Below are 115,343 nucleotides of genomic sequence, written 5' to 3'. Positions count from 1 at the left end.
GGTGAATGGTCAATTGATCGCCACCGACGTGGATGTTGAGAAACTCACCTTCGCCGCTAAAAACCCATTGCCAGCTGGCTTGACGCTCAACGCCGACGGCAGCTACACCTTTAACCCAGCGGATCCAGCGTACAACAGCCTTAAAGCCGGTGAAGAACTTAAAATCACCGTACCGTATACCGTTACCGATGGCACAGTGACGGTCGATAGCACCTTGTCGTTGACCATTACCGGCACCAACGACAAGCCAGTGGTCACCCCACCGACTGAACCAGTACCACCGACGGTTAACTTCGACCCGAACACTGGGACCTACACCCACAATGTGCCGGAAGACACGATTGTGACCGGTAAAGTCAACGGCGCCGATGTGGATGGCGACACCTTGTCGTTCACACAAGCGAGCAACCCAGCACACGGTAAAGTGGTGCTGAATCCGGATGGCAGCTACACCTACACGCCAAACCTCGACTACATCGGTAGCGACAGCTTCACGGTCACCGTCTCCGACGGCAAAGGCGGTACCGCCTTGGCCACGGTGAACATCAACCTCACGCCCGCCTCTGATCCAGCGATCATCGGTGGGGTGAAACAAGGTGAAGTCACTGAAGACGTCGCAGTTGTGGGTAATGAAATCAAAACCCAAGGTCAGTTGACCATTACCGATCCGGATGCCGGCGAAGCCATCTTCCAAACCCAAAATACCACGGGCAAGTATGGCCAGTTTGCGGTTAATGCTGCAGGCTTGTGGACGTATACCGTCGACAATAGCCAAGGCATTGTGCAAGGCTTGGACGACAAAGAAACCCTCACTGAAAGCTTCACCGTCTTGTCCAAAGACGGTACGCCAGTGACGATTACGGTCGTGGTGAATGGCACGAACGATGCGCCAGTCGCAACCGCCGCTACGCTCAATGTGAAAGAAGACGACGCGCAGGTGAATGGTCAATTGATCGCCACCGACGTGGATGTTGAGAAACTCACCTTCGCCGCTAAAAACCCATTGCCAGCTGGCTTGACGCTCAACGCCGACGGCAGCTACACCTTTAACCCAGCGGATCCAGCGTACAACAGCCTTAAAGCCGGTGAAGAACTTAAAATCACCGTACCGTATACCGTTACCGATGGCACAGTGACGGTCGATAGCACCTTGTCGTTGACCATTACCGGCACCAACGACAAGCCAGTGGTCACCCCACCGACTGAACCAGTACCACCGACGGTTAACTTCGACCCGAACACTGGGACCTACACCCACAATGTGCCGGAAGACACGATTGTGACCGGTAAAGTCAACGGCGCCGATGTGGATGGCGACACCTTGTCGTTCACACAAGCGAGCAACCCAGCACACGGTAAAGTGGTGCTGAATCCGGATGGCAGCTACACCTACACGCCAAACCTCGACTACATCGGTAGCGACAGCTTCACGGTCACCGTCTCCGACGGCAAAGGCGGTACCGCCTTGGCCACGGTGAACATCAACCTCACGCCCGCCTCTGATCCAGCGATCATCGGTGGGGTGAAACAAGGTGAAGTCACTGAAGACGTCGCAGTTGTGGGTAATGAAATCAAAACCCAAGGTCAGTTGACCATTACCGATCCGGATGCCGGCGAAGCCATCTTCCAAACCCAAAATACCACGGGCAAGTATGGCCAGTTTGCGGTTAATGCTGCAGGCTTGTGGACGTATACCGTCGACAATAGCCAAGGCATTGTGCAAGGCTTGGACGACAAAGAAACCCTCACTGAAAGCTTCACCGTCTTGTCCAAAGACGGTACGCCAGTGACGATTACGGTCGTGGTGAATGGCACGAACGATGCGCCAGTCGCAACCGCCGCTACGCTCAATGTGAAAGAAGACGACGCGCAGGTGAATGGTCAATTGATCGCCACCGACGTGGATGTTGAGAAACTCACCTTCGCCGCTAAAAACCCATTGCCAGCTGGCTTGAAGCTCAACGCCGACGGCAGCTACAGCTTTGACCCAACTGATCCGGCCTACAACAGCCTTAAAGCCGGTGAAGAACTTAAAATTACTGTGCCGTATACCGTTACCGATGGCACGGTGACCGTCGATAGCACCTTGTCGTTGACCATTACCGGCACCAACGACAAGCCAGTGGTCACCCCACCGACTGAACCAGTACCACCGACGGTTAACTTCGACCCGAACACCGGGACCTACACCCACAATGTGCCGGAAGACACGATTGTGACCGGTAAAGTCAACGGCGCTGATGTGGATGGCGACACCTTGTCGTTCACACAAGCGAGCAACCCAGCACACGGTAAAGTGGTGCTGAATCCGGATGGCAGCTACACCTACACGCCAAATCTCGACTACATCGGTAGCGACAGCTTTACGGTCACCGTCTCCGACGGCAAAGGCGGTACCGCCTTGGCCACGGTGAACATCAACCTCACGCCCGCCTCTGATCCAGCGATCATCGGTGGGGTGAAACAAGGTGAAGTCACTGAAGACGTCGCAGTTGTCGGTAATGAAATCAAAACCCAAGGTCAGTTGACCATTACCGATCCGGATGCCGGCGAAGCCGTATTCCAAACCCAAAATACCACGGGCAAGTATGGCCAGTTTGCGGTTAATGCTGCAGGCTTGTGGACGTATACCGTCGACAATAGCCAAGGCATTGTGCAAGGCTTGGACGACAAAGAAACCCTCACTGAAAGCTTCACGGTCTTGTCCAAAGACGGTACGCCAGTGACGATTACGGTCGTGGTGAATGGCACGAACGATGCGCCAGTCGCAACCGCCGCTACGCTCAATGTGAAAGAAGACGACGCGCAGGTGAATGGTCAATTGATCGCCACCGACGTGGATGTTGAGAAACTCACCTTCGCCGCTAAAAACCCATTGCCAGCTGGCTTGACGCTCAACGCCGACGGCAGCTACACCTTTAACCCAGCGGATCCAGCGTACAACAGCCTTAAAGCCGGTGAAGAACTTAAAATCACCGTACCGTATACCGTTACCGATGGCACAGTGACGGTCGATAGCACCTTGTCGTTGACCATTACCGGCACCAACGACAAGCCAGTGGTCACCCCACCGACTGAACCAGTACCACCGACGGTTAACTTCGACCCGAACACTGGGACCTACACCCACAATGTGCCGGAAGACACGATTGTGACCGGTAAAGTCAACGGCGCCGATGTGGATGGCGACACCTTGTCGTTCACACAAGCGAGCAACCCAGCACACGGTAAAGTGGTGCTGAATCCGGATGGCAGCTACACCTACACGCCAAATCTCGACTACATCGGTAGCGACAGCTTTACGGTCACCGTCTCCGACGGCAAAGGCGGTACCGCCTTGGCCACGGTGAACATCAACCTCACGCCCGCCTCTGATCCAGCGATCATCGGTGGGGTGAAACAAGGTGAAGTCACTGAAGACGTCGCAGTTGTCGGTAATGAAATCAAAACCCAAGGTCAGTTGACCATTACCGATCCGGATGCCGGCGAAGCCGTATTCCAAACCCAAAATACCACGGGCAAGTATGGCCAGTTTGCGGTTAATGCTGCAGGCTTGTGGACGTATACCGTCGACAATAGCCAAGGCATTGTGCAAGGCTTGGACGACAAAGAAACCCTCACTGAAAGCTTCACGGTCTTGTCCAAAGACGGTACGCCAGTGACGATTACGGTCGTGGTGAATGGCACGAACGATGCGCCAGTCGCAACCGCCGCTACGCTCAATGTGAAAGAAGACGACGCGCAGGTGAATGGTCAATTGATCGCCACCGACGTGGATGTTGAGAAACTCACCTTCGCCGCTAAAAACCCATTGCCAGCTGGCTTGACGCTCAACGCCGACGGCAGCTACACCTTTAACCCAGCGGATCCAGCGTACAACAGCCTTAAAGCCGGTGAAGAACTTAAAATCACCGTACCGTATACCGTTACCGATGGCACAGTGACGGTCGATAGCACCTTGTCGTTGACCATTACCGGCACCAACGACAAGCCAGTGGTCACCCCACCGACTGAACCAGTACCACCGACGGTTAACTTCGACCCGAACACTGGGACCTACACCCACAATGTGCCGGAAGACACGATTGTGACCGGTAAAGTCAACGGCGCCGATGTGGATGGCGACACCTTGTCGTTCACACAAGCGAGCAACCCAGCACACGGTAAAGTGGTGCTGAATCCGGATGGCAGCTACACCTACACGCCAAACCTCGACTACATCGGTAGCGACAGCTTCACGGTCACCGTCTCCGACGGCAAAGGCGGTACCGCCTTGGCCACGGTGAACATCAACCTCACGCCCGCCTCTGATCCAGCGATCATCGGTGGGGTGAAACAAGGTGAAGTCACTGAAGACGTCGCAGTTGTGGGTAATGAAATCAAAACCCAAGGTCAGTTGACCATTACCGATCCGGATGCCGGCGAAGCCATCTTCCAAACCCAAAATACCACGGGCAAGTATGGCCAGTTTGCGGTTAATGCTGCAGGCTTGTGGACGTATACCGTCGACAATAGCCAAGGCATTGTGCAAGGCTTGGACGACAAAGAAACCCTCACTGAAAGCTTCACCGTCTTGTCCAAAGACGGTACGCCAGTGACGATTACGGTCGTGGTGAATGGCACGAACGATGCGCCAGTCGCAACCGCCGCTACGCTCAATGTGAAAGAAGACGACGCGCAGGTGAATGGTCAATTGATCGCCACCGACGTGGATGTTGAGAAACTCACCTTCGCCGCTAAAAACCCATTGCCAGCTGGCTTGACGCTCAACCCCGACGGCAGCTACACCTTTAACCCAGCGGATCCAGCGTACAACAGCCTTAAAGCCGGTGAAGAACTTAAAATCACCGTACCGTATACCGTTACCGATGGCACGGTGACCGTCGATAGCACCTTGTCGTTGACCATTACCGGCACCAACGACAAGCCAGTGGTCACCCCACCGACTGAACCAGTACCACCGACGGTTAACTTCGACCCGAACACCGGGACCTACACCCACAATGTGCCGGAAGACACGATTGTGACCGGTAAAGTCAACGGCGCCGATGTGGATGGCGACACCTTGTCGTTCACACAAGCGAGCAACCCAGCACACGGTAAAGTGGTGCTGAATCCGGATGGCAGCTACACCTACACGCCAAACCTCGACTACATCGGTAGCGACAGCTTTACCGTCACCGTCTCCGACGGCAAAGGCGGTACCGCCTTGGCCACGGTGAACATCAACCTCACGCCCGTTGACGATGCCAGTATCTTGCGCGCCGATAGCCAAACTGTTCTTGAAGACACGCCAGCTACAGGTAATGTGCTGACTAATGATAGCGATGTTGATAGCGCTTTAACCGTCGCAACCTTCTCGGTGGATGGCCGCAACTTCACCGCTGGGCAAACAGCAACGATTGCTAACGTAGGTACATTGACCATTAGCAGCAACGGTGAATACACCTTTACCCCAGCGCCAAACTGGAATGGCGCGATGCCGCAAGCGACTTATGTTACCAACACCGGTAGCAGCAGTACGCTCAATGTGACAGTGACCCCAGTTAACGATGCAAGTGTTTTGCGCGCTGATAGCCAAACTGTTCTTGAAGACACGCCAGCTACAGGTAATGTGCTGACCAATGATAGCGATGTTGATAGCGCTTTAACCGTCGCAACCTTCTCGGTGGATGGTCGCAACTTCACCGCGGGCCAAACAGCAACGATTGCTAACGTGGGGACATTGACCATTAGCAGCAACGGTGAATACACCTTTACCCCAGCGCCAAACTGGAATGGTGCGATGCCGCAAGCGACTTATGTCACCAACACCGGTAGCAGCAGTACGCTCAATGTGACCGTTAACCCGGTGAACGATGCACCAACGCTCGATCTTGATGCCAGCATGGAAGATACGAGTTTTAAAACGACATATGTCGAAAATGGCAGCGGAACGCCAATTGCAGACATCGACAGCCTGATCGGTGATGTGGATAGCGCCAACCTACAAAGTGCGACCATTGTATTGACCAATGCTCAGTTGGGCGATGTATTAAGCACTGTCGGTTTGCCAAATGGGATTGTCGCGTCACAAAGCGTCGTTAACGGTCAAATTGTATTAACCCTGACCGGCAGCGCATCCAAAGCTGCTTATGAGACGGCCATCGAATCGATTCGCTTTAGCAGCACCAGCGAAAATCCGAGTGCGGCAGATCGCATTTTGAACGTGACAGTGAACGATGGCGTATCCAATAGCAATACTGCCATTAGTACGATTACTGTCGTGCCAGTCAATGATGCGCCAACCTTTGTATCTAGCTCATCTGCGACGGTATCAGAAGAAGGTTTGAAAGGCGGTATTGCAGATACCGCAGGCACATCAGACACCAGCAATTCCACTACCGCCACAGGAAACGTAATTTTCAGTGACGTGGATAGCTCTTCGCTCACCTACACATTAACTGCGCCAACAGGTTTAACCTCGGGTGGCCAAGCGATTGTTTGGAGCGGTAATGGCAGTGGTACGCTGGTCGGCACGGTTGGCAATCAAACCATTGCTACGATTTCCATTGATGGCACTGGCAAATACAACGTGACGTTATCGGGCCCAATCGATCACGCCGACAAAACGACTGAAGATGTGAAGTCGTTTGATGTGAAGGTTAGCGCATCGGATGGCACTTCATCGAGCTCGGGTCAATTTACCATCAAGGTTGAAGATGATGCGCCGGTAGGACAAAGCACAACTGCAACGGTGCAAATGCCATATATCAGCACCAATTTAGTCCTGACTTTAGACACCTCGGGCAGCATGGCTGATCCAAGCGGGATTGCGGGTAAAACGCGCTTACAAGTGGCCAAAGAGGCGTTAACGCAGCTGATTAACGATTACGATAACGTGGGTGACGTTAAAATCATGTTGGTTGGCTTTAGCTCATCGGCTACCACCCAACTCTTTAATGGCAATACTTGGCTCACCGCCGCAGAAGCAAAAGCCATATTGGCTAACTTTACTGCCAATGGTGGAACCAATTACGACGCTGCAGCCGGGCAGGTCATGCAAAACTTTGACAAACCTGGCAAACTCGTCGGCGGCCAAAACGTAGGGTATTTCTTCTCTGACGGCGCACCAAATACGGGCTTAGGTTTAGATAGTACCGAAACCAAAACATGGACTGACTTCTTAAATGCCAAAGATATTAATTCGCTGTCAATTGGCTTAGGTACTGGGGTGGCTGGCACCAACCTCGATCCTCTCGCTTACAACGGTACAGGATCGGGCACCGAAGCGAACTCAATTATCGTCACTAATTTGGCGCAATTGCCGCCGATCTTACGCGATACCATCCTCACGCCAACAGCAGGCAATATTACTGGTGGGCTAGTTGGATCAGCGGTCGCTGGGTTTGGTGCCGATGGCGGCCATATCAACGACATCACCGTTGACGGGGTGAAATACACCTTTAATACTGTGGGCAATAGCATCACCACCACAGCCAATGGCAGCACTTATACCTTTGACCCTGTGACGCATACTTTAAAAGTCACTACGGCATTGGGTGGGCAATTCATCATTGATATGGATGATGGTAAATACACCTACACGCCGCCAGTAAACTTACAAAGTAATGCCAGCGAGAATATTGGCTTTACCTTGGTCGACAATGATGGCGACCTAGATAAATCCAATAGTAAATTGACGATCAATGTCATTCCACCGCGCTATAACACTGCCCCGGTACTGGTTGATGACTTTAGCTTTACCAAAGCCAATCAAGCGATTTCACTTGATCTGCTAGCCAATGATAAAGACTTGCAAGGCGATAAATTAACGCTGACTGGCACGCCAACACTCCTTTCTGGACAAGGTGTGGTCACCATTGATCCTAAAACGGGCTTACCAGTCTTTACACCAAGCGCCAACTTTATTGGTGAAGCCACCATCCGCTACACCGTGAGTGATGGTTTCGGCGGCACATCCAGTGCGATTTGGACGGTCAAAGTCGTGCCTGAAAGCAATATCCTAGATGGTTCAAATGAAGGTGGCGTCGGCTCATACTTTGTAACAGGCCCAGAATCTGATGCTGGCAATGTCATTCAAGTCTCCACTGCAGGCTATCACTCAGCGACTGGCGGCGGTGCGGGAAAAAGTTACGCCAGTACCGCGACTGGTAACGATCAAGTCATCCTCACTGGGGGCAGCAATGATCACGTTGAGGCGGGAGCCGGCAATGACTTAATCTACATGGGGGAAACGCAAGATTACAACAATTCCGTTGCCACCAAAGATGCTAACTTCTTCCTCGCTAGTCAATTTATGACCAGTGCCGACGGTACTTTATCCACTACAACCAATAACGATAAGTTAGTACTTGGTATTGTGAATGAAATGCAGCCAGTCACCGACCTCGTCAACGCGGGCAGCGGCAATGACACCGTATTTGGTGAGAATGGCTCAGACGCTCTGTATGGCAATGCTGGTAACGACAAGCTGTTTGGTGGAGCTGGGATTGATGCCTTGCGCGGTGGCGCAGGTAATGACTTACTCGTTGGCGGTTCGGGTAACGATATTCTGCGCGGCGATGCGGGATCTGACACCTTTAAGTGGACGCTGGGAGACCAAGGCACTGCTGGTGCACCAGCCCGTGATGTGGTGATGGACTTCAACAACGCCAAATCAGGCAATGCTGTGGGCGATGTGGATAAACTCGATCTGCGCGACTTACTCCAAGGCGAAAATACTGGCAGCCTCACCCAGTATCTGCACTTTGAGAAATCGGGTTCAGACACCATCATTCACGTGAGTAGCAAAGGTGAATTTAGCAATGGCAATTGGACAACGAAAGAAGACCAAGTCATTACCTTGCAAGGCGTTGATCTCACTACATCAGGTAGTGATCAAGCCATCATCAATGACCTACTCAGCAAAGGAAGGCTGATTACTGATTAAGCAGGATGACAAAAAGGCCAGATTTAATATCTGGCCTTTTTTTATTTGCATCACCACGCTGTCAACTGACCCTAAGGCTTCTTGACTCATCTAAAGGTAAATTCCAGCGGCAACGCGCAAATTTCCACTCAATGTATCAATGAATAACAGCCGATAAAACTTGCTCTATTTGATTTTATCTTTGGTAATCAAGCCCGTTACACCACCTAGCCCCAGCTCTTGTAATTTCTGCCATTCAGCTTCGGTGCGAACTTGCTCGGCAATCGTTAATATGCCAAGGCTATCGGCCATACGGACAATTTCTTTCAATAAGCGTTGATTGCCAGTATGTTGATCAATATCGAGGATATAACTGCCATCAATTTTTAAATACGCCAACGGTAAATCATATAAGCGCAGCATACTGCTTACCGCGCGACCAAAATGTTCAATCCCCACTTTGACATTAAATTGATTCATTTCCGCCGCAAAGGTGGCCAACGTTTCAAACTCTTGCGTAAAACTATTGCCATTAATATCAAACCACAGGCGAGCGCGAATCTCAGAACTTAAGCCTTGCAAGATTTTTACTAGCTCAGCGCGAAATGGCAAATGACTCAATGATTCAATATCTAAATTCACTGCATAATTGGCCGAGTGCTGCTGCAATTCTTTCACTGCTAAGCGAATTGCCGCTAAATCCAGCTCAGCCGTTAAACCAAAACGCTTGGCAAAAGGCATAAAGACCCCGGCGCTCAATAAGCGATCGCTGCCGGCCTCAGGTAGGCGCAGCATTAACTCTTGATGAATCACCCGCCCTTGCCAATCGAGTACTGGATATTGCGCAGCCACAAACTGTTGCAATTGAACTGCTTGCTGCAAGCAAGTACGCCAATAGGTATTTGGATGATTCACCAGCGCCACATTCACCTCGGCGGCCACAGCACTGATGACGCCTTGATTCTCGGCTTGCGCCAATGCCGCATCGGTTCTGGCCAGCAAAGCACCAATTGATTCACCTTGATTGAACTCGCTATAACCGATATGGATGAAGTCCTCCATACTGCTTAATGCTGCCAAGGACGCGAGCAATTGAGCAACAAATTCTGTTGGATGCTCTAGTGCGGGCATCGTTAAAGCAAAATCGCAACCATTTAGCCGAGCCGCGACCCACTCCTCACCTTGATCATCCCAGTGAGCCAAGCACGTTGCAATCTGGCTCAGCAATTGGTCCGTTGCTTGCCGCCCTAGATTTTGATTAATCTCGGCTAAATCTTTTAACCGCAGCATGAGTAAAAAACCATGGCCACTGCGATCTTCATCGTTGAGTAAACCCGACAAGCGCCCCATAAAAAAAGCCCGATTGACTAAGCCAGTCACTTGGTCGCGATTCACATCTTGGTGCAGCTGATCAATACGCTCAGATTGCTCATCAAACATTTGCTTGATTCGCACCACCATACTATTCATTGCGGCAACGACGCGGCGTAATTCAATATATGGCGGCTCGGCAATGGTAATAAAGCGGCGTTCGCTAATCGCCTCTGCCTGTGCAATCATCTGTTGAATCGGCTGGCGCACGCGATTAAATAGCGCCCAAACCAATACGGCCACTAAGACCCCACCACCCATAATCCAAAAGAATAATTTAACGACGCCACTCCATAGCGACTCGTAGGCAAATTTGCTATGCGCACGGACCTCTACAGCACCTGCCTGCTGCCAACCCTTATTCACCAAAGCTTGCCCCGATGCCACATCAATCGGAAATAATTGCATAAACCAAGCTGGCACATTGCTAGGCAGCTCTTTATTTTTGAGCTCAATGATTATTTTTTTATGTGGATCACGAAATCGAATCAGCTCAAAATGCCCAGAATCAAACAAAGCCGATGTCATTAACTCAATCATTGCCGGATCTTCGGCCTGCTGAGACAAAGACAAGGCCAAAGACGATGCATTATCACTACTTTGTGTAAATAATTGTTGCTGCAAATAATCTCGTGCGCTCAATGTGCTCACAATTAAGCTCACCATAAAAGCAAGCAACGTGGAGATTATTATTAGTAATAATACTTGGCGAATTAAAGACACGTGGTCATTCCTTATTGTCAATACCATCGGCTTGCATACGCAATAAAACATCTTTCCAACGTGATAAACGATCAATCGACGCCGACGGTTGCTTGCCACTACCAGCAAACACACCTTCATGATTAAAACTAAATACGGGAGTTAAATCTGGGCGGCGACTTGCTGGGCGAATTTCACTAATTAAATTATCTAAAACCAATGGCTCAGCATCTGGTTCGCTATAATAAGTCAAGACCATATGCGCCTGACTAATTGTACTATTAGTGCCTCCTATTTTGGCTTTTACATAGCTTAACCTTAACTTATCAGTAGAAACCCCAGTATCTTTTAATGCCATATATTTAATAATTGCAAAGTCTTCACAATCCCCAGCTGATTTACCGATCATTTCGAGTGGCGTCGCCCAGTAATCGGCTTGATTCCACAATATTTGGTCTTCAACAAACTGAAATCTACGATTGATATACTCATTAATTCGTTTAAGTTTATCGGCCTCGGGTAATGTTTTGCTACTGAGCAAAAGTTGCTGCATTTCTGCCACAGTTTTAACCGTGTTGGCGGCATAACGTTGTTGCGCTAACTTAAGCAAACGATCAAAATCCCAAGCTGAAAAAACGGGAAATGCCCAAAGCATGGTGAGCAACAGTAAGCTGCAAATCCATCCGTAATCAGGACGCTGCAAATTGAACATTTCGATCTTTTCTCGACGATTTGGCTATAGTAGTAATTGTTAATACTAGAGCATTAATGAAGTCATTTAGGTAAACTAGTCAACAAATCAGCTCGCTTATAACATTAATACATCATACTAAATTGGACATTGAGAAATATGAAGCTAAAAACAATTGCAATTTTATTCCTCACTCTAAGTAGCACCACCAGCTTTGCAGCTTCAACTTTACGCGATGCCGTCGAACAAACTGTATTACGTAATCCAGAAATTCGTGCTAAATGGCTAGAATTTCGCGCCTCAGGAAAAGAACAAGATGTTGCGCGTGGCGGATACTACCCACATATAAATATTCAAGGTATTGCAAGCACAGAGAATCTGCAAGATCCAAAAAATAAAACCGGTAACTTCAATCACCCTAGCTACAATATTGAATTTCGCCAAATGCTGTTTGATGGTTTTGCGACTTCTGAAGAAGTTCGCCGTCTCGGTTATGGCAGCCTCACTCGCTATTATGATTTATTAGCCGCCAGTGATGCCGCTGCGCTTGAAACTACCAATGCTTATTTAGATGTATTACGCTATCGCAAATTAGTTGAACTAGCGAGCGACAATTATGCAATTCATAAAGAAACCTACAATCAAATTGTAGAACGTGTCGAAGCTGGCGTTGGTCGCCGTGTTGATTTAGAAATGGCAACTGGTCGTTTAGCATTAGCCGAATCCAATTGGCTCACTGAATCATCGAATTTACTCGATGTTTCTGCCCGCTATGAACGCCTGACTGGCGTAGCGCCTGATGCAAAAATGAGTGATGCCCCAGATTTAGGCTCATTTAGCCCAAAAGATTTAAATAATCTAAAAGATGCATTACGTAATAATCCCAGCTTTTTAGCTGCTATTTATAATATTCGCAGCGCGCGGGCTGCTGCGACGGCGAAAAAGAGTGGTTTTTATCCACAACTTTATTTCCGCGCCGCGCATGGTTACGATAAAAATCGCGACAATGTTGATGGCAATTATCGCGATAGCAAAGCGCAGCTGATTGTTGATTACAATATTTTCCGTGGTGGCAGCGATGTCGCTTTGGCCAGCCAATACGCCGAACAGCTCAATATCACCTATGAATTGCGCGATAAAGCCTGTCGCGATTTACGCCAAACCACCCAAATTGCGTGGAATGATACTTATCGCCTCACCGAACAACGTAAATACCTCGATCAGCACGTACTCTCAACCGAAAAAGCGCGTGATGCATTCCGTCGTCAATTTGATATTGGCCAACGTTCATTACTCGACTTATTAGATACTGAAAACGAGTTATTTGAAGCCAAACGCGCCCTCGTTCGCGCTGAATATGATCATCAGCTGGCGTATGCCCGCGTATTGACCCAAGCGCATGAATTACTCTCTGCACTGCAAATCTCGCCACTAGAAAACATTGCACCCGATTCTGATCTTGGCGGCGGCGAAGCAGAAGATGATAAAGCCAACTGCTTGGGCGCTTTGATTCCAGCCGTAGCACTTGATCGTGAGGCGGCTCTGGCTGGCCGACCACCACGTATTGCCACACCGGTGGTTCCTACTACACCAGAAACGCCAGCTAACAATAATAGCTGCGATAAATCGATTACCGAGATGGTAGAAAGCTGGCGCAGCCAATGGGCAGAGAAAAAGGTTGATGCCTATTTGGCGCAATATGCCAGCCAGTTTGAAGCCTCAGGCAAGCGCACTCGCGCTGATTGGGAAAATAAACGCCGTAGCCGCTTAAATAAAGAAGGCGCGATTACTTTGAAATTTGATAACTTAAGCTGCAGCAATGTCAGCAAAGATCAAGCCAAAGTGACCTTTAAACAAAGCTACAGCTCAAGCAACTATCAAGACATTGTTGAAAAAACCCTTGATCTGGTTTCCGAAGGCGGCAAATGGAAAATCAAACGCGAACAAGTCACCAGCGGACGTAGCGAATAAAGCCAAGTTCACCAGCCAACAGCCCGTTATTCGACGGGCTGTTTTTATTTTAACCTAGGGTCTGTTGACGTTTGCTTTCCCGCCGCTGCTTACGCGATTTTCGCGGCGAATCAAGGCGTAGTCAGCGATGCATAGTCATGCAATGTGCGCTTGCTACAACGCGGAGTCACCGCGAAAACTAGCGCATCTGTTACCATCGGGCGTGTCACTACCGTAAAAAATCAATATGAAACTGCAACTGATTGCTGTCGGCCACAAAATGCCGAATTGGATTACTGAAGGCTTTACCGAATACGCCAAACGCATGCCACGTGATTTTGCGCTAACGCTGACTGAGCTTAAGCCCGATAAACGCATCAGCGCGCGCACGCCGCAGCAAGTGATGAGCGAAGAAGCCGATCGCATTTTGGCGGCGATTCCCGATGGCGCACGCGTATTGGCACTCGATGAGCGCGGTGCCAATTGGACGACGATGAAACTCGCCGAAAACATGAAAAACTGGCAAATCGACGGCCGCGAAACGGTGTTTATTATCGGCGGCACCGATGGCCTTGATCCACGTATTAAGCAACGCGCCGACCAATTATTGCAGCTATCAGCCATGACGATGCCCCACGGCATGGTGCGCGTCTTGCTCGCCGAGCAACTGTATCGCGCGGTGTCGATTATTAATAACCATCCTTATCATCGAGAATAAGGCGGGCATCATGGGCTACTTGCTTCCCATCATGCTGTTTTGCGTGCTAGCCCTATTTGCCGATATTGGCGAGCGTGGCATGGGGGCTTTGCTACTCTATGGCTTGATAGTGATTGCGTACTTAATCGGATTTGGCCTGCGACACGCTTGGCGCAAGCAAGCACCGCCGTTTAACGCCGTCACGCTCGGCTGCTGGTTGATTTCTACCTTCTTTTTTGCTCAGGCTTTATCTTCATTATGACCCAACTCTACCTCGCCTCTGGCAGCCCACGCCGCAAAGAATTACTCGCGCAAACCGGCGTGATGTTTGAACGCATCGCCGCGCCTATCGATGAAACGCCCCACTCCGCCGAACAGCCACGTGATTACGTGATTCGTATGGCGGTAGAAAAAGCCGAATCCGGCTGGCAACATTTAATATCGATGGGTTTGGCGCTCAAACCCGTGCTTGCATCCGACACTTCGGTGGTGTTCGCCGATGAGATTTTAGGCAAGCCGCTGGATGCCGCCGACGCTGCGGCGATGCTACGTAAACTCTCTGGTAATACGCACGAAGTACTGACTAGCTTGGCACTGCGCGACGAACATGGCGTGCAAACCCGATTAAGCGTCAGCCGCGTCACCTTTGCCCAACTGAGCGACGCACAAATCGCCACTTATGTAGCCAGCGGCGAGCCAATGGACAAAGCCGGCGCGTATGGTATTCAAGGCTTGGGCGGCGTATTTGTCGCGCATCTGGACGGCAGTTTTACCGGTGTCATGGGTTTACCCTTGCACGATACTGCGGCATTATTGGCGGAACATGGCTTAGGCATTTTGGCGCAATAGCGTTACTGATAACACGCATTAATACTGCGCCGCAGGCCGTTTAAATGATCGCCCGCAGCGACAAGCACTTATTTTTTAGATGTATTGAGCTGCAGACTTTACTTAAAAAGACCTGCAAGCAAATACCCATAAGGACAGACACAATGGCAATCCACACTTTTGAACTACGTAACGAATACATCGCGCTATGCGATTTAATTAAAAACCTTGGTATTTCACATTCCGGTGGCGCGGCCAAACTGATGGTCGCAGAAGGCTTAGTCGAAGTCGATGGCGTACTCGAAAGCCGTAAAACCGCCAAAATCCGCCCAGGCATGGTGGTTAAAGTTTTAGGCGAAGAAATCCACGTTGTCGCCAGCGACGCTTAACCGCGCCAAACATTACGAATCACCAGCAACGCTGCAGCGGCATACGCGAACAAGATCAACAGCAAAATCGGCAACATCGCGCCACTGAGCGTTAAGTTGTTGCCGAGTGCTTGCGGCAAAACAAATAGCAGATACTGCAACAAAAAAAACCCCGCCAAGCTCAGCAATAATTGACGCAAGCGGTACAGTACCCGCTGCACGAAAGAACGACGTTGCAACATAAACCACATCCGCAGCAAAAAGAGGAAGGCGATTTATACCGTAAGCAAATGACGGTAGCATGACGCTGCTTACAAAATCCCCCTCAAGCCACTGCGGCGATCAAACCGCCAGTCAAATCCAGTGCATTGCCTTGACTTTGAGGACTGAGCTGTAAATTTTCCCCACAAAAACACAATCGCCCGTCCCCTTCGATCAGCACTTTACCGGCCGCCAATTCTCGATGCTCGCCGCGATACAACTCAACATCTTCCGTTGACTGATCGTGCGTCAACCAGACGCCCCCCTCTTCGCACCACAACTGGGCAGGGTGGCTCAGCTCAACCACCAATAATTCATTTTTTACTACATTCAATCGTAGATAGGTGACCATAACTATCATCCCTTTGGCATAATGGATTCACTATATCCAATAAACTAACGCTGATCGCTGATGATTTTTTGGCCTTGATGTGAATAAAATTCACACAACACCAATTTCATACTTTTGCAGCAGGAACAAAGAATGAGCCAACTACCACCACAGGCGGCACTGCGGGCATTTGAAGCGGTAGCGCGCTTAGGGAATGTCGTTAAAGCCGCCGAATCGCTCAATGTGACGCACAGCGCCATTAGCCATCAACTGCGAACGATTGAAGATTTTCTCGGCGTGTCTTTGTTTTTACGCGAAGGAAAGCGCCTGCAACTCACCGAGGAAGGCCGCATTTATGCCCTACGAATTCGTGGCGCAATGGCCGATTTACAAGACGCCACACAGCGCGTACTGACGCGCCCGAAACCCAATGACATAACCATCGGCATCGTGCCCTCGTTTGCACTCAATTGGCTGGTGCCGCGCCTACCCGACTTTAAAGCCCAATACCCGCAATATACGATCTGGCTACGGGCCGGTTTGGGCTTTGAAGAAATGAATAATGGCCAACTTGATATGGCGATCCGCATGGGTGCAGGCGGCTGGGATGGGATGAAACAAATCCACTTAATGGACGAACAACTATTAGTCGTCGCATCGCCCAGCTATCAACCTCGGCCAACATCAGCTAATGCGCTTAAAACTGCGACCATCATCCACAATCCGGCAATCCCTTGGGCAACATGGTGCCAAGCGGCAGGGCTGGCCGATTGGCGGCCCACGCCAACCTATTCGTACAATGACAGCAACTTAGAACTTGAAGCCGCACGCCTAGGCCATGGTGTCATGCTGGCGCGCAGCTCGCTGGTTGAAGCGCATTTTGCCAATGGCACGCTGATCCCCATCACCGATATTCGCGTTCCCTACCAATACCCATACTGGCTGGTTTGGCCGGATCGGAGCAGCACCAGCCAAAAAATCGCAGACTTCACTCGCTGGATTACCAGCCAAGCAAATGACTACCTAAAAAAATCAAATGTATAGGCATGCATACTTTATTTAATAAAGACTACAAGCTTATACCCACTAGAGATCGCCGTTCAAAACAAACGTCAACCAAGCCCGGCTGAAACCCGTAAAATAGCGTTTTCGCTTTTGAATTTCTGCCGCCATGACCATCATCTTGTCCACGCTCAACGCCCGTTACACGCACGCCTCGCTAGGATTGCGCTATTTGCAGGCCAATATGGGCGATTTGCAGTCGCAAACTGAAATCATGGAGTTTGTGATTGGCGGTAAAACCACGGAGTTTGCCGAGCGTCTGTTGGCCAAAAATCCGCAGATCATCGGCTTTGGCGTTTACATTTGGAACGTTGAAGAAACCGCCCGCTTGGTGGCGCTGATTAAGCGCGTTGCGCCGCACATCAAAATCATCCTCGGCGGTCCGGAAGTCTCTTTTGAGACCACGGAGCAAACGATTGTCAAAGACGCTGATTTTGTCATCACCGGCTGGGGCGAGGTGACGCTGCCTGATTTGTGTCGCCAGATTCTCAATGGCCCACAGCCCTTAATGAAAATCCATGTCGGCGTGCAAGCCAAGCTGGATGACTTACAACTACCGTATTCGCTGTATACCGATGACGACATCAAAAACCGCACGCTGTATGTTGAAGCTTCACGGGGGTGTCCATTTAAGTGCGAATTTTGCCTTTCAGCGCTAGATAAAACCGCGTGGCCATTTGAGCTAGAGCGCTTTTTGGCCGAGATGGAAACGCTGTATCAGCGCGGCGCGCGGCTATTTAAATTTGTCGATCGCACGTTTAATCTCAATATCAAAACCAGCCTGCGCATTATGCAGTTCTTCCTCGATAAAATTGCCGCGCATCCGGATGATCCGGTGTTCGCGCACTTTGAGGTGGTGCCCGATCATCTGCCGGAGGCGCTTAAAGACGGCATTAAAGCATTCCCGGCAGGCAGCCTGCAGTTTGAAATCGGCATTCAAAGCTTTAATCCCGAAGTACAAACCTTGGTCAGCCGCAAGCAAAATAATGAAAAAGCGGCCGAGAATATCCGCTGGCTGGTGGAAAATTCACACGCGCATATGCATGTAGATTTAATCGCGGGCTTGCCCGGTGAAACCGTGGCAAGTTTTGGCGTTGGCTTTGATCAACTGTATGCGCTTAAGCCGCATGAAATTCAATTTGGGATTTTAAAACGCCTGCGCGGCACGCCAATTATTCGCCATACCGCCGAATTTGCCATGGTGTACGACCCGTTCCCGCCGTACACCATCTTGGCCAATCGCGACATCGACTTCACCACCATGCAGCGCTTGGTGCGCTTTGCGCGTTACTGGGATTTGGTCGCCAATTCGGGGCGCTTTGCCAATACGCTGCCAGTGCTATTGGGCGACGCGCCATTTGCTAACTTTATGGCGTTTGCCGACTGGCTCTACGCCAGCACCGACGCCACGCATCGTATCGCGCTCGATCGCTTAGCGAAAATGGTCGCGCTATGGCTGCAAACGCAAGGTATGTCAGCCGTCGCGGCAGGCGCTTTACTGGAAAGCGATTACGCTGGCAAACAACACAAACCCAAAGCCGCCACCGAAACCGTTGCCCCATCACGACAAGCGCAGCATCTACACGCTTAGATAGGTATAGCAATGCCCGCTTTATTCAATAAGCGATATATTGATATACCTAATAAATAGCGGTAATGTTCAGATTACGTGTTGATGGTTTTAAGTGCCTGCGGCACACTGTTTTACAGTCGCAGTCCGCGACGAGGACTCTCTTTTCTTTGTCTCGCCAAAGAAAAGAGGGGAAAAGAAAGGCGACCCGAGCGCGCCCAGCTCCGCTGTGCCCTCGATCGTCGTGAGCCAAACGATATAGCTGTTTGTCTCTCTCCTCACTCGGTGCGCTTAAACGGGATTTAAAGCCCCAGCTCGACGAGCGCGGCACAGCATCAAATCTGAAAACATTGCCTAAATAGCAACTACACGCATATCAATTGGCAAAGCCATAATCTACTGCATAAAAAAGCCAGTTCACAATGAACTGGCTTTTTTTCAGCGCCAACTCGCTTAAGGCAAAGGCACAATGGCGTGTTCGCCTTGTAGTGCTGGTTCGGCCTGTGGGTAGAAAAAGAGACCTTGGTAATCGGTCGCAAACTTCGCTGGCGATTTAAATTGCGCTAACTGCGCGCGCAAAGCCGGATCTGTTGGCGCGTGAATAAAGCCAGCTTTCAAATTGGATTGTTTTAATAACGCCTCTAGGGTATTTGGCGCTAGCACAACATCCTGAACGCCAGTATCCCAATACTTATTAGTTTTGCCACCCAGCGCGGCCAATTTCGCAATATAAACTTGCTCGCCAAAGCGCTGTTTTAAATGCCAGCCCATGCTGTAAATTGGCTGCTGCGTCGCTGGATCGACACCACTGACTTGTGGCAAACCATGCGATGAATTAGTCCAAACAATCACCTTTTTACCAGCAAAGGGTTGCTCAAGCAGCCATTGCACATTGTCAGCTAGCACTGGGTTACGTAAGTCATAATTAGCGTCATCGGTATGCTGTTGGCGGCCAACGCTGGCTTCAATCGATTTGACTTGTTGACACCACCAACCGGCCGATTCACGCAATGGCGTTTGCCCAGTAGCGGCGTTTTGACACAGCTCGGCTTTGAGCTGGGTGCTCACTTGCTTAAATTGCGTTAAATCCATGCCCTGGCTATTGAGCTCAATGGCTCGTTTAGCCACTTGGCGATATTCAGGCCAATTGGCCTGCGCCGGAATGCTTGAGCCTTTCTGCTGTAGATATTGCGTCATCGTCGGCAATAATTCGTTAATCGACGTCGATCCAGCAAGCGGAAGATCAAATCCAGCTAAAATCAGCGGCCGCTCGCTGCTGCGTGCCTGATCGATATACGCCAAGGCTTTGCGACTGGCGTCAGTTTGTGAATACATATAAAACACCCGGCCCGGCGCTAATTCGACCACACTGGCGTCTTTCTCGGTGGCGCTACGCCAGATACCTTCGACGTCAAACATCGCGCTTTCAATCAATAGCACCTCAAAATCTTTGTTCTGATACAGGTATTGCACTAGTCGATTCATCAATTCATAGGCATTTTTATCGGCGTAACTGTCTTCATTGAGCACCACTAAACGTGCATCCCCCACGGCAGCACCAAAAGCGGCCAAATCTTGCTGATCAGTGGCTTGAGCGGCATCTAAGGTCTGCAAAGGCTGCATCGTTTGACTGAACCAGTTTTGTAAGTTTTTTTCAGTTTCGGCATTGATTACCGACGCAGTGGATTCCACTGCAGCTGGTTTTTCTCCACAAGCGGCTAAAGCAAGACTCATTGCGGTAAGAATAATGAGGTGACGCATTTGTTTTCCTTGTTGCATTCAATCAACACCAATTTCAAAAGGGGGCAAATCATAGCGCATATATGCTGTCATTCAGCACAAGCTTATCGTTATACCCGTGCAATCAATAAACATCTTTGATTTCAAATAAACCCAGCCAAATCATTCAATTGATTAATACCACCAGCAATGTGGCCTCTGTTTGAGCATGAAAAACTGCGTGTTCAATCACAATACAAACTCAAGCACGCGAAATTGCTTCAAAATGTGGCCCAAGATCAAATACCAACGATAACGTCGTCAACGACCTCACTTTTATTGATGGAAGAATTGGAAATACCGTGGAATTACTAAATATTGACTGCCTAGGCAAACCTTTGCGACTCGAAGGCAGCTTAGCCGGCTGGCAACAGCTGTTTTGGAACAACACACTGGTCGCAGAAAAAGCCGCCTCAGCCGATCGTGAAGGCGCCAGCGCACTGCAATTTACGCTGAATGACCCCATGTCTGGCGAACAACACATTCGCCTTGAAACCCATTTGCAATGGCAACCTTTTGTTTTGGACTATCGCTTATTGATTGATCAAACGGTTGTTGCCAAGGGGACTCGTAATACTCAGGATATTGAGCGACAAAGCCCAGTCGTTCCGCATCAAAAGATCAATAAGCTCAGTTTGCTGGGTCTGGGAGTTTTAGCGTTAAAACTATTTAAAAGCGCCAAACTGATTAAAGTGGCGCTGGCTGGCGCGAGTGTTGCGGCTTATTCTTGGTTGTTTTCCTTCCAATTTGCGCTGGCTTTATTGGCGTGCTTGGTTTTTCATGAATACGGCCATATTCGCGCCATGAAATATTTTGGGATGAAAACCAAAGGGATTTACCTCATTCCATTCTTAGGTGGCTTGGCGCTGTCGGATGAAAAAATCAACACTCGCTGGCAAGACGTGGTCATTTCCATTATGGGGCCGAGCTTTGGCTTACTGTTATCGCTGGCGTCTTGCGTGGCGTATTGGCTGACTGGCAATGTCTTTTTTGCCGGCTTGGCCACCTTTAACGCCCTACTCAATTTATTTAATTTATTGCCGATTTTGCCACTCGATGGTGGGCATATTTTAAAGAGCATTAGTTTTTCAATGAATAGCGTGCTCGGTTTAATCGCCTGTATTGTTGCTGCCCTATTGGGCGTGTGGGTGAGCTACCATTTCGGCCTCGCCTTACTCGGATTTTTATTATTTATTGGTAGTTTAGAGATCGTTTTTGAATGGCGAGCTCGACATCAAAGCCATTTATTGCCGCTAGATCGCTATGGACAGATTTTTTCTTTGGTTTGGTATTTACTCACCGTGGCGGCGCTCATTGGCATTATTTGGTATTTTGCTGGCTTAGGTGACGATATGCTGCGTGTGCCGCTGAAAATCTTACAAAACTAATTTTGTACCGCATAAAAAAGCCAGATCATCGTTGATCTGGCTTTTTACTATTTAGACCGTTGCGAATTACTTCGCTGGCGTTTTGATGGTTGCCAAAGTCTCACGCAAGGCGATATCAACAGCAGAAATGAGCAATTGATCTGGTGCTTTACGGCATGCTACATCGATGCGCTCACCAAATTGCTTACCCGCCTCGAGTTGATCAGGGAAAGTCTCATCACGGCTTTGCAATAAATAGCCGGCCATGGTTTCTACTGCATGGAAAAATTTATCTACTGATTTGCCCGATTCTAACCACATTTCGGTACAGCTCAAATGTGCAACATCTTGCAAGCTTGGCAGAGTAGCGGGTTTAGCGTCTTTTGCTGCAGCAAAAGGTGACAATAGCGCTAGGCTCAAAGTAAGGGCGATAAGTTTCATGGTAAAAGCTCCAAAAAATAATGAATTAATGATTAATAATGGCGCCAGCTGCACCGCCAGCGACGGCGCCTTTTAAGGCTCCACGTAAACCATTACCGGCGATACCGCCAATCACAGCCCCAACTACCGCACCTTTTTTAGCACCGCGCTGGGCACGACGACCACGATAACCATCGCTGCTCACTGCGGCCAAACCACCACCAATTGCAGCGCCGCCTAAAGCACCTTTAAGGCCATTACCCGCCGCCAAGCCAAGTACGCCACCAATCACAGCGCCTTTAGCTAAACGATTGTCATTGCGCGCCTGCACCGGCTGGGCTAAGGCCAACACCAAAGGCAAGGCCAACAGGCAACGAACTAAAACTTTCTTTTGCATGACTAGCTCCAATTAAAATATTTTTCAATTCATCCTGATGCTGCATCCAATTTGGCAAGTGCTAAACGGAGCGCCAAAGAGCGGCGTGTAGATCGACTGAGTTTAGTACGAAAATAAAATCCCAAAAATGCAGCGGTCCCCAACGGCCGGAATTAGGCGATCGGATCAGCAATTTGGGATTATTTGGGTAATGACGAGATCTACGACTTGAACAACATCGAGGTGAATACTTTAGATTGGCCGATCTTAGGTGAGCGACAACGCAACAACAAGCCGCAGTGACATTTCGCACACCACGATGACAAATCCAATTTGTTTAGAATTTTTTGGGTAAGGGCTTCAAAATATGAAAACGGCCACGCTCATCTTGCTCGATATAGCCGCCTTTTTTCAGCTCAGCCAGCATCCGATTGACCATTTCTCGAGACAAACCAATCCGGGCTGCAATCTCTTGCTGGCTTAAATCCAAACCCACTTGATTAGGGCTCGCTTGTGCATTTCGTTCCAACCAGCCCAAAAAAGTACGTAATTTTTGATAACCACTGGCATGGGATAACAAATTTACAAAATTGAGCAAAAATTTAACACCAGTGGCGAGCTCCTTGGCGCAGGCTTGCCAAGCCAAAGGATATTCGCGCAAAGCCTGAAGCAAATCGTCGATGCCAATCAGCAAATAATGGCTATCAACCGCACTGGTCAAACAGTAGGTATTTATGCGCTCATTAAATAACATTTGCAATCCAGCAATTGATCCCGCCGGCATATAGCCATATAAAAAAGCGCGTTTGCCCAGATCTTCGTTCGCTGTAATGGCTAAAATACCGCTCGATAAAAACAAAATATGTTCGCTTTTAGCGCCTTCAGTGCAAATCACGGTATCTGCCTTCACATGCCGCTCAATCCCGCCTTGCACCAAACGCTGCCGAATTTCAGTTGGAAATTCATTCAGTAATGGAAACAAAAACGGCAAAAACGGTGGTGCTGCAACAGATTCGCTCATATCACTCACATTCATTCACACAAATTGATGATTCACTTTAAATACAAATAACGGTGGCACCAAACAAAAAGCCAGATCGACGATCTGGCTTTTAGCATTTACCGCCATTCAGTTACGCAATCGGCATTAAGCCATTGCAGGTAATGAATAACCTTCGATTTTGGCGCTAGTTACCAATTTGCCGAGGTAATCATGCATTGCTTTGCGGCCAGCCATATCAGTTAAGAAGGCTTGTAGGCGTTCTTTCACTTCTTCAAATGAAACGCTTTCGCCTTCGCTACGCGCAGTCACTTCAATGATGTGGTAACCAAATTGCGTTTCTACCAAGGTAGGCACAATCACACCCGCTTCAGTCGAGAAAATCGCTTCTTCAAATTCTGGCACCATTTGACCACGGCCAAATTGACCCAAGCTACCGCCTTGCGCGCTTGATGGGCAAGTTGAATGTTCGCGAGCCAAATCAGCAAATTTGCTTGGATTGGCCAATACATCTGCCAACACACCTTCCGCTTTTGCTTTAGCGATGCCAGCAGTCAAGCCTTCGCCCAATGGGAACAAGATGTGGTTAGCTGAAGCCATTTCGCCACGTGTAAAGCTTTCTGGGTTGCTATTGTAAAAATCAAGGCAGGCCGCTTCGTCTGCTTCTTCAACAGGAATCGCTTTTTCTAGCAAAGTGCCGATGATTTCTTCAGTTGTTGGTGCAGTGATGCCTTCTTTTTTGGCTGTTTGCAATAATAATTCACGCAAAATCAATTCTTGGATTGCCGCATCGCGCGGGCTTTCTGCTTCGGCGTGTTGCGCCAATTCGCTTTCGATACTTGCTTCGCTGATTTCAACGCCGTTTACGATAATCGCCATGATTAAATCCTATCTTTGGGTATAAAAAACCCAGCATCAAGCTGGGTTATAAAATAATTGCTCAATAGCTTACCCGTATTAGTTATGGGTGAATATGCCGAATATCAAGTGCTAATCGAGGCCAACTTTTAACGCATCAAACCAATCAATAAATCGCTTCACATCCGCACCACGGTAAATCGCCCCATGCTGGGGACACAACAACTCAATATCCAGCTCGCGCACTTTCTCAATCCAGCGCTTTTTAGCCGTATTACTGCCCATCCAGCGACGATGAAAACCTTCGGCGTAACGAATATGATGATCGAAATCTTCAACAAACAACGACGCATGCGCATCAGGCAATAAAGCGGCGCCAATGTCACCGCAGAACAATAATTTGCAAGCTGGATCGTATAAATGAAAATTACCTGAAGAATGTAAATAATGCGCCGGCACAATCGTCAACGGTGCTTCGCCTAACATCAAGGTGCCGCCCTCGTCGGGAATACCAATAATGGTGTTGTCTTCACCACCAAAGTGCGGAATAAAACCACTCCACAAGCCAGAGACATGACATTTAATCTGAGGATTAAAATCATGCCACAGACCCAAAGAAGAAATCACATCGGGGTCTTGGTGCGAAGAAAAAATCCGTTGAATCGTGCGCGGATCAACGACTTCGGATAACGCGGCAAAGACCGCCGGAAAAACCTCAGAACCACCAGGATCACAAAGAATACTGTCGTTGCCATTGGTCACAACATATTCATTGGTATCAATCAAATAATTTGGGCGGGCTGGATCACGCGAAATGGCGAACCAACGATGATCAGCAGCACTGGCAATCAATTGAGCTTTTTTCATTCGGCAAGATCTCAGGCAAGGTTTTGGGTGATTTGGCGTAACGCATCAAGACGCGGTAAGACCGTGGTTATTTTTTGGGCAAACTCTTCGGATAACTCAGCCAAAATGGTGCGTAATTCACCGCTATATGCGGACTCAATGCGAGCAGAACGCGCTAAAACCAAACCAAAAGTACAGGTTTGATATGCATCATCAAGGCATTCGCCAAATTTACTTCCCCCTTTAAACACCACCATTTTATTGCGAGTTTTTTCCATGGCTGGGGCGAGTAAATCAGCGACCTCTGCTGAAAATGCAGCAGCATCGGTTAAGCGCGCCAAACGTCTTTCAGCTTGCAAACGAGTGGTTGCCGAATTGAGTAATTCTTGCGCTAGTAAACCAAGTCGATGCATTTCAGCCTGAAGTGCCAAGCTTAAAGAGCGCAATTCTCCTGAGATAACACCAAAACCTCTGGCATGCACCCCCGCTTTTTTGGCCAAAATAATGGCATTTAAGCCCATTAAATTGATTTCAAAACAGCTGACGACCACCTCTTTGACTTCTTCATGAATCAAAACCGACTGTTGTAATGCACTAACGCCACTGATATGTGGATCCATAAGGGCGCCTCACTATTTAAGGGTAGCTTCTTTATAGTTGCAGCCTAGCCGGTAGCGCAAAATATCCTTTCAAAAATACTCTACTAACCCACAAATAAAAAAACACAAACTAAACATTTGGCGTAAGTCAAAGATTCAGCGGCAACCTTGATTCCTCGCTGATCTATAGTGACAAATGAAAGCATACCGAAATGTTGCTACCTAAATTGCATGGAGAAATGTCATGAAACTAAAAAGCTTATGCCTTGCCAGCCTCTTATTAGTCAGTACATGGTGTGCTAATGCAGTGGAAGCGCCTAAAGGCAATGTCGTATTAACCTTGAGCGGCAATATTAGCCAACATAATCAAGGCGACAATTTAGTGCTTGATGACGCACAACTGAATCAATTACCACAAAAAAGCATTCGAACGAGCTCACCTTGGTATAACGGCGTTCATACATTTACTGGGCCTTCACTAAAAGATGTGCTGGCCCTCGCTGGCAGCAAAGGCAAACAGCTTAAATTAAAAGCCATTAATGATTACACCATCATCATACCCAGCAGTGATGCTGATCTAGGCCCAATTATCGCCAGAACCATCGATGGCAAAGCGTTTAGCGTTCGTGATAAAGGGCCGCTATTTCTTATCTATCCTTTTGATAGTAATAAAGAGCTGCAAAATAGAACTTACTTCTCGCGCTCGATCTGGCAGCTGGTTTCCATAAAGGCTGAATAAAACCATGCGGCTGAAGCCTCTGAGTAAAGGCCCACTTTCAGTCATTGCGATTGTGGTGCTACTCATTATTGTCAGCACGATGCTCATGCTGAACAGGCAATATGAAGTACTACAAAAATCATCCCGCATCGGGGCTGATAGTGATGTGTGGGCCTATGCCCAATTAGGCTATGAATATTTTCGCCTCACCGACCAAGTAGAACACCTATTGAGCGAGCCCAACGCAGAACAAATCAACACCTTGCAAATGCGCTATGACATTTTTGTTAGTCGCGTCGATGTCATTACCAATTCGTCGTACGTCGGAAATGACGATAGCGCGATGATTCAAAATAATTTAAAAACATTACACGCATTTATCAAAAAAACCGATCAATACCTCGGGCCCAATGTTCCGCTGAAATATAACCACGAAAGAATAATCGAACTTAGAAACGATCTGAGTCAATTGCAAAACATCATTTTAGACATGATTCAAATTGCCAAAGACAACACGCTGCATAACGCAGAAAATTACGCTAACACCCTGAAAGAGCAATCTGCGGTCATTTCCGGCATGATTTTATTGCTACTTGGGCTAACGATTGCATTCACCTTATTGCTGTATCGCCAATATGGCTTAGAGCACAAACGCAGCAAAGATTTAGAAACCCTCAATAATGCCCTTGCCTGTGCCACCTCTCGTGCCGAACAAGCTAGCCAAAGCAAAAGTGTTTTTTTGGCCAATATGAGTCATGAAATCCGCACCCCCATGAACGGAATTTTAGGGATGCTTGACGTTTTATCGACCATGGAGCTTAGTGAGCAACAAAAAGACTACGTCGTTACCGCACGCAGTTCAGCGCAACATTTATTGGCTTTACTGAATGATATTTTAGATTTATCCCGCCTTGAATCAGGCAAAATCGAGCTTGAAGCGATTCCCTATTCTCTGCATCAATTACTTCGCGAATGCATGCGCTTAATGCGAGTGCGCGCCAATGAAAAGAAAATCAATCTGACATTAGCATTAGCCGAAAATACGCCAGAATGGCAGCTTGGCGATATTGTTCGGGTACGACAAATTCTACTCAATTTGCTCGGTAACGCGATTAAATTCACCGAAGAAGGCGAAGTCGGTTTCTGCGTTTCCTGCAATCAAAAAGACATTATATTTATCATTATTGACACTGGGATCGGCATGACCCCAGAAGGCTTGTCTCGATTATTTAAGCGCTTTCAACAGGCCGAAAAAAGCACCGCTCGCCGCTATGGCGGCACAGGTCTAGGGCTAGAAATATCGCTGACGCTGACTGAATTAATGCAGGGGCACATTGATGTGCAAAGCAAATTAGACGTAGGCAGTCAATTTACCGTGCTATTACCTCGCCATGATTGCGCAGCACCTGAAATCACCGCGCCAACCATAAAGACCGAAAAAACGGGCGCCAGTCTGTCCATCCTTGCTGCCGATGATAATCCCATCAATTTAAAAGTCGTGGGCGCGATGCTGGCCAATTTAGGCCATCAAGTCGACTATGCCAGCGATGGCGCTGAAGCGCTGGCCATGATTCAGCAAAAACACTATGACATGATACTGATGGATGGCCATATGCCAATTATGGATGGACTTGAAGCTGCCCGACAAATTCGTCAATTAGGTGGCGATTATGCCCAGATTCCGATTATCGCCCTCTCGGCTGATGCACTGGCGGAATCTCGCTCTGAATTTATCGCCGCCGGAATGAATGACTTTTTGGCCAAACCCGTTTTACTCAAGACGCTGGAACAAACCATTAACAAAAATCGCCACACTTAAGTAACCCATTCTCAATGGGTATATCGGTAAAGCCAATATATTAAATAGCCTTGAAAGACATACCCACATCTAAAAAATAACGCTTTTTATTCCTTCTTCGCCGGTGCCCGATACCATTGCTCTACCGGGACGAGCTTTTCTTGCTCGGGGTCAGCGCGATAGTTTGGCGACATAATTTGAATGCCATAGGTATTAAACACGTCTTGAACCTTGCCATTTAAATCGTGCAAGATTTCCATCCGCCGCTGCGGCTCATCGAGCGCCACGCGTAAATGATATTCCACATAAAAATCCAGCAAGCCGGTTTGAAATACCCTTGGTGGCGGGTCCGCGCGAACGCCAGCAGTTTGCTGCGCGGCCATCAATAGCATCGCCTCAACCTGCCGCCAAGCCACGTCATAGCCAATGGTCACAACAATCTGTGAAATCACCCCGCCGTTGGTGGCCAAGCGTGAGTAATTAACGACGTTTTGCCCAAATAACACCGAATTAGGAATGCTAATCTCTTCACGTAAATTGGTATGAATCTTGGTCGCAAACAAACCAATATGCGCCACAGTGCCTTCGGTATTGCCAATTTGCACAAATTCACCCTGCTTGAGCGATTTGGAGTAAACCAAAATAAAGCCGCTGGCAAATTGCCCCACCACGCTTGAAGCACCGAGCGACACCATTAAACCAAGAATCACCGACAAGCCTTTAAATGCCTCGGTGTTTGCACCCGGCAAATACGGGTAAATCATTGCCAAGGCTAACAGCCAAATCAGTACTGATAATATGCGCCGCGTCGTACCGGCAGTATCACGATCAAACCAAGCAAAGCTCAGCTCGCCGCGTTCAATGCGATTAAAAAAGAATGCCATCAACATCGATAAATAACGGGTACACACCACAATAAACGCCACGACTAACAAACCAGGCACGGCATCAAGTACCGCCAAGCCGGCTTTGCCCAAAAAGCCAAAAATCGTGACGTTGAGATTCTCACTCCAAGCGCGAGTGAGTGGAAACTGCAAAAACACATAGCTTGCCCAGCTATACAGCAAGGACAAAATCAGCAGCCCCAAGAAAATCCGCACCACCCATTGCAAAGACTGATTTAAAGATGCAATGGTCACACCGACGGTGTTTTTCGCGACTCTCGCAATCGGCTGGGCTAAATAGCTATGCCCTAATTTCAGCATTCGCGGCCGAGCACGGCTTAAAATCCACAAACCTAAAAACAGCACCACCGAAGCAACGAGGGTATGTAATCCGGCAAATAGTAGTTGCTTCGGATTATTTAATTCACGGCGATCATTGATCAACATACTGAGCTGTTCAGTCGCCTTCTCAACGACAGAAACCATGGTTTCACCAGCCAGCTCATTGACATCACCGGGCTGAATCGTAAACACCATTTGTCCATCGAGCAAAATCGCCACGCCAACCCCAGGTGGGATCACCGGCATTGAGCTGACTTTGCCTAAGCCTTTGGTTTTGATAATGCGCGCCAGGCGTAATTTAGCCGCCTCAACGCGATCTCTTTGCGTATATGAAGAAATGCCGACGCGAAACACTGCCAAAGTACGGTTGTCCACCGTTAAAGGTAGTGCCTCATTGTCTTCATTTTGGCTGGCCTCGGTATTGGCAAGGAATGAATTTTCCTCAGCCGCGTAAGCCAAACTCGTCCATGCCAGCAGCAAGATGCAGATTAAGCCGACTATTTTTCTCATCATATCCACCTATTGATTGATCACACCGTGACATAACCGCTTCACCGATTGTATCGGTATATCGCCGATTTGCTGGCTAAAAATACGTCGTTTGCATCATTCTCCCATCAACAACCTTACTTGTTTATTTTTGTCGTAGAAATTAATCTAGGAAATGGCCATTGCCTAGATAAATCCACTAGCAATAATCACAACAGTATTTTGTTGCCGACTCAGATAAAATTGCTGGCTAAATCATCAGGAGAATCGCATGCACAGCAATCGCCCCTTTCCACACACTCGCTTGCGCCGCATGCGCCGCGATGACTTTTCACGGCGTTTAATGCGTGAAAACAGCTTAAGTGCCAATGACTTTATTTTGCCGGTGTTTGTGTTAGATGGAAAAAACCGCGAAGAAGCCATCGCCTCTATGCCCGGCGTCACGCGGCAAAGCCTCGATAAACTGTATTACACCGCGGAAGCAGCCGTAAAACTGGGCATTCCCGCTTTAGCTTTATTTCCAGTGATTGAGCCGCAGCTTAAATCACTCGACGCTGCCGAAGCCTGGAATCGCCGTGGTTTAGTGCCACGGGCGCTCGAAGAACTGAAACGCCGCTTTCCTGACCTAGGCTTAATTACTGATATTGCGCTTGATCCGTATACCATTCACGGGCAAGACGGCATTATTGATGAACACGGTTATGTGTTAAATGACGAAACCGTAAATGCGCTGATACGCCAAGCTTTATGCCATGCCGCAGCCGGTGCTGATATGGTGGCACCATCCGATATGATGGATGGCCGCATTGGCGCGATTCGTGCCGCTTTAGATCGTGAAGACCATATTCACACACGGATTTTGGCGTATTCAGCCAAATACGCTTCAGCGTTTTACGGTCCATTCCGTGATGCGGTCGGTTCATCGGGCAATTTAGGTAAGGGCAATAAATATACCTATCAAATGGACCCCGCCAATAGCAATGAAGCCTTGCATGAAGTGGCACTCGATTTGGCCGAAGGCGCTGATATGGTGATGGTCAAACCCGGCATGCCGTATCTCGATATCGTTCGCCGCGTGAAAGATGAATTTAAAGTGCCAACCTTTGTGTATCAAGTTTCCGGTGAATACGCCATGCTCAAAGCGGCCAGCCAAAATGGCTGGCTCGATGAGCAAAGTGTGGTGCTAGAGAGTCTTTTGGCGTTTAAACGCGCGGGTGCCGATGCAATTTTGACTTACTACGCACTCGATGCCGCGCGCTGGCTGACGCAAAAGTAAGGTCAAGGTATTTTTGGCCTAAATTTTAGGTATTGTTTCGGCGCGACGTCGCCGCACTCAATGATTCAATGACGCTGTCCTGATTCCATAAATGGGCAGCGTTATGCTTCACGTCCAAATTCTTATCGATCACCTGCGGCAACATCTCGGGCCGAATCAATTTCCTAGTCAACTCGAGGCGAGCTACCCCAAGGTCTTGGCGCGCATTATGCAAAGCTGGGAGCAAAACCAGCTCGATGCTTGCTTTAATGATTTACTAATCCAAGGTCAGCAAAAACAAGATGGCTTTCCCAAAGCGATAGCCACCGAGATTTTTCGCCTACAAGTGGCACTCGATGCCTTGCCCGCACAAACTGCCGATCTATGGGGGCATATTCCCCCCATCAAAATGGACCCCGATGCGAAAGCCATCTTGACGCAACACGGCCATAGTGTGAGTCAAAAAGGCCTACATCAAGCCATAGAGCAGCGGCATTATCATTTATTACCAGTGTTTATCCGCGCTGGAATGCCAATCGAGCAACAAGATGAAGCTGGCTGGACGCCAATTATGCATGCCTGCTTTGCCGGAAAACTGGATATTGTGGTGCAATTAATTGCCCTCAAAGCCAATCTACACGCCAAAGATCGGCATGGTTATACCCTACTGCATTGGGCCGCACTCAATGGCAATGCCGAGCTGGTGAAGCTCTTAATGGGCCACCAACTGAATGTGCAACAAGCCAGCGACAAAGGCATTACGCCATTAATGCAAGCCGCTGCCGGTGGCCATCTTGCCGTTATGCAACTCATCATTCATCACAGTGGTACGCTGGGTATCAATCGTCAAAGTCAGGAAGGCTGGACTGCGCTGCATAAAGCAACGGCAAATCAAAAATTTAATGCCGCTATTTGGCTAGTACAGCATGGCGCTAATCCACATCTGCGTAATCAACAAGGTGATTCAGCCTGCGCTTTGGCACTCAAACTAAATCAATTACGCCTGTATGATTTGCTAAATGAATACGCAGATCGTCAAAATATTCAAGGTGAATGGCAGCTAGGCTAAAAAGCGGCATAATCAGCAAGAATATAAAAATGATTACCCCTAACCAAATGAGATGCTCTATCCATGCTTGAAGCCATTCTTGCCTGCCTTGCTGTTGGCCTTGTTGCTGGATTTTTAGCCGGTTTATTAGGCGTAGGCGGCGGTTTAGTGATTGTTCCGGCTTTATTGTGGGTCTTTCATTGGACCGGTGTCGCCCCCGAGCATCAGCAGCACTTAGCCATTGGCACTTCATTAGCGACCATCATTTTTACTGGCGCCGCCAGTGTCCGAGCGCATGCGCAAAAAGGCGCAGTGCGTTGGGATATTGTGCGGCAGATCAGCCTTGGCATTGTGCTCGGTACGTTTATTGGCGCGCAAATTGCCGCTTGGATTTCGGCGGTGCATTTAAAGTGGCTGTTTATTATTTTTGCCTATGTAATTGCCGCGCAAATGCTGCTGGACCTCAAACCCAAGCCGACTCGGCAATTGCCCAATGTATTGGGAATGAATCTGGTAGGCAGCGGCATTGGCATGTTGTCGAGCTGGGTGGGGATTGGCGGCGGCTCTTTATCGGTGCCCTTTATGACGGCGTGCAATGTGCCGGTTAAAACGGCGATTGGTACTTCGTCAGCGATTGGGATTCCAATTGCGATTGCTGGGGCGCTGGGTTTTATCGTTAGCGGTTGGTCGGCGCAACAACTGCCGTCAGGTAGCTTGGGTTTTGTCTATTTACCGGCGCTATTGGGGATTGTTTTAGCCAGCTTTCCAATGGCCAAAGTCGGCGCAGCAGCGGCGCATCGCTTGCCAGTGCCGGTGCTCAAAAAATGCTTTGCCGCCCTTTTAATCGTCTTGGCGAGCAAAATGCTAATCAGTTTGCTTTAAGTGCTAAAGCGCCATATTGATCGAATCAATGGACATCATAATGCAGAAAAAACTATTAGGTATACTCACCTACGCTTTTATTTCTATGGCTTATGCTGAGATACCCTCTAGATCAATCCAGCTACAACTACCCAATCAACAGCAGATTGTCGTCAACGAAGGTGAGCTCGAGCCGCGCAGCATCGGCAGCTACGCCATTCGACTTTATGCTGGCGGCAGTAGCGAGTTTCCATTTGATGTTTTTCTCAGTGGACAAATTCAGCCGCGTGATGGCAGCCTTGCGCGTGTCATCAATGCCGATATCAATGGCGATGGCATTGATGAGGTGATGGTGGTGTTTCGCTCAGCCGGCAGTGGTGGTTATTTAAGTGCCGATGCCTTTAGCTGGCAAAATAATCAACTTCAATGGCTTGCTGCTGTCAAAGACTTAGCGCCCAATGCCGAGCTGATTCAAGCTTTTGCTCAGCACAAAAAGTAAAACAACTCATTTTGACAAGCAAAAAAAAACGGCCGTAGCCGTTTTTTTTCGTTGGCTATTTATTGCCCAGGGTAGGCAATAGCGAGTTCGCTATTAATTAATTGCTTTAATTGCTCATGACCAAACTTCGTCAACGGCTTGTTGTTGACGTAAAAACTTGGCGTTTTAGTAATTTGTAATGCCTTCACATCAGCGCGATCTTGTTCAATCACCGCCATCACTTTCGGCTCATTCATGTCTTTACGCATTTGATCAAAATCGAGGCCTAAATGCCCCAAGTGCTGCCAAACCGTTTCTGGCGCAGGCGCATGATGGCTGGCCCACTGATCTTGCGTAACAAACAAAGCTTCTAAAGCTGGCCAAAATTTGCCTTGTGCACGTGCGGCTTCCAAAACTTGCGCCACATAATCCGAGCCTTGATGGAAATTAGCATAACGAACCGTCAGCTTAATTTTGCCCGGATGGCTATTGATAATGTTTTTTACAAAGGGGTAAAACTGACTGCACGCTTCGCAAGCGGGGTCCATAAATTCAACAATATGCACTTTGGCATCGGCTGGGCCATAAGTAATGGATGAAAAGCGATTTAACGCGGCGCTGTTTTCTACTGCCAAATTTTGCGATTGATCGGCGCTTTTATTGGAATACACCACGGCACCAATAATAAACAAAGCCGCCATCGCGACCACACTGGTGATCACAATCAGTGAACGTTTCATTTTTTAAATCCTTTAGAAATCTTTAATAGCAAGCCGATCATCAACGAAAACGCCACCACCGACATCAGTGGGATCGTGATAAAGCCAATCAGTTCCAAATCAATCTTCGCGCATGACACTTCGGCTGTACACGGCTGCATTCCTTCTGGAATCACCCCGCTGTAAATCAATAAATGATAAAAAGCGAACAAGCAACCAATCACCGCCAGCGGCAAAGCATAACGCGTAACGCGGCGATCTAAGGGAAATAGCGCCACGCTAAAAATCACCAACAAAGAATACATCGGAATCCGCTGATACCAGCACAAAACACACGGTGGAATATGCATCACTTCGCTAAAAAACAAGCTACCAAAGGTGGAAGTAGCCGCAATCAGCCAACAAATAAATAAGCAATACCACGCGCCGTTTTGGGCTGAATCTGACGATATATCGGTGCTTTGCGACAAAATAATCCCTTCGCCGATTGGCGTAACTCATTAAAGTAAGTAATCGGATGGCATGATACAAAAACCATGCTGGATATATCTATGATTTATTTACCAAAAGCTAAAGATATATCGCCAGCTCACGCACCAACCTTGCCGTTGCACCACGATGCGCGTTAGAAAACTGAACTCCAGCCACGCTCATCTGTTGCCGCGCGGTTTGATCCAGCAGCAATTGCTGCATTTTATCCATGATCTCAACCAAGTTTTGCCCTTGCCAAGCAGCCCCCTCAGCTAAGGCCGCTTCCGTTGCCGCGGCAAAATTAAAGGTGTGTGGCCCAAGCAATACCGGACAACCCTGCGCGCAAGCTTCGATAAAATTCTGGCTACCAAAGGGAAGCAGCGAGCCCCCCATAATACAAACATCACTCGCGGCAAACCAGGCCGCCATTTCACCCATGCTGTCGCCCAAAATCACATCCGCCGCAACCACCTCTTGCCATTGACTACGCCGCTGAAGCGCCAAGCCATGGCTGCGAATTAAATCGGCCACGGCATCAAAGCGCTGTGGATGACGCGGCACAATAATCAACAACGGCGCTGCCGTTTGCGCGTACACGCTCTGCCATTGCGCTAAAAACGCCGCTTCTTCACCTTCTCGGCTCGACGCCAATAGCACCAGCGGACGGTTCGATTGCTGAAGTAACGCGGCGCGCCAAGCTTGGCCACGCGCGACAATGGCGGCATCGTTGCTATGATCAAATTTAACTGAGCCCATCACCTTGGGGGCTGGCGCGCCCAAAGCGGCAAGTCGTTCGGCATCGGCTGGCGCTTGCGCCAATACCAGCGACCATTTGGCCATGGCTGGCGCAATCAATGCCGAAATTCGCTGATAAGCCCGGAACGACGCAGCCGAAAGTCGCGCATTGGCCAGCACCAGCGGGACCTTGGCTGCGGCCGATTCATGCAGCAAATTCGGCCAGATTTCGGTCTCCATCACCACGCCGCATTGCGGTCGAAAGTGCTGTAAAAACCGTCGAATCGCCGCCGGATAATCGTAGGGTAAATACACAATGGTGGCAAAGTCGCCAAATAAAGCCTGCGCGGTTTCTCGTCCGGTTGGGGTCATACACGTCAACAACAAAGGGCGATGCGGTGCGGCAATACGCAGCGCCTGAATAATCGGCGCACAAGCGCGCATTTCACCCACCGACACCGCGTGCAACCAAATCGGCTTTTGGGTATTATCCTGCAGACCTTTATTAGTAATACCTACAGAGTAATACCCTAAACGCTCAGCCCAAAACTGCCGATAAGCAGGCTGCTTTTTGCTGCGTTTGAGCAGATAAAGCCAAATCAGCGGGAAACCCAGCCACAGTAAGATGCGATACGCCCAGCGCACCATCACGGCAAACGCCCACCGGCCGACGTGGCTTCCCACACTTGATCAACAGTCGGTGGTGTGCCATTGCCACCTAAATTTAACGCAAACGTCGCCGCTTTTACGCCGGTTAACGCCGGCTCTGAAGCGCAAAATATCGCCACCACCGGCACTGCAACCGCCGCCGCTAGATGCGCTAAGCCGGTATCAACCCCCACCACCACTCGGCTGCCCGCTAGCATGACCGCGGCATCGGTTAAACTGAGCTTAGGCGGCACCAACGCCAGCGGCAAAGCCGCAGCTAAACGTTCGGCCCGCTGTTTTTCTCGAGCATTGCCCCAAGGAAAAACCGGTCGCAAGCCCGCAGCAATACAGCGCTGCGCCAGCGCAATCCAATGCTCTTCTGGCCATTCTTTATCTTCGCGACTGGTTGCCGTTAGCAGTACGGCATACGGTGAGCGCCCTAGCCATGGCAAATCTTGCAATGGCACTTTTAAGCCGTAATCGAGCTCACCTTGCAAGGCATAACCATTCGCAGCGGCGGTCAAGCGCCGATTACGTTCAATCGCATGTAGATTTTTAGGTACCGAGTAACGGCGCTGATACGCCAAGCTCGCCCAAGGCTCACGGCAAGAATGTCGATCAAAACCCGCCACCGGACCGCAGGCTAAACGCGCAATGGCGGCGCTTTTAATTAAGCCTTGCGCATCCAGCACCAAGTCGTAGCGACAAGCATGGATTTCAGTTTTAAATTGCGCCCATTCGGCCCGTGTTGCCGCTGCCATTGGTGATTTACGCCAACGCCGTAGCGCCACCGGAATAACCCGCCGAATCGCTGGATGTAACCGTGGCAGTTCGGCAAAGCCTTCTTCGACCACCCAATCGATCACGGCATCGGGGTATGCACGCAGCAAGTCGGTAATCGCTGGCAATTGATGAATTACGTCGCCCATCGACGAAAGGCGAACAATGAGTATTTTTTGCATTGTTATATTCTAACAGGGACGGACAAATCCAGCTTTGTGAACAAAGCAACACTAGCCCTTCATCTAAAAAGGTCTAATATTCATAAAACGTCAGCGTGACATAAGGATTCATACCGTCTGTGACTTATCAATTTATTAAACACAACCGAGAGCAAGCCATTAAAGCGCTGCGACGCCGCAATTTGACTATGTTTTGCTTACCGACTTAAGGTTTAATTCTATGTCTATTATTATTGCCTTATGTATAGGATTGGCGGTCGGTCTATTACTTCAGGCCAATAAAGTACGCCAATTGCGCCAACGATTATCAGAACAACAATTACGTGATTCACTCACCGGATTATATCAACGCCCCCATTTATTTACGCTATCGGCGCGCGAAGTGAATCGTGCCCAGCGTAGCCAAAGCAAAATGGCCGTGTTGATCGCCGACATGGACCATTGCGCCGAAATCAATGCCACTCATGGCTTGCAGGCTGGTGATCTGGCGCTGAAACGCTTGGCCGAATGCGCGCTCAAATCGGTGCGAGACTTTGATTTAGTCGGCCGCTATTCTGGCGAAGAAATCGCTTTAGTGCTGCCCGACACGGATTACAAAGGCGCGATGGTGGTGGCTGAACGGCTACGTAGCAAGGTCAAGCAAATCCCCATCACGCTACCCAATCAAGCCGAATTTTATATTTCGATTACCATCGGGCTTGCGGCGCTGGATATGGAAACCGAAACCTTTGAAGACATTTTAGTCGCGGCTGATTCGGCACTGCAAACTGCCAAAAAAATGGGCGTTGATCGGATTGAGGCCTTCCCCGCCTCGATCCCCGTTATCCCCAAGGTCTAATTCATATCTCAGTGATTGCTGCCGTTTTTAAGCATTGATCCGCACTTTGCTACGCCACCTGCAAGCACCAGCACTAAAAGCTTGATCAACAAACTTGCTCAGTCTTGTGCGAGCCGTTAAAGTCAGGCGATCTTGTATTGGATCACGCAATGAAAGCCATCGCCAACGACATCGCCCTCGCTGCACAAGCCAGACAAAGCCAACTCACTAAACCACTCGGTAGCTTAGGTCGCTTAGAAGATATCGCCATCTGGTTTGCTGGCCGCACAGCACAAAGCATTCCTAAACGCCTCCAACCTGCAATTTGCATTTTTGCTGCCGATCATGGTGTGGCAATCGAAGGTGTTTCGGCTTTTCCTGCCGAAGTGACAGCACAAATGGTGGTCAATTTTATGCATGGTGGCGCTGCCATTAGCGTTTTGGCACGAGAAAACCAAGCCTCGCTGAATGTGATTGATGTGGGTGTCAAACATGACTACCCCAATCCGATCAATAGCCAAGGCAAGCTGTTTCGCAGCCCGGTGTGTGCTGGCACGGCCAATTTACGCGTCACGGCAGCGATGACTGAAGCGCAGTGCCAAAAAGCCTGGCAAATCGGCGCTGGCAGTGCCCTGCATGCGATTGAAAATGGCAAAAATTTATTAATCGGTGGCGAAATGGGCATTGCCAATACCACCGCCGCCGCCGCGTTGATTTGCGCACTCACCGATCACGCCGCTGATGAGATTGTCGGCCTTGGCACCGGCATTGAGCTTGCCGCACGCCAGCATAAAATCCAAGTCGTTAACGACGCATTGGCCCGCGCCAAAGCGGCAGGCGCCCATAGCCCACTCGATTGGCTGCGTGAAGTCGGTGGTTTAGAAATCGCCGCACTCGCTGGCTATTACACCGCCGCCGCTGAAGCCGGAATTCCGATTTTACTCGATGGTTTTATCACCACCGCCGCGGCTTTAGTCGCCGTCAAAGCCAAGCCCGAAGTCGCCGATTGGCTGTTGGCCAGCCATGTTTCGCAAGAGCAAGGCCACCGCGCCGCACTGGCGGCGCTGAACTTAACACCGCTACTCGATCTGGGTCTGCGTTTAGGCGAAGGCAGTGGCGCAGCCTTGGCCTTACCGCTATTACAATCAGCACTCACTTTACACCGCGAAATGGCCACCTTTACTGAGGCCGGTGTCGCCGCTGGAGCAATGTAATGGCTTTTCGCCTCACGCTGATCCGTCATGGCGTTGCCCAAGGAGCTGAGCAGGCTATTTTTGGCCACAGCAATCCTCCGCTTTCGACCTTAGGGCGCGAGCAATTAGCGGCGCGTTGGGCCGAGCTGTCCGCCCATCCGGTCGATGCGATTGCCAGCTCAACCTTGGCCCGCGCGGCTGATTTTGCCCTTGATGCCGCGATGTCACTCGGCATTGCGCTGCATTTAGAGCGCGGCTTTGATGAAATGAATCTGGGCAGCATCGACGGCAAAGCCAAAGCCGATTGGAGCGCTGCAGAACACGCCGCTTGGGATGCTTGGCAACACGATCCCGCCGCCCACCCTTTACCCGGTGGTGAGACGTGGGATGCGTTTAATCTGCGGGTGCAAACAGCACTCAATACTTGGATTGCCAGCGGCGAAGCCGAGCACCGGGTTTTGATTGCCCATCAAGGCACAATCAAAGCGATTTTGCTCAGCGCACTGGGTTTACCCGCCGCAAGGCATAGCCAATTTTGGCTAGCCCCGGCGGGCTGCATTACGCTGTGGTGGGATCAAGATTGGCCACCGATGATTTTAGGCATCCAAAATCATTTGCCGGACGCACGCTAATGTGGCGCTTTGACTGGCGAATTCCGGCCTTAGCGGTGCAATTTTTAAGCCGAATTCCAACGCCAACCATCCCCAATTTTGATCCCAAACTTTTGGCGCAAGCCGTCGCTTGGTTTCCTGCCGTTGGCGCGCTAATTGGCGCGTTTTTATTGACTGCTGTGTATTTCACGGCGCTGGTTGACCCTTGGTTGGCGGCCATCTGTGGTTTGCTGATCTGGGTTTGGATTACCGGTGGCTTGCATCTAGATGGTCTAGCCGATATGGCCGATGGTTTAGGTGCGGCGCATCGTGATCCGGCGCGATTTTTAGCGGTACTCAAAGATCCGCATCTGGGTAGCTTTGGCGTACTCTCGCTCATCATGCAATGTTTGCTGAAACTCATCTTGCTAATGCTATTGATCCGCCAGCAACAATGGGCCGCGCTCATTTTGATTCCTGCTTGGGCGCGCAGCGGCGTATTTTGCTGGCAAACGCTACCGGCGTTAGCGCCCGGTATGGCTGAGCAATTTGCTTGGCAAAATCCGCGGTTATTGGCGCTGTTTTGGTGGCTCGCATTACTAATTGGTGCGGCGGTATTTAGCCCGGCACTACTGCTGGCCCCCTTGGTATTACTCGGCTACCGGCAATGGCTCAAAGCCAAACTAGGCGGCGTGACTGGCGACTGCTTAGGTGCGGGCATTGAAATTTGCGAAAGTGGATTACTCCTGATAGCCGTACTGAGCGCAGGTATAATCGGCCACTGATTCGATTACTTACAGAGAGCATTATGAAACTAGTTCGTGCCATCGAAGTTTGGGAAAAAGGCATGGAAGGCGCATTTATTGGCCATTTGGCCATCGCCGAAACCGTACCTGTTGCATTTTTATTTGAGCTATTTGCCGCCGAGCAAGATCAGCCCGACCCAGAAATGAAATTATCGTATCTGCTCGATGCGCCCAGAATCGAAAAAATCCAAGCTTTTGTTGCAGAACCGATGGACAGCAACCGCTTTGATTTCATCCTGACAGCTTACGGCTTACCCGATTATCAATAAGGGTATATAACGCCAAACAATACCCAACATAGAATGTAGCAATATACCCATTAAAATGATGGAGACTCAGCATGTACCTACAATGGATCGCCAGTGCTTTGGCCTTGAGTTTATTTTTGGGAATGCTGCTCTGTGTTGAGATCGGTCGGCGAATGGGGGTTGCGCAATTACGCAAAGAGCCTGGCATGCCCAAGGGATTTGGCGCATCGGAAAGCGCCATTTTTGCCCTATTGGGTTTGATTTTGGCGTTTTCATTTTCTGGTGCTGCCACGCGTTTTGAAGCACATCGTCAGCTGATTGCCGCCGAAGCTAATGCCATTGGCACGGCTTATTTACGTCTTGATTTACTGCCCAGCCGCGCGCAAATTGAACTCAAATCGCTATTTAAACGCTATATCGACGTACGGATTTCAAGCTATAGCCGCAACGAAGATCGCGTCGCAACGCAGCAAGCCCACGCCCAAACGGCGGCTTTGCAACAACAAATCTGGCAAAGCGCAACAGCCAGCTATGACTTAGTGGATGCGCGTCCCAATTTAGATTTAATTTTGCCCGATGCACTGAACGCCATGTTTGACATCACCACCACTCGAGCAGAGGCCCTCGACAATCATCCCCCGCTGATTGTTTTTCTGCTGCTGCCCCTATTAGCACTCGTCAGTGCATTACTGGTGGGCTTTGATATGTCGAACAATAAACATCGCCGCTGGCTGCATATTGTGTCTTTTGCTGCCGTGATGTCATTAACGGTCTACGTCATTATTGATTTGGAATATCCACGCCTTGGCTTAATCCGCATTAACGCTGCTGATCAAGTATTAATTGATTTACGCAGTAGCATGTAATGGCCAAACAAGCTCAAAGCGCACGCATTTAAAGCCAATTAAAAAAGCCCCGAAGGGCTTTTTTAATTGGCAGTCGCGATGCAGTTTATTGCGCTGCGGCACTCACAAAATTACGAATCAAACCCAGCAATTCATCTTCTTGATACGGCTTGCCAAGATAGGCATTGACCCCCAGCTCAAACGCATATTTTTTATGCTTTTCAGCGGTACGCGAGGTAATCATAATGATTGGGATATGCTTGGTGTCGTCAGCCACGCGTACATTGCGCGTTAACTCAAAGCCATCCATTCTTGGCATTTCAATATCCACCAACATCACCGCCGGCTTCACATCGTGCAATTGCTGCAAGGCATCCACACCGTCTTTGGCCGTCACCACTTGGAAGCCTTCACGCGACAATAAGCGCCCAGTGATTTTACGCACGGTGAGCGAATCATCGACCACCATCACGACCGGCGCAGTCGACAGCTGCTCGGGCATCGTTGGCTGCGCTTGATGCTGCATGCGCTCAGTCGCTTGTTGCGCCTGAATATGCGCCGCTTGAGCCTGCAAGGCGAGCGGATTCATAATCATCACAATTTCACCAGTACCGAGCACCGTCGCCCCTACCACGCCCGGAATCCGCGCCAATTGTGGCCCAATCGGTTTGACCACCACCTCTTGGTTTTTAACCAATTGATCCACATGGATGGCTATACGCTCGGCACCTGAGCGCAATAACACCACGGTCGAATAGCGTTTTTGCTCTGGGATTGCCTTACTGTCGCCTAATAATCGCGGCAAATAGGCAAAGCGATAACGCTGTCCCATCCATTCTTGCTCACGATTATCGTAAATTCGCGCCAATGCTTCGGCTTTCAGTTCTTGTACTTGCTCCACCATCACCGATGGAATCGCAATCAAGCGCTCGCCCGCTTTCACCAACAGCACTTGGGCCACCGCCAACGTTAATGGCAAGTGAATGACAAACGTCGTGCCTTGGCCAGCTTGGGTTGACACATCAATCTTGCCGCCCAAATTACTGACTTCATTTTTAACCACGTCCATGCCAATGCCTCGGCCTGAAATCGCAGTCACAGTAGCGGCAGTTGAAAAACCGGGCTCAAAAATCAGCTGGCATAGATCGTTTTCAGAGACCACTTGATCGGCACTGATCAAACCTAAAGCAATGGCTTTTTGCTGGATGCGAACTAAGTCTAAACCACGACCATCGTCTTTTAGGACCAGAACCAACTCATTGCCTTCTTGGCGAACCTCAATACTAATCTCGCCAAACTCACCCTTACCTAGTGCCAATCGTTCTTCAGTTGTTTCCAAACCATGACCAATCGCATTACGCAGCATGTGCTCAAAAGGCGAAATCATTTTATCGAGTACGCCGCGGTCGATTTCAACGCGACCACCGGTTAATTCCAAGTTGACCTTTTTAGCGACGTCTTTACCGGCTTGCCGGGTTAAGCGATACAAACGATCCGATACGCTGGCAAACGGCACCATACGCACCCGCATCAAGCTTTGCTGCAACTCTTTGGTCATTCGCGATTGCGCCAGCAAGGCAGCGGATGATTCGTCGAGATTTTTTAATAAACTTTGTTGTACCGTTCCCACGTCATTGACGCTTTCGGCCATAAAACGGGTTAATTCTTGCAAGCGACTAAAGCGATCAAACTCTAAAGGATCAAAGCTGGCGTGCATTTCTTGCACTTCTTTTTCCCGCGCTTGCATTTGCGTTTCAGCTTGAATTTCAAGCTCGCGCAGCTGAGTGCGTAAGCGCATCACGTTTTCAGTTAAATCGAGCAAGGAGCTCTTAAACATCAACATTTCCGCTTCAATCCGCGTACGCGAAATCGCCACTTCACCGGCTTGATTGACCAATTGATCAATCAATTCGGATTTAACGCGAATCACCGTTTTATTATCGGTTTCAGCTGCGGCCAACAATTTCGGGATGGTCGCTACCGCGCCAGTTGAGACGACCACACCTTCTTCTTCTCGCTTCGCCGGTTGTGAAAGCTCAGCAAATAGCGCTTGAATCAGATCGTAATCACTGTCTAATCGCGCCAGCAATTCGGCATTCACTGTGGCCGCTTCAACCAGACGCGACTCCATCCGATGCGCCGCCTCACCCATCCGCATTGCCCCACTCATCCGGGCACTGCCCTTAATGGTGTGCAAAGTACGTTTTAATTGCTGCAAGGTGGCTGGCGTATTTTCAGCCGTATTGAGTAAACGCAGCGCATTACTTAATTGCGGTAGCAGCTCTTCGCCTTCTTCAATGAAAATCGGCAACAATTGCTCGTCGATTTCATCGACCAAGATCGCATCAAGTTCAGCACGCGCCGCATTGAGAGCATCATCGGCAGACATTAACTGCGCCAGCGGGGTATCGGGCTCATCACCGTCAATGGCCTGCGCCAAATTATCCAATAAATCCGTGGCAACAAAGGCCTCGGGCACGCTCATTAATTGTGTTAAGACATCCAACTCAGGTTCGATAACCTCATCCGTTGGCGCAAGGCTGACGGCTTCGGCTTCGGCTTCGGCTTCTGTTGCTGTTTCCGTTTCCGTTTCCGTTTCCGTTTCCGTTTCCGTTTCCGTTTCCGTTTCCGTTTCCGTTTCCGTTTCCGTTTCCGTTTCCGTTTCCGTTTCCGTTTCCGTTTCCGTTTCCGTTTCCGTTTCCGTTTCCGTTTCCGTTTCCGTTTCCGGCAGAGTATCTTCGGCCAAGATTAGATCAAGCAAGGGTAAATCTGAGTCGATTAATTCAGTCGACAAATCAGCAACAAAATCAGTCCCCAACAACAGCGAATCAACCGTATCACCCACTGCGGTCACAGCCAAATCGGCTGCCGCCGGCGCTAAATCGAGCAATGCCGGTTCAACCGAATCATCGGCGAGCTCTGGCAGATCTAGCGTTACTGGCTCATCCATTCGTTCCAGCGCGGTTAGCTGTTCGAGCGGCTCGGCATCCCAAGTTAATTCAAGTTCCGGTAGATCGAGTAGCGGTGCTTCTGTGCTCGCCACCGCCATATCACTCAGCAAGGCATCAAACTGCGGCGCCACAACTGGCTCGGTCGTGGCATCTAACGCGAATGAAATTTCATCGCCAATGGCATCGAGCTCTAGCGTTTCGCCATCATCACTGAGCTCGATTTCATCGGCCATTGCATGCAAGGCCACTAAGCGTGCAATTAAGTCTGCAGCGGTACATGGTGCTTGCTCAGCAAAAATATCCTGCATCATGCGATCGAGCATTTGCACGGCATCAGCAAATAATGGCACTTGCTCGCGATTAATTTGCGCGCCATTTTGCAAGGCATGCTCTAAAGCGTATGCCAGCTCACCTTGAGGTCTAAAGCCTGCTGTAGAGGCAATCCCCCCCAGGGTATGGGCCGCTAATACAAATTGTGACTCGACCTCTCCCGACTCGGCGAGCACTTCTACGCCGTGCGATAAAGCCACTAAATATTTACGCGCCTCTTCGCAGAAAATCGCAAACAAGGTGGCAGAGACAGATACCTGACCAATTTGAATATCGGCAGCGGGGGCAATATCCACTTCAATTGCCGTTTCAGGCAATGATTCATGGCCTTTCTCAGGCAGATCAGCCTCATGACGCAGCGCGAGTGCTTCGGCCTCAATCGCTGCGGACTCAACGGCAACCACCCCCGTTTTCTGTAATTGATCCACCCAATCGACAAAAGCTTGGTGCGTAAAGTCGAGCAAAGATAATAAACGTTGCGAAGCAGGCTTATCCAATTGCAGCCATTTATTGAGTAATTGCTCAATCGACCAAGCCACTTCGCCAAGTTGATACAAGCCGACCATCCGGCCGCTACCTTTGAGCGTGTGAAAGCTACGACGTATCGTTGTGAACGCTTCGCGGTCATGCGGGTTGTGATGCAATAAGGCTTGCTGGATTTCAATTGCCGCCAGCACCTCAATCGCCTCTTCGAGGTAAACCTCGAGTAACTCAGCATCCATTGCCGCTTCAGACGTTGGCAATGCCACTTCCGTTGGCGCTGGCGCAGCCATTGGCAAGGCCACCTCGGGTGTCGCGAGCTCGGGCTCAGCTTCCAATGCAATGCGCTCATCCACCTCGGCCGGTGCTGCAGTGCGCCCTGTTAAACGTAATAATGCCGGTAGCAGTGCCGCCTCATCATCACGCTCCTGAGCCAAATCATCCACATAAAAGCCCAGCGCTGATAAGGCTTCAGCCAGCTCTTCAAGTTGATGCAACTCTGGGCTGGTGTCGTGATTCGCGTGCTGAATAATTCTTTGTAAGCACTCATGGCTTAATTCAACCGCCGTTTGCCGATCCAACATCATCAGCGCGCCTTGCACCTGACGGAGCATCGGCTCAATATCATTGAGTGTTTGCCGCTCGCTTGGATCGCGGAAAAAACCATCCAAGATGTCTTCAATGCCTTGCAAATTGCTGTGCATTTCAATGGCTAAATGCGACAACAACAAGCGATCTTGCGCTTCACGGCTAATTTCATCTAAATGCGGCAATTCATTAACGGCACTTGGATCAATTAAACGCAGCAATAAAGCATCGACTTGCTCAATAAAATCATCGGCCTGACTCGGGTAAATCGCCAGCGCATTGTCAGCAAGTAATAAACCCGTAGCGATTTCAAGCGCTAAATCTTGGCTCAATTGCGCTTGCATCACCGCAGGCAATAAGCCTTGCCATAAGGCATCTAAACCATGAATTTGTAACTGACTGGATTTTTGTGCCAATTGTTGCAGCAGATTTTTAACCGTGCTGGCTTTATCTAATTGCCCAGCAGCAACTCGCGACCAAGATTCTTTGGCGATGGTTAAGTCATCACGCAAAGTGCGAGCCAATTGCTCTGCTGCCATGCTTTCTGGCGACATAATTGTTTGTGCATTGGGAAATAAATCAGCCAATGCAAATGATTGCGCCAAGCGATGCGCAAGGGCGCTATCACAATCAAGTTGCGGCAATAAATATAAAATATCGCGAAATAGCCGCTCAGCGACTTTGCTTGAGCCTTCTGCCAAACGCCGGATTTGCAAATTAAGCCGCAATACGACTTGCTGCGGATCAAGATCAAGCTCAGCACGATTGCTGCTTAAACCATCCACCACGGCAGCAGCTGCCCACCAAAAATGTCGCGGCAAGGTACTGGTTTGATATTTAGCCAGCTCAGCCAAGCTAGCGGCCATCACTGGGCCGACTTCTTTTTGTCCTTTCACCCACCGCAGTAGTGCACGTTCATAACGACTGCGCTGCTGCTTCACAATACTGCTCATTTCAATGGCAGTGGCATGCTTTTGCGGCAAGCCTGGTGGCATGCTTAAAACAAATTGCGGGAAAAACAGCTCGGCACCGGATGCGCTGGCGCCACGTAATTGTGCTAACTCACGAAAGGTCGGCAATAAGGCCAAGGGGATATTGGGCATCCCGATCGTTAAACGATTTAGATATTGGCCAATTTCTTCAATCGCCCGCAATACCAAAGGCAAGCCGATCTCGTCATGCTCACCTTGCTCAAGCACCAGCAGCACTTGCTCAACTTCATCACAAAAACGTGCCAAACCAGTTAACTCGACCAAATCGAGCGCACCATAGGCTTGATGCAAATGCGTTTTTGCGTGTTTTAATACAGCGGTATCTTTGTTGCTGCGGTATTGCTCAAGTGCATCACTGGCACGAGCCAAAGTGCTGTCAATTTCAGCTTTGACCCACAACAAAGAGCCCTTATCAAATTCAGTATGCACACTCATGGCGGGGCTCCATGAAGAAGACCGGCCAGGCCGGTCTGGAGATTAATTAAGACAGTTTGAAACCAGAAACCGATGCTTTTAGCTCTGCGGCTAGGCCAGTTAACTGCCCCACTGCAATCGCCGATTGCTGAGTACCTGCGGTGGTTTGCTCAGTAATCGACAAGATGTCGCGCATCGTGTTACTCACTTTGCTCGCCAACAGTGTTTGATCTTCGGTTTCATGCGCAATTGAACTAATCAAGCGGGCCAGTTCACGCGAAACTTTACCGATCTCTGACAACGCACTACCTGCAGCATCAGACAACTTAGCCCCTTCAACCACACCTTGAGTAGACAATTCCATCGCGGCCACGGCATCGTGCGTATCAGCTTGAATGGTTTTTACAATTGCACCAATTTGCTTGGTGGCCTCGCCCGAACGTTCAGCCAAACGCTGAACCTCTTCAGCCACCACCGAGAAGCCACGACCAGCTTCACCGGCTGCTGCCGCCTGAATTGCCGCATTCAATGCCAAGACGTTGGTTTGCTCAGTAATATCGGAAATCAATTCAACAATTTCACCAATCTCTTGTGACGATTCACCCAAGCGTTTAATTCGTTTGGCGGTTTCTTGAATTTGCTCGCGAATCTCACCCATACCTTGAATTTGGTTATTTACCGCCTCGGCGCCTGACTCTGCAGCAGCCAGAGACGATTGCGCCACCGTTGCCGATTCAGCAGCGGTACTTGATACACCTTGAATTGAGTTAACAATCTGCGCCACGTTGTAATTTGTGGTTTCAATTTCTTTCGATTGGCGTTCTGCAGCAGACAATAATTCGGTGGAAATACTTTGCGCCTCAGCCGATGAAGCATTCACTTTCTCTGTCGCTCGGTTAATACCGGTAATCAAATTACGCAATTCTTCAATCGTAAAGTTAATCGAATCGGCAATCGCCCCCGTTAAATCTTCTGTCACCGAAGCACGAATCGTTAAGTCACCGTCAGCCAAATCACCCATCTCATTGAGCAAGCGTAAAATCGCATCCTGATTTTTACGGTTTTCAGCTTCCGAAGCTAAACGACGTTTTACTGATTCTTGATTAAATACCCGCACTAATAATAAGAGTGAAGCGAGTGCAATAAAAATGAATACCGTCTCAACTGCAGCCACAATCATGCCACCGACTGAATTGTGATATTGCTCAGCCAATGCTTTACTATCAGTCAGTAATTTTTCTGAATCGCGAACAATCGCTTGATTGGCCAAACGGGTATTTACCAAGGGCTGCATATTTTTAGAAAATGCACTTACCACCACTTGAAAGTCTTTAAATAAGACCGAGATTTGCTCAAGCTTATCGACCATCTCCGTAGTAGAAACCGGGCGAATATTTAATTCTGGATTACCATCGAGAAACGATTTTACAATTTCATTAAATGTCGAAACGTCTTTGCCAAGTAAAAACACTACTTCTGGATTAATCAGTTCACTCGCCAACATTGCATTGGCATTTTTTGAGGTTCTTTGCGACAACATCGCTAATTGATTGGCGTAGTCTAATTCACGTAAAGTACCGCCGCCATCCGCAAGTAAAGAAGCAAATTGTTGGGTTAACTCTAACAATTTTGCATCATTACTATTAATCCCTTCTACACTCTGACCAATCGACATGAGTGCCGTTTTTTGCTTCAAAATAGTATCAACGGTAGGCCGACTTGGATTTGGCCGAAATGAGGTATTCCAAACGGAATCAATTTGAGCTAATTGTTCAGCACCTGAAACTTGAAAGAAATTCCAAGGATTGCGGGCATTCATTAGCTTATTTAAATCATCATTAAAGTTATTGTAGGATTCATCCAACACTTTAAACGCTTCCGCATCGCCGCGAATAGCTTGTGTCGATGCACGAGCAATCCTTTGCGATAACATTTGCATTTCAGTTGCAGTGGCTTGGTTACTGGCATTAATGCTGCTTGAGCGAAATGACAGAAATGCCGTTACTGCAAATAAAATAATGGCCAAAACCATGGTCAGCAAGAAAATAGCCATTTGCTGCCGAGCAGGCAAATGGCCAATCAATGGCGTTGGCTTCAGTGCTTTAAGATCATCACCTTCGGGTAAACGAATTTTATCTAGAAACCAAGTGGTTCTAGATGGATCGAATGCTTTTTTGTTTTCGCTTTGTTGCGATTTACCTGCGGTATCGCTACCTGAAAACAAGCCCCTGATGCGCTCCATCACTGCCATGATACCTCCCACGCCACCCCTGAGTGACTTTTGATTTTTTATGCAATACCTGTCTGCAAGAATGCAGCTTCATTGACTAATTTCACGACATCCAACACTCGCCAAACCTGACCAGTAGCATCTTTGTATCGCCCCCCTTCCCATGCTGCGGCGCTAGCATCTAAGGGCAAAGCCTCTAAATCAGACAAATGCTTTAAACCTAACATTTTATTGACCAAGACAGAGGCGTGCGGCAGATGGCGCGATGGCAAGAGAACTAAGCGTGCAAGCTGAGTAAAACCTTGATGGGATTGACCGAAAAAAGCAGGCAAATCAACAACACTCACTAAATTACCACGAATATTGGCCACACCTTTAAACCATGAATGCGCTAATGGCACGCCCGCAATCATCGGTACTGGCATCACTTCTGACACATCGCCTAAATCAACCAGCCAATGGTCATTACCAATTTGCAAACCTAATCGTACATCGACCTGCGCCACAGTCGTGGCGCTCTGTAAGCGCTGCATCACCCCTTGCTGGTAGTCACGCAGACTCACTCTTTCGCTTTTTCTTTTTGCCATCGTACGCCCTCAGTGATTAAGCCTTATAGGGCGGCGATTTTATTGAGTAACTCTTGTGGATCAACCGGTTTAACCACGTATTCAGTTGCACCTTGGCGCTTTGCCCACACCATATCGGTTTCTTGATTTTTTGACGTGCACATAATAATTGGAATATTTTTTGTTGGCTCATCGCGTGAAATGGTACGGGTCGCTTGAAAACCATTCATTCCTGGCATCACCACATCCATCAAAATCAAATCTGGCATGATTTCTTTAGTACGGCTCACCGCTTCTTCGCCGGATTCCAAAGTAATAATTTGAAATCCATTTTTAGTGAGTAGCTCACCTAGAAAATGACGCTCGGTTGGCGAGTCATCAACAATCAGAATCTTTTTGATCGTCATAATAAATTAAGTCCGTTAGTTTCAATTAAGTTGCGCTTGAGTAAGTGCCTACAGCAGCCAATAGGCTGTCTTTGGTAAATGGCTTGGTTAAATACTCATCAGATCCCACCATGCGGCCGCGCGCTCGATCAAATAAACCATCTTTTGACGACAGCATCACGACAGGGGTTGATTTAAAACGCGGATTTTTTTTAATTAAGGCGCAAGTTTGATAACCATCTAAGCGTGGCATCATGACGTCAACAAAGATGACATCCGGATTGTTGTCTGTAATTTTTGCTAAAGCATCAAACCCATCTTCAGCCAAAATAACAGTGCAACCTGCTTGCCCCAAAAAGATTTCAGCACTGCGTCGAATCGTATTGCTGTCATCGATAACCATGACCTTAATACCAGCAAGACTAGACATTCGTGAATCCTCATGACTGGCTCACAACGAAAAATTCGTGTCAGACTCAGCGCGAACAAATAGTACACCGATGAGCAGGTGAACTGATAAACAGTTTATACGTAGAGGAAAATCATAAGGGCGTGACTGATATTAGACAAGGCTAATAACGTGAGGTGTTGGCATTTGCAGCCATATTCAGGATGAAACTGACAAAAAAAAGAAACCCCGACCTAAATAAAACCTGATCGGGGCCATATATATGCTTCGAATCAACGAAGCCCCGCTCAGGGAGGAAAAGCGGGAGGTGCAGGGGCGCACCTGTAACTAAGATAGCTTCTCAATCGCAAATATCAAGAATTTGCTTCACCACTGGTCGGATCAAGCTCGTTTCTTAGCTCTAATGCAGCAGTAAACCAACTACCAACCACCTGCTCAACCTCATCCACACCTTGTTTTTTCAGGCTAGAAAATAGCTGTACAGTAATCATTGCGTCATCAGCAAATTCAGCTTTCACTTTACGCAACACTAATGCTTTTTCTTGGTTATTTAATTTATCTGATTTGGTCAGAATGCAATGGATCGGTTTTCCTGTAGGGCGAAACCAACTGAGCATATTGCGATCTAAATCAGTAAGTGGTCGACGGCTATCCATAATTAGCACTAAGCCAATTAAATTATCACGGTGTGATAAATATTGCGCCAATAAACCTTGCCAATGTTTACGAATCCGCTCAGGAACTTCAGCATAACCATATCCTGGCAAATCGACTAAACGTCGTTCGTTACCAAAATCAAAATAATTAATATGCTGAGTACGCCCGGGCGTTTTCGACACATAAGCTAGACGAGTAATATTCGCGAGCGTATTAATTGCGCTAGATTTACCCGCATTTGAACGACCAGCGAAAGCAACTTCTACCCCTTCATGAGGTAAAGTTTTTAAATCATTTACAGTAGTTAGGAACTGCAAGCCTTGAAATAGGGACATCTGTGGGTGCCATTGTGGTTTGTATCGGAGTCTTGCTATAGAATACCAGTATTTGAACGATTATCGTCGGCACCTTAGACTGACGTACTCCAACACGGGAGCGGATTTATGCGCAGCATGTCTGTTGCAGTGAGCATTGCAGCACTTTTGATGTTATCACCCGCCGCTATGTCGGCGATTGTTAAGGGCGATCCAAGCAAAGGCAAAGTCATCGTTGACCAAGTCTGCGCGGCCTGTCACGGCGTAGATGGAAATAGCGTAGCTAGCGCAAATCCAAGCTTAGCTGGACAACACCCAGAATATATCATTAAACAGTTGCAAGAATTTAAAAGTCAAAAGCGTAAAAATGCCATTATGCTAGGCATGGCGACCCCGTTAACTGAAGCTGATATGGCCAATGTTGCTGCTTACTATAGCAAGCAAACGCCGAAAGCAATTGGCGCGTCAGACAAAGCCTTAGTGGATGCCGGGCAAAAAATTTATCGCGGTGGCATTGCAGCGAAGAATGTTCCTGCCTGTATGGCTTGCCACGGACCTTCAGGTGCGGGGATTCCAGTACAGTACCCACTTGTAAGCAGCCAGCATGCTGCATATACAGCAGCCCAACTTAAAGCCTTCCGTGATGGTCAGCGTAGTAATAATGTGCCAATGATGGAAATCGCGGGCAAACTCTCCGATGCTGAAATCAAAGCTGTTGCTGAATATATACAATCGATTCACTAAGCGTTAATCGGAACTCATTTCGATTTGCGCGTACTAAAGGGGGCGATTCGCCCCTTTTTTGATTTTATGATGACCTCAAATACACATTCCTTCCGTCGCGCCCTCTTTGATTTATTATCATCGATGCGTTTTGCAATTAGTTTATTAACGCTACTTGCGATTGCCTCAATTATTGGTACCGTGCTCAAGCAAAATGAGCCTTATGTTAATTATCGTGTTGAGTTTGGTGAATTTTGGTTTAGCATTTTTGAACCACTAGGCTTATTCGATGTTTATCATTCGATCTGGTTTTTGCTGATTTTGGCATTTTTGGTTTGCTCGACCTGTTTGTGTATTTGGCGGCATTTTCCTGGCGTCATTCGTGAAATACGCAGCTATCGCGTCAAGGCTAGCGCCAATTCTTTGCGCTTAATGTCGCATCATCATGAAATCAATCAGCCACTCGAACAACCAGCAGTTACTCAGCACCTCACTGAATATGGCTATCGCTATCGCTTGCGAGCCGATGGTGATGCCACATTAATTGCGGCGAAAAAAGGCAGTTGGCAGCGCTTGGGTTATTTATTTACCCATGCGGCAATTGTGGTTATTTGTATTGGCGGATTAATGGACGGTAATTTGCCATTAAAAGTCATGGAAATGCTGGATATTAAAACGGCAGAAACACGCAATGTGCCACAAAGCCAAATTCCGGCAATGTCTCGCCTTGCATCAAATAATTTATCGTTTCGTGGCAATGTCAATTTAAGTGAGGGTAGCTCTGCCAGCGTAGTTTTTCTCAACTCCGGCAATGGCTATTTTGTTCAAGAACTACCATTTATTTTAAAACTGAATAAATTTCATATTGAGCATTATTCAACTGGTATGCCTAAGCTATTTGCCAGTGATATTGATGTGCTGGATATGCAAGGAAAGGTCATCCAAAGTGGCACAATTAAAGTCAATCATCCTTTGATTGTAGATGGCGTTGCCATTTATCAAGCTAGTTTTGGCGATGGCGGTTCCGGTCTTGAGTTTGTGCAATGGGATTTATTAAGCAATACCAAATCGAAATTGGCGGCAAAATCGCAAACCGAACTCGCGATCGCTGCTGGTCAAGCCAAATACCGACTGGAAATTGGCGATCTACGTCCCTTTAATATTGAAACTCTAGATAAAACCGCGATGACGGCCAGTACATCTGCCGTTGCCGTTTCGCCACTACAAACGGCGTTAGCGACGGCGCAATCGGTGCATGGCGATCGAAACGTGCGTAATTTAGGGCCAACAATTCAATTTAAAGTCCGCGACGATCGTGGGCAAGCGGTTGAATATCAGAACTATATGCAGCCATTTGTAGAAAATGACAGCAGCTATTTCATTACCGGTATGCGCCGCGAAGTTGCATCACCATTTGCATTCACACGCATACCACTAGATCAAGATATGCAGCTTGATGCATTTATGCGTTTTAGATCAACGATTTTAAATGCTAATTTGCATGCCGAAATTGCAAAAAGAACAGCGGCTAAAGCCTTAAAAGCTGGCGGTGTTTCTGCCGATGGTGAGGCGCAGTTTGCTGAGATTACTGAGGGCGTGTTATTTCAATTTAGCCAAGGTGGCTTCCCAGCGATTGAGCGCTTTTTAGAGCAGAAAGTACCGCAAGCTGAGCGGCAAGTGGTCGCGCAAACCTACCTTAAAGTACTGCAAAGTGCCGCCATCGATGCGATGGAGCTAGCCCAAATGCAAGCTGGCCAGCCAGTGACGCCGACCGATAACACGCAATATCGATTCTTGATGGATAGTTTGGTGGCCACCAGCAGTTTGTTTGATTACGGCTCACCGGCTGTTTTGCAGCTAACTGGCTTTAACGAGGTGAAATCGAGTGGTTTTCAACTCACCCGCTCGCCCGGTAAAAACGTAGTCTATTTAGGCTCTTTGTTGTTAATCATCGGTATTTTCTGCATGTTTTATATTCGAGAAAATCGTCTATGGATCAGAATTAGTCCGCATTCAACTTTGATCGCCATGAGTAGCAATCGCAAAACCGACGATTTAGATCGTGAGTTTGCCGCCCATATCGAGCACCTTGCACCAAACCAGCAACAAGCCCCACTTTGAGAGCCTTTGTATGAATTCGCTAAGTTTGAAAAATCGACGTTTTAATACTGCTGATGTGCTGTTTACGCTGTTTATCGTGGTCACAGCCTTAGTTTCGTGGCAGAAATACCACAGTTTTCTCGACTATTATGAGCAGGGCATTTTAATTGGTTCCGTCGCCGGTCTTTGCTGGTTTGGCTGGTTTTGGCCGGCGATGCGGGTGTTCTTTCCCGTTTGCGGCATCATTGCGCTCGGTGCTATTGAGCTCTATGCCGGCGACTTAAGCCGTGGGCAAACCGAGTTTTGGCTGAAGTATCTCCTCTCGAGTCAATCGGCGGTGATGTGGATGTGCGTGCTGTTTTTCCTGGCCACCATCCTGTATTGGGTTGGTTTATTACGCCAATCGGCCACCGCACTCAGTATTGCCTCGGGTTTAACATGGGCTGCTGCTGGCGCAGCCATGATTTCAAAACTGGTTCGCTGGTATGAAAGCTATTTAATCGGTGCCGATGTCGGGCATATTCCAGTCTCCAATTTATATGAAGTTTTCATCCTATTTTGTTTGATGACGGCTTTGATGTATCTGTATTACGAAGCACAATTTGCCGCCAAAACCATGGGCGCGTTTGTGCTCTTGATCATTTCTGCGGCAGTTGGTTTTATTATTTGGTACTCATTAGATCGTCAAGCGCATGAAATTCAACCGCTGATTCCTGCGCTGCAATCGTGGTGGATGAAAATCCACGTCCCTGCCAACTTTGTCGGCTATGGCAGTTTTGCGATTGCTTCAATGCTAGGTATCGCGCAATTGCTGTCGGCTCGCGGCATCCTCACTAACAAGCTGCCAAGTTACGACACGCTCGGCGAAGTGATGTACAAGGCGATTGCCATTGGATTTTTGTTTTTTACCATTGCAACCGTACTTGGCGCAATGTGGGCCGCTGATGCTTGGGGTGGCTATTGGAGCTGGGACCCGAAGGAAACTTGGGCGCTGATCGTTTGGCTTAATTATGCCGCATGGTTACACGTTCGATTAATCAAAGGCTGGCGTGGTGATATTTTGGCGTGGTGGGCAATTATTGGTCTGTTTGTCACGACCTTTGCCTTTATCGGCGTGAATATGTTTTTGGCTGGGCTGCACTCCTACGGTGGGCTCTAAATTTAGATCATCAAAAAGCCGCTCATCCTTTGAGCGGCTTTTTTTATTGCACTGCAACCATGACAAGGTCTTGAATGAAGAAACATCTGCGAGGTCATCATGGAAAGCACTTATTACGAAAAAACCGCCGCTGGGATTAGCGAAATCAGCACGCGCAGCCAGCAGCTCAATTTTAAAGAGCGGCAACTGCTGATTTTAATTGATGGCAAGATTAGCGTTGCGGCACTCACCCAGCTCATGCCATTGGCCGATTTACTACTCCGGTTAGAAAAACTACAAATGGCAGGGATGATTACACTCTCAACAGCCCATCCGGCAAAAACCAGCACCTCTACCGCAAAATCTTTACAAGCCAACGAAGGTATCTTACAGCAAGATACTTAGCCAATTGAAAGTTGTCATTTTACAACACTTATTCCGCGCAAATTCAAGCAAAACCGATTTGGATTTCGTTACAAATGATAAAAAATCACGTAAAAAAAATGCCGCTCAATGCCGTGTAATTGAGCCAATTCAAGCCGTCAGCCACCAAAATCAAGCACTTACAACGATACCAACTGCGGCAACCTGCAATATATCTTTACAATCAACAAGGCGTATCCCCGATACCATTAGGAACTAATTATATGTAAGCTAGCGAAAAGGCATGCAGGGGTAGTAATGAATCACCATTCGATTTTCAGCAAAACAGACGCTGGCTTAGGCGAAGTCAAAACTCGCAGCGCGGGTTTTCCAATTCGCTTGCGACAACTATTAATTATGATTGACGGCCAAAAATGCGTAGCAGAATTACTCGCACTACAGCCCGATATCAATGAGTTAAATAAACAATTACAGCAATTAATGGATTTACAATTGATTGTTGAGCAGACCGGCCATGCCAGTAGCGCAGCACCACTGCCGCCACCCATCGCAGTCAAACCGATTGCAGCGGCAGCGGCAGCACCAGCACCAGCACAAACTCAGCGCGTGTTACCTAGCGCCAATTCTCGCCAAAAAATCCGCCGTATCATTCATATGACCGACCAAGCTTATTTATCGAATAAGCTCGAATTTATGTTGAGTGATGTATTTGATGCCATGACCAGCTATGACGAGCTGCAGTTCTGTATTGACCGCTGGCAAAAAGCGCTCAAAGAGGCCGGCCACAGCGATATGGCCGACGCCTATTTGTATCAAGTTAAAGCGGTGATGGCGAGCTAATCAGCGTCGCCAGTAAAGCCCGCTGCAACGGTTGCCAGTCGGGAGCTTGATCACTTTGCACAATCACCTCAAAACGACTGTCTCGCCGATAGGCTGCTGGCGCAGCGCTGGTCATGCTGTCGACCCAGTCAAAGCGATACCAATCACGCTCAGTATGAAAAATCCCTTTAGCGCGAGTCAGTCCCTGCAGGTTTAAATCGCTATTTTGCGACAAAACCGTCAATAAATCGGCGACCTGGCTACTACTAAACACCACTTCAGGTGGAAAAATCCAGCCACAGCTATGCGAACCTAAACTCGACTGCATTTTACAAATAGGCCAGCTGCTCACTTCGGCAGCGACATCGCTCGATTTGCTAGCGAGTGAAGAATGCACTTGTCGGCTCGGAGAATACGCGCCCAATTGCACATTAGCACTGTGGTTAAGTGCAGGCCAACGCTCAGGATGCAGCTCTAAATCGAGCAAACTTAAAGCAAATTGCCCATTAATTGCCCGGGTAATGGCCAATTTAGGTGGAAAAAAAGCCGCCCCCATCGCTTCGGCCCGTAAAATTTGCTCTTCATCGGCCACATCGCACTTATTAATGACCAAGACATCGGCCAATTGCAGCTGATCACGCCAAGTTTCATGCGAGTAATAGCGCGAATCTTCCATTTGCCGTGGATCTAGCAAGCTGACCACTGCTCGTACTTCAAAGGCGCTGGCTAGCATTGGATCACGCAGTAAATCAATAATACCCGCTGGATGTCCCAAGCCAGAGGGCTCAATCAATAAGCGATCTGGACGGATACCCCGCGCCAGCTTACCCAAAGTCACCCGCAGCATCGGGCTGGTAGTACAGCAAATACAGCCCCCAGGCACTTCTGCGACTTGCAAGCCATCACCAGCGCTCGACAATGTCGCGCCATCAATCCCCACCTCACCAAACTCATTGACGACAATCGCCCAATATTCATCAGCCGGCTTTTGTGCCAACAAATTCATCAATGCCGTGGTTTTACCAACCCCTAAAAAGCCAGTAATTAAATTAACGGGGATCACGCTTGCTGTCATACAAATCATCCATGGGTATATAGCTAAGAGGCACTACTTACATGATTCAAAATCAAATACCTAGTCTTTTTTCGGATCAGGTTTATGTTCACGTTTTTTTGAATCGTCAGTATGCAAAATGCTCATTGCAGCGCCGGTTTCGCCAATCACAATCTTAGGGATCACCAGCAAAGATTTATTGATGGCATCATCGATCAAGTCTTGCTCTTCACGCCGTGGTGGCTTGAGCACAAAATTGGCCACTTCATTTTTATTACCCGGGTGACCGATCCCTAAGCGCAAACGCCAAAAATCAGCAGTCGATAAATGCGACTGAATGTCTTTTAAGCCATTATGCCCGCCATTACCACCGCCTTTTTTAAGCTTCACTACGCCAGGCGCGATGTCGAGTTCATCGTGGACGACTAGAATTTCATCAGGCATGATTTTATAAAACTGCGCCAATGCCACTACCGCCAAACCGCTGCGATTCATAAAAGTTTGCGGCTGCAATAACCAAACATCGTGGTTAGCAATTTTAACTTTGCCGCATAAGCCATGAAATTTACTGTCATGGCGTAAAAAAATCTGTCCATCACGTGCCAAATGATCCAGCAGCCAAAAGCCGGCATTATGCCGCGTTGCGGCGTATTCACCACCTGGATTACCCAAACCTACGATTAACTTAATCGCCATCTTATTTTCCTCAGTCTCGAGTACACAATCACCACCAGACTCACTACATCGCACATATCAATCTTGAGTAGACATAAAAAAACCCGCTGAATCAGCGGGTTTGATGAACTGCGAAGGTTAAATTAACCTTTAGCGCCGTTCAACATAGAAACGGCCAAATCAGCACCGCGAAGTAACGATACTAATTGAACGCCTTCTGGCAATGCGATGTCAGACAAGTGAACTGACAAGTTACCAACCGCCAATTTAGATTGGTCAACAGTAATGAATTCTGGCAGTTTCGAAGCAACGCAACGAACCATAACTTCTTTCAATACATTGCTGATCGCGCCGCCTTGCATCTTAACGCCGAGGCAAGAATCGCCATCAACGAAGTGCAATGGAACGCGCAATTCAACAACAGACTCAGCGCTAACGCGTTGGAAGTCGATATGTTGAACTTGTTGTTTGAACGGATGGTATTGAACAGCACGAACCAAAACTTGTTCCGCAGCACCGTCATCGATCGACAATTGGATCAATGCAGTGTGGAATTTTTCGTCTTGCAGCGTGTAGTACATGCTGTTGTGATCCAAGTTGATCGCAACGGCTTCAGCAGAACCACCGTAAACGATACCTGGCAATTGACCGGCTTTACGCAGGCGGCGGCTCGCACCAGTGCCCTGCTTTGCGCGGCTTGTAGCTTTTAATTCAAAAGTCATTGTCATACTCCAGTACAGATAAAAACATCAGCCCCCCGCGACCAGAGAAGCTGATGATTCGAGGGAAAACCCCTCTGAATTCTTGCGGGTTTACCAAGGTAAACCCGGTTGTGCATCAATCAACGAATAAACTAGAAACCGATTCTTCGTTATTGATACGGCGCATTGTTTCGGCCAGCAAACCAGCAATCGAAACCACACGAACACGGCCACTTGCTTGGCCCAATTCGCTCACTGGAATCGTGTCAGTAACAACCACTTCATCCAATTCAGATTGCATGATGCGATCGACTGCAGCACCAGAGAACACCGCATGCGTGGCATATGCCATGACACGATTTGCGCCGAATTTTTTCAATGCTTCAGCGGCTTTACACAGCGTATTGGCGGTATCGATCATGTCGTCGATAATCACGCAATCACGGCCTTTCACATCACCGATGATGTGCATCACTTCAGCCACATTGGCTTTCGGGCGACGCTTATCGATAATCGCCATATCAACACCAAGTTGTTTGGCCATTGCACGAGCGCGCAATACACCGCCAACGTCGGGCGATACAATCATCAGGTTTTCGTAATTTTTAGCGCGGATATCGGCCAACAATACCGGAGTGGAATAAATATTATCCACAGGGATATCAAAAAAGCCTTGAATTTGGTCGGCATGGACATCGACAGTCAATACGCGATCAACACCAGCGACTTGCAACATATTGGCAATCACTTTAGCCGAAATCGGTACCCGCGCAGAGCGTGGACGACGATCTTGGCGAGCATAACCAAAGTACGGAATCGCTGCCGTAATCCGACCTGCTGAAGCACGTTTTAGCGCATCCACCATCAACATCATTTCCATGATGTTATCGTTAGTCGGTACGCAAGTTGATTGCAAAACAAACACATCACGACCGCGAACGTTTTCTAGTAGCTCAACAGTGACTTCGCCATCAGAAAAACGGCCAACGGTGGCGCGCCCCAATGAGATGTCTAGATGATTTACTACACGTTCAGCAAGGCGAGGGTTAGCGTTGCCGGTAAATACCATGAGGCTGTCGTAAGCCATTTCCAAATCCTGAAAAAACGAAAAGCGTGTAATTGATATAATTACACGCTTTCTTTTTATAGGTGGCAGGGGAAGAAGGATTCGAACCTTCGCATGCTGGAATCAAAATCCAGTGCCTTAACCAACTTGGCGACTCCCCTAGCGATTTTTTGCTAATTGACTACTTAGCGTACTCGTATAACGGATGACGATTTAACGTCTGCACTGCAAATCCGTTGATACTTTCAAGAAGGCCGCATAATACAGTATTTGCAGCAGCTTGTGAAGGCATTTCTACAAATATACAGCTACCCGATCCGGTCATTCTGGCATCACCAAACTGCTGTAATAGATTGAGCTGTTCAGCAATCTCGGGATATTTTCGCACTGCGCACGCTTGCAAATCATTACGTGTGACTGCGCCTTCAAGGTCGCCAACTTTAATAGAGGGGCTGTTTCTTGTCAAGAGAGGGTCTTTAAAAATTTCGGGGGTAGAAACATGTACCTGAGGATGCAAAACCACAAAATAACGCGGCGGGGTTTCAATAGGCGTCATGATCTCGCCAATCCCCTCGACAAACGCATTTTGCCCAAAAATAAAAAAGGGTACATCTGCCCCCAAGCTCAAACCTAGCGCCATCAAATCAACACGCGAATGCTGCAATTGCCATAACTGATTTAAAGCCAATAATACCGTTGCCGCATCAGAGCTCCCGCCGCCGACGCCACCGCCCATAGGCAGACGCTTATCCACCCGAATATCAACTCCCCAGTCAGATCCTTTGGGCTGCAATAACCGCGCGGCACGGACCGTTAAATCTAATTCAGCGGGCACGCCTGGCAAAGGATTGTGGTGAACGATTTGTCCATCACGACGCAGGCGCAGATAAATCGTATCGTGCATATCAATCAGTTGAAACACCGACTGCAATAAATGATAGCCATCCTGACGACGACCAACGATATGTAAAAATAAATTTAATTTAGCCGGAGCAGGATAGGCCGCAAAGCCCTGCTCATCAACCATAGGGGTAAAACTCATGGGGTAGCATGACTCCATTCATTAATTAAGACTAAAACACGCAAATCTTCACGACTTAGCTCAACACGATACGGTAATTTTCCATCGCGATAATCACTGGCGCGAATCATCCAGCCCGACTGCTCAAAATCATTGCTACCACGCGTAAAAGGCTGTTTAGGATCGGGTTGGCCACGCAACCACCAGCGCATTCCAGCAACGGGTAACACCAATCCTGTGACTTGCGCCAACAGCGCCTCTGGCTGATCGGCAATATCAATTGTTTCACCATGCTGCAGTTGTGCGTTAACAATTTCACCGCCTTGGTACTGAATCGTTAATTGGGCCAAGATATTGCCCAGTGGCGACGACAGTGACAACACATCTTGCTGCGGGCTGGCGACCCAATGAAACGCTGCAGTATTGGCTTGATTTTGACTGCGAATATTAACGCGACCCTGCGCAGCAAAGCCCTCGCTAGGCGGTTTTAATGGCGCTTGTACACAGGCGGACAACAACGCCAGCAAAAATAAGCTACCAAGCGAGCGAAAATGCACCGCCAACATCAAGCGTTTACACACAACCGCCAGCACTTATAAGCCCATCTTTTGACGTAATGCGCGCAAGTTTTCATCATCTGGCTCCAGCAAAATCGCCGCATTAAGCACGCTGATGGCTTGTTTTTTATCGCCTTTTTGCCATAACACTTCGGTATAATGCGCGGCAATTTCCGGATCAGGCAACTGCGCAAAAGCGCGTTTTAATAATTCTGCCGCCTCGTTCAAACGGCCTTGCTTAAAGCGCAACCAACCCATGCTATCGAGCACCACCGGATTATTGGGCTCTTTAGCCATGGCTTGCTCAAGGTAGGTATTGGCTTCTGAATAACGATCGGTACGGTTGGCAAGAATATACCCAAGGGCATTTAGGCCATGCACATGCCCAGGGCTGAGCTGTAAATACTGGCGTAAGTCGGCCTCAGCGGCAGGAATATCCCCCACTAAATCCAAATATAAAGAACGATCATAATAGAGCTCTGCCGAACTAGGATTGCGTTTAATCGCCGCGGTCATCACCGCAACCGCTTGCGTTAGATTTTTGCGTTCACGCCAAACTTGCGCTTCGATTTGCGCTTTATCAATTTGTTGATTCAGCGACTCAACAGGCAACGCCGCCAACGCCGCATCAGCTGATTTTTGTTCACCCATTCGCGCATACAACCGTGGCAAACGCGCCTGCGCGCGCTCGGTTTGCGTGTCATTTACTTGCAAATACCACTGCACCGCATCACGATCTCGGCGTTGCTGCTCGGCAATTTGCCCCAAATACATCGCCAATTGCGGCGCAATTTTGGAATTCAACGCCACCGCTTGCTCAAGGTAACGCTGCGCTCGCGCTAAATCATGCAGCTCCAGCGCAATCAAACCCGCACCAATCAAAGCCTCAATTTGTTGCGGATCACGATTCAACACCGCCTCATATTGCTGCTGCGCGGCTGGATAATTTTGTTCTTCGGCCATATTGCGCGCCTGCGCCAGCGTAATCGCCGTCGACATCGGATTGGCTTTAGCTGCGTCTTGCAATAATTTAGTCAGCGCTGGGTCTTTCTTACCGGATAGCAATTGCGCCTTATACAAAATCGCAGGTTCCCACGATGCGCGTAAACTCAATGCCACATCCAGCTCGGCCAAAGCCCGAGCATCATCCGCCGCATTGCTATACGCCACCGCACGAGCAAAACGCGCCTCAGGCATAGTTAAAAAGCCATCGCTGAGTTGCTCGGTCACCGTCACCACGGCAGCGCGATCGCTGTTTTTATCCCACAATTGATGCATTTGCATAAAAAACGGCGCCATTTCCGACGATTTGGCATTGAGCAGCACGCGTAAATGCGGCTCAACTTGATCGATTCGTTTACTACGAATCAATAAGCTCACCAAAATTTGTCGTGCCTGAATCGAATTGGGCGCGCCAGCCACCCACAATAGTGCGGCCTCTTGCGCCACCACCAATTGCCCGGCGGACAAAGCCAATTGCGTTGCGCGCTGCGCTGTACGCGGGTCTTGCGTACGCTGCGCCAAATCCAGCCAAGCTTGTGCTGCCAACGCCGAATTACCGCGCTGAGCGGCGATATCGCCAACTAAAAAGCGCATCATTAATTCGTCGCTCAGCTCAATTTTTGGCAAAATACTCGGATCAAAGCCGTCTAATTTTTCCACCTCGGAAGCCGACTCAGCCGTTGCGGCAGTGCGACTGGCATCTGCCAACTGATTTGAAGGCGTCAGCGCCGCGCATCCTGACAATCCGGCAAAGAAAACCGCAATCAATGAATTAGAGCGCAAGGACATAGTCAGTTCCAAGATTTGAAAGTTTAAGACGCGATATTAGGTAAACTGGGGGCGAAAGTCCAAACTCGCAAGTACAGCACACCGCTATACCGCATAGATTCGCTTTAATCGAGCCCACACCATGCCAGAATTACCCGAAGTAGAAACCACTCGCCGTGGCATTCATGATCATTTACTCAATGCCAAAGTCAGCGAGCTCATCGTTCGCAATGGCCGCTTGCGCTGGCCTGTTCCGGCGGATTTAGCCAGCCTGATTGGTGGCCAGACTATTAACAGCATAGGCCGCCGTGCCAAATATTTGCTACTGGGATTTAAGCATGGCACGCTGATTATTCATTTAGGCATGTCAGGTAGCTTACGCATACTCACCGAAGCGTATCCAGCAGAAAAACACGATCATATTGATCTGATTTTGGATAACGGTAAAAGACTAAGGTATCACGATCCACGTCGCTTTGGCTCTTGGCTGTGGTGCGATACCCCAATAGATGAGCATTCATTACTCAAATCACTCGGCCCAGAGCCGTTGTCTGACGCCTTTGATGCTCTGGCTTTACAGCAAAAAATCGGCCAACGTCGCACCGCCATCAAACAACTGATCATGGACAATCATGTCGTCGTTGGTGTTGGCAATATCTATGCTTCCGAATCGCTGTTTCGCGCCAAAATCCACCCTACTCGCCCCGGACAAAGTTTAAGCGCTGAGGAACGATTACGCTTAGTCGCTGCCATAAAAGAAACACTGCATGCAGCGATTGCTGCAGGCGGCAGCACTTTAAAGGATTATGTCGATAGTGAGGGTAATCATGGCTATTTCATGCTCAATAGCTATGTGTATGGTCGAACTGGCGAGCCGTGTCGAGTTTGCGGGAATTTGATCAACACCCTGCGCCAAGGCCAACGCGCTACGTTTTATTGCAACAACTGCCAGCTTTAATAAATCTCTGGTAAGTCAGACCCAGCAATTCTAATATATTAAAGCGGGATCAACCCGCTGAGCACGCGTTTTCACGCAAGGGGACAGTATGAGTACCAACGATCTACAGCCTGTAGCTGCCAACGACCATTTAGTCGCTGACTTTCAAGCCTATAGTGCTTGGCGTGGTCATTTAAGCCAATCGATTGCGCAATTATCGCGCTGGTTAAACGAGCAAGACCTCAACGATTCACAAACCACACTGCGAATTCAAGGCCTGCTCGACCGCTTAAAAGAAGACAAACTCAATATTGCCTTTGTTGCTGAATTCTCGCGTGGTAAATCCGAGCTCATTAACGCCATCTTTTTTGCCCACTATGGCAAGCGGATTCTGCCCTCATCTGCTGGGCGCACCACCATGTGCCCGACTGAACTGTTATTTGACGCTGGCCGCGTACCGAGCTTGCAACTGCTGCCGATCGAAACCCGCGGCAATAACGTCACCACGGTTGAATATCGTCGCTACCCCGAGGAATGGCATAGCATTGCCCTCGATATTGACGACGCCGATTCGATGCAAGAAGCTTTTAAAGAAATCGGCCGCACCCAGCGCGTTAGTGTGGAAACCGCCAAACGTTTTGGTCTGTACGACGAAAGCGATCCTGATCAAGTGGTGGCGCTGGACGTGCATGGCGAAGTCGAAATCCCATGCTGGCGCCATGCGATGATTAACTTCCCGCATCCCTTGCTAGAACAAGGCTTGGTGATTTTGGATACGCCGGGCTTAAACGCCATCGGTACTGAGCCCGAGCTCACGCTCAACTTGCTACCGAACGCACACGCGATTTTATTTATTTTGGCCGCCGACACCGGCGTGACTAAATCTGATATCGAAGTTTGGCGCAATCACATCGTTCGCAATCAAAGCGGCAAACGTGGCCGCTTAGTCGTGCTCAATAAAATCGACGGCCTGTGGGATGATTTACGCACCAGCGCCGAAATCGACGCCGAAATTGCCAAACAAGTTAAAACCACCGCTGAATTATTAGCGATGCCAAGCAGTCAGGTTTACCCAGTTTCGGCACAAAAAGCCTTGCTGGCCAAAGTACAAAACGACGATGTACTGCTACAAAAATCTTGCTTAAGCGTGCTTGAGCGCGCGCTATCGGACGATCTACTGCCCGGCAAGCAAGACATCGTTCGCGATGCTACCCAAACCGAAGTCGAAGACCTGGTCTCGGCCATTCGCTCTATTTTGCAAGCGCGCCAAGACGGCGTTCAAGAACAACTCGCCGAATTAACCGGCTTACGCGGTAAAAACCAAGACGTCATTGCGCAAATGATGGTCAAAGTCAGCGAAGACAAAAAACACTTTGAACAAGGTTTAGTACGCTTTCAAGCGCTACGCTCGGTCTTTAGCCAGCAAACCAATAAGCTGTTTTCGCTACTGGGTAAAGAGGCGCTCAAAGCCGAAATCGAACGCATCCGCGACCAAATGGACCGTAGCTTGTTCTCGTTTGGCGAAGGCGGTTTACGCTCCACAATGGATAATTTCTTTATTGACGTGAACAGCTCGATTGCCAAATCGGCCGAACAAGTCGCCGAAATCCAAGCGATGATGGCGGCAATGTATAAGAAATTTAGCGAAGAACACGGTCTGGGCCAAGTGACACCACCGCCGTTTTCAACACTGAAATACCACAAAGAACTCGCTCGTTTGGAAAAATCATTCCGCGAGCATTTCAATACCATTGGCAAATTACTCACCACCAGCCAAGGGCGTTTAACGCGCAAATTCTTTGAAACCGTCGCCAGCCGCGTGGTCTACGTATTTGAAGTCGCCAACCGCGACGTTGAAAACTGGCTCAAAGCAGTGATGGCACCGATGGAAACGCAAGTGCGCGAACATCAATTGCAACTGCGCCGCCGCCTTGAAAGCATTAAACGCATTCACAACGCCACCACTACACTGGAAGATCGCATCCAAGAATTGGAAGAAATGAACCGCCAGCTCACCGAACAAATCACCGAGCTGAACGGCAAATTGCGCCAAGTCTACGGCGCGCTACAGGCCGAAATGCAGGTGTTCGCCAAAGCCGCTTAAGTCATTAACACCCAAGCAAAACGCAGCCCAAAGGCTGCGTTTTTTATTGCAGCTAGGTATTGCTTGCTCAGCCTCATTAGCAAAGACTTAGGCGGCAATACCTATTGATAAAAACGGAGATCCAGATCGGCGATCCCGTAACACCCAACCAATTAATCCACCAACGCCAGCCAAATCTCAGTACGCAAATCTTTAGGGGGCGTATTACTTGGGTCGTTCAGATATTGCTCAATCGTCGGCACGCTGGCCGCCTGCTCGCCACTTTGCGGCAACCATACGCCAAAGAGCCAGTGATACGCGCGCTCTAGCTCGCTATACGGGCCAATATGCTCGATCACTGCGTAGCGAGCAGCAGGAATCTGTGCTTGCCCAATATCGGCCGGTAAACTTGCTGTGCCTTTGATTTCAACCGCCGCATCCGAGCGCAATTGGCCTTCGGCAACGGTTTTTGGATCATCAAAATACAGGCCAAACCAGCGCGCATCGGGCGCAACTTGCGCCTGCAGCGCCAATTGCAACAAGCTAAACGCCTCGCCAATTTGCAAATACGCCCCCCGATGGCGGCGCGTAGCTAAATGAATCGGTGCGGCCAAAGTACGAAATTCAACGGTATACATGTCCATCTCCTGATTAATTTTAAACTGGAGGTCTTGCCAGCGTTGGCGACGATAAGCACCCGGCGTCACGCCATACGCAGCCGCAAACGAGCGCACAAACGCCGCACTACTTTGATACCCCGCGCGCTGGGCAATGCGCAGCAAAGACCAATCGCTAGCCTGCGCCAAATCACGCGAAGCAAAATGCAGGCGCAAGCGCTGCTGCGTTGCGGTCACCGTTTCGCCCATCATTTCACGGTAAATCCGGTGAAAATGAAACGGCGAAAAATGCGCCACATCCGCAATTTGCTCCAGCGAATAATTGCGCGCCGGCTCTTGCCACAACAACTGCACCACCCGCATCAAACGCCGCGAATAATCATCCCGAGTTCGGCTTTTATTCATCACACCTCCAAGCGCAAAGTCTAGGCAAAGGGCATTGATTTAGGTTGCGAAGTTTGCCAATCAAACGGCACAAGCCTTTATGCCTGCAGTACAAAATCTGCTCGCCCAATTTGCAAACGACGCCAAGCTAAAATAGTTTTTGCAGGGTATGTCTATCTAGATATTATTAATTAATAGCCACATAGATATACCCAGTTAGTTTGGTTTTTGCCGAGGCGCAAATAGCGCCAGCATGCCGGCCAAAAGGGCCAAGCCCACCATCACCCCCAGAAATCGATGCACACCGAAGCGATCATTGAGCAAAGCCACCGAATCGTGCACACTCACCATCAATAAACCCACGGCAAATTGCGCGCCCATATACGACGACTCGGCGTTGCTATCTTGCAAAATTTTGCCCACCGCCGTACCCAGCAAAGTCAGCAGCATCAAGAGCGCGTAGGACGAGAAAAACACGCAGATAAAATTAAAGGCCATGCCAAGCAAAGCGCCCGAAAAACAGCCGATGGCGCGGTACATCAGTTTTTTCATCGACGCCGCCGGCAAATTAATCGACGCCACCCGTGGTTGATTGGATACCGCTAAAATAGTCACTGTCGCTTGAATAAAAATCATTTGCCCACCCCAAATCACCAAGAGTGGCGTTAATCCAGTCGACAAACCCGCCAAGAGCGCAAAGGGCAAATATTGCTGATCTTGTTGAGCCGGTGGCGACGTGCGGGCTTTGGCTGGCGGCGAAGTGGCTGGTTTTTTGACGATTAATTGCAAAACGGCCGACACAAAAATCGTCGATAAAGACCCAACCATCACATCGGCCGCCCGCATCCAACCGATATGCACAATATCTTGCTGCGGATAAGCAAAGGCGTAGCCGACAATTAAACTGAACGTTAAACCAAAAAACAGCACCGCATAATTGTATTGATCAGAAACGACGTTGGCGTAATACGCCGTTACGCTACTGACGATAAAAAAGATCGCACACACGCTGAATAAATTGAGTTCACGCGGAAAAAACAGCGCCAAAGCCACCCCAGCCGCACCACCGAGCAAAGTGCCAACGATTCTTAAGACACCCCGCGTTAAGGTCTGATTAAAAAACGGCCGCATCACCACATAGGCGCTAAACGCCGCCCACATCGAATATTCAAAATGCAGTTGATGCGCGATAAAAATCGCCAACGCTACCGAACACACCGACGCGGCCACATCCAAGACTGAAATCTCATTATTTTTGATATTCAGCCAAGCCTGCTTTAAATCGGTGTGTATCGCCTTGGATTGATTTAAAAATGAAAATTGCATCGGTGTTTCCTTTGTCCGCATTAGCAGCGCAATTCAAACACCCCCACCGGCTGCGCCACCCCATTCACCAACACATCGACTTGATGTCGGCCCGCATAATGTTGCCGCGTACTCATATTCGCCAGCGAAATGCTTTTACTCAGCGCCACGCGCTCACCGGCAGCCAAGTGGAGGGTTTTGAGCTTAAACACTTTGGCGCGGGTTTGGCCGTTGGCTTTCACATAATGAATTTGGCAATCAATGACGAATTTTTGCCGGGTGTTATCGCGATTTTCCAACTGCAGCGCCACGCGCAATACCTCACCCAACTGAGCCTGCGCCGGCCCGATACTCGCCGTCACCAGCTGCAACTGCGCCGCCGGTGACACCCCCAGCACCGCCAATGCCCCAGCTTCACCACGCTTAATCGCCGAGCGCAAAGCATGCTGCACAATCCACGCCCGCTCGGCACTGGCCCCGCGCAGCCATGCACTTGCCGTCGCGTATAAAGCCTGCGGATTATCTTTGCCAATGTCGTTAAGATTATTCGCAACTGAACGGCGCACATACAACGCCGGATCGTCTTTGAGTCGCTCTAACAAAGCCAATACCGGGCGAGGATCGCGCTGAAACGCCGCCAATCGACTCCCCCACGGCAAGCGAGGCCGAGTGCCTTCTGACACCAAGCGGCGTACATGTTCATTCTCATCACTCGCCCACCTAGCCAGCAGCGCCAGCGCCGGCTCGGGATAACGCACAATAAATGGGCGAATACTAAATTCGGCGCTGAAATACTGCGTCAAAATATATTGTGCCTGCATCGACTCGGCAAAATGCGCTAAACCATGTTGTGCAACAAAACAGGTATGTGGCAAATAAAAAAAACCCGTCATCTCCTGCGCCTTGGCCTCGGGTTTAGCTACCTGAATCGACGCCAAAACAATCGCCAACGCCTCTGGATACGCCGCAGGCAAATAGTGCGCCAACACCTCAGCCACCCGCCGCGCCCGTGGCATCAACGCTAACTCCTCATAGCCTTGTGCCACCTCTGCACAAAAAGCCCGAGCATCAAACTCGCCCCACACCGCCGAAATATGCTGAGCAATCTGCTTCGCAATATCCAAACCAAATTGTGATTTAAGTGTCGTCGCCACCCAAAACTCCTTCACGCCAAACCAAGCCCGACCATCCCACAGCAGCCACCACGCCACCACCCGCCATAAAGGGGTATAGCCCCCTAAGCATGATCAATCAATCGCCACGATGAAATACATCAATTCCAGCACCGCACCACCCCATCAGCACCAGCCCCATGATGCGATAACAAGCCGCGTAGTAAAAAACCGCCAATCCAGATACCAAAACACCGCCGGAATATCAGGCGTGGTTTGTATCCCAGCGTAGGACGGGTTAGCTAAAGACGTAAGTCGCCAAGATCGTTGCCGATCAAAATGTAATTCCGCGCGGCTTGCTCAAGCTAAGCCGCCTTCATTACTGAGCCTAAACCACGACGCCACACGGTGATAAAATGCCAAATAGATACTTTGGAATTAACTCAAGACGAACCGTATAAAGGGACAACATGCAGAAACTTCACATTGCCATCTCAACGGAAAAAATCGAAGAAACGATCCAAGATTACTCCCAGCGGTTCAATGCGCCACCTTGCTTAGTCATTCCTGGTGAATACGCGCTCTGGAGAACCGAAACCCTCAATATCTCAATCCGCCAAGACCTCACACGCAGCCCAGGCTCACTGAGGCACTTAGGCTGGGAAGACCCCAGCGCCACAGAATTCACAATGGACACCGATGTGAACGGTATTGTTTGGGAGCGATTTACGAGCCTGCACCAAGCCAATGAAATTAATGAAACATGGCCAGACACCCATTACCAGCCATAAAAATTTAGCCGCGCAACCGCCTCGATTGTCCGCAGCGAGGGCACCGACGAAGTCGGCGCAGATACTGGGGGCTGCTTTGGGGTTGAAGGGGGCTTTGCAGATGACGGGGGCCCCGCAAAGTTGCAAACTTTGTGGGGTGTGGGGCAAAGTCCCTTCCCGCCCGCGCGGCGGAACGCGCTCCAAAAATCACGCGGCGCAGCCGCATAAAAAACAAAGCCGCCAGAATATCGGGCGGTTGTTTGATACGGCATGCATGCGGCATGCATACGGCGCAATTCGCTGCGCTCATTGACGCCCTACAAAAGCATTGCGACGTACGCAGTTACATCAGTGATGTATTTAAGCCTAGCCTTTCAACAACAATGCTTTGCTGGCAATACATCTTAATATCATCTTGATCGTGGGTCTGGGGCTTGAGATCCCGTCCAAGCGCACCGAGTGCGGAGTGAGACGAACGGTTTTATCGTTTGGCTCGCGACAATCGAGGGCATCGGGGACCGATGCGCGCTCGGGGCTGCTTTGGGTTGTTAGGGGGTTTGCAGAAGCAAATCCCCTAACCTGCCCGCGCGGCGGAACGCGCACCAAAAATCATACGGCGCAGCCGCATAAAAAAAACCGCCGGGGTTAATCGGGCGGTTGTTTGATCGCGGTAAGCGTTGAGCTGCGCAAGCTTAGCCGAACCTACGGTGCTATTTTTATTTTTCGTTCTTAGCTTTGTCATATTCAGATTTAAAGAAATTTTGAATCTTAACTAACCTTCGAAGCATTAATCGCAACAATGGGAGTGATAAAAAAACAATAATGAGACTAACAATCAGCGGTTCTATTTCGCGCTGCCAACCACCGGCACCACTGAGATTAACAAAATCATGAATAATAACGTACAAGATAATTACTGCTACAATTTTGAAGAACATTGTTTTCATGAAAAATTACGTCTCTAAGGTTTGGTGCACCATTTAAATATTTTTTAGCAAGAGAATTAATTCGATTAATCTCTGTAATTTTGTAGATCGTTGTGCAAATCGAATAGTTTTTTTGCAATAACTGTTCCTGTACGATTTTTTATTCTTTGAAGAGTATTCTTTATTGCTCCGACTTGTACGGACTGATCTTCATCAATTACGGGGCCATACTTAGTCAGCATTTCTTTTATTTCAATCCAATGAATAAGAAGATTAGGTGGAAAATGGTTGTCACGTAAACTAATTAGCTCATTACTAGCTAACAAAAGACGACTTCTAACATCGCCTGGGGCGGTGCAAAGCACCGTGATTGCCTCAGAAATGAGGCTTTTTACATAATTAAATTGCAATTTAATGTGCCACTTTATTTGTTATAAATTATATAAGCCCATAGGGCACACTCAAAAATAGTATACTGGAATAATCGAAAGGCATTCCACCAATTCGCACGAAAAGGTGCAATGCGCTTCGCTTATTGACACATTTTATTCCACCGTCAACGCCACCAGCGCCGCAGCGACATCATCGGCACTCACGCCGTCGGCCAATGCCACTGGTGCGTCAGGCAACGCGGTGATGCCTTCTTTCTTCAAACGCCCAACCCACTGCCCCGCGTCTTTACCCGAAGCAAACCCTGAACTGGTCAATAACAAACGACCGGCAGCGTCGCTGAAGTTGAAGTAGAACTGGCCGTCTTCAAGGCGGAATTGCTTGAACGTTGGCAAGGCGATTTTGACGGCTTTTTCTTTGACAGCGGGTAGCGCGTTCATGCGGCGCAGGCCAACCGCTTCGCGCACTTGCTTGAGTAGCGGCGCGGCAACGGCGCGGGCTTTCATTGCGCCAATTTGCAGCAATTCTTCGATTTGCTCAGGGTGCGCCATCAAGGCTTGGTATTTGTCGCGCATTGGGCCGATGTGCGCGTCGATGAGTTCTACCAATTGCTTTTTCGCATCGCCCCAGCCCAGACCCGCAACGAGTTGCGCGCGGAAGGCGGCGGCTTGCTCAGGCGTCGCGAACGCTTCGTAAATGGTGACCAAATGGCATTCTGGGTCTTTCGCTTCGCCCGGCAATAGGCTGTTGGTAACAATCTTGGCCACGGCGTCTTTGAGGGCTTTGGCGCCGCCTTCAAACAGCGGAATGGTGTTGTCGTACGATTTACTCATTTTGCGGCCATCAAGGCCCGGTAGCGTGGCGACTTGTTCTTCGATATGCGCTTCAGGCAAGACGAAAAATTCTTTGCCTTGGCCGAATAAGTGATTAAAACGCGCGGCAACGTCGCGGGTCATTTCAATGTGTTGAATTTGATCGCGGCCAACGGGGACTTTATGCGGGTTAAACAGCAAAATATCGGCGGCCATCAAAATGGGGTAGCAAAATAAGCCCATGGTGATACCCGCATCGGGATCTTCACCGGCAGCTTCGTTGGCGTCGGTTGCGCCTTTGTAAGCGTGGGCGCGGTTCATTTGGCCTTTGGCGGTAACGCAAGTGAGCAACCAGTTGAGTTCGGTTACTTCCGGTACGTCCGATTGGCGATAGAACGTGACGCGTTCTGGGTCGAGCCCCGCAGCCAACCAAGTGGCGGCGATTTCAAGGCGCGAGCGCTCAATGCGCGCAGGGTCGTCGCATTTAATCAGCGCATGATAATCCGCCATAAAAAAGAAGCAGTCGCTATCGGGCTGTTGACTGGCGACAATCGCCGGGCGAATCGCGCCCACATAATTGCCCAAATGCGGTGTACCCGTCGTGGTAATGCCCGTTAAAACACGCAAACTCATCACAAATCCTTTAATCATCACGCAATACAATGGCGGCAAGTCTAGCAGGCGGCGCAGCAAAACCATAGCGTCTGTGCGCTTGCCGCTGCTTTATGCCAAGACGCAGCGAGCGGATGCAACAACTTGAGCGGGCCATTACCGTCAACCGTTATCGCGCTTGGGCTTGCTCTAGCGCAGATTTTGTTGATGCGATGACGAATTTTGGTCATTTCAGCGCAGCATATTGAGCACAAAGCGCGCTAAGTCGCCGATAATCATGGCACTCATTTCAATTGGACTCGCCACGATGAACGCCACTGCTCACTCTGCCATCACCCTCGAAATTTGCGCCGGTTCGGTGACGTCCTGCCTTGCAGCACAAGAAGGCGGCGCGCAGCGCGTTGAGTTTTGCGACAACTTGCTCGAAGGCGGCACCACGCCGTCGTATGGCCAATTGGCGGCAGCGCGCGATCGCTTATGGATTACGTTGAACGTGATCATTCGGCCACGCGGCGGCGATTTTTTGTATAGCGATTTAGAATTTGAAGTGATGGAGCGCGATGTATTGGCGTGTAAAAGGTTAGGGGTGGATGGTATTGTCATCGGCCTATTAACCAGCGATGGCCGCGTTGATATACCCCGCACTAAACGCTTGGTTGAACTGGCGGCGCCAATACCAGTAACGTTTCATCGGGCCTTTGATGTGGCTTGCGATCCGGTGCAAGCACTAGAAGACATCATCAGCGCCGGCTGTGTGCGATTGCTTTCCAGCGGGCAAGCGGCGAGCGCAATCGAAGGCGCGGCGTTACTTAAAGCGCTGCAAGCGCAAGCGGGCGATCGCTTAATTGTTATGCCGGGTGCGGGCGTTCGTGGCCACAATATCGCCGAGCTGGTGGCGGCTACTGGCTGTAATGAGTTTCATAGCTCAGGCCGCGCGCCGTTCCCTAGTGGCATGGTTTACCGTAATCCCAACGTCAAAATGGGCGCGCCGGGGCAAGATGAATACAGCGTGGTGGAGACCGATCCGCAATTGGTGCGCGAGTTACTCAGCAATGCACAACATGCCGCCGCGCTACGCAATTAATGTCTACAAATTGACTTAAAACTTTCGACTCTATCTGGTTATCCGGCGCATTTGCTGTATGTTGTTATGTATGCCAACTCGCGCAGGATGAATCATGTCACTCCAAGATAAAGTTGCTTTGATTACGGGCTCAACCAGCGGTATTGGTCTGGGCATAGCGCGCGCTTTAGCCCAGCAAGGCGCGACGATTATTCTCAATGGTTTGGGCGATCCGGCGCAAATCGAAATCATCCGCGCCAATTTAGCCGCCGAATTTGCCACCCCAGTGCATTTCATCGCCGCCGATCTGAGTAAAACTGCGGCGGTTGAAGACTTAATGCAGCAAATCGACGCACAATGCGGTCGCCTAGATATTTTGGTCAACAATGCTGGCATGCAGTTTGTTAGCCCGATCGAAGACTTCCCACCAGAAAAATACGATTTAATTATCGCGCTGAATTTATCGGCCGCGTTTCACACCATCCGCCTTGCCGTTCCCGGCATGAAAGCACGCGGCTGGGGACGCATTATCAATATCGCCTCGGCGCATGCCTTAGTCGCCTCGCCGTTTAAATCGGCGTATGTGGCGTCAAAACACGCCATTTTAGGACTCACCAAAACCGTGGCGCTGGAACTGGCCGAACACGGCATTACCGCCAACGCCATTTGCCCGGGTTATGTGATGACGCCGCTGGTACAGCAACAAATCCCCGATACCGCCAAAGCGCGTGGCATTAGCGAAGCAGCAGTGATTCGCGACGTTTTGCTCGCCGCACAGCCAACCAAACGCTTTGTTGAAGTCGATGAGTTGGGCGCTTTAGCCAGTTTCTTATGCAGCGATGGTGCGCGTTCGATCACCGGTACCGCGCTGCCAGTTGATGGCGGCTGGACTGCGCACTAATCTGAATCACGGCGGCAAGCGACTGAGAACGCATGCGTAATGGTCGGGCATGCAGATAAACCGAGGAAAAATCATGAGTAAAAAGAAAATCGCGATCACCTGCCAAGGCGGCGGTAGCCAAACCGCTTTTACCGCTGGCGCACTCAAAGCCTTGTACGACAATGGTTTTGCCGAGCATTATGAATTAGTCAGCATTACCGGCACCTCGGGCGGCGCGCTGTGCGCCACGCTGATTTGGTATGCCTTATACAAAAAAGACGCTTATATTCCGCAGCGAATGCTAGATTTATGGGCCGATAACACCGCGCAATCAGACGCCGAAGAGCAGTTTAATCATTACGTGGTCGAGTCGATTCGCAAAGTCAATCGCGGGCAAATGCCACAATTTAATCTCAGCCCGTATTCACCTTTGATGCAAATGATGAATACCTTCACTGGCGCCCAATTTCGGCCTAATTTCACCGACTTTCGCCGATTATTAGATTCGCACATTAATTTTGCCGAACTTAAAGCCATGGGGGCCAATACCGAATTGCCTGCTTTAATTTTAGGCGCGGCCGACGTGCTCACCGGCAAGCTGGCTAAGTTTAATTCACGCACCGAAGCGATTCGCGCCGAGCATATTTTATCGTCGTGCGCGGTGCCGAATATTTTTGAAGCGGTTGAATTTGATGGGCACGCATATTGGGATGGGTTGTTTTCTGACAATCCACCAGTTGATGAAGTGATCAAGCCAATTTATGTCGGCGAAAACAATCTACCGGATGAGATTTGGGTAATCAAAATCAATCCAACCGGCTGCCAAACCGTGCCCAAGTCGCCGGAAGCGATTTCTGATCGGCGCAATGAAATGATCGGCAATATGTCTTTATTTCAGCAGCTCACCAGCATCCGCACGCTGAATGAATTACTGCTCAACCAAGCCTTTACGCCGGAGTTTTTAGCCAAAAATGGCGTTAAAGCACCGATTAAGCTACCGCGTTGCCTCAGCAGTGACGATATTCGCCCCTACCATATTCCATTTATTGAGATGTCTGAGGCACTGCAAAGCACTTTAGATTATGAAAGTAAGCTCGATCGCAGCCCAAAAAACATCCAGAAATTAATGCAAGATGGCGAGCAACAAGCTCGCCATTTCTTGGCAGAACGACTGGCTGCGGCTTAAAGCCGCACGCGGCAAGGCCAGCGCATGCCGCTGGCCCGCTTTACAGCACCATCACTCGGCAACCTTGCGCGTCGCTTTGAATGGCTAGGTCAATAATCCGCATGACATTCCGCGCCTGCGCCGCCGTCACTGGATTTTCTCCCAAGCCCAGCAAGGCATCGCGAATCCCGGCGTAATACGCCGCATAATTGCCAGCGGGTAAAGGCAAGGCTTTAGTAGAAATTTGATCATTTTGACTTTGAAAATGCTGCGCCTGCCGCGGGTCATCACCCCAAGCCGCATGCTCAGGCAATAATCCAGCCTTTAACCAAGTCTCTTGGGCGTCCAGCCCATTCACCGACCATGCGCCTTCAGTGCCTTGCACCAAAAAGCGCGGCGTACCGCCGCTCACCAAAGTGCTGGCCGCTAAAATTGCCCGCATTTTTGGGTAGTGCAAAATCACATGAAAATCGTCCACCGCCAGCGCGCCACTGCGCCGCAAAGCCAAATCGGCAGTGACTGCATTGGGCATGCCAAATAATTGCAATGTCTGGTCAATTAGATGCGGCCCTAAATCATACCAAAGCCCAGCACCCGCAATATTTGCTTCGCGCCAACGCGCTTTAACCTCGGGACGGTAACGATCAAAACGAGAGGTAAATTCAACCACATCGCCTAAAACGCCACTGTGTAGCGTCTCACTCAAAGCGATAAAATCATTATCCCAGCGCCGATTATGAAACACCGAAAGCAATAATCCCGCTTGCTCGGCGCGCACTGCTAAGTCTTCAGCTTCACGCACATTCAAAGTAAAAGGCTTATCAATCACCACATGTTTGCCGGCCGCAATCGCAGCCCGAGCCAAGGGATAATGTGCGTCATTCGGTGCCGCGATAACCACTAAATCTAAACCGGGATGCGCCAATAAACGATCCGGCTCCGTTTTCACCACAATATCCGGCCAATCGGCCAACACATCCGCTGGACGCGAGCTGGCAATGGCCACCAGACTGAGTCCTGGTGTGGCATTAATCAGTGGCGCATGAAAAGTTTTACCCGCGTAGCCATAACCAATCAGGCCTACGCGCAAAGTTTTGGTCTTTGGCATAAGTACTCGTGCAAAAGTTTTATGGCAAAACGTCATCGCCACCCGCTTTACATCCAATCAACTCGCTGAGCGATGTAAACACACTGATCGACGACGTCTTTAATATGAATCTCTGTGTATTCTTATAACGTAAAAAAAAAACCTTGTCGCTAAGTTAATTCCGCAGGCTGATTCATTGTCGATTTACATTATTGCTGACAAAAAATTCAGAATCTAAGTATTAATTCAACGATGAATTCAAGACTTTGTTTTTTAGTGCCGTTTTTAAAACAATGGATGTTATTTTTAATCGAGAAGGTTTAACAAGCGGTATCTGGTGAATAATGCCATAGCATATCAACGTGAGAAATATCGTCCTCAAGATAAGGCGCAGAGACGGTCACAAAACCATTTTTTGCATAAAAATTTTGCAAATGTGCTTGAGCGCCAATCTTATTATCCTGCTCTGGGTATTGCGCTACAGCCCCTTTTAATCCCTGACTAATTAGCTGATACCCTAGACCGGTGCCACGAAAATCTGCCGATATAATCACTCGCCCCAAAGAAGGCTCGGCGTATTTTAAACCCGGCGGCACCAAGCGTAAGCACGCCACTAAACGATCATCGCAATACGCCAATAAATGCGTTGAAACTAAATCCAAATCATCCATATCGGCATAAGCACAGGCTTGCTCAACAATAAATACTTGCTGTCTTAGCCGTAAATATTCAAACAATGTTGCAGTATCAAAAGCAGCAAAAGCTTGCCAGCGCCAAACGATTTCCATAATTAAACTCAAAATAAATCAATTAAATTAGCAATTTAAAACCCATTAAACGCCGCACATACTGACTGCAATCATTCGCATAAATTTCATAGCGCGATAAAAACATTCGGGTGCTCGAATCAAGAAACCGGATTCGCTCAGCAATAAACCACACCAGAATAAAAAAGCACCATTTTCCTTAATCAATAAGGATAAATGATGCTTTTCAATGGCGGTAACGCAGTGTTAGCAGGCTAAACGTTCACGCCATTTCGCCACTTGCACTAACACTTGGAAAGGAGCCGTGCCACCGACATGATTGCGGGCTTCTAAACTGCCTTGCAATGTCAGTACGTGGCAAACGTCTTCTTCGATTAAGGAAGAAAAACTTTGCAATTCAACCAAGGTTAAATCCGACAAGTCTTGGCGTTTTTGCTCAGCATAACGCACTGCCAAAGCCACGGCCTCATGCGCATCACGGAACGGCAAGCCGCGCTTGACCAAATAATCAGCCAAATCGGTGGCGGTGGCAAAACCTTGCTTAGCAGCACGCTCCATCGCATCGGGCTTCACAGTAATGCCGCGCATCATATCGGCATAAATCCGCAAAGTGTCAGTGAGCGTATCTACAGTATCAAATAGCGGCTCTTTGTCTTCTTGATTGTCTTTGTTGTAGGCCAATGGTTGGCCTTTCATTAAAGTCAGCAAAGAAATTAAGCTGCCATTCACGCGGCCAGTTTTACCGCGCACCAGTTCAGGTACGTCGGGGTTTTTCTTTTGCGGCATGATCGACGAGCCGGTACAGAAACGATCGGCAATATCAATAAAGCCAAAGCGCGGGCTCATCCACAAAATCAGTTCTTCCGAAAGACGCGACAAATGCGTCATGATCAAAGCGCCAGCGGCAGTAAACTCAATCGCGAAATCACGATCTGACACGGCGTCGAGTGAATTTTCGCAAATGCCCTCAAAACCCAATAACTTCGCAGTGATTGAGCGATTGATCGGGAATGTAGTTCCCGCCAATGCCGCAGAGCCCAAAGGCATGCGATTGACCCGTTTACGGGTATCAACCAAACGCTCAGCATCACGGCCGAGCATTTCGACATACGCCAACATGTGATGACCAAAAGTCACCGGTTGCGCCACTTGCAAATGAGTAAAGCCGGGCATGACGGTGCTGGCGTTGCTTTCAGCCAAATCGAGCAAAGACTTTTGCAATTCACGCACCAAGCGCAGCAAGACATCAATCGCTTCACGCAAATACAAACGAATATCGGTGGCCACTTGGTCATTACGTGAACGACCAGTATGCAAACGCTTACCGGCATCACCGATTTTATCGGTCAAACGGCGCTCGATATTCATATGCACGTCTTCGAGATCTAAACTCCATTCAAAACGGCCGGCGCGGATATCATCCAAAATATCGGCCATGCCACTTTGAATCGAACGCAAATCTTCATCCGATAACACACCCACTTGATTGAGCATCCCAGCGTGCGCGAGTGAGCCTTGAATATCGACTTCCGCCATGCGGTTATCAAAAAATACCGATGCGGTATACCGCTTTACCAATTCACTCACTGGTTCATTAAAGCGACCAGACCAAGCTTTGTTTGCAGATTCGGACATGCGAAAAATCCAGAAATAGTTGGAACAATAAAAGCGATTATAACGATAGCCGAGCAAAACCTGCACGCGACTTGCTACATGCGCCAGAAACAGCTCACTTTAAGCGCGCATTGCGACGACAAAGAGACACCCAACACCATCAGCAGCCACTTATCGACCGCGAACGCGCAGCGTTAAGCCTTTAAGGAAGTTGCGTAAGAACTGATCGCCGCAAGGGCGAAAATGCTTGTGATCTTTTTTACGGAATAATGCCGATAGCTCTGGCTTGGATACTTCAAATCCGGCTTCAGCCAACATCGCGTAAATATCATCGTCTTTGAGTTCAAAAGCGACGCGCAATTTTTTGAGCACCAAGTTATTGGTCACTGGCAACTCAATCGGCATTGCCGGACGGCTTTCGTCTTTACCACGGCGGTAATACACCAGACCATCAAGAAAATTGGCCATCGTCACATCATCACATTCTTGATATTCGAGCTCTTCTTCTTTTTTTAAAAACGCCACCATCGTGGCTTTATCTAAAGTTTGCCCGGCCAATTGCAGTACATCGACTAATTTGGCATCGCTCAAATCGAGCATATAGCGAATGCTACGCAGTACGTCGTTATTTAACATGTTTGCAATCCTTTCATTCAGAGTGACTCCATTGTACCTGCTGCGCCGCGCTTCGCCGTATGCAATCACCGGCCAATGCCGTCGGCGGCGCCAAAACGGCGGCTTGTCCTGTCGTTTTTCTGCCGATGCGGCTAGCCTTATCAGCGTTGTGTTGATAATGCGCTGCTGGAACTTGCAAAGCGCGGTAGAATCACGCGATTCGTAGAATCAATTTCGCACAGTGCTCAATACCCTGCTGTGCGATAAAAAGGCCTTATCCGCCGGAGAACAGAGTAAGCCATGAGCCGTGATATGAAACCCAGCCGCAGTAGTAACCGCAATGCCAGCAGCAGCCGTGCCAATAGCCAACGTAAAAGTGGCGGCAGCTCATTAATTACCGGTTTGCTACTGGGTTTATTTGTCGGTATTGCCATTGCGGTCGCTGTGGCGCTGTATTTAAATCGCAGTGGTAATCCGTTTAAAAACGGCAATACCACCCCAGCAGACGCCGTGAGCTCAGCGCCTGAAACCGCCGTCGCGCCCCCAGAAGTCTTGTTGCCTGGCAATGGCAAAGAAGTCGCGCTCAACCCAGTGCCAGCCAGCACTGCCGCCAGCAAACCTGCGAGTACCAACGCCAGTGGCGAGCGCTTTGATTTTTATAAAGTATTGCCTGAGCTCAACGAAGAGTCGGCCGTAGCCAGCACGCCAGCACCGGTAAAAACAGCTAGTCCAAAAACCAGCACCAGCCCAGCCGCCACACCCGCTGCGACACCCAAAGCAGAAGCCAATAAAAATGCTTGGTTACAAGTAGGCGCCTTTAAAGACGAAGGCGATGCCGATAACCTAAAAGCTAAGTTGGCGCTATTGGGCATTGAATCGCGCATTCTCACCTCAGATATTCCAGACAAAGGCATTTGGCACCGTGTTCGCGTTGGCCCTTTTAATGCGACTGCTGATCTAGATAAAGTTCGCGGCCAGCTCAAAGCCAATGGCATTGATAGTGCCATTGTAAAAGCCAATTAAACGACAAACAGCGGTGACCAACTCGGGATAAGCAGCACGTCGGGATCGGGCAAATCTGCCCCATCCCCAATCCCACCTTGAAACCGCTACCCCCACACCCACTCTTTTCTAAGGAAAAATGATGTTAAAGCACTGGATTAAAACAATCGTCGTCGCAGCGTCATTAATAAGCGCCACCGCGGCTTTTGCTTTTACCGAAGGTAAAGATTACAAAGCGATGGCCAAACCGATGCCCGTTGCAGTACCTGGCAAGGCCGAAGTGATCGAGTTCTTCTGGTATGGCTGCCCACACTGCTTTGCCATCGAACCTTATGTGGATGCTTGGGCAGCAAAACTGCCGAAAGACGTTAATTTCCGCCGGGTGCACGTGATGTGGGATGGCCGCAATGATATGGAAGGCCACGCCAAGATCTTCCTCGCGCTACAAGGCATGGGTTTAGATGCTAAATACCAGCAAGCCGTGATGAAGGCCGTCCAAAAAGACCGTATCGAATTACGCAACGAAGCCAAATTGCTAGAATGGGTTAAAAAACAAGGCATTGATGTTGCCAAATTTAAAGCCAATTACAATGGCTTCTCAACGCAAATGCAGTTGAAAAACCTCACCAAAATCACGCAAGACTATCAAGTGGATGGCGTACCGATGTTTGTGGTTAACGGCAAATGGGTAACTAGCCCGGCGATGGTCGGCGCGGAAGATGCTACCGTGACCAAAATGGTCGATGAGCTGATCGCCAAAGATCGTAAAGCACCAAAAAAGAAATAAGCCTTTAATCCTGATAAAATACGCCACGCTGCCAAGAAGTAGCGTGGCGTATTTTTTATTGAATCAACGTATATCCAGCTAGCCTTTATCTAACTTGGGCTAGCAATCAATACTCTGTTGAATAAACCTCAACCCGGAAGGACAACATGCTCCGCATTACCGAACTCAAACTGCCGCTGGACCATACTGAAGCCGAACTCAAAACCGCTATCGCCACTTATTTGAGCATCGCCGAAACCGACATCAATAGCTTTAGCGTGTTTAAACGCAGCTTTGACGCGCGTAAAGGCCATATGCTGTTGGCCTACATCATCGATTTAGACGTCGGCACGCTCGAAGCGAAACTGCTGGCGCAATTTAAAAACAATGTGCACGTGCTAGCAACGCCAGACACGCGCTACCACTTTGTTGGCCAAGCACCAGCCACCTTCACAAACAGCGCGCAGCGCCCTATCGTTGTGGGTTTTGGCCCATGTGGGATTTTTGCGGCGCTGATTTTGGCTCAAATGGGCTTTAAACCCATCGTGCTCGAGCGCGGTAAAAAGGTACGTGAGCGCACGCAAGACACATGGGGCCTGTGGCGCAAAAGTACGCTCAATCCCGAGTCGAATGTGCAATTTGGTGAAGGCGGCGCAGGCACGTTTTCTGACGGTAAGCTCTACAGCCAAATTAAAGACCCGCGCCATCTGGGTCGCAAAGTATTGAATGAATTTGTTAAGGCTGGCGCCCCGGATGAGATTTTATATATTGCCAAGCCACATATTGGTACCTTTAAACTCGTTGGCATGGTCGAAAAAATGCGCGCCGAGATTGAATCACTCGGTGGCGAGATTCGCTTTCAGCAGCGCGTTGATGACCTCATTCTCGAAGACATGCCCGATGGCAATAAGCAAATCCGTGGCGTTCGCGTCACCGAAATCGGCGTCGAAGGCCACCCTAGCAATGAAATTCTCAGCGAGCACGTGGTCATCGCACTCGGCCACAGCGCGCGCGATAGTTTTGAAATGATGCACCACCGCGGCGTCTTTATGGAAGCCAAGCCATTCTCGGTCGGCTTTCGAATCGAACACCCGCAATCCTTAATCGATGCCGCGCGCTGGGGCAAATATGCCGGTCATCCGATCTTGGGCGCTGCCGATTACAAACTGGTGCATCACGCCGCCAATGGCCGCGCAGTGTATAGCTTCTGTATGTGCCCGGGCGGCACGGTTGTTGCCGCCACTTCTGAAGTCGGCCGCGTCGTCACCAACGGCATGAGCCAATATTCGCGTAACGAGCGCAATGCCAACTCCGGCATGGTGGTCAGCATCAATCCAAGTGACTATCCCGGCGGCGCAATGGCGGGGATTGAATTCCAACGCCAGCTTGAAAGCCAAGCGTTTGTACTCGGCGGCGAAAACTACAACGCGCCAGCGCAATTGGTTGGCGATTTTCTCGCTGGCCGCGCCTCAAGCAGCGTCGGCGCAGTCGAGCCATCGTACAAACCCGGCGTGAACTGGACTGATCTGGCCGCAGCGCTGCCCGATTACGCCATTACTGCCATGCGCGAAGCACTCCCCGCCTTCGGTAAAAAAATCCGTGGCTACGATATGCACGATGCGGTACTGACTGGCGTTGAAACCCGCACCTCCTCACCCCTTCGCATCACCCGTGGTGACAACTGCCAATCGCTCAACGTGCGCGGTCTCTACCCCGCAGGCGAAGGCGCAGGCTACGCCGGTGGGATTTTATCGGCTGGGGTGGATGGGATTAAAGTAGCGGAAGCATTGGCGCTGGATATGTTGAAATAAGGGTATATCCATATCACCATTGATTAAAAATGGCTGCAAGCAAATACAGTGGGCAGGTATATCCTGCCCATTTTTTTGCTGCCGGTAAAAGCAGGCATCGCTGTCAACAGTCCTTCTGCAGCCAATCAATTGCACAATCTCTTGCATCGCGACTCACTATAATCAAGCCACCCTTCACGATTGCAGATCAGCCATGAACATCGCTCCTTATGTACTCAGTGTTTTGCTTGTCGCCAGTAGCAATGGCTGGACTGCCCAGCCCAACAGCGACGACGAGTGGCAAATTAGCAAAGTAGTGATTCTCAATCGGCACGGGGTTCGCTCCCCCACCAAAGATACCGCACTGATGCAGCAAGTGACGCCCGATCGCTGGCCTGCGTGGCCAGTGGCACTGGGAGAGCTCACGCCAAGAGGAGGACAATTACTCCAGCTGCTTGGCCACTATTATCAAACCGCATGGCAAAACAATGGGCTATTACCCGCCCAAGGCTGCCCAGCAACCGGCCACATGCTGGTGTGGGCCGATAGCGAGCAAAGGACCCGCGCCACCGGTCAAGCGCTCATCGACGCCGTAGCGCCCAATTGTGGCATCGCGCTGCAAAGCCAAGCGGACGCCAGCCAAGTGGACCCGCTATTTCATCCGCTAAAAATGGGCATTTGTCAGCTCAACCCCAAGGCAGTACGCCGCTCGATTCAGCAGCAACTGGGGGCAAAGCCGGTCGATCAGCAATTTGCCAGCGCCTACCAACAACTGGCGGCAACGCTCAATTTGAACGCCGCGCCGCTGTGCTCGGCCCAGCAGCAAGGTGATTGCCGCCTGCCACAATTATTACCTAGCCGTTTGCATGTCAATCACCACGGCGCAGGTTTTAAGGGCGCACTGGGTTTGGCTTCTACATTAAGCGAGATTTTTTTATTGCAATACGCCGAGGGAATGCCCGATTCACAGGTCGGCTGGGGACGCATTGCGCAGCCCGCGCAGTGGCAGCAGCTGTTTACTGCGCATAATGGCTATTTTGCACTGACCCAAAAAAATCCACTTATTGCCAGCGCCAATGCCACGCCTTTATTACATTTAATTAGCAATGCACTGCAAGATCACGCGCCAGCCAATGGTGGCACTTTGGCCCAGCAAGCAGCGAGCGCCAAGATAGTTTGGCTAATTGGCCATGACACCAATATTGCCAATGTCGCCGGTGCGCTCGGCCTTAATTGGCAGCTCAGCGAGCAACCCGATAATACCGCGCCAGGTTTAGCGATGATTTTCGAGCGCTGGCAACATCCGCGCAGCCAACGAGAGCAAATCAAAATCAAATTGGTTTATCAAACCTTGCCACAAATGCGCGCCATGACGCCGCTGAGCCTGCATGGCGAACAGCCGGGCATCATTGAGCTCACTCTGCCGCAATGCACCGGCGCGGCCTGTACCCCAAGCCGTTTTGCCGCACTCAGCCGCAGCCGGCAAGTCAACGCCTGCCAATATCAGCCATAAGCCGGCATGGCGGTAGACGGAGTCATAAGGTTAAGGATTATTCGCTCGCTGAATCGCAACGCACTGCTGGCAGCCATTGAATCACGCTGATGGCTTGTTCTAGCCGCTGTAAACTCAGATTTTTTTTCGCTAATGCCATATTGAGCGCCGCAGCTAAAGGCATGGCTTGTGCGGTTTCGCCCTTGGCGTTTTTAATCGCCCGCGCAATCATTTTGGCGTCGCTCTCAGTAAAGCGCGTGGCCCATTGCGCGGCAACAGCGCTGGCTTGCGTAGCGATTTTTTCTTGCATCACAAACTTAAAAGCCACGTCGCCCATCATCACAATATATTGCGTGCCATTGCGATCAAGTGTGGCTTGCGCCGCTTTAATTTCGGCGATTTGCTGTCTTAGTTCTTCAACTGGCGTCAATTGCGCCTCCTGATCTTGCAAAGGAAATGGCATTTCACCCTCAAACGACAAAAAATCGAGGATAACAGAAGGCGGCAGATCGCGGTCATCACGCTGCCGCAATCTGCGATTTAAATCTCTGCGGCACCGCCCCCATGCTTTATGAGTCGCTAAATCCCCTTTGGTTCACAACCTTGTGGGCTACAAAACGCAGCGTCATCGGTGAGCAAAGAGACTGGCGTTTGCTGCCGTATCCAAGCCACAAAAGCATCGGGTTGAGCTAAAAATGGACCTAAATTAATGGCGGCCCCTTCCGCAAAACGCAAAGATGGAAAACCACGTAAATCGTGCTGCGCCATGTCTTGCTGGGTTTGGGCAAAATGCGCGGCGATCGTTGTGGCTTCATGCTGCATCGCTTGCTCAAATGCTGGGCGAGTGAAATCCAGCTCCGCCGCCAGATCCAACAATACCGCGAAATCCGCAATTTGCCGCCCTTGCTGATAATGCGCTTGCTGGATTTTTTCTAACATTTTCAGTGCCGATCCACCAAGCGCTGCGGCGGCAAAAATCGCCAAGGTCGGCGGTGTGGAATCAAACACCGCTTGCGAATTACGCAGCAAACCATCGAAATACGCTGGCGAAAAAACTTGCCCGCTTAAAGCGGCGATGCGCTGATCATGCGGCATCACATAATCGCGCAATGCCGGTGTCACGTACTGGCGGCGCTCGCCACTCATCATGCCACCAGCGTGGAGCACGATTTCAATCTCAGGAGATTGTTCTGCCAGCGCCTGCAATAAGGGCGCTGCGGCGTAGCACCAGCCACACAGTGGATCAAAATAATAATCTAAACGTTTTACCATTTCATTTCTCCTTGATTCACTTTGGCACCAATTTCTAGCGCCAGCCCCATACCGGCTTGTGGGTAAGCAGTTTGCATACTGCGAATCAGCTCGCCGCTATTTTTGGCACTGGCCGCATTGGTTTCAAAACGCTGCAAATACTGTTGGGTATATTTAATTTGACTGGCATCGAGCAAACTACCCGCTTGCATATGCCCCGGAATCACCGTTACCGCTTGCAATGCCGCCATTTCATTGAGTTGTGCCTGCCAAGCACGGCGCTCGGCGGCGGTTTGGGTGTCGGCCGTCCAAACGTGTAGTCCGCCAAATACGCCAATATTGCCAGCAATGGTTTTAATCGATGGAATCCACACATACGGGCGATGCGCCAAGATGCCGGTATTGCCACGAATTTCGATCGTTTCACCTTCTAGCATTAAAGTATTGCCTTGCAAAGCCTGTGGCAAGACTGGATTTTGCGGCGCATTGGCGCCCATTTTAGGCCCCCAAAATGCGACTTTCCCTGCCAGTTTGCTGCTGATTTTGGCCAGAACGGCTGGCGTGGCAACGACTTGCGCTTGCGGGAACATATTTTTTAACACTTCAACGCCAAAATAATAATCAGGATCCGCTTGGCTAATCAAAATCGTGGTTAATTGCTTACCGCTATCAAGCACATTGGCCCCAATGCGCAAAGCATCGGCGCGCGTAAAACCGCTGTCGATCAGTACCGCCTCTTTTTCTCCGCTAATCAACACCGAATTGACATGAAAGCTCGCCGCGTCGGCGTTGTAGACTTTGAGTTGCAACGGCGCTTTGGCGCTATCTTGGGCTTGAGCGACATTAAAGCTTAAAGCTAAAGTGCTGGCGAGTAATGTAGTACGCAACATGGTGACTTCCTTGAGTGGTTTGATTGAACTGACGCCAGTGTAGTTGCGTTAAACAGCCAGATAAATGCGCTATCATGGCCATGATTGTTGCAAAATCCGATCAAATTAAGGAAGTCCATGATGGATAGACTAAAAGCCATGCAGGTGTTTAGCTGCGTCGCCAGCACCGGCAGTTTTAGCGCCACGGCCGATCAGCTCGACATGTCGCGAGCGATGGTAACGCGCTATATCGCCGAGCTAGAACAATGGCTGGGCGCGCGGCTACTGCAAAGAACAACGCGCAGCGTGACCCTCACTGATGCTGGCGAAAACTGCCTGCGGCGTAGCCAGCAAATGTTGGCGTTGATGCAAGATATTGAAGAAGAAAGCACGCAGCATGCTGGCGAGCTGCGCGGCCAATTGCGCTTAACCTGCAGCATGTCGTTTGGCCATGCGCATTTAGCAGCGGCGATTGGCGATTTTTTAGCGCAGCATCCAGCGCTAAAAATCGATTTAAACGTCAACGATATGGCGGTGAATTTAGTTGAATCCAGAATTGATTTGGCGATTCGCATTAGCCTTGAGCCCGATGCTTTATTGATTGCACGCCCTTTGGCGGCGTGTGAATCAGTATTGGTTGCCTCGCCTAGGTATCTAGCGCAAAACGGTATTCCCAATGACCCAGAGGCACTTACCTTGCATGATTGTTTAAGCTACGCTAATTTTGGCAAAAGCATTTGGCAATTTCACCGCGGCCAAGATCAGCGCAGCGTCGCCGTTCGTAGCCGCTTTAGTGCCAATGAAGCCACCGTTTTACTGCATGCAGCCTTGGCCGGCAGCGGGATTGCCTTGCAGCCGAGTTATTTGGTCAATCCCTTGCTGGCCAGTGGCGAGTTGCATCTCGTTTTGCCCGAGTGGCAAGCGCCAACGATGACCATTTATGCACTATATCCATCACGGCGGCACTTATCCCCCGCCGTTCGTGCCTTGCTCGACTTTTTGGTCGCGCGCTTTCATCCGGCGCCGTGGTAAGCCCTAGAACCAGCCACACTATCGGTGCACTCCCCAATTTTGTAAGAATCACGACCGTTAGCCCGCAGTGATCCATCACTCAGGCATAATAAGAATGCACTGCTCTCGCGCCAGCCATTGGCGCGGTATCAGTGCAGAATTTGAATCAGAACTAATCAAGGTATATTAATGCATGCAGCTTTTTAAATAGGCCGCATTAATATACCCATAAGAAATGGAATTATCGTGCTCACACCCAACATCAATACCGACATTCCCGCGTATGGCGTGGATGATTTAACTGAGCAAAGCTGGCAATGGCTGCACGCCGTTGGCCAATTGGCAGCGCAAGAGCTCGCCGCCATGCCCAAAGGCACTTTGGCGCTACTTGAAGCGCAAGATCGAGTGTATTGGGTAGCCCTCATCCACGATGAATATTACCTCGCCACCGCGACCATTTTTGACGGCGAAATCAATATTGAACATGGCGCACTATTGCGCGATTTGTATGGCTTTAGTATTGAAGAACTCAACTTTATGCGCGAAGGTCTGACCGACTGGCTAACCGCACAAACCACGCTAAAAATTGCCGAACCACGGCAATTGCAACGCTGGAGCGAGCTCCCCGTGCACAGCGTGAGCGACGATTTTCACAGTTAAATTTACAAATCAGCGGATCGCTCCGAGCGCCCCTTCGCTAAAGCGACGGGGTATTTTTCGGCATTGAGCTGCAATTTGGCTTGGGCAGCAGCAATTAAATCAATTTGGGTTACTTGGCAAAATTGCAGTAAATACAACAAAATATCCGCCACTTCATGTTCACACGCTTGACGCTGCGTAGCACTTAAGGGCGTGGTTGTGCTCGACTCAATCCATTGAAATATCTCCAGTAATTCAGCCGCTTCTACTGTCAGTGCCATGGTTAAATTTTTGGGGCTATGAAACTGTCGCCAATCGCGCTCAAGCGCAAATTGATTCACTTGTTCCGCCAGCTGCTGCAATGAATCACCCTGCTTGATCTGCTCCATTTATTCTCCATCTGCGCGCTTCACACGCACTTGCGTTAAAAATATCAATATCATCAATAGCTTATAAAAACGCACAGCACTCCGCTCATGCGTATTGTCTTGACATTCAATAGAACTTTCCAAGAATAACCACATAGGCTTCACCGGTAATACCACCTCATCCTTGCTGCGATTCACTGTCGTGGAGCAAACCAATGCAAATTTCAATCCAACAACGGTTAATTTATACCGTTTTATTTTTGTCTTTAATACTCATGACCTTAGGCGGCATGGGTTTGTACAACCTGCAACAGGTCAATCAATCACTTAAAACCGTCTATGAAGACCGGGTAGTACCACTCAAACAGCTCAAAATCATTGCCGACGCCTACGCCGTTAATATCATTGATGCTGCCAATAAAGCGCAAGTTGGGCTACTCAACGCAGAAAACACCACTCAACAAGTGGCAGCTGCGCAGCAAATAATTGCTCAACAATGGCAGGCTTATAAGGCAACTACCCTCACCGCCGACGAATCGCGTTTAGCGCAAACGGCCGAACAACGCTTTGCTGTAGCCAATCAAAAAATTATGCTGTTAAAGCAGTTTTTAGCCCAGCAACAAGGCCCTATCCAAGGCCAACTCACCCAGCAGATCGGCATTTTATATCCAGCGATTGATCCAGTTGGCGAAATCATTGGCGACTTAATGAATCTGCAACTTGACGTTGCCAAGGCCGAATACTTGCAAGCGCAAACCAATTACCAGCAGGTGAAAATACTCACGATCGGATTAATTTTATTTGGCTTATGCCTGGCCGCTTTATCGTGCTTTTTACTGATTCGGGCGATTTCAATCCCGCTTTCTCGTGCGGTAGGGATTGCCGAAAATATCGCTCAAGGGCGGCTAGAGAATACCATTGAGATTCATTCACAAGACGAGACCGGACGCTTGCTGCAATCAATGCAAAATATGCAGTTAACGATTCAAGGTTTTGTTCATTCCCAAACTGAAATGGCCAAACAACACCGCGCGGGCTGGACTAGCCATCGTATGGATCCGGCCGCTTTTCCCGGTACATTTGGCGAGATGGCAGCAGAAACCAATCAACTGGTGCAATCGCATATTTTGGTCACTGAGCAAACCGTACAAGTGATTGCGCAATATGCCCAAGGCAATTTTGAAGTGGCGATGCCGCGGTTAAATGGCGATCAAGCGCAAATTACCCAAGCCATCGATCAAGTCAAACAGGCTTTACTCAATATCAGCAATGAAATTAACACCTTGGCCGAAGCCAGCGCCGCCGGTGACTTTAGCGTGCGTGGCGATGCCCAGCGTTATCAATTTAAATTTAAAGCCATGATTGACGACCTTAATCGCTTGATTAATACCTGCGATATTGGATTTAACGATATTTTGCGCGTCGCCAATGCGCTGTCGGTGGGCGATTTAAGTCAAACGATACAAAAAGAATATCCGGGCTTATTTGGCAAAGCCAAAGATGGCGTGAATCACACGGTGTTTGCGCTGAGTAGTATCGTTGCTGAAATTGAAAGCATGGTGACTGCGGCGGCCGAGCATGGCAATTTTAGTTTACGGCTCGATGTTAAAGATAAAACCGGCTTTAGCGCCCGCATCGCCCATTTGCTCAATCGATTGTCTGAGGTCACCGAGATGGGTTTGCGCGATGTGATGCAAGTTGCCAGCGCCTTGGCGCAAGGCGATTTAAGCCAAACGATTCGTAGAGACTACCCAGGCTTACTCGGTGAAACCAAAGAAGGCATTAATGCCACCGTATATAAATTGCAGCAATTGGTCGGAGAAATTCAACGCGCAGGCAGCACGATTCATGTTGCTGCCACCGAAATCGCGCAAGGAAATCAAGACTTATCACGCCGTACCGAAGCACAAGCAGCCAGCCTAGAAGAAACCGCGTCCAGTAGTGAAGAGCTGGCCAGCACGGTAAAACAAAATGCCGACAATGCGATCACCGCAAGGCAATTGGCACAAAATGCGGAACAGATTGCCAAAACTGGCAGCGGCTTAGTGCAATCGATCGTCACTAGCATGGCGTCGATCAATGCATCATCGGGCAAAATTGTCGACATTATTAGCGTAATTGATGGCATTGCGTTTCAAACCAATATTTTGGCACTCAACGCCGCAGTAGAAGCCGCCCGAGCTGGCGAGCAAGGGCGTGGCTTTGCCGTGGTTGCCACCGAGGTGCGTCATCTGGCACAGCGCTCGGCGATTGCGGCCAAAGAAATCAAAGTCCTCATTAACGGCAGTGTTGATGAAGTCGCACGTGGTAGCCAAATCGTCAGCTCCGCAGGCAGCACCATGACCGAAATCGAGCAAAGTATTCAGCGCGTAACGCACCTGATGCATGACATTGCCATCGCCTCCAAAGAGCAAAGCGATGGCATCGGTCAGGTCAATCAAGCAGTCGGCCAAATGGATGAAGTCACTCAGCAAAATGCCGCTCTCGTCGAAGAAGCCGCTGCGGCGGCAACCTCATTACAAGAACAAGCCGATCAATTGGCGCAGTTGGTCGGCGTCTTTAAACTCAATCCTTTAACCCCACGTCTCGCGCGATCTGCGTCTGAGGTCTATTGATATTTGCTTTCATACCAAAATATTGTTCGCGATGCAGCCCAGCATCGTCACCGCGAGCCATACAAATTGCGCGCATAAAAAAGCCGATGCATCGCATCGGCCTTGGGTTGATCATGCGCGAATTAGGCGCTTTGATCAACTTTAGCAGCGCTAAGTGCCGCTTGGAGTTTGGTTTCATCTTCATGCGATAAGGAAGTTTGAATCAGAGTCCCGCCGGTGCCGCGCAGTTGCTCGAGCACTTTATCTGGCGTCATGCTGCGCACCAAAACAAACAGCGTTGAGCTTTCTGGTTTCATATTGGCCGCCAGATCTTTCATAAACTGATCGTCAATCCCCAAATCAGTTAAAGCACCCGACAAAGCGCCGGTTGATGCACCAATCGCCATACCAACGATCGGCATTAAAAAAATCATGCCAATCAATGCGCCCCAAAAACCACCGCTGACTGCGCCTGTGGCGGTCAGATTCAGCGCTTGATGCAATTTGACTTTGCCTGCGGCATCTTTGGTGGCGACGACGGCATCTTCTAAATCAATCAGATATTCAGTTTGTAATTTACGCAAAGCCAAACGAACTTCTTCGGCTTTATACATATTGTCATAACCCACGACCACTAATGAACTCATCTCAATTCCTTTCAGAAAATTAAAATTAAATTTCAACAAAACAAAGAATTTACGTCATTGATTATTGCACAGTACTTTCAATCAATTAAGACAAAGCCATGCGCAAACCAATGAAATAGCCTAGTTTGGTATTTTTTACGCTCGGCGCAGCAGCAAAAAATCCAGTGTAAATACCAGCAAAACACTGATAAATACCATTGGCAATAACAACGCCAACACCAGCAAGATCAAACTGCCAGTTTTCCAGTGTAGTAGGCTCTGCAGGGTTTTGGGCGCAGCTAATTGACCAACAGGGCGACGCTTTAACCACATCACCACGCCACTAATTGAGATCAAAATAAGTAATACGCACGCCAATAGCATTAATAATTGATTTGGTAGGCCAAAATACTTGCCTTCATGAATCGCAATGCCATATTCAACCGCTTTGGGTACCCAGCCATATTCAGCAAATCGAATGTCCGCCAACACTTTGCCGCTGTATTGATCTAAATGCAGCGTTCTTTGCTGCACCGGATCATCCACAGCTAATGACAGCGTATAAACGCCCTTGGCATCTTTAGGCGGGCTGATCGATAAACCCGGCTGCATGTTGAGCTTGCGGGCAAGGCCTTGGATTTGCGTTAAGCTCAAAGCCGTCGCCGCCAGTGGCTGCGACTGATGCACGGCGTGCTCACTGTGTGGCAAGGGCGTGGCCTCTACCGCCCATGGGACGGCTTTATCCAACGTTGAATTTAAACTGCGAGTGAGCGGTGTCGACTCGGGCAATTGCGCCCACAAGGCACTCGGATAGCGCTGCCAAACTTCGGCAAATTTTTCACCCCAAATCCCAGTCCACGGCAAACCCGTAACCAGCAAAAACAGCAGTATGCCCGAACACCAAAATCCGCCGACCGCATGTAAATCGCGCCAAACAACTCGCTTGCCAGCGCCAAGGCGCGGTAACAAAGTCCCCCACACCCCCGACTTGCTCGGCCACCATAAATACAAGCCCGACAGCACCAGCAAAATACTCCAACTGGCGGCCAACTCAATCAGCGCATCGCCCCACGGCCCCAGCAATAATTCACCATGCAAACGCAGCGCAATACCTTGTAACGTCCAAGCAAAGTCTTGTTCGCCTAAAATTTGATTGCGATACGGGTCAATAAATACCAAGCGCTCAGCGCCGTCGGCTAATTGAATTTTAAATTGCGCGCTGCGGTCGATTTGTTCCGCCGGGGTGTATTTCGTTACCTGCATCGCCGGATAGTTGTGCTTGAGCGTCACCACCATGGCATCGGCCGTCACCGCTTGTTTGGCTGGGCTAACCAGTAATAATTGCGGATATAACAATGGATCAAGCTGCGGTTTAAACAGATAAATTGCGCCAGTCACGGCCAGCAGCATGAGTACCGGAATCACCAATAAACCGGCGTAAAAATGCCAGCGCCAAACTACCGCATAAAAATGTGAGGGTTTTGTTTTCGACATACCAAGTCTCCGACCGCGAGCGGTTGATTGGACGTGCAGCGAGCACGGCCAATCAACCGCGCTAGCGGCCTAAATTTAAAATCAATCTAATGTGTTTTTAAATCGAGAGAACAGACGGCGGGGCGTGACTTGGCGGGCGTAAAAAATCAACTGAAACGACGTGTATAACCGCTAAAACACGCGGCAGAGTAGCAACAAAAAACGCGACAAATGGCAGTAAAATCGCCACTTTTGGTGGGCAAGCGGCATTGGCGCTGGCGGCCAATAAGCATATTTTACAAATATTGCTGACTGGTGCCGCAGGCGCAGAATCAACAGGTAGGTCGCTCGTTTTAAATACGCTACTACACAACGCTGGGCGTGCGAAATCCTGCATCGGCGGGCGATGCACCATACTCATCAGCAGCATCGCCAGCACTGCAAACAGCGCTAACGTCAAACCGCTTAATCGAAACCCACGCGAAGCCAGCATTGAGAACTTGAGAATAAAAGGCCGCCGGATTCTACGAAGCACGGTAAATCGGCACAAGCGCTATTTTCAATTGTCATAATAGACAATGGGTATATTGATGCGCCCTTTAATAAAAAAGAGCCGCAGCAATATACCCATAGGTAACAATAAACAACACCCAAGCCTATCGCTGGGCTGAGATCACCAAGATCGCGTTAAGCAGACACAAAACGCTCATGCGACGCTGGCGGTATAAATGTCCAAGCAATAAAGCGGCTTTGCTTTTGCCCTTGGCTCATTTCAATCGTTCGCACATCATATGCACCGGCTTTTTCTAAAGTGCGATACAACAACGGCAAGCTACTGGCTTTAGACACCAAGCTGGTAAACCACAAGCAACGCTGAGCAATTTGCCGACTTTCTGAAATCATGCGCTGAATAAAGGCTTCTTCGCCCCCCTCACACCACAGCTCGCCGCCTTGACCACCAAAATTGAGCAGCGGTTTTGCCTCTGCTGCGCTAGCGGCCTTACTGGTACGCGGCGCTTTACCGAGGTTTTTCCATTTACGCTGCGAGCCAGCACTGGCCTCAGCCAAAGAAGCATGAAATGGCGGATTGCATAAGGTTAAATCAAAAAACTCATCGTCTTGAATAATGCCTAAAAACATCGCCCCGGGGATTTTTTGCTGGCGTAATTGAATATTCAATTGTGGATTGGCCGCCGCAATCTGCTGCGCATTGGCCAGCGCCACTTCATCGACTTCTGAGCCAACGCATTCCCAGCCGTATTCACTAGCCGCAATCAAGGGATAAACGCAATTTGCACCGCAACCAATATCCAGCACGCGAACAACGGCCGGCATTTTGCCACGATGGCTATCAATCAATAAATCCGCCAAATTGTGAATATAATCGGCGCGCCCTGGAATCGGGGGGCACAAATAACCTGCTGGCACATCCCAATTTTGTACGCCGTAAAATGCCGCCAATAAGGCGCGATTGAGCATTTTCACTGCCGCAGGATTGGCAAAATCAATCGACTCATCACCATACGGATTCACTGCAACAAAGGGTGCCAGTGCTGGGCAAGCCGCAATCAAGCTCGGAAAATCATAGCGACCACGATGTGGATTGCGCGGGTGCAATTGTGCTGGCGCTTTAGTCACGCTGGGCGCGGCAGGGCGAGAAGTTTTAGAACGCGGTTTTGCTTGCATATTTTTTAGCCTTAAATCAGTGCTGCCATTCTCGCACATTCACAGAGCGATTCGCAGGAATCAAATCTAGCCTAAGGTCTGTTGACGTTGGCGGTATCAACCGCCTTGGGGCGATTTTTGGCCAGAAGCAAGGCACGAAGCACGCCCCTGAGTCATGTTAAATCAGCACTTTGCAACGCAGAATCAACCCCAAAGCCAGCAAATCTTATTGGTCATGCAGCAAAAACGACCTTCCATCGGAATGACATCGTCATAAGCCACCGTTCATACCATGACTAAAACCGTCTTTATGATCTCGGCGTAAACTGGCGATCTTTTTTCATTGGCTCACACAAAAATGACTCCAAACAGCCAAACGATTCGCTTTTTACGCCAACGGATTCCCAGCTTTGAATGTATTGTCGGTTGCCATGATTGTTGTGGTCCTGTAACCACCTCACCCGAAGAAATGTCTCGCCTACCGCGTAAAACAGCGGCTGAACACGAGACGGCATTGGCCGAATTATCTTGCCCGCATCTGGCGGAAAAAGGCTGCACGGTTTATCTGGAGCGCCCGCTGATTTGTCGTTTATTTGGCACGACGCCCGCCTTGCCCTGCCCGCATGGCCGTCGCCCTGAATTCATGATAGCCCCGCAAATTGAGCAACAAATTCATCACTATATGGCCAGCACCCGACAAGTCTTGGTTTAATCAAAAACTAAGGTCTGTTCATACTTGCACTTTAGAAAGCGAAATAAATGCCGATACCTTTTAAAACAATAACATTGTCAACCACGGCGATTACAACAAGGCAGCAGTGCTTGTCATTACCAGCGTATTGATCTCAATGAATCCACTTTCAATTCCTACCGTACACCACGAAAAATTGACGCAGTATTCGCCCGGAGCTTTGACCATGTTTGCTAAAATTTCTACTCGACTCATGCTGGGCTTTGGTTTGTTGCTCGCACTCTTACTCGCCATTATCGCCATCAGCGTATTAAATATTCGCAATTTACAGCAGTCTAGCGCGCAAATTTTGCAGTCGGACGTAGCCGTTGGCGATCAAGCACAAGAAATTCGCTATCTCGTCACCCGAACCCGCCAAAGAGAAAAAGACTTATTTTTTGCCGTGGATGTGCAAAACCCTGATGCCGTAAAAAAACTGAAAGCCGAATGGGATACACAACTGACCGAACTCAACACGGCGATTAGTGCTTTCAGCGCATTACCACTCTCGCCGGAACTCAAAAGCAGTGCCGCTCAAATGCCGATGCAAGTGAAAGGCTATCAAGACGCACTCAACACCGTATATAGCCAAATTGCTTCAGGCCAAATCACCACGCCGCAACAAGCCAATTTGGCACTTGAGCCCTATAAACAGCCGATTCGCGATCTGAGTGACACTGTAAAACAAAGCTACGATGTGTCGCATCAAGCCATGTTGGCCGCGCAATCTAAAATCACCGAACAAGCGGATCAAAGTCGTAACTCTCTCTTACTGATGGGCGTGATCGCCCTACTGGCTGGTATTGCCGCCGCGATATTGATCAGCCGCTCGATTATTCGGCCGCTGCATTTTATGCAGCATGAAATCATGCAAATTGATCAACAGAGTGACCTGACTCGCCGCCTACCGCTCGATGGCGGCACCGAGCTCGCCGATATGGCGCAGGCCATTAATCGTTTACTCGGCGCGCTAGCCGCCACTTTGGGTGAGTTACAACAGCAATCATCGCAACTGAAAAGTTCTGCGCAACAATTATCAAGCACCTCCGCACAAGTTAAAAACAGCTCTGAAATACAATCCGATCAAAGTATTTCAATGGCCGCGACGCTAGAACAAATCTCAACCAGCATTAGCCATATCGCCAATTTATCCGGCGACGCACGGCAAATGTCACAGCAATCAGGGCAAGCGGCCAGCCATGGCGTCGAGCACATTAGTACGATGGTGGCCGATATTAGCCGCATTGCCGATTCGATTCGCCAAGCCGCACTCACCGCCGAAGAGCTCGACGCATCATCAGATCGAATTTCTGGCATTACCATGGTGATTAAAGATGTCGCCGACCAAACTAATCTACTTGCGCTCAATGCGGCCATCGAAGCGGCGCGTGCCGGCGAGCAAGGCCGTGGCTTTGCCGTGGTTGCCGATGAAGTGCGTAAATTAGCCGAGAAAACCGGCCGTTCAGCACAAGAAATTTCGGCCATGATTAGCACGATTCAACATGGTGCAAAAAATATGGCCGAACAAATGCGAACGTCGGTCAGCAGCGTGGAAACCGGAATGCAAGTGGCTCACAATGCCGGCCAAGCCATGAGCAGCATTAGTGGCAGCGCGCAATCGGTGGCGCAAGTGATTGAAGAAGTGAATATTGCGCTGGCCGAACAATCATCGGCCAGCCAAATGCTCGCCAATCGCGTGGAATCTATCGTCCAAATGATTGATGAAAACACCCAAAGTACCGCCCACGTTGCGGGAACGGCTCAGACACTCGACACCATGGCCGATACGCTGAGTAATCAAATTGCGCGCTATCGCGTCAGTTAGGATCTGTTGACGTTTGCTTTTCCACCGCGCTGGCAGCAAAAATGAATCACGGCTGCATATGCAGCCGTTTTTATTTCAGCGCATGGATTCGATCAGTTAAAATTAAATTTTTCCTTACACAAATCAATCATGCCTATTCGTCCAGTGTTAAAAATGGGTGAGCCCTTGCTACTGACTACGGCACAAACAGTCAGCGAATTTAATACCCCCGAGCTGCATGCACTCATCGTCGATTTATTCGATACGATGGCCGACAGCCAAGGTGTGGGTATTGCTGCGCCGCAAATCGGCGTAAGCCTGCAAGTGGTGGTGTTTGGATTTGCCCAAAATGCGCGTTATCCCGATGCCGATGCGGTACCACAAACAATACTCATCAATCCCATCATTACTCCCATTGGCATAGAGCTCGAATCTGGCTGGGAGGGGTGTCTGTCTGTACCTGGCTTAAGAGGTGTCGTACCGCGCTATACCCAGATACGCTATCAAGGCTTTGATCAATTTGGTACTCCAATTGATCGCACCGTGAGTGGCTTTCACGCCCGCGTCGTGCAGCACGAATGCGACCATCTATTTGGCGTGCTGTATCCACAACGCATCACCGATATGACGCAATTTGGCTATACCGAGGTGCTATTTCCCAAGCTGAAGGCAGAGCAAGATGAGTAAAAAATCCAGCGGTGGACTCGTCTATTCAACCGAGCACGGCACAATGTGCCCAACGTGTCGTCAGCCGCAAGCAGCATGCAGCTGCAAAGCGGCACTCCCCAGTGGCGACGGTATCGCCCGAGTGGGCCGCGAGCTACGTAAGGGCAAGGCGGTGATTGTCGTCAAAGGCTTAATTTTAGATAGCGCCGCCCTCTCGGCGCTGGGCAAACAACTCAAAACCTTATGTGGCACCGGTGGCACGGTCAAAGATGGGCAAATTGAAATCCAAGGCGAGCATCGCGACAGCATCATCAACGAACTAAACCGACAAGGTTTTAAAACCAAACGTGCCGGAGGCTAATGCCTACTAGCGCTGGCTTAGTTGTTGCAAACGCCACCTTAAGTAATTAAAACGCCAAGCACTGTGCGCATGCTACAACACAGCGCCGCCGCGAACAGCACGCCAACGCGGCGGGTTCAGCCAACGTCAACAGGCGCCAGAAGTAGCGCAAAATTACCATCCCAAGAGTGGCCTGCATCATAGCTGCAATCGAAGATAGAACTTATGCTCAGTACAGGTGCAAAAGTGTGATCGCCATTGGCCACCACACATTTGCGTTACAAGTTAATCGCTGCTTTCTATTGATAATCGTGTCTATGAACAAGCTCTTTATTCTGGCAATCAGCGCAGCATGTGCTTTTCCGCTGAGCGCCACTGCCAGTATCAATATCTCCATCGGCACCCCGGTGGTGATTTCACCAGCAACGCCAATCTTGCAACTCGGGTCGCGCAATCATCGAGGCTATTACTGGGATGGCCGCTATTGGCAAAGCCCACGATATTGGTCGTCGCATTACCGCTATCATCAAGGACGCTGGCATGATCGCGACGATAAGCGATATAAGAAATATAAAAAGCATCACCACCACGGCCGTGATCGTGATCGCGACTGGGATGATGATTAAGCAAAACAGGAATGTGCAGACGTAAAAAAGCCGATCTAAAAGATCGGCTTTTTTGAATTTGGTGCCCGGGGCCGGACTCGAACCGGCACACCTTTCGGCGGGGGATTTTGAGTCCCCTGCGTCTACCAATTCCGCCACCCGGGCATGAGTGTGTTCTGTGTAGGAGGCGGATTATTCCTGATTCGACCTTGCTTGGCAAGCATTTTAAACAAAATTTATTGCGATTAAAAAATATCTCAATAAAATCAATGGCCATTCAAAATTAAACCCTGCGATAAACCCAGCCGATTACGTTGACTGCCAATCACGCGCTGGGCGTGGCATTACTGATTCCGCGGTTTAAAAAAAGTGTAGTTTTGGTAAGGCTCAAACGCCTGATAAATCGCCACCGATCGTGCAGGCAATTGCAGCAACACACTACCGGCCTGCATTTTGCAATCTGGCGCGCCACCTAAAGCATCGCGCAATGGCACGCCGTCATACCAATGCGAATAGGGAATCAATAAACGACTCGCCAGCGGCGTATCGGCCAAGTTCACCACCACCAAGGCAGCCTCCCCCGGAACATCGGTGGCGCGTAAAAACACCAGGGTATTACCAGCCAGTCGATGGCCCAAAACGATAATATCGCCATACTGTAGGGCGGTATTTTGCTGGCGAATGGCAATCAATTGCTTAACCCACGATCGCTGCGCGTGATTCCAGTCGGCCTCGTTCCAACGCATTGGCCGGCGGCAATCTGGATCCGCGCCACCTTGCATACCGATTTCTTCGCCGTAATAAACGAGCGGGATACCCGGCAAAGTAAATTGCATCGCCATCGCCAGTTGCGCGTCATGCAAATTACCAACGGTGGTAATCAAACGCGGCGTATCGTGGCTCGACAACATATTCCACGAACACAACAAGCCTTTCAAGCCATACGCATCACGAGCATCTTGAATCGCCGCATTCATTTGTATGCTGTCGATTTCGCCTGCCAGCCAAGCCAAAATCGCGGTGCGATACCAGTAATTCATCATGCCGCTATAACCAGCACCAGCCTGAAACCAGCCGCCAGAAAAACCATTTAATTCACCAAGTAATCCAGCCTCTGGATACGCTTTACCCACCACCTCGGCCATCTCTTGTGCGACGGGTATACCGACGTCTTGCGCGACATCAAAGCGCCAGTTGTCGATACCTCGACTTAACCAGTATTGCACTACGCTTTGTGGCTGACGATACAGCACGTCTCTCACCGCCGGATTGGCCAAATTAAGCTCTGGCATCAAACCATAATCTTGCCAACATAAATAACGCCCATCAGCCAGAAAAGTAAACCAATCACGCTTGCTTGGGTCGCCTTGTTGTGCGGCTAAAAACCACGGATGAAATTCAGAAACATGATTAAGCACGGCATCTAGCGTCAGATTCATACCTTGTTGATGCAATGTATCGATCAAACGTAGTAGTGCCGCTTCACCACCAAACATCGCGTCAATAGTAAAAAAATCCGTGGCGTCGTATTTATGATTGCTTGGGGCGCTAAAAATCGGCGTGAGGTAAATCCCTGTCACCCCTAAATCCAGCAAATAATCGATTTTGTCAGCTATACCATCTAAGTCACCGCCAAAAAATTGCTGTCCCCATGGCTGATTTAAGGTGCTGTCATCCCAGCCACATTTGGCGACATTCGGCATCGCATACGCTGCGTTGGCGAGTTTTTCCGCGCTACTTAAGCCACCGCCAATGGCAAATCGCTCGGGAAAGATCTGATACACAATTTGACTAGCGCGCCGACGAGTAAGGTCATCCAGTTGAGTCATCACATCGCCCCATTGACAGTGAAATACATTAACCGTAGCAGAACATCAACCGACTCCAATATTGTTTTTAGCTAACTCAAAACTGACAAAACCCAAAAAACAACACTCCGACTTTATTTCTTAACTGCAACAAAATGGTAAAAATATAATCAGATACTGAATGCTGACTCAGCCGTTTGCTGCCCAAACGAAACATCACGGCAAAAGAGCGCGAGTGGTTCATTTTAAAAGCAATGATTTGATGCTGTGCCTATGCGCTCAATGCAAATCAAGCGTAGAACACAGCGGCAGATCGGCGCTTCAATAAGCTGCAATTGGAGACCTCATGATCGAGCACAATTACATTCTGAAGCTTATGACTATCCACGGCGTCGAGCAGTCCATCGCGACCGGGACTTACGATTCAATTCTCAACGCCTACAACAATAAACGCAAAAAACTCAGCATCGGCCAACGCGTCACCATGTCGCGCCGTTGTGACACTGGCGATGTGGTGCTAAAAACCTGCGCCCCTAGCGGTCGAAAATACCCGACTCAGCGCAGCTATATCATGGCGAACTACTGCCGCTAATCAACGCGGATTTCGCCAGCGCAGTGCAATCACCAACAGTGCTACCAGTCATTACTGGCGGCACTGCGATGTATTGCTATGCAAATCATTTAAATATTGATCCACATCGATATACCCAATAAGACCATACCAAAGTAGCACGATTGCCGCTGAAGCAGAAAATACTGACAGTCATATAGAACGAACGTACAATTTGTTTTATTTACTCAAGCCACATTGTGACCTCTCAGCGCAAAATTATTCATATCGATTGCGACTGCTTTTATGCCGCCGTTGAAATGCGTGATCGACCTGAACTCCGCGCAGTCCCCCTCGCCGTGGGTGGCTCGGCAGAGCGGCGTGGCGTCATTGCCACTTGCAACTACCTTGCGCGCCAATTTGGCATTCATTCGGCCATGTCGACCTATCGAGCGCAACAGCGTTGCCGGCAGTTGGTGGTCGTTCCACCCGATTTTGCCCGTTACAAAGCGGCATCACAGGCAATGCGCGCCATTTTTGCCGATTACACCGATCAAATCGAGCCGCTGTCTTTGGATGAGGCGTATTTAGACGTTAGCGGCCAACCGCATTGCGCAGGTAGCGCCTCGAGAATGGCCGAGCAAATTCGGGCGCGTATCGAACGCGAAATCGGTATTACCGCCAGCGCAGGCATTGCGCCGAATAAATTACTCGCCAAAATTGCCAGCGATTGGCGTAAACCGAATGGACAATTTGTAATTCGCCCCCAAGATATTGCCGAGTTTATGCCGCAGCTACCAACCAGAAAACTATGGGGTATTGGTAAGGTCACCGCAGATAAACTCGCCTTGCGCGGTATACATACCTGCGCCGATATTCAAGCTTGGTCACTAGAACAGCTCATTGCTGAATTTGGTCGCTTAGGACATTTACTCTACGAGCAAGCTCAAGGCATCGATCATCGCCCGGTGGCCCCGCATGAAAGTCGAAAATCTTTATCGGTAGAAAATACATTCGCCCATGATTTAACTGCCATGGCGTGCCAGCAAGCACTGGCGGAATTATTTAGCGATTGGCAAATTAGAATGCAGCGTTTAGCCGATGAGCGAATTCATAAAGCATTTATCAAAATTAAATTTGCTGATTTCACACAAACGACAGTGGAATGTATTTGCAACTCGCCGCAATTAAATACCTATATTCGGCTACTTGAACAAGGTTTAAAACGTAGTCCACAAGCCGTGCGTTTATTGGGTTTAGGGGTGCGTTTTGACGAACAGCGCAAAGTACCGGAGCAGCTTTGTTTATGGTGAAATGACTTTGTGCAGCATTTTTTATGCTTTGCCAGTTGCACAAACAAACCTGCAATTGCTCTCCAGCACATTAATATATGCTTATATTTGAAAAAACTCAGCAAATTAGCTAAAAATGAATATTGCGTAATCTTATTTATTTTTTTGTTGAGTTGAATGCCAGAAGGCCTGACAATGAATGAAATATTCAATTTATGGTTTAAATTATCAATGCCGCATTTTAAATTTCGCCGCGCCACACTTTGCGCGACCATTGGTACACTGGGTCTAAGTTTTGGTTCAGCTCATGGCATGACCATGGGCGAGTTGCAATTACAGTCCTACATAGGACAACCCTTTCGCGGACTTGTACCCTATCGCTTAAATGCTGGCGAAGCGATCAATGAACAATGTATTGAATTACGCGCCTCCAACAATGAATTACCCGGCTTAGGCCCTGCCACCATCCAACTCCGTCCTAACGGAGAACTCAGCGGTGTACTGTTAATCGAATCACGTTCTGCGGTTGGTGAACCAACGATTGCTTTTGCGGTTAAATTCGCCTGCGCCAATCAACAAATGACGCGCGATTTCACGGCCTTTTTAAATATCGCACCACTCAGAGCCGAACGTGATACGCCGAGTCGCCCACTAGCGCGTGAAGTGCGCCCGCGCCGAGCCGAAGCAAGCAATGAGCAAGACGTCTCGCCGAGAACAGATCATCAGCTCACGCTAAAAAAACCAATGAGTTTGCGCGAACTCACGAAACGCTATTACCCCGAAAATACCCCGCAATACCCACGCTATTTGCAAAAACTCAGCGCCAATAACCCTGACCTTGACCCCAACGCCGAACTGAGCGCGGGGACTGTGGTGAGCATTCCCGACAAGCTACGCTCAGTGCGAAAAAAATCGCCAACCACGCCCACAGTCGAAGCGGGTCAATTGCGACTCGATAGCGAGCCGAGTCAACGCACTAAACCAACGAGCACGGGCACGCCATCACCAGCGCAATACACTCAAGTTTTAGAAGAAAAAGTCAAAACACTGGAAGAGCTGCAGTTCAAATTACAACTGGAAGTCGAACAACTCAATGCACGCCTAAGCCAGCTCAATACGAGCGCTGGCTTAGCAGTAGCCAGCCAGCCGATGGCTAGCGCGCCCGATGCACTCATCATCGCCAGCACCGTCAAAACCGCAGCAGTCAGTGAGACTGCCGCCATCACCGCCAGTCAACCGAATAAAAGACGCATTATGCCAACGCCAGAAGTCGCTGAGCCAGAAAGCAATACGCCAGCTTGGTTGATTGGTTTAGGTTTAATTGGCATTGCCACCACGGTCGGCGGCTGGCTATTTTGGCGCCGTCGCCAAGCGCAGCAAATAAATGAGCTCGCTCCCCATAGCGAACAAACCTTGATGGGGCAGTTTAAAACCTATGCCACACGGCATAAAACCACTGAGCACACGCCAACCATGATGTCTTTTTTACATCACCCTGGCGCGGGGATTGAAGTGAGCGATTTTGATTCTGTCGATCTGGCACGAATCCAAATTATGCTCGGGCAAGGCGAGGTCGCCGAGGCGATTGATTTACTGTATCGCAGCATTGATGAAGACCCTGAAGACATCGAGCGCTGGTTAATGCTATTCCGTGTTTTCCGTCAGCAAGGCATGAAAACCGAATATGCCAATTTGGCAAAAAACCTCAGCTTGATCGTAAAAGACGAAGCCGATTGGGAGCTGGTGCGTAATATCGGCTCAAAACTTGATCCAGAGAATGAACTCTATCAGCGCCACAATAGCCCCAGCACCATGGGCAACACCATCAGTAGCGCCGTCGGTGGCACCATGGGCAGCGCCTTAATCACGCCGGATAACAACAGCGTTGAGCTGGATATCCACCCAGAGCCAACACCGGCAACGATGATGTCTGCGTTCTTGGATATCGAAACACCGCGCGCACCACCTGCGGCAATGGACTTTGAAGTCAGCGACAGCGCATCAATGAGCAAGCCAGAAATCATGTTGGATATTCAGCTGCCTGACGTGCACAATGAAATACCAGGAATGCTATTTCAAGCAACAGAGGAAATCGAAATGTTTCCGGCTTTTGAGCCAGAAATAACGGCGAGCACCCCAGAATCTACGGTGCCACATTTGGACTTTCTTGACTTCAATACAGAGAGTAGCCCACAGCCTGAGCGCAAACGTCATCTCGAATAAGGCGCGAGCAGCGCATGCTGCATCGCGCATGTTAGACTTGTGTTTTTGTCTGACTGAAGGATTTTTCTTATGAGCCCAACTCTGCCTACCAAAGTGGTCATCGCCACTCGCGAAAGCCCGCTGGCACTCTGGCAAGCTCATTTTGTGAAGTCTTGGCTCGAAAAAACCTATCCGCATTTATCGGTGCAATTACTGGGGATTACCACGCAAGGCGATAAAATTTTAGACGTCACGTTAAATAAAATCGGCGGCAAAGGCTTGTTCGTCAAAGAGCTCGAACAAGCCATGAGTGAGGGTCGCGCCGACTTGGCCGTACACTCAATGAAAGACGTACCTATGGTATTGCCAGAAGGCTTTAGCCTGGCGGCAATCGGTGAGCGCGAAGATCCGCGTGATGCCTTTGTTTCCAATCGATTCAAACATCCGGACGAGCTGCCTGCTGGTGCAATTGTGGGCACCGCCAGCTTGCGCCGCGAAAGCCAAATTCGCTCACTGTATCCGCATTTAGTGGTTAAGCCGCTGCGTGGCAATGTCGGCACCCGTCTCAAAAAACTCGACGACGGTGAGTTTGACGCCATTATCTTAGCGGCCGCCGGTTTAAAACGACTCGGTCTTACCGAACGTATCGCTTGCGAGCTGTCACCTGAAATTAGCCTACCGGCACCGGGGCAAGGCGCTGTAGGGATTGAAATTTGCAGCGATCGCGCGGATTTAATGGCCTTACTGGCGCCATTCAATCACGCCGAAACTGCCGCTTGCGTCACAGCGGAACGGGCCTTATCACGGCGCTTAAATGGCTCATGCCAAATTCCGCTGGCGGCTTATGCCACCAATGAAGAAGGCTTTTTACGCTTACGCGGTTTAGTGGCGATGCCCGATGGTAGCCATCGTGTGGTTGCCGAATCCAATGGCTCATTCGCGGCTGCGGATGGCTTAGGGCGTATCGTTGCCGACTTACTCTGCACCGAGGGCGCTCGCGAGATTCTTAAACAACTAGCGGTATGACTTTAGCGCTTGCCGGCTTGCGATTATGGATCACTCGGCCTGAAGCACAGGCCGGGTATTTAGCTGCGTCACTCTCTAAGCATGGCGCACAGAGCCATACCCTTCCACTACTGACAATTTCGCCCCCCAATCCAGCGCAAGAACTACAGAATGCACTGGCCCAGCTCGAGCAATTTGATCTGGCGATTTTTATTAGTCCTTCGGCATTAGATCAAGTGATGTTGGCACACTCAAAGCCTTGGCCCAGTCATTTACCCGTTGCCGTCATTGGTCCGGGCAGTGCCGAACGAGCCGCCCAATTAGGCATGCAGCACATCATTTGTCCCGCGCAGCAATTTGATGGTGAAGGTTTGTTGGCGACGTTGGGTGAGCAAACCGGCAAAAAAATTGTGCTGTTTCGTGGCAATGGTGGCCGCGATATTTTGCCAGCGGGCTTAATCGCAGCGGGTGCCAGCGTACAATTGGTGACGGCCTACCAGCGCACTGTGGCCGCTTTAGATCGACCAGAGATTGAGCAACAATTGGCTTTGGGCTGTGATGGCATTATTATTTCTAGCTCGGAAGCCGCACAACACTTATTGAACTGGGCTGGAGAGCAAGCGCAGCTCAAGTTACAATGTAGGCTCTATTTTGTTCCGCACCCACGAATTGCAGCAGCACTCAAAGCGCATGGCGCTCAGCATATAGTGCTAACCGAGGCGGGCGATGATGGTATTACCCGTTCGATTTGCCGGTATTTTTCACCGGTTTCATCTCAAAAAGTGTAGAGCCCGATGAATCAAGACAATCCAAATACTTTTTCTGCGGCACTGAATACCACGCCACGCCGTGCGATGCCGCAACCCGCGCTGATATTAGCGATTGTGGCCATTTTAGCCAGCGCAGGCGCTTGGCTATACCAGCAAAACGCAATGGAATCACTCAAGCTAGAACTGAGTCGTGAACTGGCAAATAATAATAAATTGCAGCAAGAGCTACGCCAATCGAGCTTACAGTCCAGCCAAGCACAGCAAAAAATTATCTCGCGCCTTGATATTCAAGAAAACAAGCAAGCTGAATCCAGTGCGCGACAAGAAGCGCTCAATAATATGTACGATAACCTCAGCCGAGGTGAAACCTTGCATAGTCTGGCTGAAGTCGAGCAAATGCTGTCTTTTGCCAGCCAACAATTACAAATTGCTGGCGATATCAATAGCGCATTAACCGCGTTAAATAATATTGATGTGCAATTGGCTCAGCTAAATCGCCCTGAGCTCATTAGCGTTCGCCAAGCACTAACCAAAGACATCAATACCTTAAAAGGTACGCCCTATCTGGATGTGATTGGGATTACCGCCAAGCTCAATAGCATTATTGATAGTGTTGATCAATTGCCGCTGATTGTGGATGCCGGACACAATATCGCACCGGCGCATCAAGCCAACACGCAGCACAATGCCGCGCAGCGCCTTGGCGCTGAAATTTGGCATGAACTGAAGCAACTGATTCAAATTCGCCGCATCGATCAACCCGATCTAATCTTGTTATCCCCTGAGCAAGGTTTCTTTTTGCGCGAAAATATTAAATTGCGCCTACTCAATGCGCGCGCCGCATTATTACTACGTAACGAAACGGCATTTCGCAGCGACCTCAAAGCCACTGAGCGTTATTTACAGCAATTTTTTGATGCCCGCGCTCCGGCCACTGATAATGCAATTAAGGTTTTGCGCCAACTACAAACGCACCCCCTCGCGATCACTATGCCAGATTTAAGTGCTAGCCTTGCTGCCGTACGCAATGCACGCACGACTGCCGAGAGGGCCAATCCGTGAGATTCTTAATCTGGTTTATTGGCTTATTTTCACTGGCCGTTGGCTTAACCCTCTTTGCCCAAGTCAATAGCGGCTACGCCTTGATTTTCTTACCGCCTTGGCGGCTTGAGATTTCTCTCAATATTTTCATTCTGCTATTGATTGGCAGCGTAATCGTGCTGTATTTGGGTCTGCGGATGTTGGCCGAACTGGGTGGCTTACCCGAGCGCGTGCGCCGCTATCGCTTACGCCAACAAGAAATTGCTTCGGTGCAACTCGAACGCGATGCACGCACAGCATTTTATGAAGGTCGTTTTCAACGCTCAGAACGACTCGCTAGCGAAGCTTTTGCAGCCAGCCCCAATGATGCCGCCTATGCCGTAAATGGTTTATTGGCTGCTCGTGCTGCGCATTCAATTCGTGATTACGCCAAACGTGATGCTTATTTTGAGCAATTGCAAACTCGCCTTGGTGGGCAACATTTAGCAACATTAATGTCGATGGCTGAACTTTACTTGGATGAGCGCCGCTACAACGAAGCCAGTCAAGCCATCGCTGCGGCGCGAGAAATCAACCCTAAACTCACTGCCGCAATGAAAATCGAATTGCGCTTACGCCAGCGTGAACGTAATCCAGATGCGGTACTAAAACTGGTTGAACAATTAACGCGCAGCGACGCACTCGATGCCGAGCAAGCCAATCACATTCGAATTGCTGCGTATCAGCAACAATTACGCCAACATCCAATGAGCGTGCGCGAGCTAAAAGATTGGAGTCGCAAAGTCCCCGAGGCCGAAAGACTTAACCCACAATTAGCCGCCAGCATCGCAGCGCAATATCAAGAGCAAGGCGAACCGACACTCGCTCGCGACACTTTGGCCGCCGCCATTGATGCCGAATGGAATAGTGAATTACTCGAGCAATATGGCTTGCTTGGGCTGCGCGCAGAAGCTTTAACCGCACAGCTACAACAGGCGGAACAATGGCTCAAACAACACCCGAATGATCATCGCTTATTACTGACTTTGGGACGTTTATGCTATCAGCGCGAGCTATGGGGCAAGGCACAGACTTATTTGGAAGCGAGCATTGCCGTTAAACCGACCGCCATTGCACATGCTGAATTAGCGCGACTGCTCGATCAACTCGAGCATACCGAAGAAGCCAATTTACATTACCGTGCCAGCTTAAGCATTGCGCTCAGCTAATTGGCATAGTTCATCGACAGCAAAAAGGCGGCTAAGCCGCCTTTTTTGTCTTTCAAACTAACTCCGGCCCCAATGCCGCCTTGAGTACATACTTAACTCGACCATCAATCACGCGGCGTTGAATCCACCAAATGCCACCTTTACGTGTATGCCAATCGAGCTCTTTACCCGTTAATAGCAGCGAGGCCACTTGGCCAATATGCGGCTGATGGCCGACCATCACCACCACTTTGCCGATATCTCGAGGCCAATGTGCCAGCTCTAAATAGGCGGCGTTAAAGCCGCCTAGATTAATCCGCCGATCCACTTCCGCATCCGCACGTAGATAACGTGCCGTGGCTTGACTACGAATCGCTTCACTACAAATTAATCGGTATTGGGCAACGTCTTTAAGCTGCACTCGCAACCAAGCGGCCATTCGTTTCGCCTGCTTAATTCCTTTTGGCGTGAGTGGCCGCGCCTGATCTTCTGGGCCTTCTGCTGCGTCTGCATGTCGCCATAGAATTAAATCCATCGATTAATTCCGCGTTCCCGCCGCTAAATCAGCGAGTAACTGCGCTTGTGCCGAACGGATTTTGCCACCACGCGCCAATTTACGGCGATAGCGACCATCGGACAACATTTCCCAAGCTTGCGTATTGTCCACCAAGAAAGGCCGCAAACTTTCACGAATTACACGACGCTTCACTTTGGGGTTCAAAATCGGAAATGCGATTTCGATACGACGGAATAAATTACGCCCCATCCAATCGGCACTGGATAAATACACGTCTTCTGCACCATCATTGAGGAAATAAAACACACGATGATGCTCTAAGAAGCGACCAATCACAGAACGAACTCGAATATTTTCAGAAACCCCAGGCAAGCCAGGACGCAAGGCACATACACCACGCACAATGAGGTGAATCGTGACGCCTGCGCCAGAAGCCTCATACAATTTATCAATAATCGAGGGCTCAAGCAGCGAATTCATTTTGGCGATAATCACCGCTTTACGCCCAGCCTTGGCGTGCACAATCTCGCGCTCAATGGCGGCGATAAATTGGCTATGCAGCGTAAATGGCGCCTGCCACAGTGCGTGATGATCCCCCGCCAAACCTAAACCGGTCAGCTGCATAAACACATCATTCACATCGCTGGTAATATCGGCATTGGCGGTTAACAAGCCAAAGTCGGTATAGAGCTTGGCAGTACGTGGATGATAGTTGCCTGTCCCGACGTGAGCGTAGCGATGCAGGCGACCTTCCTCACGACGAACAATCAGCAGCATTTTGGCGTGCGTTTTATAACCATACACACCATACACTACATGGGCGCCGACGCTTTCTAGCTTCGCAGCCCAATTGATATTGGCTTCTTCATCAAAACGCGCCATCAATTCAACCACCACGGTGACTTCTTTACCGCGAATTGCCGCCTCTTTGAGCGCGTCCATCAAGACCGACTCAGCGCCAGTTCGGTAAATCGTCATTTTAATGGCAACGACCTGCGGATCACGTGCTGCTTGCTGTAGCAAATCCACAACGGGCGTAAAACTTTGGTAGGGATGGTGCAACAAAATATCGCTGTGCCGAATCGCAGAGAAAAAATCAGCCTGTTTGCGTAGCTCAGGCGGAATGCCCGGCATAAACGGGATATATTTCAAATCCGGACGATCAACTTGGTCTGGTACTTGCATTAAACGCACCAAATTCACCGGCCCATTCACTCGGTAAATGTCTTCTGGCAGCAAGCCAAATTGCGACGACAAAAAGTCTTGTAAATGCCGTGGGCAATTATCAGCCAACTCTAAGCGAACTGCATCACCATAAGGGCGTTGCGATAGCTCACCTTCAATCGCTGCGCGCAGATCTTTGATGTCTTCATCATCCACCGATACATCCGAATCGCGCGTTACACGGAATTGATAGCAACCAAGGACATGCATGCCAGAAAATAGCTCATCAATATGTGCGTGCAAAATCGATGATAAAAAGACGAAACCATGCTGAGTGCCAGAGATTTCGTCTGGCATTTTGACAAAGCGTGGAAAAATACGTGGCGCCTGAACAATCGCGATGCCCGAATTGCGGCCAAAGGCGTCAGGGCCTTCTAACTCAACAATAAAATTGAGCATTTTGTTAGATAAACGTGGGAATGGATGCGAAGGATCCAAACCAATCGGCGTCAAAATGGGTTTTAATTCACGGAAGAAATAATTTTTAACCCATTCCCGCTGCGCTTCAGTCCATAAACTACGCCGAAAGAAATAAATCCCTTCCGTTTCCATTGCTGGAAAAACATTTTCGCGCAAAATTCGATATTGTCGTTCAACCAAATCGTGCGCTTCTTTGGTGACCAATTCAAAAGCTTGATGTGGCGTAATCCCTTCTGGCAACAGCCGAGAAGGATTGTGCCGAATATTTTCTTTTAACCACGCCATTCTGACTTCAAAAAACTCATCCAGATTGCTCGACACAATGCACAAAAACTTCAAGCGCTCCAAAAGTGGATTGCGCACGTCCTCGGCTTGTGCCAAAACACGGCGGTTAAATTCAAGTAAACCCAATTCACGATTGAGCAAGAGTTGATTGTCGGCGGGTTTGTAAGTCATGGCAGCGCTCTTTGATGGCGATTGAGGTCAATTGAATCAGCTTCTAACTCAGCTTATGCAACGCTTTTAAAGCACAACAGGCCGCAAATGCGGCCTGTGTGATCAAACAATTACTGTGGTACGTAGCCTTGAATGGCATCAGCACCTGAACCAAAGAAGTAATTTTCCAACTGCTGTTGCAAGTATTTACGTGCACTTGGATCAGCTAAACTCAAACGATTTTCATTAATCAGCATCGTTTGGTGCTTCACCCAAGCAGTCCAAGCTTCTTTAGAAACTTGTTCATATACTTTCTTGCCCAGCTCGCCCGGTAGCGGTGGAAAATCTAAACCTTCAGCTTCACGGCCTAATTTGACACACTGAACAGTACGGCTCATTTAATGCCTCCATATTATTACAATATTGTTTCAGTTCAATGACATTCATTAAACGTTAAATAAGAAATTAAGTACATCACCGTCTTTTACCACATATTCTTTGCCTTCAGCCCGCATCTTGCCGGCTTCTTTGGCTCCTTGCTCACCCTTGTAGGCGATAAAATCTTCGTAAGCAATCGTTTGTGCACGAATAAAGCCACGCTCAAAATCGGTATGGATCACGCCAGCCGCTTGCGGTGCGGTGTCGCCTTTGTGGATGGTCCATGCGCGAACTTCTTTCACACCCGCAGTGAAATAGGTTTGCAGGCCGAGTAATTCGTAACCGGCGCGAATCAAGCGATTCAAACCTGGCTCGTCTTGACCGAGCGACTCTAAAAACTCAACTTTATCTGCTTCATCCAGTTCAGCGATCTCGCTTTCGATGGATGCACAAACGGCAACGACCGGTGCGCCTTCAAGCGCGGCGTGGGCTTTTACTTTATCGAGTAATGGATTGTTGTCAAAACCATCTTCGGCTACGTTGGCAACATACATTGCTGGCTTGATCGTCAACAGGCACAACGGTTTGATCGCGGCTTTTTCGTCATCGGACAATTTCAGTGAGCGCGCTGGCAAGCCTTCGTTCAGATGCGGTAAGAGTTTTTCCAATACGGCGATCGATGCCAATGCTTCTTTATCACCGGAGCGCGCTTTTTTACCATCACGCTGAATGGCTTTTTCGACCGTATTCATATCGGCCAAAGCCAATTCGGTACCAATCACGATAATGTCATCGATTGGATCAACGCGGCCGGCAACGTGAATGATGTTATCGTTTTCAAAACAACGCACCACATTCACAATCGCGTCAGTTTCGCGGATATTGGCCAAGAATTGGTTACCCAAACCCTCACCTTTACTCGCACCAGCGACTAAACCGGCGATATCAACGAATTCAACAATCGCCGACTGAATTTTTTGTGGATTAACAATTTTGGATAATTCGGCTAAACGATGATCTGGCACTTCAACGATGCCGACATTCGGCTCAATGGTGCAAAATGGATAGTTAGCTGCTTCAATGCCTGAATTGGTCAATGCATTAAATAGCGTAGATTTACCGACGTTGGGCAAGCCAACAATGCCGCACTTGAGACTCATGAATCATTCCTTGCTGGGCGACGCCGCCCAATAAATACTAAACCATCAATTTTAACTGATGCGAGCACCGATTGGCGCGCATCAGCAAGCAAAACCGCTTATTCACCAAAAAATACCTCGATCAATCATTGGCTTGTGCTCAATTGGCAGCAGCATGCTGCTGCCATATCGGCCAAATCATGCATCGGTTTGGGCTTATATCTGTGTTAATTAATGCAATTGATGCTTACTGCGCGACGTTTCATTGTTTTCACGGAAGAAATCACGAATTTCGATCACCATTTCCGGAATTTGCTCCGCCACTT

104 protein-coding genes and 2 tRNA genes (2 of these 106 running past the window's edge) are annotated in these 115,343 nt (G+C 49.3%); 52 read left to right on the top strand and 54 right to left on the bottom strand.

Annotation, left to right across the window (positions count from 1 at the left end):
• On the top strand, positions 1-8,932 hold the 3' portion of the coding sequence (locus HQN60_RS06930; RefSeq protein WP_173532954.1) for a retention module-containing protein. Its footprint begins 4,016 nt before the window's first position; the window shows 8,932 of its 12,948 coding nt (coding positions 4,017-12,948); its start codon lies off the left edge, out of view; its stop codon occupies positions 8,930-8,932.
• A gap of 165 nt (positions 8,933-9,097) precedes the next feature.
• On the opposite strand, the gene HQN60_RS06925 is transcribed toward HQN60_RS06930, so the two are convergent.
• Positions 9,098-10,933: a bifunctional diguanylate cyclase/phosphodiesterase gene (locus HQN60_RS06925; protein WP_173532953.1), complete on the bottom strand. Its 1,836-nt coding sequence runs from the start codon at positions 10,931-10,933 to the stop codon at positions 9,098-9,100.
• A 76-nt stretch (positions 10,934-11,009) separates the two neighbouring features.
• Positions 11,010-11,696, bottom strand: a complete 687-nt coding sequence (locus HQN60_RS06920; protein WP_254456692.1) for a transglutaminase-like cysteine peptidase — start codon at positions 11,694-11,696, stop codon at positions 11,010-11,012.
• A gap of 138 nt (positions 11,697-11,834) precedes the next feature.
• Here HQN60_RS06920 and HQN60_RS06915 point away from each other — a divergent pair, with 138 nt between their 5' ends.
• From HQN60_RS06915 to HQN60_RS06895, 5 genes are all read left to right on the top strand, one after another.
• Positions 11,835-13,646: a TolC family outer membrane protein gene (locus HQN60_RS06915; RefSeq protein ID WP_173532952.1), complete on the top strand. Its 1,812-nt coding sequence runs from the start codon at positions 11,835-11,837 to the stop codon at positions 13,644-13,646.
• Positions 13,647-13,872: 226 nt separating this feature from the next.
• On the top strand, positions 13,873-14,343 hold the full coding sequence (gene rlmH / locus HQN60_RS06910; RefSeq protein WP_173532951.1) for a 23S rRNA (pseudouridine(1915)-N(3))-methyltransferase RlmH: 471 nt from the start codon (positions 13,873-13,875) through the stop codon (positions 14,341-14,343).
• Between the two features lie 10 nt (positions 14,344-14,353).
• Positions 14,354-14,584 carry a hypothetical protein gene (locus tag HQN60_RS06905; RefSeq protein WP_173532950.1) on the top strand — a complete coding sequence of 77 codons (231 nt, stop codon included), beginning with the start codon at positions 14,354-14,356 and terminating at the stop codon, positions 14,582-14,584.
• The gene (locus HQN60_RS06900) at positions 14,581-15,171 is read left to right on the top strand and encodes a Maf family protein (protein WP_173532949.1); all 591 of its coding nucleotides are present in this window, start codon (positions 14,581-14,583) and stop codon (positions 15,169-15,171) included. The genes HQN60_RS06905 and HQN60_RS06900 overlap by 4 nt, the downstream gene beginning before the upstream one ends.
• A 143-nt stretch (positions 15,172-15,314) precedes the next feature.
• Entirely contained in the window at positions 15,315-15,539 is a 225-nt protein-coding gene (locus HQN60_RS06895) for an RNA-binding S4 domain-containing protein (protein WP_173532948.1), read from the top strand.
• On the opposite strand, the gene HQN60_RS06890 is transcribed toward HQN60_RS06895, so the two are convergent.
• Both HQN60_RS06890 and HQN60_RS06885 read right to left on the bottom strand, forming a co-directional pair.
• Complete coding sequence (locus HQN60_RS06890) at positions 15,536-15,760, bottom strand: hypothetical protein (protein ID WP_173532947.1); 225 nt, start codon at positions 15,758-15,760, stop codon at positions 15,536-15,538. The two genes, HQN60_RS06895 and HQN60_RS06890, sit on opposite strands and share 4 nt — an antisense overlap.
• 83 nt (positions 15,761-15,843) lie before the next feature.
• Positions 15,844-16,131, bottom strand: coding sequence for a DUF2917 domain-containing protein (locus HQN60_RS06885; protein ID WP_173532946.1), 288 nt, complete (start codon positions 16,129-16,131; stop codon positions 15,844-15,846).
• Between the two features lie 132 nt (positions 16,132-16,263).
• On the opposite strand from HQN60_RS06885, the gene HQN60_RS06880 reads away from it, so the two are divergent.
• A complete protein-coding gene (locus HQN60_RS06880; RefSeq protein ID WP_173532945.1) occupies positions 16,264-17,154 on the top strand; it encodes a LysR substrate-binding domain-containing protein in 891 nt (296 codons plus the stop codon).
• 127 nt (positions 17,155-17,281) lie between these two features.
• Positions 17,282-18,763 (top strand): B12-binding domain-containing radical SAM protein, encoded by a 1,482-nt coding sequence (locus HQN60_RS06875; RefSeq protein ID WP_173532944.1) that lies wholly within the window; start codon positions 17,282-17,284, stop codon positions 18,761-18,763.
• A gap of 432 nt (positions 18,764-19,195) precedes the next feature.
• Here the strand turns inward: HQN60_RS06875 and HQN60_RS06870 are convergent, their stop codons facing one another.
• Positions 19,196-20,503 (bottom strand): erythromycin esterase family protein, encoded by a 1,308-nt coding sequence (locus HQN60_RS06870; protein WP_173532943.1) that lies wholly within the window; start codon positions 20,501-20,503, stop codon positions 19,196-19,198.
• Positions 20,504-20,823: 320 nt separating this feature from the next.
• On the opposite strand from HQN60_RS06870, the gene HQN60_RS06865 reads away from it, so the two are divergent.
• Complete coding sequence (locus HQN60_RS06865; protein WP_217390286.1) at positions 20,824-21,909, top strand: site-2 protease family protein; 1,086 nt, start codon at positions 20,824-20,826, stop codon at positions 21,907-21,909.
• Positions 21,910-21,975: 66 nt separating this feature from the next.
• On the opposite strand, the gene HQN60_RS06860 is transcribed toward HQN60_RS06865, so the two are convergent.
• The 6 genes from HQN60_RS06860 to HQN60_RS06835 form a co-directional block, all read right to left on the bottom strand.
• On the bottom strand, positions 21,976-22,329 hold the full coding sequence (locus HQN60_RS06860; RefSeq protein ID WP_173532942.1) for a hypothetical protein: 354 nt from the start codon (positions 22,327-22,329) through the stop codon (positions 21,976-21,978).
• A 25-nt stretch (positions 22,330-22,354) separates the two neighbouring features.
• Positions 22,355-22,705 (bottom strand): YMGG-like glycine zipper-containing protein, encoded by a 351-nt coding sequence (locus HQN60_RS06855; RefSeq protein WP_173532941.1) that lies wholly within the window; start codon positions 22,703-22,705, stop codon positions 22,355-22,357.
• A gap of 316 nt (positions 22,706-23,021) precedes the next feature.
• Positions 23,022-23,705: a Crp/Fnr family transcriptional regulator gene (locus tag HQN60_RS06850; RefSeq protein WP_173532940.1), complete on the bottom strand. Its 684-nt coding sequence runs from the start codon at positions 23,703-23,705 to the stop codon at positions 23,022-23,024.
• 126 nt (positions 23,706-23,831) lie between these two features.
• The gene (locus HQN60_RS06845; protein ID WP_173532939.1) at positions 23,832-24,563 is read right to left on the bottom strand and encodes a peptidylprolyl isomerase; all 732 of its coding nucleotides are present in this window, start codon (positions 24,561-24,563) and stop codon (positions 23,832-23,834) included.
• 111 nt (positions 24,564-24,674) lie between these two features.
• Positions 24,675-25,409, bottom strand: a complete 735-nt coding sequence (locus HQN60_RS06840; protein ID WP_173532938.1) for an oxygen-binding di-iron domain-containing protein — start codon at positions 25,407-25,409, stop codon at positions 24,675-24,677.
• A gap of 11 nt (positions 25,410-25,420) precedes the next feature.
• Positions 25,421-26,008 (bottom strand): hypothetical protein, encoded by a 588-nt coding sequence (locus HQN60_RS06835; RefSeq protein WP_173532937.1) that lies wholly within the window; start codon positions 26,006-26,008, stop codon positions 25,421-25,423.
• A gap of 223 nt (positions 26,009-26,231) precedes the next feature.
• Here HQN60_RS06835 and HQN60_RS06830 point away from each other — a divergent pair, with 223 nt between their 5' ends.
• Together HQN60_RS06830 and HQN60_RS06825 are read left to right on the top strand one after the other, a co-directional pair.
• A complete protein-coding gene (locus HQN60_RS06830; protein ID WP_173532936.1) occupies positions 26,232-26,726 on the top strand; it encodes a putative pterin-binding protein in 495 nt (164 codons plus the stop codon).
• Between the two features lie 4 nt (positions 26,727-26,730).
• Positions 26,731-28,524 (top strand): ATP-binding protein, encoded by a 1,794-nt coding sequence (locus HQN60_RS06825; RefSeq protein ID WP_173532935.1) that lies wholly within the window; start codon positions 26,731-26,733, stop codon positions 28,522-28,524.
• Between the two features lie 86 nt (positions 28,525-28,610).
• Here HQN60_RS06825 and HQN60_RS06820 read toward each other — a convergent pair whose 3' ends face one another.
• Entirely contained in the window at positions 28,611-30,242 is a 1,632-nt protein-coding gene (locus HQN60_RS06820; RefSeq protein ID WP_173532934.1) for a mechanosensitive ion channel family protein, read from the bottom strand.
• Positions 30,243-30,489: 247 nt separating this feature from the next.
• On the opposite strand from HQN60_RS06820, the gene hemB reads away from it, so the two are divergent.
• From hemB to HQN60_RS06800, 4 genes are all read left to right on the top strand, one after another.
• Positions 30,490-31,494, top strand: a complete 1,005-nt coding sequence (gene hemB / locus HQN60_RS06815) for a porphobilinogen synthase (RefSeq protein WP_173532933.1) — start codon at positions 30,490-30,492, stop codon at positions 31,492-31,494.
• Between the two features lie 103 nt (positions 31,495-31,597).
• The gene (locus tag HQN60_RS06810; RefSeq protein ID WP_173532932.1) at positions 31,598-32,542 is read left to right on the top strand and encodes an ankyrin repeat domain-containing protein; all 945 of its coding nucleotides are present in this window, start codon (positions 31,598-31,600) and stop codon (positions 32,540-32,542) included.
• Positions 32,543-32,605: 63 nt separating this feature from the next.
• Positions 32,606-33,403 carry a sulfite exporter TauE/SafE family protein gene (locus HQN60_RS06805; RefSeq protein ID WP_173532931.1) on the top strand — a complete coding sequence of 266 codons (798 nt, stop codon included), beginning with the start codon at positions 32,606-32,608 and terminating at the stop codon, positions 33,401-33,403.
• Positions 33,404-33,443: 40 nt separating this feature from the next.
• Positions 33,444-33,881, top strand: a complete 438-nt coding sequence (locus tag HQN60_RS06800) for a PliI family lysozyme inhibitor of I-type lysozyme (protein ID WP_173532930.1) — start codon at positions 33,444-33,446, stop codon at positions 33,879-33,881.
• Between the two features lie 59 nt (positions 33,882-33,940).
• Here the strand turns inward: HQN60_RS06800 and HQN60_RS06795 are convergent, their stop codons facing one another.
• The 4 genes from HQN60_RS06795 to waaC form a co-directional block, all read right to left on the bottom strand.
• Positions 33,941-34,600, bottom strand: coding sequence for a DsbA family protein (locus HQN60_RS06795; RefSeq protein ID WP_173532929.1), 660 nt, complete (start codon positions 34,598-34,600; stop codon positions 33,941-33,943).
• Positions 34,597-35,049, bottom strand: a complete 453-nt coding sequence (locus HQN60_RS06790; protein ID WP_217390284.1) for a disulfide bond formation protein B — start codon at positions 35,047-35,049, stop codon at positions 34,597-34,599. The genes HQN60_RS06795 and HQN60_RS06790 overlap by 4 nt, the downstream gene beginning before the upstream one ends.
• Positions 35,050-35,149: 100 nt before the next feature.
• Positions 35,150-36,433 carry a 3-deoxy-D-manno-octulosonic acid transferase gene (locus HQN60_RS06785; RefSeq protein ID WP_173534633.1) on the bottom strand — a complete coding sequence of 428 codons (1,284 nt, stop codon included), beginning with the start codon at positions 36,431-36,433 and terminating at the stop codon, positions 35,150-35,152.
• Entirely contained in the window at positions 36,433-37,395 is a 963-nt protein-coding gene (gene waaC / locus HQN60_RS06780; protein WP_173532928.1) for a lipopolysaccharide heptosyltransferase I, read from the bottom strand. Before waaC ends, HQN60_RS06785 begins: the two co-directional genes overlap by 1 nt.
• Positions 37,396-37,615: 220 nt before the next feature.
• Between waaC and HQN60_RS06775 the strand changes: the two genes are divergently transcribed.
• The 6 genes from HQN60_RS06775 (at position 37,616) to HQN60_RS06750 (ending at position 41,915) form a co-directional block, all read left to right on the top strand.
• Positions 37,616-38,233 carry a GGDEF domain-containing protein gene (locus tag HQN60_RS06775; protein WP_173532927.1) on the top strand — a complete coding sequence of 206 codons (618 nt, stop codon included), beginning with the start codon at positions 37,616-37,618 and terminating at the stop codon, positions 38,231-38,233.
• A gap of 149 nt (positions 38,234-38,382) precedes the next feature.
• Positions 38,383-39,426, top strand: coding sequence for a nicotinate-nucleotide--dimethylbenzimidazole phosphoribosyltransferase (cobT, locus tag HQN60_RS06770; RefSeq protein WP_173532926.1), 1,044 nt, complete (start codon positions 38,383-38,385; stop codon positions 39,424-39,426).
• Entirely contained in the window at positions 39,426-40,037 is a 612-nt protein-coding gene (locus HQN60_RS06765; RefSeq protein WP_173532925.1) for a histidine phosphatase family protein, read from the top strand. Before cobT ends, HQN60_RS06765 begins: the two co-directional genes overlap by 1 nt.
• Positions 40,037-40,780 (top strand): adenosylcobinamide-GDP ribazoletransferase, encoded by a 744-nt coding sequence (gene cobS, locus HQN60_RS06760; RefSeq protein WP_173532924.1) that lies wholly within the window; start codon positions 40,037-40,039, stop codon positions 40,778-40,780. The genes HQN60_RS06765 and cobS overlap by 1 nt, the downstream gene beginning before the upstream one ends.
• Positions 40,781-40,803: 23 nt before the next feature.
• Complete coding sequence (locus HQN60_RS06755) at positions 40,804-41,070, top strand: hypothetical protein (protein WP_173532923.1); 267 nt, start codon at positions 40,804-40,806, stop codon at positions 41,068-41,070.
• A 71-nt stretch (positions 41,071-41,141) separates the two neighbouring features.
• A complete protein-coding gene (locus tag HQN60_RS06750) occupies positions 41,142-41,915 on the top strand; it encodes a bestrophin-like domain (RefSeq protein ID WP_173532922.1) in 774 nt (257 codons plus the stop codon).
• A gap of 85 nt (positions 41,916-42,000) precedes the next feature.
• On the opposite strand, the gene HQN60_RS16500 is transcribed toward HQN60_RS06750, so the two are convergent.
• From HQN60_RS16500 to yihA, 6 genes are all read right to left on the bottom strand, one after another.
• Positions 42,001-47,670, bottom strand: coding sequence for a hybrid sensor histidine kinase/response regulator (locus HQN60_RS16500; RefSeq protein ID WP_173532921.1), 5,670 nt, complete (start codon positions 47,668-47,670; stop codon positions 42,001-42,003).
• A 46-nt stretch (positions 47,671-47,716) separates the two neighbouring features.
• Positions 47,717-49,900 carry a methyl-accepting chemotaxis protein gene (locus HQN60_RS06740; protein WP_254456691.1) on the bottom strand — a complete coding sequence of 728 codons (2,184 nt, stop codon included), beginning with the start codon at positions 49,898-49,900 and terminating at the stop codon, positions 47,717-47,719.
• Positions 49,901-49,938: 38 nt separating this feature from the next.
• Positions 49,939-50,466, bottom strand: a complete 528-nt coding sequence (locus HQN60_RS06735) for a chemotaxis protein CheW (RefSeq protein WP_173532920.1) — start codon at positions 50,464-50,466, stop codon at positions 49,939-49,941.
• 23 nt (positions 50,467-50,489) lie between these two features.
• Positions 50,490-50,852: a response regulator gene (locus HQN60_RS06730; RefSeq protein ID WP_173532919.1), complete on the bottom strand. Its 363-nt coding sequence runs from the start codon at positions 50,850-50,852 to the stop codon at positions 50,490-50,492.
• A gap of 25 nt (positions 50,853-50,877) precedes the next feature.
• Positions 50,878-51,261, bottom strand: a complete 384-nt coding sequence (gene pilG / locus HQN60_RS06725; protein ID WP_173532918.1) for a twitching motility response regulator PilG — start codon at positions 51,259-51,261, stop codon at positions 50,878-50,880.
• Between the two features lie 332 nt (positions 51,262-51,593).
• The gene (yihA, locus tag HQN60_RS06720; protein WP_173532917.1) at positions 51,594-52,232 is read right to left on the bottom strand and encodes a ribosome biogenesis GTP-binding protein YihA/YsxC; all 639 of its coding nucleotides are present in this window, start codon (positions 52,230-52,232) and stop codon (positions 51,594-51,596) included.
• 108 nt (positions 52,233-52,340) lie between these two features.
• Here yihA and HQN60_RS06715 point away from each other — a divergent pair, with 108 nt between their 5' ends.
• The 5 genes from HQN60_RS06715 to HQN60_RS06695 all read left to right on the top strand — a co-directional run bounded on the left by HQN60_RS06715 (position 52,341) and on the right by HQN60_RS06695 (position 57,396).
• Positions 52,341-52,955, top strand: a complete 615-nt coding sequence (locus HQN60_RS06715) for a c-type cytochrome (protein WP_173532916.1) — start codon at positions 52,341-52,343, stop codon at positions 52,953-52,955.
• Between the two features lie 66 nt (positions 52,956-53,021).
• A complete protein-coding gene (locus HQN60_RS06710) occupies positions 53,022-55,055 on the top strand; it encodes a cytochrome c biogenesis protein ResB (RefSeq protein WP_173532915.1) in 2,034 nt (677 codons plus the stop codon).
• A gap of 10 nt (positions 55,056-55,065) precedes the next feature.
• Positions 55,066-56,193, top strand: a complete 1,128-nt coding sequence (ccsB, locus tag HQN60_RS06705) for a c-type cytochrome biogenesis protein CcsB (protein WP_173532914.1) — start codon at positions 55,066-55,068, stop codon at positions 56,191-56,193.
• 99 nt (positions 56,194-56,292) lie between these two features.
• On the top strand, positions 56,293-56,577 hold the full coding sequence (locus HQN60_RS06700) for a hypothetical protein (RefSeq protein WP_173532913.1): 285 nt from the start codon (positions 56,293-56,295) through the stop codon (positions 56,575-56,577).
• 276 nt (positions 56,578-56,853) lie between these two features.
• The gene (locus tag HQN60_RS06695; RefSeq protein WP_173532912.1) at positions 56,854-57,396 is read left to right on the top strand and encodes a hypothetical protein; all 543 of its coding nucleotides are present in this window, start codon (positions 56,854-56,856) and stop codon (positions 57,394-57,396) included.
• Here HQN60_RS06695 and HQN60_RS06690 read toward each other — a convergent pair.
• From HQN60_RS06690 to HQN60_RS06655, 8 genes are all read right to left on the bottom strand, one after another.
• Positions 57,374-58,450, bottom strand: coding sequence for a CobW family GTP-binding protein (locus HQN60_RS06690; RefSeq protein WP_173532911.1), 1,077 nt, complete (start codon positions 58,448-58,450; stop codon positions 57,374-57,376). The two genes, HQN60_RS06695 and HQN60_RS06690, sit on opposite strands and share 23 nt — an antisense overlap.
• A gap of 60 nt (positions 58,451-58,510) precedes the next feature.
• Positions 58,511-59,125: an aminoacyl-tRNA hydrolase gene (gene pth, locus HQN60_RS06685; RefSeq protein WP_173532910.1), complete on the bottom strand. Its 615-nt coding sequence runs from the start codon at positions 59,123-59,125 to the stop codon at positions 58,511-58,513.
• Positions 59,126-59,247: 122 nt separating this feature from the next.
• On the bottom strand, positions 59,248-59,826 hold the full coding sequence (locus tag HQN60_RS06680) for a 50S ribosomal protein L25/general stress protein Ctc (RefSeq protein WP_173532909.1): 579 nt from the start codon (positions 59,824-59,826) through the stop codon (positions 59,248-59,250).
• A 115-nt stretch (positions 59,827-59,941) separates the two neighbouring features.
• A complete protein-coding gene (locus tag HQN60_RS06675) occupies positions 59,942-60,892 on the bottom strand; it encodes a ribose-phosphate pyrophosphokinase (RefSeq protein ID WP_173532908.1) in 951 nt (316 codons plus the stop codon).
• A gap of 63 nt (positions 60,893-60,955) precedes the next feature.
• Positions 60,956-61,032, bottom strand: a tRNA-Gln gene (locus HQN60_RS06670).
• 20 nt (positions 61,033-61,052) lie between these two features.
• Complete coding sequence (gene ispE / locus HQN60_RS06665; RefSeq protein WP_254456690.1) at positions 61,053-61,913, bottom strand: 4-(cytidine 5'-diphospho)-2-C-methyl-D-erythritol kinase; 861 nt, start codon at positions 61,911-61,913, stop codon at positions 61,053-61,055.
• On the bottom strand, positions 61,910-62,485 hold the full coding sequence (gene lolB / locus HQN60_RS06660; RefSeq protein ID WP_173532907.1) for a lipoprotein insertase outer membrane protein LolB: 576 nt from the start codon (positions 62,483-62,485) through the stop codon (positions 61,910-61,912). The genes ispE and lolB overlap by 4 nt, the downstream gene beginning before the upstream one ends.
• Positions 62,486-64,240 carry a tetratricopeptide repeat protein gene (locus tag HQN60_RS06655; protein WP_173532906.1) on the bottom strand — a complete coding sequence of 585 codons (1,755 nt, stop codon included), beginning with the start codon at positions 64,238-64,240 and terminating at the stop codon, positions 62,486-62,488.
• Between the two features lie 121 nt (positions 64,241-64,361).
• On the opposite strand from HQN60_RS06655, the gene mutM reads away from it, so the two are divergent.
• Both mutM and HQN60_RS06645 read left to right on the top strand, forming a co-directional pair.
• Complete coding sequence (gene mutM, locus HQN60_RS06650; RefSeq protein WP_173532905.1) at positions 64,362-65,177, top strand: bifunctional DNA-formamidopyrimidine glycosylase/DNA-(apurinic or apyrimidinic site) lyase; 816 nt, start codon at positions 64,362-64,364, stop codon at positions 65,175-65,177.
• Between the two features lie 331 nt (positions 65,178-65,508).
• The gene (locus tag HQN60_RS06645) at positions 65,509-67,260 is read left to right on the top strand and encodes a dynamin family protein (protein WP_373281559.1); all 1,752 of its coding nucleotides are present in this window, start codon (positions 65,509-65,511) and stop codon (positions 67,258-67,260) included.
• 152 nt (positions 67,261-67,412) lie between these two features.
• Here the strand turns inward: HQN60_RS06645 and HQN60_RS06640 are convergent, their stop codons facing one another.
• From HQN60_RS06640 to HQN60_RS06630, 3 genes are all read right to left on the bottom strand, one after another.
• On the bottom strand, positions 67,413-68,261 hold the full coding sequence (locus tag HQN60_RS06640) for an AraC family transcriptional regulator (RefSeq protein ID WP_173532903.1): 849 nt from the start codon (positions 68,259-68,261) through the stop codon (positions 67,413-67,415).
• Positions 68,262-68,456: 195 nt separating this feature from the next.
• A complete protein-coding gene (locus HQN60_RS06635) occupies positions 68,457-69,566 on the bottom strand; it encodes an FUSC family protein (protein WP_173532902.1) in 1,110 nt (369 codons plus the stop codon).
• 20 nt (positions 69,567-69,586) lie between these two features.
• Positions 69,587-70,756, bottom strand: coding sequence for a DNA alkylation repair protein (locus HQN60_RS06630; protein WP_217390279.1), 1,170 nt, complete (start codon positions 70,754-70,756; stop codon positions 69,587-69,589).
• Positions 70,757-71,127: 371 nt separating this feature from the next.
• Between HQN60_RS06630 and HQN60_RS06625 the strand changes: the two genes are divergently transcribed.
• Positions 71,128-71,448 (top strand): VOC family protein, encoded by a 321-nt coding sequence (locus HQN60_RS06625; protein ID WP_173532901.1) that lies wholly within the window; start codon positions 71,128-71,130, stop codon positions 71,446-71,448.
• Between the two features lie 991 nt (positions 71,449-72,439).
• On the opposite strand, the gene HQN60_RS06620 is transcribed toward HQN60_RS06625, so the two are convergent.
• Both HQN60_RS06620 and HQN60_RS06615 read right to left on the bottom strand, forming a co-directional pair.
• Complete coding sequence (locus tag HQN60_RS06620; protein ID WP_173532900.1) at positions 72,440-72,763, bottom strand: hypothetical protein; 324 nt, start codon at positions 72,761-72,763, stop codon at positions 72,440-72,442.
• A gap of 135 nt (positions 72,764-72,898) precedes the next feature.
• Complete coding sequence (locus tag HQN60_RS06615) at positions 72,899-74,191, bottom strand: tryptophan--tRNA ligase (RefSeq protein WP_217390347.1); 1,293 nt, start codon at positions 74,189-74,191, stop codon at positions 72,899-72,901.
• 89 nt (positions 74,192-74,280) lie between these two features.
• On the opposite strand from HQN60_RS06615, the gene HQN60_RS16310 reads away from it, so the two are divergent.
• The 4 genes from HQN60_RS16310 (at position 74,281) to HQN60_RS06600 (ending at position 77,296) form a co-directional block, all read left to right on the top strand.
• Positions 74,281-74,415, top strand: a complete 135-nt coding sequence (locus tag HQN60_RS16310) for a hypothetical protein (RefSeq protein WP_256435147.1) — start codon at positions 74,281-74,283, stop codon at positions 74,413-74,415.
• Positions 74,416-74,444: 29 nt separating this feature from the next.
• Entirely contained in the window at positions 74,445-75,251 is an 807-nt protein-coding gene (locus HQN60_RS06610; RefSeq protein ID WP_254456689.1) for a copper homeostasis protein CutC, read from the top strand.
• A 94-nt stretch (positions 75,252-75,345) separates the two neighbouring features.
• Positions 75,346-76,131, top strand: coding sequence for a 3-hydroxybutyrate dehydrogenase (locus HQN60_RS06605; protein WP_173532898.1), 786 nt, complete (start codon positions 75,346-75,348; stop codon positions 76,129-76,131).
• A 73-nt stretch (positions 76,132-76,204) separates the two neighbouring features.
• Positions 76,205-77,296: a patatin-like phospholipase family protein gene (locus HQN60_RS06600; protein WP_173532897.1), complete on the top strand. Its 1,092-nt coding sequence runs from the start codon at positions 76,205-76,207 to the stop codon at positions 77,294-77,296.
• A gap of 40 nt (positions 77,297-77,336) precedes the next feature.
• Here the strand turns inward: HQN60_RS06600 and HQN60_RS06595 are convergent, their stop codons facing one another.
• The 4 genes from HQN60_RS06595 to HQN60_RS06580 form a co-directional block, all read right to left on the bottom strand.
• Entirely contained in the window at positions 77,337-78,383 is a 1,047-nt protein-coding gene (locus HQN60_RS06595) for an oxidoreductase (protein ID WP_173532896.1), read from the bottom strand.
• 299 nt (positions 78,384-78,682) lie between these two features.
• On the bottom strand, positions 78,683-79,150 hold the full coding sequence (locus tag HQN60_RS06590) for a GNAT family N-acetyltransferase (protein WP_173532895.1): 468 nt from the start codon (positions 79,148-79,150) through the stop codon (positions 78,683-78,685).
• 225 nt (positions 79,151-79,375) lie between these two features.
• Positions 79,376-80,764, bottom strand: coding sequence for an argininosuccinate lyase (gene argH, locus HQN60_RS06585; protein ID WP_173532894.1), 1,389 nt, complete (start codon positions 80,762-80,764; stop codon positions 79,376-79,378).
• Positions 80,765-80,914: 150 nt separating this feature from the next.
• Positions 80,915-81,379 carry a YehS family protein gene (locus tag HQN60_RS06580; RefSeq protein ID WP_173532893.1) on the bottom strand — a complete coding sequence of 155 codons (465 nt, stop codon included), beginning with the start codon at positions 81,377-81,379 and terminating at the stop codon, positions 80,915-80,917.
• Between the two features lie 279 nt (positions 81,380-81,658).
• Between HQN60_RS06580 and HQN60_RS06575 the strand changes: the two genes are divergently transcribed.
• The 4 genes from HQN60_RS06575 (at position 81,659) to HQN60_RS06560 (ending at position 86,429) form a co-directional block, all read left to right on the top strand.
• Complete coding sequence (locus HQN60_RS06575) at positions 81,659-82,381, top strand: SPOR domain-containing protein (protein WP_217390276.1); 723 nt, start codon at positions 81,659-81,661, stop codon at positions 82,379-82,381.
• A gap of 118 nt (positions 82,382-82,499) precedes the next feature.
• Entirely contained in the window at positions 82,500-83,147 is a 648-nt protein-coding gene (locus HQN60_RS06570) for a thiol:disulfide interchange protein DsbA/DsbL (protein WP_173532892.1), read from the top strand.
• A gap of 146 nt (positions 83,148-83,293) precedes the next feature.
• Complete coding sequence (locus HQN60_RS06565; protein ID WP_173532891.1) at positions 83,294-84,937, top strand: NAD(P)/FAD-dependent oxidoreductase; 1,644 nt, start codon at positions 83,294-83,296, stop codon at positions 84,935-84,937.
• Between the two features lie 193 nt (positions 84,938-85,130).
• Positions 85,131-86,429, top strand: a complete 1,299-nt coding sequence (locus HQN60_RS06560) for a histidine-type phosphatase (RefSeq protein ID WP_173532890.1) — start codon at positions 85,131-85,133, stop codon at positions 86,427-86,429.
• Positions 86,430-86,466: 37 nt separating this feature from the next.
• On the opposite strand, the gene HQN60_RS06555 is transcribed toward HQN60_RS06560, so the two are convergent.
• The 3 genes from HQN60_RS06555 to HQN60_RS06545 form a co-directional block, all read right to left on the bottom strand.
• Complete coding sequence (locus tag HQN60_RS06555) at positions 86,467-86,871, bottom strand: hypothetical protein (RefSeq protein WP_173532889.1); 405 nt, start codon at positions 86,869-86,871, stop codon at positions 86,467-86,469.
• Positions 86,872-86,987: 116 nt separating this feature from the next.
• Entirely contained in the window at positions 86,988-87,680 is a 693-nt protein-coding gene (locus HQN60_RS06550; RefSeq protein ID WP_173532888.1) for a DsbA family protein, read from the bottom strand.
• Positions 87,674-88,549, bottom strand: coding sequence for an MBL fold metallo-hydrolase (locus HQN60_RS06545; RefSeq protein WP_173532887.1), 876 nt, complete (start codon positions 88,547-88,549; stop codon positions 87,674-87,676). The genes HQN60_RS06550 and HQN60_RS06545 overlap by 7 nt, the downstream gene beginning before the upstream one ends.
• 117 nt (positions 88,550-88,666) lie before the next feature.
• Here HQN60_RS06545 and HQN60_RS06540 point away from each other — a divergent pair, with 117 nt between their 5' ends.
• A complete protein-coding gene (locus tag HQN60_RS06540; protein ID WP_308419434.1) occupies positions 88,667-89,560 on the top strand; it encodes a LysR family transcriptional regulator in 894 nt (297 codons plus the stop codon).
• A gap of 225 nt (positions 89,561-89,785) precedes the next feature.
• Complete coding sequence (locus tag HQN60_RS06535; RefSeq protein WP_173532886.1) at positions 89,786-90,199, top strand: hypothetical protein; 414 nt, start codon at positions 89,786-89,788, stop codon at positions 90,197-90,199.
• Positions 90,200-90,201: 2 nt separating this feature from the next.
• On the opposite strand, the gene HQN60_RS06530 is transcribed toward HQN60_RS06535, so the two are convergent.
• Complete coding sequence (locus HQN60_RS06530) at positions 90,202-90,567, bottom strand: nucleotide pyrophosphohydrolase (RefSeq protein WP_173532885.1); 366 nt, start codon at positions 90,565-90,567, stop codon at positions 90,202-90,204.
• 194 nt (positions 90,568-90,761) lie between these two features.
• Between HQN60_RS06530 and HQN60_RS16365 the strand changes: the two genes are divergently transcribed.
• Positions 90,762-93,161 carry a methyl-accepting chemotaxis protein gene (locus tag HQN60_RS16365; RefSeq protein ID WP_173532884.1) on the top strand — a complete coding sequence of 800 codons (2,400 nt, stop codon included), beginning with the start codon at positions 90,762-90,764 and terminating at the stop codon, positions 93,159-93,161.
• A 122-nt stretch (positions 93,162-93,283) separates the two neighbouring features.
• On the opposite strand, the gene HQN60_RS06520 is transcribed toward HQN60_RS16365, so the two are convergent.
• The 4 genes from HQN60_RS06520 to rlmF form a co-directional block, all read right to left on the bottom strand.
• Entirely contained in the window at positions 93,284-93,787 is a 504-nt protein-coding gene (locus HQN60_RS06520; protein WP_173532883.1) for a DUF1269 domain-containing protein, read from the bottom strand.
• A gap of 135 nt (positions 93,788-93,922) precedes the next feature.
• The gene (locus tag HQN60_RS06515; protein ID WP_173532882.1) at positions 93,923-95,260 is read right to left on the bottom strand and encodes a PepSY-associated TM helix domain-containing protein; all 1,338 of its coding nucleotides are present in this window, start codon (positions 95,258-95,260) and stop codon (positions 93,923-93,925) included.
• 97 nt (positions 95,261-95,357) lie between these two features.
• A complete protein-coding gene (locus HQN60_RS06510) occupies positions 95,358-95,732 on the bottom strand; it encodes a hypothetical protein (RefSeq protein WP_173532881.1) in 375 nt (124 codons plus the stop codon).
• A 194-nt stretch (positions 95,733-95,926) separates the two neighbouring features.
• Positions 95,927-96,925 (bottom strand): 23S rRNA (adenine(1618)-N(6))-methyltransferase RlmF, encoded by a 999-nt coding sequence (gene rlmF, locus HQN60_RS06505; protein ID WP_173532880.1) that lies wholly within the window; start codon positions 96,923-96,925, stop codon positions 95,927-95,929.
• A 337-nt stretch (positions 96,926-97,262) separates the two neighbouring features.
• On the opposite strand from rlmF, the gene HQN60_RS06500 reads away from it, so the two are divergent.
• From HQN60_RS06500 to HQN60_RS06480, 5 genes are all read left to right on the top strand, one after another.
• Positions 97,263-97,616 carry a YkgJ family cysteine cluster protein gene (locus tag HQN60_RS06500; RefSeq protein ID WP_173532879.1) on the top strand — a complete coding sequence of 118 codons (354 nt, stop codon included), beginning with the start codon at positions 97,263-97,265 and terminating at the stop codon, positions 97,614-97,616.
• A 205-nt stretch (positions 97,617-97,821) separates the two neighbouring features.
• Entirely contained in the window at positions 97,822-99,459 is a 1,638-nt protein-coding gene (locus HQN60_RS06495) for a methyl-accepting chemotaxis protein (protein WP_173532878.1), read from the top strand.
• A 129-nt stretch (positions 99,460-99,588) separates the two neighbouring features.
• A complete protein-coding gene (gene def, locus HQN60_RS06490) occupies positions 99,589-100,125 on the top strand; it encodes a peptide deformylase (protein ID WP_173532877.1) in 537 nt (178 codons plus the stop codon).
• On the top strand, positions 100,118-100,465 hold the full coding sequence (locus tag HQN60_RS06485) for a translation initiation factor Sui1 (RefSeq protein WP_173532876.1): 348 nt from the start codon (positions 100,118-100,120) through the stop codon (positions 100,463-100,465). Before def ends, HQN60_RS06485 begins: the two co-directional genes overlap by 8 nt.
• Before the next feature lie 296 nt (positions 100,466-100,761).
• Positions 100,762-101,070, top strand: coding sequence for a DUF2502 domain-containing protein (locus HQN60_RS06480; protein ID WP_173532875.1), 309 nt, complete (start codon positions 100,762-100,764; stop codon positions 101,068-101,070).
• A 59-nt stretch (positions 101,071-101,129) separates the two neighbouring features.
• On the opposite strand, the gene HQN60_RS06475 is transcribed toward HQN60_RS06480, so the two are convergent.
• Both HQN60_RS06475 and HQN60_RS06470 read right to left on the bottom strand, forming a co-directional pair.
• Positions 101,130-101,214: transfer RNA gene (locus HQN60_RS06475), tRNA-Leu, on the bottom strand.
• 179 nt (positions 101,215-101,393) lie between these two features.
• A complete protein-coding gene (locus tag HQN60_RS06470; protein ID WP_173532874.1) occupies positions 101,394-102,878 on the bottom strand; it encodes a glycoside hydrolase family 13 protein in 1,485 nt (494 codons plus the stop codon).
• A 325-nt stretch (positions 102,879-103,203) separates the two neighbouring features.
• Between HQN60_RS06470 and HQN60_RS06465 the strand changes: the two genes are divergently transcribed.
• From HQN60_RS06465 to HQN60_RS06435, 7 genes are all read left to right on the top strand, one after another.
• Positions 103,204-103,449 (top strand): hypothetical protein, encoded by a 246-nt coding sequence (locus HQN60_RS06465; protein ID WP_173532873.1) that lies wholly within the window; start codon positions 103,204-103,206, stop codon positions 103,447-103,449.
• Positions 103,450-103,667: 218 nt separating this feature from the next.
• Positions 103,668-104,720 carry a DNA polymerase IV gene (gene dinB, locus HQN60_RS06460; protein ID WP_254456688.1) on the top strand — a complete coding sequence of 351 codons (1,053 nt, stop codon included), beginning with the start codon at positions 103,668-103,670 and terminating at the stop codon, positions 104,718-104,720.
• A gap of 174 nt (positions 104,721-104,894) precedes the next feature.
• Positions 104,895-106,922, top strand: coding sequence for a type IV pilus assembly protein FimV (locus HQN60_RS06455; protein WP_173532872.1), 2,028 nt, complete (start codon positions 104,895-104,897; stop codon positions 106,920-106,922).
• Positions 106,923-106,991: 69 nt separating this feature from the next.
• The gene (hemC, locus tag HQN60_RS06450) at positions 106,992-107,927 is read left to right on the top strand and encodes a hydroxymethylbilane synthase (protein WP_173532871.1); all 936 of its coding nucleotides are present in this window, start codon (positions 106,992-106,994) and stop codon (positions 107,925-107,927) included.
• Positions 107,924-108,694, top strand: a complete 771-nt coding sequence (locus tag HQN60_RS06445) for a uroporphyrinogen-III synthase (RefSeq protein ID WP_173532870.1) — start codon at positions 107,924-107,926, stop codon at positions 108,692-108,694. Before hemC ends, HQN60_RS06445 begins: the two co-directional genes overlap by 4 nt.
• Before the next feature lie 6 nt (positions 108,695-108,700).
• Positions 108,701-109,738, top strand: coding sequence for a uroporphyrinogen-III C-methyltransferase (locus tag HQN60_RS06440; RefSeq protein WP_173532869.1), 1,038 nt, complete (start codon positions 108,701-108,703; stop codon positions 109,736-109,738).
• On the top strand, positions 109,735-110,925 hold the full coding sequence (locus HQN60_RS06435; protein ID WP_173532868.1) for a heme biosynthesis HemY N-terminal domain-containing protein: 1,191 nt from the start codon (positions 109,735-109,737) through the stop codon (positions 110,923-110,925). The genes HQN60_RS06440 and HQN60_RS06435 overlap by 4 nt, the downstream gene beginning before the upstream one ends.
• A gap of 52 nt (positions 110,926-110,977) precedes the next feature.
• On the opposite strand, the gene HQN60_RS06430 is transcribed toward HQN60_RS06435, so the two are convergent.
• From HQN60_RS06430 to HQN60_RS06410, 5 genes are all read right to left on the bottom strand, one after another.
• Positions 110,978-111,439 carry a SixA phosphatase family protein gene (locus tag HQN60_RS06430; protein ID WP_173532867.1) on the bottom strand — a complete coding sequence of 154 codons (462 nt, stop codon included), beginning with the start codon at positions 111,437-111,439 and terminating at the stop codon, positions 110,978-110,980.
• 3 nt (positions 111,440-111,442) lie between these two features.
• On the bottom strand, positions 111,443-113,521 hold the full coding sequence (gene ppk1, locus HQN60_RS06425) for a polyphosphate kinase 1 (protein ID WP_173532866.1): 2,079 nt from the start codon (positions 113,519-113,521) through the stop codon (positions 111,443-111,445).
• Positions 113,522-113,631: 110 nt separating this feature from the next.
• Positions 113,632-113,898: an oxidative damage protection protein gene (locus HQN60_RS06420; protein WP_173532865.1), complete on the bottom strand. Its 267-nt coding sequence runs from the start codon at positions 113,896-113,898 to the stop codon at positions 113,632-113,634.
• A 48-nt stretch (positions 113,899-113,946) separates the two neighbouring features.
• The gene (gene ychF, locus HQN60_RS06415; RefSeq protein WP_173532864.1) at positions 113,947-115,038 is read right to left on the bottom strand and encodes a redox-regulated ATPase YchF; all 1,092 of its coding nucleotides are present in this window, start codon (positions 115,036-115,038) and stop codon (positions 113,947-113,949) included.
• Between the two features lie 210 nt (positions 115,039-115,248).
• Positions 115,249-115,343, bottom strand: partial view of a YecA/YgfB family protein gene (locus HQN60_RS06410; RefSeq protein WP_173532863.1) — the end only. 517 nt of this gene lie beyond the right edge of the window; only the last 95 of its 612 coding nucleotides appear in the window; the start codon falls outside the window, past its right edge — the gene reads right to left on this strand; its stop codon occupies positions 115,249-115,251.

It is taken from the genome of Deefgea piscis, from assembly GCF_013284055.1.
GTDB lineage: Bacteria > Pseudomonadota > Gammaproteobacteria > Burkholderiales > Chitinibacteraceae > Deefgea > Deefgea piscis.
This window is presented reverse-complemented; position numbering and strand designations above follow the sequence as displayed.

What these genes read in the sequence shown, in the direction of transcription:
- HQN60_RS06920 (WP_254456692.1), bottom strand. Translation starts at nt 11,696, where the DNA reads ATGTTCAATTTGCAGCGTCCTGATTACGGATGGATTTGCAGCTTACTG.
- HQN60_RS06915 (WP_173532952.1), top strand. Translation starts at nt 11,835, where the DNA reads ATGAAGCTAAAAACAATTGCAATTTTATTCCTCACTCTAAGTAGCACC.
- rlmH (WP_173532951.1), top strand. Translation starts at nt 13,873, where the DNA reads ATGAAACTGCAACTGATTGCTGTCGGCCACAAAATGCCGAATTGGATT.
- HQN60_RS06905 (WP_173532950.1), top strand. Translation starts at nt 14,354, where the DNA reads ATGGGCTACTTGCTTCCCATCATGCTGTTTTGCGTGCTAGCCCTATTT.
- HQN60_RS06900 (WP_173532949.1), top strand. Translation starts at nt 14,581, where the DNA reads ATGACCCAACTCTACCTCGCCTCTGGCAGCCCACGCCGCAAAGAATTA.
- HQN60_RS06895 (WP_173532948.1), top strand. Translation starts at nt 15,315, where the DNA reads ATGGCAATCCACACTTTTGAACTACGTAACGAATACATCGCGCTATGC.
- HQN60_RS06890 (WP_173532947.1), bottom strand. Translation starts at nt 15,760, where the DNA reads ATGTTGCAACGTCGTTCTTTCGTGCAGCGGGTACTGTACCGCTTGCGT.
- HQN60_RS06885 (WP_173532946.1), bottom strand. Translation starts at nt 16,131, where the DNA reads ATGGTCACCTATCTACGATTGAATGTAGTAAAAAATGAATTATTGGTG.
- HQN60_RS06880 (WP_173532945.1), top strand. Translation starts at nt 16,264, where the DNA reads ATGAGCCAACTACCACCACAGGCGGCACTGCGGGCATTTGAAGCGGTA.
- HQN60_RS06875 (WP_173532944.1), top strand. Translation starts at nt 17,282, where the DNA reads ATGACCATCATCTTGTCCACGCTCAACGCCCGTTACACGCACGCCTCG.
- HQN60_RS06870 (WP_173532943.1), bottom strand. Translation starts at nt 20,503, where the DNA reads ATGCGTCACCTCATTATTCTTACCGCAATGAGTCTTGCTTTAGCCGCT.
- HQN60_RS06860 (WP_173532942.1), bottom strand. Translation starts at nt 22,329, where the DNA reads ATGAAACTTATCGCCCTTACTTTGAGCCTAGCGCTATTGTCACCTTTT.
- HQN60_RS06855 (WP_173532941.1), bottom strand. Translation starts at nt 22,705, where the DNA reads ATGCAAAAGAAAGTTTTAGTTCGTTGCCTGTTGGCCTTGCCTTTGGTG.
- HQN60_RS06850 (WP_173532940.1), bottom strand. Translation starts at nt 23,705, where the DNA reads ATGAGCGAATCTGTTGCAGCACCACCGTTTTTGCCGTTTTTGTTTCCA.
- HQN60_RS06845 (WP_173532939.1), bottom strand. Translation starts at nt 24,563, where the DNA reads ATGGCGATTATCGTAAACGGCGTTGAAATCAGCGAAGCAAGTATCGAA.
- HQN60_RS06840 (WP_173532938.1), bottom strand. Translation starts at nt 25,409, where the DNA reads ATGAAAAAAGCTCAATTGATTGCCAGTGCTGCTGATCATCGTTGGTTC.
- HQN60_RS06835 (WP_173532937.1), bottom strand. Translation starts at nt 26,008, where the DNA reads ATGGATCCACATATCAGTGGCGTTAGTGCATTACAACAGTCGGTTTTG.
- HQN60_RS06830 (WP_173532936.1), top strand. Translation starts at nt 26,232, where the DNA reads ATGAAACTAAAAAGCTTATGCCTTGCCAGCCTCTTATTAGTCAGTACA.
- HQN60_RS06825 (WP_173532935.1), top strand. Translation starts at nt 26,731, where the DNA reads ATGCGGCTGAAGCCTCTGAGTAAAGGCCCACTTTCAGTCATTGCGATT.
- HQN60_RS06820 (WP_173532934.1), bottom strand. Translation starts at nt 30,242, where the DNA reads ATGATGAGAAAAATAGTCGGCTTAATCTGCATCTTGCTGCTGGCATGG.
- hemB (WP_173532933.1), top strand. Translation starts at nt 30,490, where the DNA reads ATGCACAGCAATCGCCCCTTTCCACACACTCGCTTGCGCCGCATGCGC.
- HQN60_RS06810 (WP_173532932.1), top strand. Translation starts at nt 31,598, where the DNA reads ATGCTTCACGTCCAAATTCTTATCGATCACCTGCGGCAACATCTCGGG.
- HQN60_RS06805 (WP_173532931.1), top strand. Translation starts at nt 32,606, where the DNA reads ATGCTTGAAGCCATTCTTGCCTGCCTTGCTGTTGGCCTTGTTGCTGGA.
- HQN60_RS06800 (WP_173532930.1), top strand. Translation starts at nt 33,444, where the DNA reads ATGCAGAAAAAACTATTAGGTATACTCACCTACGCTTTTATTTCTATG.
- HQN60_RS06795 (WP_173532929.1), bottom strand. Translation starts at nt 34,600, where the DNA reads ATGAAACGTTCACTGATTGTGATCACCAGTGTGGTCGCGATGGCGGCT.
- HQN60_RS06785 (WP_173534633.1), bottom strand. Translation starts at nt 36,433, where the DNA reads ATGGTGCGCTGGGCGTATCGCATCTTACTGTGGCTGGGTTTCCCGCTG.
- waaC (WP_173532928.1), bottom strand. Translation starts at nt 37,395, where the DNA reads ATGCAAAAAATACTCATTGTTCGCCTTTCGTCGATGGGCGACGTAATT.
- HQN60_RS06775 (WP_173532927.1), top strand. Translation starts at nt 37,616, where the DNA reads ATGTCTATTATTATTGCCTTATGTATAGGATTGGCGGTCGGTCTATTA.
- cobT (WP_173532926.1), top strand. Translation starts at nt 38,383, where the DNA reads ATGAAAGCCATCGCCAACGACATCGCCCTCGCTGCACAAGCCAGACAA.
- HQN60_RS06765 (WP_173532925.1), top strand. Translation starts at nt 39,426, where the DNA reads ATGGCTTTTCGCCTCACGCTGATCCGTCATGGCGTTGCCCAAGGAGCT.
- cobS (WP_173532924.1), top strand. Translation starts at nt 40,037, where the DNA reads ATGTGGCGCTTTGACTGGCGAATTCCGGCCTTAGCGGTGCAATTTTTA.
- HQN60_RS06755 (WP_173532923.1), top strand. Translation starts at nt 40,804, where the DNA reads ATGAAACTAGTTCGTGCCATCGAAGTTTGGGAAAAAGGCATGGAAGGC.
- HQN60_RS06750 (WP_173532922.1), top strand. Translation starts at nt 41,142, where the DNA reads ATGTACCTACAATGGATCGCCAGTGCTTTGGCCTTGAGTTTATTTTTG.
- HQN60_RS16500 (WP_173532921.1), bottom strand. Translation starts at nt 47,670, where the DNA reads ATGAGTGTGCATACTGAATTTGATAAGGGCTCTTTGTTGTGGGTCAAA.
- HQN60_RS06740 (WP_254456691.1), bottom strand. Translation starts at nt 49,900, where the DNA reads ATGGCAGTGATGGAGCGCATCAGGGGCTTGTTTTCAGGTAGCGATACC.
- HQN60_RS06735 (WP_173532920.1), bottom strand. Translation starts at nt 50,466, where the DNA reads ATGGCAAAAAGAAAAAGCGAAAGAGTGAGTCTGCGTGACTACCAGCAA.
- HQN60_RS06730 (WP_173532919.1), bottom strand. Translation starts at nt 50,852, where the DNA reads ATGACGATCAAAAAGATTCTGATTGTTGATGACTCGCCAACCGAGCGT.
- pilG (WP_173532918.1), bottom strand. Translation starts at nt 51,261, where the DNA reads ATGTCTAGTCTTGCTGGTATTAAGGTCATGGTTATCGATGACAGCAAT.
- yihA (WP_173532917.1), bottom strand. Translation starts at nt 52,232, where the DNA reads ATGTCCCTATTTCAAGGCTTGCAGTTCCTAACTACTGTAAATGATTTA.
- HQN60_RS06715 (WP_173532916.1), top strand. Translation starts at nt 52,341, where the DNA reads ATGCGCAGCATGTCTGTTGCAGTGAGCATTGCAGCACTTTTGATGTTA.
- HQN60_RS06710 (WP_173532915.1), top strand. Translation starts at nt 53,022, where the DNA reads ATGATGACCTCAAATACACATTCCTTCCGTCGCGCCCTCTTTGATTTA.
- ccsB (WP_173532914.1), top strand. Translation starts at nt 55,066, where the DNA reads ATGAATTCGCTAAGTTTGAAAAATCGACGTTTTAATACTGCTGATGTG.
- HQN60_RS06700 (WP_173532913.1), top strand. Translation starts at nt 56,293, where the DNA reads ATGGAAAGCACTTATTACGAAAAAACCGCCGCTGGGATTAGCGAAATC.
- HQN60_RS06695 (WP_173532912.1), top strand. Translation starts at nt 56,854, where the DNA reads ATGAATCACCATTCGATTTTCAGCAAAACAGACGCTGGCTTAGGCGAA.
- HQN60_RS06690 (WP_173532911.1), bottom strand. Translation starts at nt 58,450, where the DNA reads ATGACAGCAAGCGTGATCCCCGTTAATTTAATTACTGGCTTTTTAGGG.
- pth (WP_173532910.1), bottom strand. Translation starts at nt 59,125, where the DNA reads ATGGCGATTAAGTTAATCGTAGGTTTGGGTAATCCAGGTGGTGAATAC.
- HQN60_RS06680 (WP_173532909.1), bottom strand. Translation starts at nt 59,826, where the DNA reads ATGACTTTTGAATTAAAAGCTACAAGCCGCGCAAAGCAGGGCACTGGT.
- HQN60_RS06675 (WP_173532908.1), bottom strand. Translation starts at nt 60,892, where the DNA reads ATGGCTTACGACAGCCTCATGGTATTTACCGGCAACGCTAACCCTCGC.
- ispE (WP_254456690.1), bottom strand. Translation starts at nt 61,913, where the DNA reads ATGAGTTTTACCCCTATGGTTGATGAGCAGGGCTTTGCGGCCTATCCT.
- HQN60_RS06655 (WP_173532906.1), bottom strand. Translation starts at nt 64,240, where the DNA reads ATGTCCTTGCGCTCTAATTCATTGATTGCGGTTTTCTTTGCCGGATTG.
- mutM (WP_173532905.1), top strand. Translation starts at nt 64,362, where the DNA reads ATGCCAGAATTACCCGAAGTAGAAACCACTCGCCGTGGCATTCATGAT.
- HQN60_RS06640 (WP_173532903.1), bottom strand. Translation starts at nt 68,261, where the DNA reads ATGAATAAAAGCCGAACTCGGGATGATTATTCGCGGCGTTTGATGCGG.
- HQN60_RS06635 (WP_173532902.1), bottom strand. Translation starts at nt 69,566, where the DNA reads ATGCAATTTTCATTTTTAAATCAATCCAAGGCGATACACACCGATTTA.
- HQN60_RS06625 (WP_173532901.1), top strand. Translation starts at nt 71,128, where the DNA reads ATGCAGAAACTTCACATTGCCATCTCAACGGAAAAAATCGAAGAAACG.
- HQN60_RS16310 (WP_256435147.1), top strand. Translation starts at nt 74,281, where the DNA reads ATGCCAAGACGCAGCGAGCGGATGCAACAACTTGAGCGGGCCATTACC.
- HQN60_RS06610 (WP_254456689.1), top strand. Translation starts at nt 74,445, where the DNA reads ATGGCACTCATTTCAATTGGACTCGCCACGATGAACGCCACTGCTCAC.
- HQN60_RS06605 (WP_173532898.1), top strand. Translation starts at nt 75,346, where the DNA reads ATGTCACTCCAAGATAAAGTTGCTTTGATTACGGGCTCAACCAGCGGT.
- HQN60_RS06600 (WP_173532897.1), top strand. Translation starts at nt 76,205, where the DNA reads ATGAGTAAAAAGAAAATCGCGATCACCTGCCAAGGCGGCGGTAGCCAA.
- HQN60_RS06595 (WP_173532896.1), bottom strand. Translation starts at nt 78,383, where the DNA reads ATGCCAAAGACCAAAACTTTGCGCGTAGGCCTGATTGGTTATGGCTAC.
- HQN60_RS06590 (WP_173532895.1), bottom strand. Translation starts at nt 79,150, where the DNA reads ATGGAAATCGTTTGGCGCTGGCAAGCTTTTGCTGCTTTTGATACTGCA.
- argH (WP_173532894.1), bottom strand. Translation starts at nt 80,764, where the DNA reads ATGTCCGAATCTGCAAACAAAGCTTGGTCTGGTCGCTTTAATGAACCA.
- HQN60_RS06580 (WP_173532893.1), bottom strand. Translation starts at nt 81,379, where the DNA reads ATGTTAAATAACGACGTACTGCGTAGCATTCGCTATATGCTCGATTTG.
- HQN60_RS06575 (WP_217390276.1), top strand. Translation starts at nt 81,659, where the DNA reads ATGAGCCGTGATATGAAACCCAGCCGCAGTAGTAACCGCAATGCCAGC.
- HQN60_RS06570 (WP_173532892.1), top strand. Translation starts at nt 82,500, where the DNA reads ATGATGTTAAAGCACTGGATTAAAACAATCGTCGTCGCAGCGTCATTA.
- HQN60_RS06565 (WP_173532891.1), top strand. Translation starts at nt 83,294, where the DNA reads ATGCTCCGCATTACCGAACTCAAACTGCCGCTGGACCATACTGAAGCC.
- HQN60_RS06560 (WP_173532890.1), top strand. Translation starts at nt 85,131, where the DNA reads ATGAACATCGCTCCTTATGTACTCAGTGTTTTGCTTGTCGCCAGTAGC.
- HQN60_RS06555 (WP_173532889.1), bottom strand. Translation starts at nt 86,871, where the DNA reads ATGCCATTTCCTTTGCAAGATCAGGAGGCGCAATTGACGCCAGTTGAA.
- HQN60_RS06550 (WP_173532888.1), bottom strand. Translation starts at nt 87,680, where the DNA reads ATGGTAAAACGTTTAGATTATTATTTTGATCCACTGTGTGGCTGGTGC.
- HQN60_RS06545 (WP_173532887.1), bottom strand. Translation starts at nt 88,549, where the DNA reads ATGTTGCGTACTACATTACTCGCCAGCACTTTAGCTTTAAGCTTTAAT.
- HQN60_RS06540 (WP_308419434.1), top strand. Translation starts at nt 88,667, where the DNA reads ATGATGGATAGACTAAAAGCCATGCAGGTGTTTAGCTGCGTCGCCAGC.
- HQN60_RS06530 (WP_173532885.1), bottom strand. Translation starts at nt 90,567, where the DNA reads ATGGAGCAGATCAAGCAGGGTGATTCATTGCAGCAGCTGGCGGAACAA.
- HQN60_RS16365 (WP_173532884.1), top strand. Translation starts at nt 90,762, where the DNA reads ATGCAAATTTCAATCCAACAACGGTTAATTTATACCGTTTTATTTTTG.
- HQN60_RS06520 (WP_173532883.1), bottom strand. Translation starts at nt 93,787, where the DNA reads ATGAGTTCATTAGTGGTCGTGGGTTATGACAATATGTATAAAGCCGAA.
- HQN60_RS06515 (WP_173532882.1), bottom strand. Translation starts at nt 95,260, where the DNA reads ATGTCGAAAACAAAACCCTCACATTTTTATGCGGTAGTTTGGCGCTGG.
- HQN60_RS06510 (WP_173532881.1), bottom strand. Translation starts at nt 95,732, where the DNA reads ATGCTGGCTTCGCGTGGGTTTCGATTAAGCGGTTTGACGTTAGCGCTG.
- rlmF (WP_173532880.1), bottom strand. Translation starts at nt 96,925, where the DNA reads ATGCAAGCAAAACCGCGTTCTAAAACTTCTCGCCCTGCCGCGCCCAGC.
- HQN60_RS06500 (WP_173532879.1), top strand. Translation starts at nt 97,263, where the DNA reads ATGACTCCAAACAGCCAAACGATTCGCTTTTTACGCCAACGGATTCCC.
- HQN60_RS06495 (WP_173532878.1), top strand. Translation starts at nt 97,822, where the DNA reads ATGTTTGCTAAAATTTCTACTCGACTCATGCTGGGCTTTGGTTTGTTG.
- def (WP_173532877.1), top strand. Translation starts at nt 99,589, where the DNA reads ATGCCTATTCGTCCAGTGTTAAAAATGGGTGAGCCCTTGCTACTGACT.
- HQN60_RS06485 (WP_173532876.1), top strand. Translation starts at nt 100,118, where the DNA reads ATGAGTAAAAAATCCAGCGGTGGACTCGTCTATTCAACCGAGCACGGC.
- HQN60_RS06480 (WP_173532875.1), top strand. Translation starts at nt 100,762, where the DNA reads ATGAACAAGCTCTTTATTCTGGCAATCAGCGCAGCATGTGCTTTTCCG.
- HQN60_RS06470 (WP_173532874.1), bottom strand. Translation starts at nt 102,878, where the DNA reads ATGACTCAACTGGATGACCTTACTCGTCGGCGCGCTAGTCAAATTGTG.
- HQN60_RS06465 (WP_173532873.1), top strand. Translation starts at nt 103,204, where the DNA reads ATGATCGAGCACAATTACATTCTGAAGCTTATGACTATCCACGGCGTC.
- HQN60_RS06455 (WP_173532872.1), top strand. Translation starts at nt 104,895, where the DNA reads ATGAATGAAATATTCAATTTATGGTTTAAATTATCAATGCCGCATTTT.
- hemC (WP_173532871.1), top strand. Translation starts at nt 106,992, where the DNA reads ATGAGCCCAACTCTGCCTACCAAAGTGGTCATCGCCACTCGCGAAAGC.
- HQN60_RS06445 (WP_173532870.1), top strand. Translation starts at nt 107,924, where the DNA reads ATGACTTTAGCGCTTGCCGGCTTGCGATTATGGATCACTCGGCCTGAA.
- HQN60_RS06440 (WP_173532869.1), top strand. Translation starts at nt 108,701, where the DNA reads ATGAATCAAGACAATCCAAATACTTTTTCTGCGGCACTGAATACCACG.
- HQN60_RS06430 (WP_173532867.1), bottom strand. Translation starts at nt 111,439, where the DNA reads ATGGATTTAATTCTATGGCGACATGCAGACGCAGCAGAAGGCCCAGAA.
- ppk1 (WP_173532866.1), bottom strand. Translation starts at nt 113,521, where the DNA reads ATGACTTACAAACCCGCCGACAATCAACTCTTGCTCAATCGTGAATTG.
- HQN60_RS06420 (WP_173532865.1), bottom strand. Translation starts at nt 113,898, where the DNA reads ATGAGCCGTACTGTTCAGTGTGTCAAATTAGGCCGTGAAGCTGAAGGT.
- ychF (WP_173532864.1), bottom strand. Translation starts at nt 115,038, where the DNA reads ATGAGTCTCAAGTGCGGCATTGTTGGCTTGCCCAACGTCGGTAAATCT.